Origin of the sequence: Pedobacter sp. ASV1-7 (assembly GCF_040203335.1) — a bacterium.
Lineage (GTDB): Bacteria > Bacteroidota > Bacteroidia > Sphingobacteriales > Sphingobacteriaceae > Pedobacter.
In genome coordinates this window covers 115,344-230,686 of record NZ_JBEHBV010000003.1, presented here as the reverse complement: position 1 = coordinate 230,686, position 115,343 = coordinate 115,344, and the positions used below count along the sequence as shown (strand labels likewise).

Genomic DNA, 115,343 nt, shown 5'->3' with positions numbered 1-115,343 from the left:
TTTTTCTGGTAAGGCAGCTACAGCTTTTTCCAGAATTTCTTTCAATTCCTTATTCATCAGATTGTCTAAAGGAGTTTCTGTATGTTGATCATTATATTCGCTTTCCATCAGCGTTTTTTCGAGTTTCGATTTTCGTTTTTTATGTAATAGGCTCTCATTGATCAGAATTTTTGTCAGCCAGGTGCTAAAACTTGAATGATGCTTAAAGTTTGCCAGATTTCTGTAGGCATTGTGATAAGTAATTTGCATAATATCTTCAACTTCCTGATCATCGTTAATGATAGAAATACTGATTCTGTACAATTGTTGGTTAAATTTGCGCATTAACATCTCATATAAATGCGTTTCACCATTCAGTATGCGTAATACTAGCTCTTCGTCTTTTAAAGCTTGATTCATATTAACAAGAGGTTATCGTTCTACTAATTTACATAATAGAGTACTTATATATTAAAGGGTTACAAAATACTTTCTGATTAGATGAGGAAAAATGTAACCTTTTTTAAATAGGGGCGCTCTAATTTTATAAAAAAGAACAATGGAAAGCCATATTGTAAAAATACTGAGCATTGAAGATGTAACTCATAATGTTAAGCGCTTTATAGTGGAAAAACCTATGGGATATGTCTTTATACCCGGACAGGCTACAGACGTAGCTATTAATAAGCCAGGACTTGAAAACGAATTGAGACCATTCACTTTTACATCTTTAAACGATTGGAACTATCTGGAGTTTACTATTAAAATTTATAAAGGACATGATGGCGTCACAGAGAAGTTGGGATCATTGTCCATAGGCGATGAGCTGATTGTACACGAAGTATTTGGTACAATTCAATATAAAGGGATCGGGATTTTTATTGCAGGTGGAGCAGGGATCACACCCTTTTTATCTATTTTCAGACAGCTTAATCAAACTGGAGATTTGCAGGGAAATACCTTATTGTTTGCTAATCATAATGAAGATGATATCATTTGCAGAACAGAACTAAGTTACTTATTGGGCGAAAATTTAGTGAATGTATTGAAAGAACCACATGATCCGGGAATAAAATCTGAGGTAATAAATGAAGAACTCTTGCTTGGTTTTAGTGGTAGTAACATAAACTACTGGTATATTTGCGGACCCGATGCTTTTACAAATGCAATGGTAGGGCATCTTGAGCATATAGGTATTAAAAAAGAACAGATCGTTATTGAACAATAAAATCAATTAAAAGAGTATGACACAACAAGATCTATCTGCAACAGAAATAGAAGATTTATTAGGTGAGCAGCATATTGGAACTTCTTATGATACGCCATTAAGAAGCGATGCTTTTGATTTGAGTGATGAGGAGAAGATAAGTAGAATAAGCCATCATTTTCGTGAAATCATGCAAACATTGGGACTGGATCTAACTGATGACAGTTTGAATGGAACCCCTGGGCGTGTTGCCAAAATGTTTGTGAAAGAAGTATTCAGTGGATTAAATCCTGAAAATAAACCAGCGATTACGCTCTTCGAGAATAAATATCAATACAACCAAATGCTGGTTGAAAAAAATATCACACTGTATTCGAATTGTGAACATCATTTTGTCCCTATTATTGGTAAAGCGCATGTGGCATATATTTCATCTGGAAAAGTAGTAGGTTTGTCTAAACTGAATCGAATTGTTCAATACTATGCACAAAGGCCACAGGTTCAGGAACGCTTAACGATACAGATTGCTAATGAATTGAAGACTATTCTGGAAACAGATGATGTGGCAGTGTATATAGATGCAGTTCATTTATGTGTGTCCTCAAGAGGCATAAAAGACACCAGCAGCAGTACAATAACTACATCCTTTGATGGAGTATTTCTGGACGCTAAAAGAAAAGAAGAATTCCTGCAGTATATAAGAAATTAAGCCTTAAATCTTTATTTTCTAAATGAAAAACCTTTGTTTGTTTTTAGTTTTTATGCTGTTTGTCACGGTAGTAAAAGCCCAATCTACCTTTGTGCGTTTTATAACTAATAAAGGAAATATCACCGTCATGTTGTATGATGAAACTCCTGCACACAGAGATATGTTTCTGAAATCAATTAAAAAGGGATTATATAAAAATGCAGAATTTAACCGGGTCATTAAAGATTTTGTAAGTCAGGGTGGCGAATTGGATGATACCATTCTGAATCGTGAAAAGATGAATCCCGGGTTAGGGGCAAAACGTTTCCCTGCCGAAATAAGATCTTCAATATTCCATAAGAAAGGTGGTTTGGGTGCAGGTAGAGATGATAATCCAGAGAAAGCTTCTTATTTTACACAGATTTATCTGGTGGCGGGTAAAAAGCAAACAGATGATCAGCTGGATGCAATTGAAAAGAAAAAAAACAGAAAAATACCTGCTGCACAAAGAGCCATTTATAAAACGCTGGGTGGTACGCCACACCTTGATCAGGACTATACCATCTTTGGCGAAATAGTCGAAGGAATGGATGTTGCTGATGCCATCAATAGTGTTGCTACAGATAAAAATAATGTGCCATTAAAGGCCGTAGTTTTTAACCCAGTTGTGCTTTCTAAAATGGAAGTATTGAAACTGAAAAGAAACTAACATCACACACTATACTCAGGGGCTATTTTGTAAAAAAATGAGTATAATAAATTAATAATTATATATTTGCAACCTCAAAACTAACCACCAAATTTTTTATGTTCAAAAATATAATGAATTGAAAAAGGGTAAGTTATGATAAATTAATAAGTAAAAAAATATTTTCAATGGTTAAGATACAATTTATAGAAGCATATTTATTTAAAACTTCCTTAGATTGTATTGCATTTTTAACTTTGAGAGCTTAAATAATGAAACAGAAGCCTTAAACCCGCGGGTTGAAGGCTTTTTAACTTTAAAGACAACCCAAATGCTGAATTTTGTTCTCTTTGGCCCACCGGGTGCAGGCAAAGGCACCCAATCTGAAAAATTGATTGAGAAATATCAATTGATCCACATATCAACTGGTGATCTTTTCAGAGCACACATTAAAAATCAATCACCGCTTGGACAAAGGGTGAGCGCATTAATTGCTGATGGTCAATTGGTACCTGATGAAATTACCATCGCAATGTTGGAAGAGGAAGTGGATAAAAATCCTCAGGCTAAAGGATTTATATTTGATGGTTTTCCACGTACAGTACCACAAGCACAGGCATTGGATGAGTTTTTAGTGAGCAAAGGAAGTGCTATTGATGGTGTAATTGCATTGGATGTTGATCAGGAAGAGCTGACTAAACGTATTGCACAGCGTCAGCTTGAAACTGGGCGTGTTGATGACCAGGCTGATAAACTTCAAAAGCGTATTGAAGAATATTTTAGCAAAACCATTCATGTTTTGCCATATTACGAGTCACAAAATAAATTAAGTAAAGTAAATGGTATCGGGAAAATCGATGATATCTTTGCTGAGCTTTGTGCAGTTGTAGATAAATACTAGTACAAAAACATTAAGGATAGCGGGACAAAGCTTTATGCTGCCCGCTATTGTTATTTATAAAAAAACAGAGAAAGATTATGTCGCAGGGTTCCAATTTTGTAGATTATGTTAAAATATGTTGTCGTTCCGGTAAGGGGGGGGCAGGTTCTGCACATTTACACCGCGACGTAAGAACTGCTACGGGTGGTCCTGATGGTGGTGATGGTGGCCGCGGTGGTCACATCATACTAAGAGGCAACTCGCAATTCTGGACACTTCTCCATTTAAAATACCGTAAACATATTATTGCCCCTGATGGACTTCCTGGATCAAGTGGAACATCAACTGGTAAATCTGGTAAAGACGAAATTCTTGATGTACCACTAGGTACCATAGCTAAGAATGCAGAAACTGGTGAAGTTCTTTTCGAAATTACCGCTGATGGAGAAACAAAAATTCTTACTGCGGGTGGTCGCGGTGGCTTAGGTAATTGGCACTTTAAGTCCCCAACTATGCAAACACCACGCTTTGCACAACCTGGTGAAGCAGGAAAAGAAGAGTGGATGGTTCTTGAACTTAAAATTCTTGCTGACGTAGGTCTTGTCGGTTTTCCAAATGCAGGTAAGTCAACGTTATTGTCAGTTGTTTCTGCAGCTAAACCAGAGATTGCGGATTATCCTTTTACTACGTTAGTGCCAAACCTTGGAATCGTATCTTATCGTGGAGGTAAGTCTTTTGTAATGGCTGATATTCCAGGTATTATTGAAGGTGCATCGAAAGGCAAGGGGCTTGGATATAGATTCTTACGTCATATTGAACGGAATTCTGTATTATTATTTATGGTTCCTGCTGATACACATAGAAGCATCACTGAAGAATACGAAATCTTAAAGTCGGAGCTAAAAGATTATAATTCAGAGTTGATGCAAAAACCACATGTTCTTGCAGTTACAAAATCGGATATGTTGGATGAAGAGCTGAAGGAAGAGATGAAAAAAGAACTTCCTGCAAATGTTCCGTCAATTTTCATATCCTCTGTAGCTCAAAAAGGACTTGTAGAGTTAAAAGATATGCTATGGGAGGCGATAAATAAGGAGTAAGATATTCCCTATTTTTCCAGGTAAGCCTTAAGGTTGGTACCAATAATTTCTTTCCAGCCAGCAGTAAAGCTTTCTTTAGAAAAATTAGCATCGTCTTTAGCTGGAAAGGTATCCAAACCTGTATGAGTTAATTTAACCCTGGTTCCTGTTCCCACTTCAAACAATTCAAATGTAACTGATGAATTACCTGGGTAATTATCATAGCTCCATGTATAAGTTAATTTTTTACCTTCATCGGCTTCTGTGACTTTGCAGATGTGTAAATAGTTTTTATTTTCACTTCCTGCCATGAACTGGAATTTAAAACCTACCTCTGGTTTAAAGTTCTCAATGTTAAAATACCATTCTTTCATTTTTTTAGCGTCAGTCAGAGCTTCCCATACCTTAATAGCAGGAACGCTAAATGTTCTTTCTACGATTACTGGATCTGTTTTCATCTATCTGTATTTTGTTTCAGTTGATGGAACCTTCTGTCAATAGATAATAAACTTAATTTTATAACAAAGTGTTTTTAATATTTTACATTTTGACTAATTGTGGCATTTGCATGTTCCATAATCTTGAGTAGGCTGAATCTGGATTTAATAGAAGTTCATGGTGTGTCCCTTGTTCTGCTACAATACCTTTGTCCAAAACAATGATTTTGTCTGCATTGTTAAGTGTGCTTAGCCGATGTGCAATAACTATAACTGTTTTATGTTTGGCTTTTAAAAGATCAATTGCTCTTTGTACATATTGTTCAGATGCGGAATCCAGGGACGAAGTCGCTTCATCAAGAATCAGAATTTCAGGATTGCGGTACAAGGCCCTGGCAATGGCTATACGTTGTCGTTGCCCACCGGATAACGCTGCACCATTCTCTCCAAGGTAGGTTTGAAATCCTCTAGGTAAAGTTTCAATGAAATCAATGATGCCCAGCTGTTCGGAAATATCAAGAATACGCTGCATATCTGGCTCATGATCACCTATGGCAATGTTCTCAATTACATTTCCGGCAAAAAGATCAATCCTTTGCGGCACAACAGATACAGCTTCACGTAATGAAGATGTGCGGATATACTTTAAATCGTACTTGCCAATACTTACATTTCCTTGTGCTAATGGGTAAATGTTTTGAAGGATTGCCATTAAGGTTGATTTTCCTGAACCACTTTCACCTACAATAGCTGTAAATTTTGCTTTTGGTATTTCTAAATCAAGTCCTTCAAAAACTGGCATTCTTGTTCCATAGCGGAATGTGACATTATTGAAATGGATGTCGCCAATTTGAGCTGAAGTGAGTTCAATCTGGTTTTCAGAATTATCAACTGTTTCTCTTTCTAAATCCAGAATTTCAAAAAGCCTGTCTGCAGCAATAACTGCATCTTGTACCACCTTATTCATACCTATTAATGCAGATACGGGGCCTGTAAAATAGCCGATCAGTGTGTAAAATGACAATAACTCGCCGGGTGTGATATTATTGTCAAGTACAAAGCCTGCGCCAACCCATAATAAGACTATGGTTAGAAGACGCGATATCAGTTCTGCAGAAGTGGATGAAAATAATGCATTGATATTTGAAGAATATCCTGTCTTCAATAATTTAACAAATCTCAGTTCCGTTTTTTCATTGGCATGGCCTTCTAGTCCGAATCGCTTAATAGTGCTGATGGAATTTAAACTTTCAACAAGTTGTGACTCTAGTTCAGCAGAGTCTTCCATTAGTTTTCGTTGTGCTTTCTTGTTGAGTTTATTCGTGATCAGATAAACTACGAGGTATATCGGGATTACAGCAAGCATGAGTAGCGCTAGTTTCCAGTAATAGGTAAACATGACGATAAACGAAAAGAACACAATGAAAATGTTAACGAGAAAATTAATACTTACATCGTTTAAAAATGTTCTGATCTTTACAGCATCACCAATTCTTGAGATAATCTCGCCCACACGCATAGTATCAAAAAACTGTTGGGGTAGTTTTAGTAAATGCTTGTAATAGCCCAGTATCAGCTGGGCGTCTATCATTTGTCCGGTTTTTAGCGTAAATATGCTTTTTGCAGTACCTATAAAAAGTTGTACCATAAGTATCACGACCATAGCAATACCCATTAGGTTGAGTAAATTCCGGTTTCCGTCTACAAGTACAAAGTCGACCAGTTTTTGAACGAAAATAGAGGTAGAAAGACCTAAAATTGTATAAACAATAGCACCAAAAAGTGCCTGCATTAAAATACTTTTATGTGGTTTTATAAGACTCCAGAAACGACCCTGAACAGAGATCTCTTCATTACCGGGCTTAAATTCTTCAGTTGGTAGTAATAACAGAAGGTTCCCTGTCCATTCTTTTTTGAACTCTTCATGGCTCTTGCGGTGCATTTGCCCATCAATGGGATCCATCACCTGTATGTATTTTTTAGTGACTTTATAAATCACTACATAATGTGCCAGAATTTCTCCCACTATAACGTGTGCAATTGCTGGCAGTGGTATTTTGAATAGACTTTCGAATGGGCTTTTTACCCCTTTAGCTTCAAAGCCTAGCTTCTGGGCTGCTTCTACCAGTCCGAGTACTGTGGTACCTTTTTTATCTGTACCCGCAAGTTGCCTGATACGGGCAACAGGGAGGTTTAATTTATAATGTGTTGCTACGGAAGACAGGCATGCTGCTCCGCAATCTGTAATATCCCTTTGTTTTACTTTGCTGCTCATACCTGATTTATGCCCTCCCTATTACATTTGGATTTACCCAGTCATCAACTTTATCATACAGAAGCTGAAAGAAACTACGTTCTGTTACTGTAAAACGAGCGGTAAAGGTCATGCCCTTTTTTAGGAATCCCTTATAGCCATTCTTCAGCATTAAATGATCTGTTTTTAATTCGCATCTTACCTTAAATACAGGTTGGTTGTCTACTAGGATAATATCATCCGAAATATCCAGTACCTGACCAGTCACTAATCCCCATTGGTTATAATTATAGGCATCAATCTGAAAGCGTACTTCCTGTCCTTTTTTAATCAGGCCAATATCAGATGGTTTAACATAGCAAAAGGCAGTTAATGCTGCATCTGGCGATATTTCACCAATTTTTTGGTTGGCAAAAACATAAGCACCTTCTTGTATTCCTGTCAGGTTTTGAATGGAGCCGTCAATAGGTGATTTTACTATATATTGTTTCTTTTGCTCATTCAGCTCAATCTGTTGTCCACTTAATTGTTGCAGTTCTGTGCGTAAAGAGTTGGCTTCTGTTTGCCATTGTGTTTTATACTTGTTGATAATGAGCTTATATGCTGATTCGGATTGTTCATATTCGAATTTATAGCGCTCATATTCGGACTCTGTGACTGCTTTATTTTGAAATAGCTTGTTGTAGCGGTTAAAAGTACTCGATGCCTGGTCTTTATTGATACGCGCATTTTCCAGTTCCTGTACAAATTGTTGCCATGAAGCTGTATACTGTCCGGTTTTCAGGGGTGGATAGCTAAAACCATTTCTATTGATATACACTAATAAAGTGCGAATGTCTTGTAGGAAAGCTGATGTCTGACCTTGTTGAGTCTGAACAATGTTGCCTTGCTGTTTGGCTGAGGAAGCATCAATGGTAATTAAGGTCTCGCCTTGTTTAACCTTTTTATTATCGCTCAACTGAACTTTTATCAGGCGACCGTTAACCGGAACAATGAGTTCAGTTTTTTCGATGGACGACTGTAATAGTCCACCGCTTTTTACACTGATAGAAGTTTTGATAAAGGGTAATGCAGCAATGGTCAGCAAAAGAAACGTAATGGTAACCAGGTAAATGATTTGTGTTGATCTGTTGATTTGAGAACGGTAGACCAGGGAAGTCCCGGAAATGTTTTCTGTAGAATAAGAGGATAGAGACATTTAGCTGGTATATATTGAAATAGCCGTTATCTTTTTCAGGATAACGGCTATTTATTTTGTTCTTATAGACCGCCTAATGAGCCTAAAACAGTATTTAATTGCTTGTTAAGGAAAGAAAACGTATCGTTAAGTACGCTTTTTACAGCACCTGTAACTGGAGTTAAAGCACCAAGTAAACCGCCTAAACCAAGACCGCCTAAAAGATTAAGGTTTAATAAACCACCACCTTCAACTTTTGTCATTTCTGTTGCATTCAATTCTTGAACACCAAGATTGTTTAAATCTAATTTTTTCATACTAAGGATGATTATAATTTTTTTACTTCCCTACTCATCTAAGGCTTTTCAGGTTACGCCTATGTTTGGCCAACATGGTAACGAAAATAATAAAAGCGCTGTTAGATAGTTTCGTTCACTTTGTTCATTTAGCTTACTTCCTGTTATGTGACTTGTTCATTTTTTTAGGCATTTTGAAGATGCATACATAGTATTCATCAGTACCTGTTGACTGCTTATTAATTTTATTGTTTCTTTGTTTATTGCATTGTATATCACCCTATAGGTATTGCCTGTATAAGTATTTTGTCTTTAAATGGAAACTGGAGAACTTTTAGAAAGTATTTTACCCAAAACACGTATTAAATCACGTCTCATTGACCTTGTTGCCTATGCGTCTGATGCAGGCTTCTATTATTTGCGGCCTAAAGCTGTTGTACAACCAATAGCTGAATCAGAAATCATTGCTTTGTTCAGATTTTCTCATGAAAATCGTATTCCGCTAACTTTCAGAACAGGCGGTACCAGTTTATCCGGACAGTCTATTACCGATGGGATTCTGGTTGATTTAAGCCAGTATTGGAACAAGATGCAGATTGAAAATGATGGGCAACAGGTGAGGGTGCAGCCTGGGATTACCGGGAGTATGGTAAATGCTTATTTAAAACGATATAAAAGAAAAATTGGTCCAGATCCATCAAGTATTGATGCGGCAATGATGGGAGGGATTTTGTCTAACAATTCTAGTGGGATGTGTTGTGGTGTTAAGCTTAACTCTTATCATACTACCAAACATATTCGTTTCATTTTGCCTGATGGAAAGATTTTTAGTACCGAGAATCCTGGAGATTACAGTCGTTTTGAGCAAGATTGCAATAATATTTATACGGCGATAAAGAGTATGCAAGGGCAGCTTAAAAATAATGCGGAGCTGTATGATCGGGTACGTAGAAAGTACGAAACTAAAAATACAGTTGGTTATTCATTAAATGCATTTATAGATCATGATCATCCCCTGGATGTGTTAGTCCATCTTTTAATAGGAGCTGAAGGTACACTTGGATTTATTGCAGAAGCAGTAATGGAGACTGTTCCTGATTATCCTTATAAAACAACTGCATTTTTATATTTTCCTGATATGTATGCCGCTTGCCAAGCCATTATACCTTTAACTGTTTCTGGTGCAGAAGCAGTTGAATTGATGGATAGAGCATCTTTAAGGTCTATTGATAGTTTAAAAGGTGTTCCGAACCGTTTAAAAACTTTGCCTGACTCTGCAGCTGCTTTATTGGTAGAATTTCAAGCAAATAGTTTGGATGATCTGCATGCTAAAACCAATTTGTTTATGGCTTCTGCAGGTAATTTGTCTATGTTGGAATCTCCTGTATTTACAGAGGATGCGAAGGAACAAGCCTTTTTCTGGAAGTTGAGGAAAGGTATGTTTCCGGCAGTTGGGGCAGTAAGGGCTAGTGGTACAACGGTTATTTTAGAGGATATCGCTTTCCCGGTAGCAAAACTTGGGGATGCTATTATTGACCTTCAGGCTTTATTTAAAAAATATGAATACCATGAAGCCATCATTTTTGGCCATGCTAAAGATGGTAATATTCACTTTGTAGTTACGCAGGCTTTTCATACGGCAGCTGAAATAGAACGCTATGATTTGTTTTTGCAGGATGTAGTAACACTAGTGGTCGAAACTTATGATGGAACTTTAAAGGCCGAACATGGAACGGGGCGCAATATGGCGCCATTTATTGAAACAGAATGGGGTGGAGAGGCTTATGAAATCATGAAGACCTTAAAGGCGGTTATTGATCCACAAAATCTGTTAAATCCAGGTGTCATCATCAATGATAATAAAAAAGCACATATCGCAAATTTAAAGCCTTTGCCTTCAGTAGAGCAAGAGGTGGATAAATGCATTGAATGTGGTTATTGTGAACATAAATGTCCGAGTCGTAATGTGACATTGACTCCAAGGCAAAGAATTGTGGTAAGGAGGGAGCTTGCAGGGTTAAAAGCACAAGGTAATAAACGCGATTTTGATTTGTTGGTTAATGAATATCAATACGATGGTTTAGATACTTGTGCGGTTGATGGTTTGTGTGCAACTGCTTGCCCGGTTGATATCAATACAGGTGATCTAGTTAAACGTTTACGTAGAGAAAATCATAGCAAAACAGCTAACAGTCTGGCTGTAATGGTAGCAAAGAATTTTGGAGCCACTGCGTTTGTTGTAGGTGCCGCAGTTAAAGTTGGCGATGGTATAAACAGTGTATTTGGTGAATCTACCATGAGGAGTATTACAGGTGGACTAAAAAAAGTCATTCCTGCTATGCCACTCTGGAGTAATCAATTACAGGCCACAAAGGGGCGGATTTACGGAGATAGTGATGGAGCTGTGGTTTATTTTCCTACCTGTATTAATCGGATGATGGGAGGTGCGAAAGATAATAAGAAGAGTATGCCGGAAACGTTTATGAGTGTTTCTGCAAAAGCAGGGATCAAAGTATTGGTGCCTGATGATATCAATAGTTCATGTTGTGGACAGTTGTTCTCTTCTAAAGGTTATCAGGATGCATACGTTTATACTGCAAATGAAACGGTGAGAAAACTCTGGGCCTGGACATCAGGTGGCAAGCTACCTATTGTACTGGACGTAAGTTCTTGTACGCATACTTTACAGCATTGTCGTACTGTACTTTCTGATCAGAATCGGGCATATTTTGATCAGATGAATATTATTGACAGCATTGACTATCTATATGATCATGTCCTTCCTGTATTGAAAGAGGTTCGTAAAAAGGATAGTATTGTGTTGCATCCTGTTTGTACTTTAAAAAAGATGGGATTGGAGACTAAGTTGTTCCAGATTGCCAGTCATTTTGCGCAACAGGTGGATGTTCCTCTAAATGCAGGATGTTGTGGTATGGCTGGAGATAGAGGTTTCCTATTTCCTGAACTGACTGCTGCGGCAACGGCTCCGGAAGCGAATGAAGTGAAAAAAAAGGAATATGAAGGATATTACTCTACTGCTAAAACATGCGAAATGGCTATGTCTGATGCGGTAAGTAAAAATTATGAGTCAATTCTATATTTGGTTGACGAGTGTTTGTGAAATAGCTACATTTGCCCATGTTGAAGAAGCAGATTTCCATATTTATAGCTTTTACTATCCTCATTTTCTCTACCGAATTGCAGGAACTGATAAAGCTGCCTTTACTTTTTCAACATTATTATGAGCATAAGGTTATAAATGAAGAGATTACCTTTTCAGTTTATTTGATTGATCATTATAATTCTATTCCGCATACAGATAATGATGAAGAAAGGGACAATCAATTACCTTTTAAATCGGTAGAGCAAAATTCTGTTTTAACGAATCCCGCGATTCCACCATCTAATAAGTTTATTATAAAAAATCTTGCTATCCTGGATTTAGAACGCCCATCAGTCTATAATGATGAGGATATTCACCATACTTTTACGGGAAGCATTTGGCAACCGCCAAAATCTTTGATTTAATTCTTGTTTACGGAATGGGTTATGTTGAAGAATTCAACATGATGTTGTTCCTAGTTTTATATGGCCTTTTGGACTCTTCAAAGAATAAATCATACTAATTTTATGTTGAATAAAATCATTGGGTTTTCTGTAAAGAATAAACTCATAGTAGCGCTATTTACAATTGCGCTAATTATATACGGGGTTTTTGAATTGAGAAAACTCCCGGTAGATGCGGTGCCTGATATCACAAATAATCAGGTGCAGATCATTACTTCCGCACCTTCTTATGGTGCAACAGATATCGAAAGACTAGTTACTTTTCCAGTTGAACAAGCTAGTAGTAATATTGCAGGGATTAAAGAAATCAGAAGCTACAGTCGCTTCGGATTATCACTCGTTACTTTAGTTTTTAATGATGATGTAGATGTTTATTGGGCGAGACAACAAGTGTCCGAACGTTTACTGACGGTTCAGGCTAGTATTCCAGACGGAATCGGCAAGCCTGAGATGGGACCTATTTCCACCGGTCTGGGTGAAATTTACCAATATGTCGTAAAAGCTGAAAAAGGTTATGAAGATAAATATGACATCACTGAACTGCGTACGATACAAGATTGGATAGTCAGAAGGCAGCTTTTAGGCGTTAAAGGTGTTGCTGAAGTGAGCAGCTTTGGCGGTAAACTTAAACAGTATGAGGTTGCCATTAATCCCGCTAAGTTACAAGCTCAGGGAATTACTATTGCAGATGTTTTTAATGCATTGGAAAGTAATAACCAGAATACAGGTGGCTCATATATCGAAAAACAATCTACTGTGCTCTATATCAGGAGTGAAGGGTTGATCGGTAATAAGGAAGATATCGAAAATGTAGTGATCAAAAATACAGGTAACAATGTTCCTTTGTTGATTCGTGACGTAGCTGAAGTGAAAATTGGTGCAGCTACAAGATATGGAGCCTTAATTTATAATGATGAAGGTGAAGTTTCGGGAGCTATTGTGATGATGTTGAAAGGAGCCAACAGCAATGTGGTTATTGAAAGTATCAAAGATAAGATTGCTGAAATTCAGAAAACTTTACCAAAGGGGGTATCAATTGAACCTTTCCTTGATCGCACTGACATGGTGAGTAATGCAATAAGTACGGTTCAGACTAATCTGATGGAAGGTGCATTGATTGTGGTGTTTGTATTGGTGTTGTTCTTGGGGAATGCCCGTGCTGGTTTGATCGTTGCTTCGGTTATTCCACTTTCTATGCTGTTTGCCGTGATCATGATGAACCTGTTCGGGGTGAGTGGAAACTTAATGAGTCTTGGAGCACTCGATTTCGGCTTGATTGTAGATGGGGCGGTCATTATCGTTGAGGCAGTCATGCATCAGCTCTATCATCATAAAAAGTTTACAGGGCTGCGGACTTTGTCGCAGCAGGATATGGATAAGGAAGTGAAAAGTGCCTCATCTAAAATGATGAATAGTGCGGTGTTTGGGCAGATCATTATCCTTATCGTTTACCTCCCGATTTTTAGTTTGCAGGGAATTGAAGGTAAAATGTTTAAACCTATGGCGCAAACTGTTGCATTTGCCCTTTTAGGAGCTTTTATCTTGTCATTGACTTATATTCCAATGTTAAGCAGCATCTTTTTAAGTAAGAAAATCAGCGATAAAAAGAATTTTTCAGATCGATTGATGGCGAAAGTAGAATCTGGATACAGTAAGCTATTAAAACAAGCTTTAAACATTCCTAAGGTGCTTATCGCTATGGTAATCACTTTATTTGTGATTTCGGTTTTTTTATTGACCAGGCTGGGCGGAGAGTTTATTCCATCAATTGAAGAGGGTGATTATGCCGTAGAAACCAGGGTGCTTTCGGGGAGTAGCTTGAATACTACAATAGAGAATGTACAAAAGGTAGCGGCCATATTAAAAGAAAGATTTCCGGAAGTAAAGAATATTGTAACTAAAATTGGAAGTAGTGAGGTGCCTACAGAACCTTTACCAATGGATATGGGTGATATGATCATCAACCTAAAAAAGAAGAGTGAATGGACCTCGGCAAAGTCATTCGATGAACTTTCTGAAAAAATGGGTAAAGCCGCAAGTGAAGTTCCGGGTATTACAACGAGCTTCCAGTTTCCGGTACAAATGCGTTTTAATGAGCTGATGACGGGCGCAAGACAGGATGTGGTGTGTAAAATCTTTGGAGAAGATTTGGATACATTGGGCATTTATGCAAAACAGCTTGGGAATATAGTAAGAAGTGTAGAAGGTACTACGGAACAGTATGTGGAGCAAATTACCGGAACACCTCAAATTGTTATTAAGTATAACAGACCGGCTATTGCGCAATATGGATTGAATATCTCTGATGTAAATAGAAACATTAATGCTGCATTTGCAGGCCAGAGTACCGGTCTTGTATTTGAGGGCGAGAAGCGTTTTGAACTGGTAGTGAGACTGGAGAATGAAAATAGAAAAGACATTTCTGATGTGCAAAATCTATTGATTCCAACAGCATCGGGAAGTCAGATTCGTTTGAGCCAGGTGGCTACGGTAGAATTGGTAGATAGTCCGAGCCAGATACAGCGTGAGAATACGCAACGCCGAGTTTTAGTCGGCTTTAATGTAAATGGACGCGATGTAGAGAGCATTGTGAAAGAATTGCAGGACAAAGTAAGTGAAAAGATCAAATTGCCTACTGGGTACACCATTAGTTATGGTGGTTCTTTTGAAAATCTGAACGAAGCCAAATCGCGATTGTCGGTCGCTGTTCCAGTATCTCTGATACTCATTTTTATCTTATTGTATTTTGCTTTTGATTCAATAAAATATGGATTACTGATCTATACAGCAATCCCATTATCAGCAATTGGTGGGATTTTATTTCTTGCTATGAGGGGAATGCCTTTTAGTATCAGCGCTGGAGTTGGTTTCATTGCATTATTCGGAATAGCAGTGCTCAATGGTATTGTATTAGTCGCAGAGTTTAACAGAATTAGAGCTTCAGGAGAAACAGATATGAGAAATGTGGTATTGCAGGGAACAACAACAAGGTTAAGGCCTGTTTTGATGACTGCTTTTGTGGCCTCTTTAGGTTTTTTGCCTATGGCCATAAGTAACGGTGCAGGTGCTGCTGTACAGCGGCCATTGGCGACAGTGGTTATTGGTGGATTGATGATTGCTACCTTGCTTACGCTTTTTGTATTACCAATATTATACATTGCTTTTGAAAAAGGTATAAAGCCACGGAAAATTAAGAAAGAGATCGTTACGATAATATTGTTATTGTTTGCTTTCTTGCCATCAACAGCTCAACAGCCAATTCTTTTGACAGAAGCGTTAGATAGTGCAGCAAAGGGAAACATGCTGCTGAACAATCAGAAATTAAGAGCAGAACAAGCCAGACAATTGATAAAAACGGCTAACGATATCCCTCAAGCCAGCATATCTGCTCAGTATGGGAAATTTAATAGCGATCTGCTAGATAATGCCATTGCAGTGAATCAAAGCCTTAGCTTTCCAACAGTGTATAGCCGACAAAAAAAGCAATTGTTGGAGGAGTGGAAAACAACATTGTTGGAGGTGGATTTAAAGCAGTCTGAAATTAAAAGACTGACGACTGCAGTGTTTTATGAAATGCTGGTCATAGCTGAAAAACAAACTTTATTGTCCTCAATGGATAGTGCTTACAGGGAGTTACTCCGAGTAGCTGACCTGCGTTTTAAGGCTGGGGAGACAAATATGTTGGAGAAAGCGAGTACAGAGAATCAATTGACACAGTTGAACAAGCAACGGAAAGAATTGCATAAAGAGGCTGTTTCATTACAGCAACAATTTATGTTATTGATCAATAGCTCGGAATTGCGTTTGCCACAATCGGAAAGTTACAAGATGCAGGTGAGTGCTACAGATCAGGCAGCATTGGAAAATCACCCTCTTTTTAAACTCTATTTACAAAAAGAGAAAGTTGCTGTAGCGGCAACAGGAGTTGAAAAATCAAAATTATTGCCTGAAATTAATTTGGGCTACAATAATATGAGTATTCAGAACGGATTGAATTATGACCTCGGGTCCCGGTTTCATTCTTTTCAGTTGGGGCTTGGGATTCCTATCTTTTATGGAGGACAAAAAGCCAGAATAAAGTCTGCACAAACATTTCAGGATATTACTAAAAATGAGACTGCTTATGCAGGAAAGCAATTAAAAGCAGAACTGGAAGATGTGCTAAGTCAAGTTAAAAAGAATCAGGAGATTGTAAATGACTTTGAAAGCAGTGGCTTAAAAAATGCAAAAGATATTACACAGACTTTGAACAGACAGTTGCAAAAAGGTGAAATCAATTACCTGGAGTGGACTGTGCTGAATCAACAGGCTTTATCCTTGCGTCTGGATTATTTAAATGCTGTGAATGACTTAAACAATAGTATTATTCAATTGAATTACCTTTTATCAAAATAAAAATGAAATCTATTACATTAAAATATATATTCCTTTTGCTTGTTGCTGTTTTTATCTATGGTTGTGTCAGCAGTGCTAAGGAGGAAGCAAAGGTAGCAGCTCCCGTGGATGAAAGTATCGTACAACTTAGTCCTGAGCAAGCGAAGCAAATTGATTTACAGGTGCAGGATGTACAAGCTAAAAATATCAGCAGTACATTGAAACTGAGTGGGCAAATTGATGCCCCCCCTCAAAATATGGTCTCAGTAAGTGTTCCTTTAGGTGGGTATTTGAAATCTACAGATATGCTTCAGGGTACCCAAGTTCGAAAGGGACAGCTTTTGGCTGTGATGGAAGATCCTCAGTATATTCAATTGCAACAGGACTATCTTAGTACAAAGAATAAATTGGCTTATGCAGGCAAAGAATACAGCAGACAACGGGAGCTGAATATCTCTAAAGCTGCAAGTGATAAGGTTTTACAAATGGCAGAGATGGACTTTAGGACTTTGAATATTGAGTATAAAGCACTCGCAGAGAAGTTAAGGCTTATTGGAATTGAGCCGGCTAAGCTAACCGAAAATAACATCAGCCGTGCAATTAGAATTTATTCACCAATTAATGGTTATGTGAGTAAGGTGAATGTGAATATTGGAAAATATGTACTGCCTTCAGATATACTTTTTGAGTTGGTAAATCCGAATAACATCCACCTTAATCTTACTGTGTTTGAAAAAGACCTGAACAAAATCAAAATCGGACAGGAGGTTGTTGTATATAGCAATTCATCTCCGGATAAAAAGTACAGTACTAAGGTGAAATTGGTTAGCAGATCACTGGGTGATGAAAGAAGCGCTATTGTTCAATGTGATTTTAAACAGCAGGACCGGGCACTTGTGCCGGGAATGTATATGAATGCTGAGCTGCACTTAGATAAAGGTATCATAGGTGCTTTACCCGATGATGCATTGGTTAGTTTTGAAAATAAAGATTATGTATTTATCGATAAAGGGAATAATACCTTTAAAATGACGGAGGTGAATAAGGGGAATACAGATCAGGGGTACACTGCGATAGATTCAGCATTGGACGGAAAGAAGATTGTGGTAAAGGGTGCTTATTCTTTGTTGATGAAACTGAAAAATACAATGGAAGAATAAAAATATATTGATGCTGCTAAAAAAGGCAGCATCAACACTTGCTCATTGCATCAATTCGTACACTTCTTTCATAAAAATAGCTTCATCGATTGCTGCTTTGCACAATTCAAATTCTTCCTCAGCAAATGCGAAGCTGATGTCATCATGAGGCGTGTGCAGGATTATTCTTTCTTCCCCACCAGGAAATGGAAGGCATCTGTCTTCAAAGCAAAGGCTGTTGAGGACTTCTTTAAAAGATGAGAATGCCTCCTCTGAAAAACTCAACATCAGATTGTCGTGCCAGATATAAAATGTTTTGCAACCTATGCAGTTGCTTATTATCGTTTGTCCTTTTTGACTTAATATTTTGTTAATACACATCGCAATTAATTTTTTTCATTAGATGATTGCCACAAGATTTGATTCGGCTATAAATATAGTTCCTATTATTTATATTCATTCTAAATAGTTGAATTAAAATAAATTTTGTCTCCGTTAGGTAGTCCTTATCTAGGTCTGACGCATTATGTTACAGCTTTATACTTATCTTTGCGCGAATGCCATATTTTAAAAAACTGCTTGATCTTCTAAAAACTGAACGTGAGGAAGATCTGAAAAGCTATATCAAACAGAAAGAAACACTTTCGGTTGCAGAACGTAGAGCAAATGGTTTAACCTGGTATCCCATTGCAATCCGCGGCTCAGAAATGAGTAGGGGAGATTATTTAACTGTTGAAGTAGAACGGACAACTCATCAGGATTTACCGCATCAGTTAAGATTTGGTATGCCTGCGGTATTATTTTCGAATCATAATCCCAAAAATGATCGGGTTGAAGGGGTAATTGCTTATCAGGGAGGTAGTCGTTTAAAAATTACTTTACGTACAGATGAATTGCCTGATTGGGCTAGAGATGGTAAGTTAGGTATTGATGTCCTTTTTGATGATCATAGTTATGATGAAATGCAGGGAGCGGTTAAACGTGCTGCTAATCTGAATGAGCAGGGGGATGATCATGATTTGATCAAAGTGCTGACAGGTGCGGGTACACCTTATTTTGCAGATGATATTTTTCATTATCCAATTCCGAAATTGAATGAAGTTCAGCAACTTGCAGTAAATCATATTGTCGCTGCACAGCATTTAGCTATTGTTCATGGCCCACCAGGGACAGGCAAAACGACCACACTGGTACAGGCAATTAAGGCATTAATTAAGCAATATGGGAAGCAGATTTTAGTGGTTGCACCAAGTAATACTGCGGTCGACCTTCTAAGTGAAAAACTGGCTGATGAAGGTATGAATGTTTTGCGTATTGGTAATCCGGCAAGGGTCTCTGAAAAACTGTTTTCTTTAACTTTAGATAGCAAGATGGCTGTTCACAACAGTATCAAAGAGGTTAAGGATTTGAAAAAACAGGCTGCGGAGTATAAAAATATGGCTCATAAGTACAAAAGGAATTTTGGAAGAGCAGAGAAGGAGCAGCGAAAAGCACTTTTCGACGAAGCGCATAAGATCATGAAATCTGTTGCAAACACAGAACAGTACATCGTAGAAGATCTGATAGATAAGGCACAGGTAATTACGGCAACTTTGGTAGGTGCGAGTCATTATACGATTAAGGACAGAAAGTTTGATACAGTTGTAATTGATGAGGCCGGACAGGCCCTGGAGCCTGCATGTTGGATTCCAATATTGAAAGCTAAGAAAGTAATATTAGCTGGTGATCATTGTCAATTATCTCCAACTATAAAGTCTAATGAAGCTGCAAAAGCAGGTTTAAGTATTACTTTATTGGAAAAGTGTGTGGCTTTACATCCTGGGGCTGTTGTTTTACTTGAAGAACAATATCGAATGAATGCGCAGATCATGGGGTATTCTTCTGATGTATTTTACAGTAGAAAATTAAAAGCACATGAATCGGTAGCAAATCATTTGCTTTTTCCTGAGGATACTGCACTAAACTTTGTGGATACTGCTGGTTGCGGTTTTGAAGAACAAACTGAAGGAACAAGTACTTATAACACTGAAGAGGCTGCATTCTTGTTGAAGCACTTAGCTCAGTTAGTGTTACAGGTGAATAGTAGTTACAACATCCAAAATTTCCCGACTATAGCATTGATTTCACCTTACAAGCAACAAATACATGTGATCAAAGACCTGCTGCTTAACCATCCAATTTTAATGCCTTATCTTGAAAAAATATCTGTGAATACCATTGATAGTTTTCAGGGACAGGAAAGAGATATTGTTTATATCGGAATGACAAGAAGTAATGCTGATGGTGTGATCGGATTCTTATCTGATATCCGCAGGATGAATGTGGCCATGACCCGTGCAAGAAAAAAGTTGGTGGTGATAGGAGATAGTGCAACTTTATCAAGACTCCCTTTTTATGCTGATTTTATTACTTATGCTGAAAAGATTGATGCGTATAAAAGTGCATGGGAATTTGCCGACTTAGATTGAATTACTGATAGTTAATCTTTATCGGATTGATCCCCACTGCCATGTTTTTCCGAATAATCTCTTGCGTTTTCATCTGCTAAAGTATTCCCTTCTTGTTCGGGTTCCAGATTTTTATCTAAACGATCGTTCCATTTATCTAATGCATCTGGATGGGGGTGTTTCTTTGTCAGGTTAACATTTACTTTTTCGGTTTTTGATTTTGGATGTTTCATTTGAAGGGAAATTAAAAGCTTTGTTATTATTAAACGTTATAGTGATACAATAGGTTTTAAAAAAATTATTACCTTTCCAGACCTGTGTATATAACAGGTTTATTAGTTTTAAAGTACGTTGCTTATGAAAAAGTGTCTAACCTTCATTCTTGTTATTTTTAGTTCAATTGTTTTTGCACAGGAAAAATATTGGCAGCAACATGTAAGGTATAATATTGATGTAACTTTAAATGATCAGGATAAATCTTTAAAAGGTTTTGAGAAGATCGTCTATAAAAATAATTCTCCGTCAAGTCTTAATTTCATCTGGTTTCATATCTGGCCAAATGCCTATAAGAATGAGAATACTGCTTTGTTCCATCAGTTGAAAAATGATACAGCGAGGGCAAAAAAGATGGAAAAGTATACCTATGGTAGTATAGATGGGTTAAATTTTAAAGTAAATGGGAAAGTAGCAAAGACGGAAGCTCATCCTAATCCTCAATATATAGATGTGATTAAGCTGAATCTGGCTACGCCATTGAAATCAGGAGATTCTGTGATCATTACTACTGATTTTAATGTGAAGTTGCCTTCATATTTCTCCAGATCTGGATTTGCTGAAGGTGAATTTATGGTATGCCAATGGTACCCGAAACCTGCAGTTTTTGATAAAAACGGCTGGCATGAGTTCCCATATTTAGATATGGGCGAATACTATAGCGATTATGCATCCTTCAATGTGAATATTACTGTTCCTTCAAGTTATGTGGTTGGTGCTACAGGTGTTTTGCAAAACGCTGATGAACTGGCAATGTATAAGCAAATTGGTTCAAAAAATGTTGCTGATAGAAAAGCGAAGCCTATTCTATATACCCCGAAAATTAAAACTGGTGTAAAGAAACTGAATTATAAGATCGATAATGTACCAGACTTTGCATGGTTTGCTGATAAGGGCTTTGTAATTCAATATGATACTTTAAAACTTGAATCGGGGAGGATTGTAGATGCCTTTACTTATTACCATGATAGTGATAGTACCTTATGGAATTATAGCATTGATTATACGAAAGATGCAGTGAAAAAATATAGTAAGTGGATTGGAGAGTATGAATATCCTATAGTTCAGGTAGTGGAAGGTCCTAAAAATGAATCAAGTGGTGGAATGGAGTATCCAACAATTACACTGATTACAAGTCCCGGTGCAAAGAAAGAATATCTTGACGGTGTAATCACACATGAGATAGGACACAACTGGTTTATGAGTATGCTGGGTAGCAATGAGCGCCAGTACGCCTGGTTAGATGAAGGTTTGAATACCTTTTTTCAGTTCAGGTATGAGGCTGAAAAGTATAGGGCTAACTCTGTTTTTGGCGATATCCCTATTGAAGTTCAGGCATTGCCAGCCAAAGAGTTCTTGTCTTCTATTTACGGGGCATTAAGTGGGATTCCTATGAAATCTGCAATTGATATCCCTTCGGAGAAATTTGCTTCATCTGATGATTATAGTACAGCTTCTTACCTTAAGCCTGCTTTGTGGTTGTATATTCTGGAAAATTCGGTAGGAAGAGAAAAAATGGACAGTGCTTTTCAGTTGTATTTTAAGCAGTGGAAAGGGAAACATCCTCAACCTGAAGATTTCAAAGCTTCATTGGAACAATCGCTGGGGATTAATCTTACTAGATATTTTGAACTGTTGAAGAAAGAAGGTAAGTTCGAGTAAAGGAAAATCTTCCTCTCAATTTTAATCCAATTTTTTCGAATCGAAATCGGGCTTGCATGAAGCTAGTATCAGGCTTCGTGGTTATGTCGAATTTAATAGGGACCTCCTTGCTCTCTCCTTCTGCTTTGTTCGGGAAAAATCAAATAAAATTAATAGTAAACAGGAGCACTGGCAGAGCTCTTTATAACCAGACTATCCAGCTCATTTCAAATCCCATAAAAATCTCATTTTTGGGATGATTTTATGACTTATTATACTACCGCTGATTTAAAGAATATGGGTACTTTTGCATACATATTTATACGAGTAGAATGAAATTAGCAATTAATGGTTTTGGAAGAATCGGGCGTATTTTTTTACGCACTGCTCTTGAACGAAATATCAATGTTGTAGCCATAAATGATTTGGGTAATCCTGAAACATTAGCTCATCTTTTTAAATACGATAGTGTACATCGTGGATTTAAAGGAAACGTTAAACATGAAGATGGAGCTTTAATTATTAATGGAAAGAAAATTCAAGTTTATAACAAGGTTAAACCTGAGGATTTGCCATGGGCAAGCTTAGGAATTGATCTTGTGGTAGAATCAACAGGCAAGTTTACCAATCGAGCAGGAGCTGAACTTCATTTAAAAGCTGGAGCAAAACAAGTGCTGATTTCGGCACCTTCTGCTGACAGAGATATACCAATGATTGTGCTTGGAGTAAATGATGATAAAGTTGATTTAACAGCTCCAATCCTTTCAAATGCTTCCTGTACCACCAATAATGTGGCTCCGATGGTTAAGCTTCTGGACGATAACTGGGGAATAAGGGATGGATATATTACCACTGTACACTCGATGACGGGTGATCAAAGCCTGCACGATTCTCCACATAAAGATTTGAGAAGGGCCAGAGCTGCTTCAGCATCTATCATTCCTACCAGCACTGGGGCTGCAAAAGCGATTACAAATATTTTTCCTCATCTGGAAGGTAAACTTGGAGGTGCAGGAATAAGAGTCCCTGTGTTGAATGGCTCTTTAACAGACTTTACCTGTATTTTAAAATCACAGACTACTATAGAGGAAATCAATGCTGCATTTAAGAGAGCTGCTGATTATGAAATGAAAACAATAATAGAGTATACTGAAGATGCAATTGTATCAGTAGATATTTTAGATAACCCACATTCATGTGTATTTGATGCGCAGCTGACTTCAATAGTCGGTGATCTCGTCAAAGTTGTTGGTTGGTATGATAATGAATCAGGATATTCTACAAGGTTGGTTGATCTTGTGCAAAAAATCGCTAAAAATTATAATTAATGAGTTGAGATCGGCTAATGCTTCTTATATTTGGTGTCACACGCGGAGATGCAGGGAATAGGTCCGCATTTTGATATGATCAAATCATTTCGTAAACAACCGCAAACCAAACCTTAATAATAAAAGATAAAATTAAAAATGAGAACAATCGATCAATGCAATTTCAAAGATAAGAAGGCTCTGGTAAGGGTAGATTTTAACGTCCCTTTGGATAATGAATTTAACATTACTGATGATAAAAGAATGCGTGCAGCATTGCCTACCATCAATAAAATATTGAACGATGGTGGATCTGTGATCCTAATGTCTCACTTGGGGCGTCCAAAAGGTGGGCCTGAAGATAAATATTCGTTAAAACACATATTGGGTGACCTTTCAAGAATGCTTGATCTTGAAGTTAAATTTGCTGACGATTGTGTTGGCGCTGTAGCTACTGAAAAAGCTAAAAATCTGGTTCCAGGACAAGTGTTGCTTTTAGAGAATCTTCGTTTTTACAAAGAGGAAGAAAAAGGTGATCGTGTCTTTGCTGAAAAGTTAGCAAAATTGGGTAACGTATATGTTAATGACGCTTTTGGTACCGCGCATCGTGCACATGCTTCGACAGCTATTGTTGCTGAGTTTTTTCCTACGGAAAAATATTTTGGTTATTTGATGGCTGAAGAGCTGAAAAATGCAGAAAAAGTAAATCATGGTGCTGAAAAGCCTTTTACTGCAATTATGGGTGGAGCTAAAGTGTCTGATAAGATTTTGTTGATTGAAAGCTTGCTAGAAAAAGTAGATAACCTGATTATTGGTGGTGGTATGGCATATACTTTCGCTAAAGCTGCTGGTGGTGAGATTGGTACTTCTTTATTGGAAGAGGATAGGATGGCTTTGTGTCTGGAACTAGTAGAGAAAGCAAAAGCAAAAGGCGTGAATCTTTATTTGCCTTTAGATACTGTTATAGCTGATAAATTTGATAATGAAGCTAAAAAGGGAAATGTAGATTCAGGAAAAATTCCAGCAGATTGGATGGGATTGGATATTGGTCCTAAAACTGTTGAGTTGTTTTCAAAAGTGATCGCTGATTCTAAAACTTTATTGTGGAATGGCCCAATGGGGGTTTTTGAAATGACTAATTTTGAGCAAGGAACACGTGCAGTGGCAGATGCAGTTGTGGCTGCGACACAAAATAACGGTGCGTTTTCACTAATTGGAGGTGGAGATTCGGCTGCGGCAATTGCTAAATTCAATTTAGAAGATAAAGTTAGCTATGTGTCTACTGGTGGTGGAGCATTGTTGGAATATATGGAAGGAAAAGAATTGCCTGGTGTTAAGGCGATTAATGACTAATAATAGGAGTGATTTTTAAAACAGGCGTTTCGTTTTTACGAAACGCCTGTTTTTGTTTACCACCTTATTTTCTGCCTTTTTGATGCTTTAAAGGCGGAAATATACTGGTAAAAATTATGTTGAAAATTTTTTGTGGTAGAATGTGGTAAAAAGTGGTAGAAATATCTATTTTTACACTACATAAAAAGTGTACACATAGAAATGGTTCAACTATTAGGAGAATTTGATTGTAAATTGGATGCGAAAGGTCGCTTGATGGTGCCTTCCGGTCTGAAAAAACAATTGCCTGATGTTGAAGGTGAGGGACTTGTGATTAACCGTGGCTTTGAAAAGCATTTAGTGCTTTATCCCAAAAAAGTATGGGAGAGTATGGTTGAAGAGATGAGTAAGTTGAACCAATATGAACCAAAAACCAGAGAGTTTATTAGATATTTTACTCGTGGCGCGACGCTTTTGTCACTCGATGCTACTGGAAGGGTGAATTTACCGAAGTCTTTATTGGAGTCGGTAGGTATAGAGATTAGTGATGAACTTGTCTTAGCTTGTCAATTTGATAAGGTTGAAGTTTGGTCCAAAAAAGCTTATGAAGCTTTGTTCGATAGTGAGCCGGAGAATTTCGCCTTCCTGGCTCAGGAAGTAATGGGAAATAAAAACAGGGGGGAAGATGGAAAGTAATTATCATGTTCCTGTATTGTTGAAAGAGTGTATTGATGGTTTAAACATCAAGTCGGATGGGGTATATGTGGATGTGACTTTTGGTGGTGGTGGGCATTCTCGGGAAATACTTAAAAATTTAGGTGAAAAAGGTGTGTTGATTGCTTTTGATCAGGATCCAGATGCGCAAAGAAATAAAATTGAGGATCCACGTTTTCATTTTGTTGATCAGAATTTTGCTTTCCTTAAAAATAATCTTCGCTTACTGGGTTTTAAAGCTGTGGATGGTATTCTTGCTGATCTGGGTGTTTCATCCCATCAGTTTAATGAGCCTGAAAGAGGTTTTTCGACGCGCTTTGATGCAGCCCTTGATATGCGAATGGATAAGCAAGGTAGGTTAACTGCAGCTGATGTTTTGAATACTTATACGGAAGATCAATTGCATAAAATTTTTGGTATTTACGGTGAGGTGAAAAATGCAAAATCTTTGGCCAGGGTGATTGTAACTGGGCGTGTAGAACGGCCTGTCTTAACATTGGCTGATTTTAAAGCTGTGGCTGCTGCTCATATTCCTAAGGGTAAGGAGCATAAATATATGGCGCAGGTTTTTCAGGCTTTGCGTATTGAAGTGAATGCAGAGATGCAGGTTCTGGAGGATTTTTTAGTTCAAACTGCTGATGTTTTAAAGCCTGGTGGTCGATTAGTGGTGATATCTTATCATTCATTAGAAGATAGGCCTGTTAAGAATTTTATAGCAAAAGGAAAGTTTAGAGGAGAAGTGGATAAGGATTTTTTTGGTAATGAACAGAAGCCGTTTAAAGCAATAACAAGGAAAGCTATTGTGGCAGATGAACTAGAGTTGGAAAGGAATAGCCGTGCAAGAAGTGCAAAATTAAGAGTGGGGGAAAGGTTATGAGTAATAGGTTTAGGGAGCATCTTGATGAAGAGCCGGAATTAGAGGAAGAGATAGAGATTAAGGTTAAACCTCAGCCTAAACGTAAAGACACTGAAGGTAGTAATGCTTTTTTTAGAAAGTTATTTACTGAAGGTGTGGTTAGTAAAGAGTCAGCAACGGAGATGTTGCCTTTTTTGATATTTATTTCGGTTTTATGTATGCTTTACATAGCCAATAGTCATATGGCTATTAAGAATGTCAGAAGTATTGACAAATTGAATAAAGAAGTAAAAGAGCTGAGTTGGGAATATAAATCGCTGAAGGCTGACCTCATGTTTAAGAGTAAGCTGACAGAAGTAGCGAAGAAAGTAGATACGTTAGGAATTAAGGAATTAACTGAGCCACCAAAAAAAATTGTAATAAACAGTAATGAATATTAGAGATAACATATTATTGCGTGTTTATCTGTCTTTCGGACTGATTGTGCTGCTTGCCGTGGCGGTATTGGTCAGACTATGCGATGTACAGTTTGTGGAGGGACATAAGTGGCGTGCCATGGCCGATAGTCTCTCTACAAAGTATGTCAATATTGATGCTGCGAGAGGGAATATCTATTCTGTAGATGGGAGTTTGTTAGCTACCTCTATTCCAGAGTATGAATTGCGTATGGATATGTATGCGGGTGGAATACAGGATAAAGATATTTTTGACTCGAAGGTGGATTCACTAGCAATGAAGCTGTCGCAGTTTTTTAAGGATAAAACGCCTAAAGAGTATTCTCGTTACTTGCGTAATGCACGCAGAGATAGTATTCGTTATTTATTGATCAAGCGTAAAGTTGGCTATCAAGAGTTAAAAACGATCAGAACTTTCCCTTTATATAATATCGGGAAATATACAGGTGGACTAATTGCTGTTCAGCAAAATAAAAGAATCAGGCCTTTTAAATTTTTAGCTGCCAGGACAATAGGCTATAAAAATGAGAATGTGGATAATGGTGTAGGTTTAGAAGGTGCGTACGGTGATTATATTAATGGTGAACGTGGTAAAAGATTGGTACAGAGGATTTCTGGTGGTGTTTGGATGCCGGTTAATGATGAGGCAGAGGTTGCTCCCAAAGAAGGTGCAGATATCATATCAACCATTGATATAAATATGCAGGATCTTGCACAAAGTGCATTGGAAAAGCAGTTAAAGATTAGTGATGCTGATCATGGTACCGTTATTTTGATGGAAGTGAATACCGGAGAGGTTAGAGCTGTGGCAAATTATACGAGAGTGAGCAAAGGTGTTTATGAAGAGAAATTTAACTATGCGATAGGAGGTAGTCAGGATCCTGGATCCACTTTCAAATTAGCATCGTATATGGCTTTACTGGAAGATAAGAAAGTAGATACAAATACTTTGGTGGCTACCGGTGATGGTACGTATCGGATTCCTGCACATACTATCCGGGATTCTCATGGAGGGATAGGTACAGTTACAGTAATGAAAGCATTTGAGCAATCGGCAAATACAGCGATTGCTAAATTGGTTAATCAGCATTACCAGAATAACCCGTCTCAGTTTACAGATCACTTATATGATATCCATATGAATGAGAGATTGGGATTGCAGATTCCTGGTGAAACTAAACCTGTAATAAAAAATCCAAAGTCAAAAACCTGGAACAAGAATATGACTTTGCCGCAAATGGCTTATGGTTATGAAATGCAGATTACGCCATTGCAGATACTGGCCTTTTATAATGCTGTAGCTAATAATGGTAAATATATCGCACCAATTTTTGTTAAGGAGATCAGGCGTTTAGGTAATCCAATTGAACAGTTTCAAGCCAGAGTAATTAAAGATGAGATCTGTTCTCCTGAAACAGTTAGAAAGTTGCAAGCTATGCTTGAGAATGTGGTAACAAAAGGTACTGGCAAGCTGATGGGGTCGCCTTTGTATAGGGTTGCAGGTAAGACAGGTACTGCCCAGGTCGCAGATGCAAACAGAGGATATAAGGGTAAGCGTAGCTATCAGGCTTCTTTCTGTGGGTATTTTCCTGCGGATAAGCCTAAATATTCAATTATGGTATCAATAAACGGTCCGAAAAATGGTTATTACGGCGCAACAGTAGCTGGGCCGGTATTTAAAGAGATTGCAGACCGTATTTATGCAAGTGATATGGAAATGTATAACAACATTCCTGAGCATTTTGTAGGAAATACCGTTAAGCCTGAAGCTAAAGCTGGTCATAGTAAGGCTGTTAAAAGAGTTTATAATGCATTGGGTATTAAAGCACTATATGCTGCCAAGTCTGACTATTTTAATAGTGTGGATACCAGCAATGGTATTGTGTATGAGGAATATAATGTGGTAAAAGGAGTGATGCCTGACGTGAGTGGAATGGGGTTAAAAGATGCTTTATATCTTTTAGGAAACGCTGGTTTAAAAGCCAAAGTAAAAGGCAGCGGAAGAGTTGTAACTCAATCTATTGCTGCCGGAAGTAGAATAGGAAAAGGATTATCAGTACAAATAGATTTACAATAAGATGCAGCTGCAAGATGTTTTATATGGAATTACTATAACTAACCTGGTTGGAAAAACCAATAGGGAAGTTGGTGTTTTGACGTTCGATTCAAGACAGGTAGCTAGTGATGCGGTATTCTTTGCAATCAAAGGTACGGTGTCTGATGGGCATGCTTATATAAATAATGTCCTCGAAAAGGGTGTTTCTGTAATCGTTTGTGAAAAGATTCCTCAAGAAATCGTAGAGGAGGTGACATACATTCAGGTAGCGGATAGTTCTGTTGCATTGGGTAAAATGGCAGCCAATTTTTATGGGAATCCTTCTTCTAGTTTGCAACTGGTTGGAATTACTGGAACGAATGGCAAAACTACAATTGCGACTTTGCTTTTTAAACTATTTAGGGAGCTTGGTTATAAAGTAGGTTTAATCTCGACAGTTAATAACCATATTAATGATCAGGTTATTCCTGCAACGCATACAACTCCAAATCCCATTGCGTTGAATGCATTATTACAGGATATGGTAAATGCCGGCTGCGATTATTGCTTTATGGAAGTGAGTTCGCATGCAGTAGTGCAACATAGAATTGAGGGATTAAATTTTGCTGGTGGAGTATTCTCGAATATAACACATGATCATCTTGATTTTCATAAAACATTCGACAATTATATTAAAGCTAAGAAAGCATTTTTTGATGGACTGGGATCTTCTTCTTTTGCTTTAACCAATCTTGATGATAAGAATGGCATGGTGATGCTGCAGAATACAAAGGCAGTTAAGAAGACTTATGCTTTAAAACAAATGGCTGATTTTAAGGCTAGAATAATTGAAAATAGTTTTAATGGATTGCATCTGGATGTTGATCATACTGAGGTTTTCTTTAAACTGGTTGGTTCATTTAATGCCTATAATCTGTTGGCGGTTTATTGTACAGCTTTGTTGCTTGATCAGGATCAACTGACGGTGTTGACTGCACTGAGTAACCTGACAGGTGCTGAAGGTAGGTTTGATTATATAGTTTCTAACGGGATTATTGGTATTGTTGATTATGCACATACGCCTGATGCTGTTCAGAATGTGCTGAGCACGATTCAGGATATCAGAAAGGGAACTGAGCAGGTGATTACCATTATTGGTTGTGGTGGGGATCGTGATAAAACAAAACGTCCTATTATGGCCCAGGTTGCTTGTGATTGGAGTGATAAGGTGATTTTGACTTCAGATAATCCCAGGACAGAAAATCCGCAAACGATAGTAGAGGAAATGGAAGTAGGAGTTTCTCCGACTAACAGACGTAAAACGTTGAGCATAATAGATAGAAGGGAAGCGATTAAAACAGCATGTCATTTAGCTAAACCAGGTGATATTATTCTACTTGCAGGTAAAGGGCATGAAAAATACCAGGAAATAAATGGAGTAAGGCATCATTTTGATGATAAGGAAGTATTAATGGAACAATTAAACTTAGTCGGCTAATGTTATATTATTTATTTGAATATCTGAATCAGCATTATGATTTCCCTGGATTGAGATTGTTTCAATACATCACATTCCGTACTTCATTGGCAATTATTATTTCTCTGATTATTACTACGGTTTATGGTAGGAGGATTATCAATTATCTGCATAGAATGCAGGTGGGAGAAACGGTACGTAATCTTGGTCTCGAAGGTCAGATGCAAAAACAAGGTACTCCAACTATGGGGGGGATTATGATCTTGCTTGGAATTCTCGTGCCTACATTATTGTTAGCTAACCTAACGAATATTTATGTAATTCTGATGATTGTAACCACCATTTGGATGGGTGTAATTGGTTTTGTTGATGATTATATTAAAGTTTTTAGAAAAAATAAGGAAGGCTTAGCAGGTAGATTTAAGATAGTTGGGCAAGTTGGGCTGGCGCTGATTATCGGTTGGACGATGTATTTTAACCCAAATATTGTGGTTAGGCAGACAGTTGATGAAGCTAGTGTTTCTAAAGCTGCGACTGCACCAATGGTATTGAGACAGAAGGGAGAGAGTTTTTATTATACACAGGATGTGAAATCGACACTAACTAATGTTCCTTTCTATAAAAATAATGAGTTTGATTATGCCAAGGTTTTGAAATTTTTGGGATCTGGCTATGAAAAATATGCAGTTTTTGTATTCTTAATCTTTGTAGTCATAATTGTTACTGCAGTCTCTAATGGCGCAAACATTACAGATGGTATTGATGGCCTTGCTACGGGAACCTCTGCTATTATTGGGATTACACTGGGATTGTTAGCTTATGTTTCAGGTAATACTGTTATCGCAGATTATCTCAATATTATGTATATCCCCAATTCGGGTGAGTTGATGATATTTGCTGGAGCTTTTGTTGGGGCTTGTGTCGGCTTTTTATGGTACAATTCTTATCCTGCCCAGGTTTTTATGGGAGATACAGGAAGTTTGGCTATAGGGGGTATTATTGCAGCATTTGCAATCATGATCAGAAAGGAGCTTCTTATTCCGGTATTGTGTGGTGTATTTCTGATTGAGAATTTATCTGTGATTATGCAGGTAACTTACTTTAAATATACCAAAAAACGTTATGGTGAGGGTAAAAGAGTTTTTTTAATGGCTCCATTGCATCACCATTATCAGAAAAAGGGATACCATGAAGCTAAAATTGTAACCCGGTTTTGGATTATCAGCATTTTGTTGGCAATCATAACCATTATCACTTTAAAACTAAGATAATGGAAAAGCAGAGGATAGTAATTCTAGGTGGAGGAGAAAGTGGTGTTGGTGCTGCAATATTAGCTCAAAAAGAAGGGTTTGATGTTTTTTTATCTGATTTTGGTGTAATCTCGTCTCAATATAAGAAGAGGTTACAAGAATTAAACATCGTTTTTGAAGAACAGCAGCATACACAGGAAGAGATTCTTAAAGCTGTTGAAGTGATTAAGAGTCCGGGGATTCCTGATACGGCTCCAATTATAAAGACAATTAAAGTAAAGAGGATTCCGGTAATATCTGAAATTGAATTTGCCAAACGCTATACCAATGCGAAAACCATTTGTATTACTGGATCGAATGGTAAAACAACGACAACGATGCTGACGTATCATGTTTTAAAGAGCGCAGGGTTAAATGTTGGTTTAGCGGGTAATATAGGGCATAGTTTTGCTGCGCAGGTTGCAACTGAAAATTTCGATTGGTACGTGTTAGAGATTTCCAGTTTTATGCTGGACGACATGTACAGTTTTAAAGCAGATGTAGCTGTTTTATTAAATATTACACCCGATCATTTGGATCGGTACGATTATAAACTTGGGAATTATGCTGCATCAAAAATGCGTATCACCCAGAACCAGGACAGTGATGATGTTTTTATCTATTGTGCTGATGATGAAGAGACTATAAAAGCATTGAGAAATGCTGAGATCAAATCAAAAATGTATCCATTTTCAATCAGGAAGAAGATTGAAAGCGGAGCATACTTAGAGAGCAACAACATACACATCAATATAAACCTAAACGATCCATTAACCATGTCTATTACAGAATTAGCCCTACAGGGAAAGCACAATATTTATAACTCTATGGCATCGGGCATAGTAGCTAAGGTATTAGATATAAGAAATATGTCGATACGAGAAAGTATGGGCGATTTTAAAAATATTGAGCATAGGTTGGAGCATGTAGCCAAAATTTCCGGTGTGGATTATATCAATGATTCGAAAGCAACAAATGTGAATTCGACCTGGTATGCGCTGGAAAGTGTAGGAGCTGATGTGATCTTAATTATGGGGGGTGTTGATAAAGGCAATGATTATGAAATGCTGAAAGATATGGTTCGGCAAAAAGTTAAAGCAATTGTATGTTTAGGTAAAGACAATAAAAGGATTCATGAGGCCTTTGAGGATGATGTGGAGGTTATTGTAAATACTTTTTCGGCACATGAGGCCGTTCAGGTTGCGTACCATTTAGCTAAAAAAGGTAATACGGTATTGTTGTCTCCCGCTTGTGCAAGTTTTGATTTATTTAAAAATTATGAAGACCGCGGTAATCAGTTTAAGGCTGCTGTAAAAGAATTATAAATTATGGTTGCGATAAATAATCTTCTTGATAAAACAAAAGGTGATCGCTGGATCTGGCTGATCATTATTCTTTTGTCGCTGATCTCTATAATGACCGTTTATAGTGCTACGGGAACTATTGCCTATAATAAGGGGATAGCTGTTGAGAAGTATTTATTGTTTAAACACGTGATTTTCGTTGTTCTTGGTATCGGCATGATCTATATAGCACATTTATTGGATTATAAGTACTATGCAGGTATTTCCAAGATATTAATGATTATAACGATTCCATTGTTGTTTTATACATTGATTTTTGGTTCACATATTAACGACGCTTCGCGCTGGGTAAAGATTCCGGTAATTGGACTTACTTTTCAGACATCCGATTTGGCTAAACTGGCTTTGATTACGTTTTTAGCTCGTATGTTGACCAAGAAACAGGAGAATATTAAGGATGTAAAAAATGCCTTCATTCCGATTATCAGCTCGGTATGTGCTGTGACTTTATTAATTGCAATTGCGAATATGTCGACCGCATTAATGTTATTTGGAGTGAGCATCTTATTGTTGATTATAGGGCGTATCAGTATCAAGCAGATTGCCATTGTTAGTTTAGCTGGTGGTGTTTTGCTGGGGACGGTTATGATGGTCGGACCAAGGGGTGAAACCTACCGTTCAAGGATTAAAACATATTTGAATCCGGAGTCTGTTAATTCAGATAAATCTTATCAGGCCGATCAATCTAAGATTGCTCTGGCAACTGGAGGTTTTTTTGGTAAGGGCCCTGGAAATAGTACACAGAAGTATTTTCTGCCACACCCTTATTCGGATTTTATCTTCGCAATTATTGTTGAAGAATATGGTCTGTTTGGAGCTATAACGATGGTTGTTTTGTATCTGGTTCTGCTTTACCGATGTGTACGGATTGTAACACGAAGTCCAAAGGCCTTTGGAGCATTGCTGGCCGCAGGACTTAGTTTTAGTTTAACTATTCAGGCTTTTGCAAATATGGCTGTTGCAGTAGGATTAGGACCAGTTACTGGGGTGCCATTGCCATTGGTAAGTATGGGAGGAACTTCAATTTTGTTCACTAGTATAGCCTTTGGCATCATTCTGAGTGTAAGTAAAGATGTTGAAGAACACGTAAAGGGTAAAAAGGTTGTAGTTGGAGAGATTCCGGTTATGGATTAAAGATAAAATAATGAGAGCAACAAGGATAATTATTTCAGGAGGCGGTACTGGCGGACACATTTTTCCGGCCATATCCATTGCAAATGCGTTGAGACGCATGGAGCCTGGCTGTGAGATTTTATTTGTTGGTGCTACCGGTCGTATGGAGATGGAGAAAGTTCCAGCGGCAGGATATAAGATAGTCGGTTTAAATATCAGCGGTATACAACGAGGTTCCATTGTCAAGAATTTAAGTCTGCCATTTAAACTACTTGGAAGTGTGCGTAAAGCCTTGCGGTTAATTGCTGATTTTAAACCTGATGTTGTAGTTGGAGTGGGTGGATATGCATCTGGACCTATTCTTTATGCTGCATCATCTAAAAATATACCTTACCTGATACAAGAACAAAATTCCTATGCAGGAATTACCAATAAGTGGCTTGGGAAAAATGCTTCTAAAGTTTGTGTTGCTTTTGATGGTATGGAACAATTTTTTCCAGCAGATCGCATATTGAAAACTGGGAATCCGGTACGTAAGGATGTGGTCGATGTGTTAAATAAACATCATGCAGGAGCTGAATTGTTGAAGCTTGATCCACTTAAGAAAACAATATTGGTAACTGGTGGCAGTTTAGGCGCTGGAACTTTAAACAAGAGTATTGAAAAACATATTCTTGATTTTATTGATGCAGATGTGCAATTGATCTGGCAAACTGGTAAGTTTTATTATAAAGGGATAGTAGAACGTTTGGGCCTTGATTTTAACCCTAATGTAAGGATACTGGAATTTTTAAATAAAATGGATCTGGCTTACGCAGCAGCTGATCTGATTATTTCAAGAGCAGGTGCTGGTACCATTGCTGAATTATGTCTGATTAAAAAGCCGGTAATCCTAGTGCCTTCACCAAATGTAGCTGAAGATCATCAGACTAAAAATGCTTTAGCGTTAGTTCAGAATAATGCTGCATTGATGATTACAGACAGTTCAGCTGAAGATACTTTAGTTAAAGAAGCTTTGAGCCTTTTGAATGATAAAGATAAAAGTAAAATGTACGCTGATAACATAGGTAAGATGGCTTTGCCAGATGCGGATGATTTGATTGCTGGCCAGGTGATGTTACTTGCAAGGAAAGGAGGGCTTGACTGATGGAATTGAATCATATAAAACGTGTTTATTTTGTTGGTATTGGTGGGATTGGCATGAGTGCGATTGCTCGCTACTTTGCTAAGCGTGGATGTCAGGTGTGTGGTTATGATAAAACACAAACTAACCTGACCAAGGCTTTAGAGCAAGAAGGGATTGCAATAGTTTATGTGGATAATGTTGCGTCTATTTCTGAAGGCTTTGTTGAAGATAGTGCGGAAACACTTATTGTTTACACGCCTGCTATTCCTAAGGATGCTGTGATCCTGAATTATTTTAAAGACAGAGGATTTAAGTTAAAGAAACGCTCTGAAGTTTTAGGAATCATCAGTAAGGGACAGTTTTGTATTGCTGTTGCAGGAACACATGGTAAGACAACTACTTCATGTATCATTGCGCACTTGTTAACGCATAGTGGTTATGGTTGTACAGCCTTTTTGGGTGGCATTAGTAGCAATTATAACAGTAATTTTTTGATTGGAGATAATGATGTAGTGGTAGTGGAGGCGGATGAGTATGATCGCTCCTTTTTAACACTTCATCCAGACATATCGGTGATTACTTCTATGGATGCTGATCACCTGGATATATATGGAGATGCAGCTCATCTGACTGAGTCGTTTGAATTGTTTGCAGCACAGCTAAAAGATGACGGAAAGTTATTTGTAAAAGGTGGTTTGCCTTTGCATGGTATTACTTATAGTGCAAATGGAGATTCATTATTGAAAGCTAAAAATATCCGTGTTGTGGACGGAAATTTTGTTTTTGACTTTGAGGATGGTTATGTTAAGATTAAAGATTTAAGCCTGGCTTTGCCTGGTAAGCATAATGTAGAAAATGCTGTAGCTGCCATTGGTGTAGCTTTAAGCCTTGGAATTCATCCTAAATCGATCAAGAAAGCTATAGCCGCATTTAAAGGGGTGAAAAGAAGGTTTGAGTACATAGTAAAATCTCCTGAACATATATATATAGATGATTATGCGCATCATCCAGAAGAACTCCGTGCTTGTTTTGATGCTGTTCGCCAATTGTACCCTGAAAAAAAGCTGACTGTAATTTTTCAGCCGCATTTGTTTACGCGTACACGTGATTTTGCTGATGATTTTGCAAAAGTTTTAAGCACTGTAGACGATTTAATATTGCTGGAGATTTATCCAGCAAGAGAATTGCCATTGGAAGGTATAAATTCACGGTTTCTGTTGGATAAGATCACTTTGAAAACCAAGGAGATATGTGGAAAAGAATCTGTTGTAGAACAGATAGGAAGTAAGAAACCGGAGTTACTTTTAACAGTAGGAGCGGGAGATATTGATACATTGATACAACCACTTAAAGCCATTTTGACTTATGCTTAAAAGGATTAACTGGAGACCTGTTTTTAAATGTTTTGCATGGGTAATTACCCTGGCAGGCCTGGTTGTGCTGATGAGTTTCGTTAGTGAGAAGAAAAAAACTGTGGTTTGTACAAAGGTTAAAATATTAATACCGGGTGCAGATAATTTTATAGAGCGGGAAGAAATTGACGCGATTTTAAAACAGAGTCAGGGTACTCTGGTTGGACAGAATCTAGCAGGGCTTAATTTACAGCATATAGAAAAAAGCATTATCGCAAATCCATATATAGCTTATGCTACAGTATATGCAGATATGAATGGAGTTATACAAATTGAGGTAAAACAAAGACAACCGGTGTTAAGATTAATCAATGCTGCAGGGCAGGATTATTACATAGATAGTGATGGGTTAAAGATGCCAGTGTCACCAAATTTTACAGCTAATGTGCTGGCTGCAAATGGTGATATCATGGAGCATTTTAGTGGAAAGGTAGATACATTGATTACTAAATTAGCTGTGGACCTTTATAAGGTTGCGCTTTATGTAAAGAAAGATACGTTATGGGATGCGCAGATAGAGCAGCTTTATGTGAATAGTGCCAAAGATATTGAGATGGTACCCAGATTGGGAAATCAGCGTATAATTTTAGGTAGTGCGGATTCACTGGAAACAAAGATGAGAAACCTTCGGGTTTTTTATAAAAAAGCAATGCCGAAAGTGGGGTGGAACACTTATAAAACCATCAATATAAAATACACAAACCAGATTGTTTGTGAAAAAAACAAGCTAGATTCCCTGACCGGTGAGGTGATTGGGGGAGCTGCAAAAACTGATACAAAGAATACAATTAATAAACTCAGCAAATCGATATAGTTATGGGCAAAGAAAAATCTACCGTTCAATCTCCAATAGTAGTCGGATTAGACATCGGAACTACTAAGATCTGTGTGATCGTTGGTCGCAGAACACAGCATGGAAAAATAGAAGTATTAGGAATAGGAAAAGCAGAGTCTGCAGGGGTGACCCGTGGAGTGGTTTCTAATATTCAAAAAACAGTTCAGGGAATTTCACAGGCCGTTGAAGTGGCAAGCGGGCAGTCAAATGTTGAAATTCGAGTTGTGAACGTAGGTATTGCCGGGCAGCATATCAAGAGTTTGCAACATAGAGGTATTTTAACCAGACGTGAGTTAAACAGCGAAATCAGTAAAAAAGATATTGATAAGTTGATTGACGATATGTTTAAATTGGTTATGCCTCCAGGTGAGGAAATTATTCATGTTTTGCCGCAGGAGTTTACAATCGATAATGAACCAGGTGTGAAAGATCCTATTGGTATGGCTGGAGTGCGTCTGGAGGCTAACTTCCATATCATTTCAGGTCAGGTTACAGCGGTAAAAAATATCATGAGATGTGTAACCAATGCAGGGTTGCAAACTCAGGAATTGATACTAGAGCCATTGGCTTCTTCCGAATCGGTGTTGAGCGACGAAGAAAAAGAAGCAGGTATTGCGCTTGTTGATATCGGTGGTGGTACTACAGATATTGCTATTTTCCATGAAGGTATCATCCGCCATACTGCGGTAATTCCTTTTGGAGGTAACAGCGTTACAGAAGATATCCGTGAAGGCTGCTCTGTAATGAGAAACCAGGCTGAGCTATTAAAGACCCGTTTTGGCTCGGCTCTGGCAGGAGAAAATAAAGAAAATGAAATCATTTGTGTTCCTGGCTTAAGAGGCAGAGAACCTAAAGAGATTTCTGTTAAAAACCTTGCTTTTGTAATCCAGGCCCGTATGGAAGAAATCATTGAGCATGTGTATTACGAAATTAAATCATCAGGATACGAGAAAAAACTGATCGGTGGAGTTGTTATTACTGGTGGTGGAGCTTTGTTGAAACACTTGTCGCAATTGGTAGAATATGTAACTGGTTTGGATTGCCGCGTAGGTTATCCTAATGAGCACTTGTCTAAATATGAAGACATGGCAAAAACGGTTTACGACGATTTGAAGAGTCCAATGTATGCAACGAGTGTTGGTTTGCTAATTAAAGGTATACAAAAAGCTGAAGAGTTATTGGAGGAGATGAAGCAGCCGGGTGTTTTTGTTGATAAGCCGAAAGAAAGCAAAGAAAAAGCAAAGCGTACAGGAGGTGGATTGTTTGATAAACTCCTTGCAAAGACCAAGGATTTCATCAAAGATGATATGAATGTAAGTGATGAAGATTATATAAAACCGTAATATTTATCCACAATATGTAAGTTTTCCACATTGCTAACATTTGTGGAAAACGTGTGTTGAAAAAGTGTTAATATTACATAGAGAGATGAACAGCCAAAACGAATTTTTAAATAACTGATTCATAAAGATATGCAGTTCGAAATGTTAAAAGATAAGTCATCAATCATCAAGGTAATTGGTGTTGGTGGCGGTGGTGGTAACGCGGTAAACCATATGTACCGTCAAGGAATTACTGGTGTAGACTTTATTATTTGTAATACGGATGCCCAGGCTTTGGAGTTTAGTCCTATTCCCAACAAGGTACAATTAGGTGCCAGTCTTACTGAAGGAATGGGTGCTGGATCAATTCCTGAAGTTGGAAAGAACTCGGCTATTGAGAATATAGACGATATCAAACAAATGCTTGGTAGTACAACAAAAATGTTGTTCATTACTGCAGGTATGGGGGGTGGAACAGGAACAGGTGCCAGTCCTATTATTGCCAAAGCAGCAAAAGAACTTGATATTTTAACTGTTGCCATAGTAACTACGCCGTTTGCCTTTGAAGGTAAAAGACGTAAGATGCAGGCAAATGACGGACTGGATGAACTGAAAAAGTATGTAGATTCTTATTTGGTTATCTCCAACGACAGGCTGCGTGAAATTTTCGGCAACCTTACTTTGGGATCTGCATTCTCACAAGCTGACGATATTTTAACAACGGCTGCAAAAGGTATTGCAGAGATCATTACTGTACCGGGGTACATCAACGTGGATTTTAAAGATGTGCGTACTGTTATGAAAGACAGCGGTGTATCTATCATGGGTAGTTTTGCTTGTGATGGTGAGAACAGAGCTTTAAATGCAGTAGAAGGTGCACTAGCTTCTCCATTGTTAAAAGATAATGAAATTGAAGGTGCCAGGTATATCCTTTTAAATATTAGTTCTGGCTTACGTGAAGTAACCATGGACGAGGTGACCATTATTACAGATTATATCCAGGAAAAAGCAGGTCTTTCTGCTGATCTGATCTGGGGTAACTGTATTGATGAAAACCTGGAAGATAAATTATCGGTAACGATTATTGCTACGGGCTTCCAGACTACAGAGCAGCGTGATGAAGAGAAAAAGAATGTAAAGAAAATCTCTTTGCTTACGCCTGAGGAAGCTCCATTGGTAAGAGCTGTTGAGCCTGTAAATTCATTTATAGAACCTAAAGCACCAGTTTATTCGAATGAGCCGGTAATGAAGGCTAAAGAAGAAACTAAGCAATCAGATCTTTTTGGTGATTTGTTTAACGGAAATAAAAACCGTACAGCCGAAGAACCAGCCAATGCTACAATCAGACATACCTTAGTAGAAGAAGAATCTTTTGATGAAACTCCTCAGGACTCTGGATTTGAATTCGAAATTAAGGTAGCTGAAACGGATTTTGTATTCGAAACACCTGCAGTGGTTTTCAATAATGATACTGTTCCTCAAAGGGAAGAAGTAATAGAACCAGGAGCTGATGATGATAAAAGTGATGAGTCGATTGAAGATCAGTTAAAGAAATCTAAAGAAAGAATCCTTAGATTGAAAGACCTGAGTATGAAATTACGTACCAGCAATGGTTTACAGGAACTTGAAAATGAACCAGCTTATAAACGTAAGCAAATGCAATTACAGCAAGTTCAGCATTCTTCAGAATCACAAGTTTCAAGATTTACCTTAAGTAATGACGAAGACGGATCTACTGAGATCAGACCAAATAACTCTTTTCTGCACGATAATGTTGATTAACTCATCATCGTAACAGATAACAAAAAGCCTTGACAAATTATTGTTAGGGCTTTTTGGCTTTAGAAAGCAAGTATGTAAGCATTGTGTAATAGCTGGCTAATTATTTGATATAAGGCATATTAAACATAACTTTGCAAAAAAAATAATAACATAAAAACATATAACATTGGATATTTTTGAAAAGATAGCGAAACACATGGGGCCGATTGGACAACATCACAAATGGTCACATGGATATTTCTCATTTCCTAAATTAGAAGGCGATATAGCTCCACACATGAATTTTCGTGGTAAAGAGCATTTGGTTTGGAGTTTAAATAATTATTTGGGTTTAGCAAATCACCCTGAAGTAAGAGAAGCAGATAGAAAAGGTGCGGAAGACTTTGGTATGGCTTACCCAATGGGTGCCCGGATGATGTCTGGTAACTCAAAATACCACGAGCAATTAGAGCAGGAACTTGCTGCATTTGTTGGTAAGCCTGATGCATTCCTTTTGAATTATGGTTACCAGGGTATGGTTTCTATTATTGATAGTCTAGTAGATAGAAATGATGTAATCGTTTATGATGCAGAGTCTCACGCTTGTATTATAGATGGTTTACGTTTGCACATGGGTAAGCGTTTTGTTTATAAACACAATGATATTGAAAGTGCACGTAAGCAGCTTGAAAGAGCTACTAAATTAGTAGAGCAGAGTGGTGGTGGTATCTTAGTGATAACAGAAGGTGTTTTTGGAATGTCAGGAGCACAAGGAAAACTAAAAGACCTAGTTGATTTAAAAAAGGATTTTAATTTCCGTTTATTAATTGATGATGCACATGGCTTTGGTACTATGGGGCCAACTGGTGCTGGTACACATGAAGCTCAGGATTGTATTGATGGGGTAGACGTTTATTTTGGAACTTTTGCTAAGTCGATGGCTGGTATTGGTGCATTCGTTGCTTCAACAGAAGAAATGACTAACTTTTTCAGATATAACATGCGTTCACAAACTTTTGCCAAAGCATTGCCAATGCCAATGGTAATAGGTTTGTTAAAACGTCTTGAGTTATTGAAAAATAATAGTGAGTTAAGAGATAAGCTATGGAATATAGCTACTACACTTCAAAAGGGCTTAAGAGAACGTGGATTTGACCTTGGTGTTACTGATACTATGGTTACGCCTGTTTTCCTTAAAGGTGAACTATTAGAGGCTACTGCATTAACTATGGATCTTCGTGAGAACTATGGTATATTCTGTTCGATTGTAGTTTATCCTGTTATCCCTAAGGGGTTAATTGAACTTAGATTGATTCCGACTGCAGTTCATACTCTGGAAGACGTACAGCGTACCCTGGATGCTTTTAGCGAAGTGTCAGATAAATTGAAAAGTGGATACTATAAAGAACATCAGTTCTCTATAGCATAGTTTTATAAGTAAAATAAAAACGCCCTTCATAGCTATATGAGGGGCGTTTTTATTTTTTTCTATTTTGTAAATGCTTAAAAATCAATAAGATGAATTGTTAAATGCAATAAAAATTGTTTATAACCCTCTGAAATGTGGAAAAAAAGAGGGTTTTTGCCTATTTATTTGTTATTGCAACTATTCATTTATTGAAATAAACATCTTACTTTAGTAATAGAGTATTAATCAAAACCTTAAACCAATTAAAGTAGTAAAATTAACGATGAAAAAATTTAACGAAGTAAAGGAACTTGTTGCAGCTTTAGAAGCTGATGCTGACAAATTCTACAACAAAGCTAACAGCGCAGCAGGTACTCGCGTACGTAAAGGTATGCAAGACCTTAAAAATTTAGCGCAGTCTATCAGACTGGAGATTCAAGACACGAAAAATAAGGCCTAACCAGTTTTAATTGTTTTGATAAAAAAAGTGTCCTGAAATATTTCAGGACACTTTTTTTATGTGTTAAATTATGTTTTTATTTAGTGATTCTGTTCGTCTCTGCTATAATTGCTGTTCTTAAAGAATCAGTAACTTTTACAAGTGGTAAGCGTACATGATCATCACAAATACCTAAATGCTTTAATGCGGCTTTTACACCTGCTGGATTTCCTTCAGCAAACATCATTCTAGTGAATTCTATTAAATTTAAATGCAGTGGTAAAGCGGTACTGTAATCGCCTTTAAGACATAGTCTGATCATATCTGATAATTGTTGAGGCAAAGCGTTGCCAATTACAGAAATAACCCCTGCAGCACCTATTGAAATCATTGGCATAGCAACTGGATCATCACCAGAAATCAATAGGAAATCTGCTGGCTTATCGCGCATGATCTGATTAAACTGGTCGAAGTTGCCAGATGCTTCTTTGGTACCGATAATATTTTTAAAATCGCTTGCTAATCTACAGGTGGTCTCCGGACTTACATTACTTGCTGTACGTCCAGGAACATTATAAAGTAATATAGGTAATGAACTACTTTCACTAATGGCTTTATAATGTTGATATATGCCTTCCTGAGTAGGCTTATTATAATAAGGACTGGCAGATAATATGGCGTCATAACCATTTACCTCAAAAGTCCTGATACTGTCTGTAATTTCAGCTGTGTCATTACCACCAATACCTGCAACAAGTGGCAATCTACCGTTATTAACTTCTGCTGTAAATTCCCATATCTTCTTTTTATCTGCTTTATTTAGTGTTGAGGCTTCACCAGTAGTACCTAATGATACCAGGTATTCAACCTTTCCGTCAATTAAATGGTTGATGAGTTTTCTTAACCCATCATAGTCTACCGTTCCATCTGCATTAAAAGGCGTAACCAATGCCACACCTGTTCCGTGAAATTTGTTCATTTTTTATTCTTTACTTCAATAGCTCTAATAAATCATCTTCTGAAATCAGCGGAACGTTTAGTTTCTTCGCTTTTTCCAGTTTTGATGGACCCATATTATCTCCGGCAACAAGATAATTAAGTTTCGCAGAGATGCCGCTTAATATCTTACCACCATTACTTTCAATTATGTTTTTAAGTTCTTCTCTACTATAGTTCTCAAAAACGCCTGAAATTACGAATGTTTTTCCAGTTAACTTCTCACTTTGTAAGGTAATTTCATTTTCTACGGCTGTAAATTGCAAACCGTATGATTTTAAGAGTGTTATCTGGTGTATGTGTTCTGGATTACTGAAATATTCAATGATGCTTTCGGCTATTCGCTGACCTATTTCATCAATTGCTGTTAGTTCCTCCTGGCTGGAAGTCATCAGCTTGTCTATATTTTTCGTTCCAAAAGCCAGTTTTCGTGCGACAGTTTCCCCCACATATCTGATGCCCAGGCCGAACAATACTTTTTCGAAAGGCATTTGTTTAGATAACTCAATTCCCTTTAGCATGTTTTCGATAGATTTTTCTCCGAATCTTTCCAGTGCCTTTAACTCATCAGCTTTTTCATGAAGTGTGTATAAGTCGCTGATGTGTGCAACCAGTTTACGCTGATAAAAAGCTTCAATGGTTTCGTCGCCCAGGCCGTCAATGTTCATTGCCTTTCTGCTAATGAAGTGCTGGATTTTACCTACAATTTGTGGTGGACAAGCCTCATCATTGGGGCAATAAAAGGCAACTTCACCTTCTTTTCTAATTAAAGGAGTATTACATTTCGGGCAGTTAGAAGGGTAAATAACAGGTTTTGCGTCTGCCTTACGTTTTTCCAGATTAACATTGATGATTTTGGGAATGATCTCTCCGCCTTTTTCTATAAATACACTATCGCCTTCATGCAGATCAAGTCTTTCAATTTCATTTGCATTGTGCAGTGTTGCTCTTTTTACTGTTGTCCCAGCCAGTTGAACTGGCTTAAGGTTCGCTACTGGTGTAACAGCTCCAGTACGCCCTACCTGATAGGTTACCTGTTCAAGTATGGTTTCTACTTCCTGAGCTTTGTATTTATAGGAAATTGCCCATCTTGGAGATTTAGCTGTAAAGCCAAGTTCCTGCTGTTGTGCATAACTATTTACCTTGATGACAATGCCGTCAATGTCATATGATAATTTAAACCTTTCATTTTCCCAGTGCTGGATAAACTGCAATACTTCCTCAATGCCACTTGTTAACCTGGTATGTTCACAAACATTAAATCCCCATGTTTTTAAAGTTTGTAGGCTCTCCCAGTGTGTTTTGAAATAGTTTTTGTCTGTGTTTAATGAATATAAAAAGCAATCTAATGGTCTTTTTGCAACCTCTTTTGAATCTTGCATTTTAACTGTTCCTGCAGCAAAGTTTCTAGGGTTAGCATATTGTACTTCGCCAAGTTCTTCACGCTCTTTGTTTAGTCTGTTAAACGCAGCACGGTGCATAAATATTTCACCTCTGATTTCGAATATAGGAGGGACATCATTAGCTTTTAAATGATGAGGAATAGTATGGATTGTTTTTACATTTGTAGTGACGTCATCACCTTTACTCCCGTCTCCACGTGTTACAGCCTTTACCAGTTTTGAGCCGTCGTAAGTCAGGCTGATTGAGAGTCCATCAAACTTCAGTTCGCATACATACTCAAAATCATCTCCAATAGATTTCTTTATACGTTCATCAAAATCTCTTAAATCCTGTTCGTTATATGTGTTGCCTAATGACAACATAGGCCATTTATGCTTTACCGTTGTAAAGGATTTAGTGATTTCTCCTCCAACTTTTTGAGTTGGTGAGTTTGGGTCAGCAAATTCCGGATGTGCTAGTTCTAGTTGCTGCAGTTCCTCTAATTTCTTGTCAAATGTATAGTCCGCAATAGTCGGCATAGCCAACACATAGTAGTTGTAACTGTGCTGGTTAAGCTCCTTAACCAATGCATCCATCTGCTCTTTAACCTCGAATAATGACATAATTGCGAAGATACGAATTAGCGAGAATTGCTAAGGTTTTTTTCTATGTCAATAAAAATAGATAAGAAATCTTTTTGGATATCGTTTTTAAATATTTCCAGTTCTAATGTTAGTTGTTTAAGCTGTGCTTCTGTAAATGGTTTATCCCATAAGCGCATACATATGCGGTTAAGAGCATATGCAATATTTTCCATTTTTTGATAGCTGAAAAGATATCTGCTGGAAATAAAGCTATTTAGAAATTCGAAAAACACAGTACTATCTTTAACAGAAGATATATGTAGAAAATGTTTCAAAGCCTCTTTATTTGCTGAACCGAGCTTTTCATAGAAAGCATTGATATTTACCTGCCCCTGGGAAATTAACAAATGATCAAGAACAAGCTCCAGTCCGATATGAGCAAGAAAGAAAGGTTTTACCGGGCTATTTTCACATGATGGCAGAATTAATTGTTTAAGTTGATTACTATGCAATATAAAATATTCAGAAGAATGAAAAATCTTATCTACAGTTATGTGTTTTTCCCAACCCTTTAAAATAGAAGCTTGTGTTGGATCTGATTGAAAAAGATGGCTGATTTTAAGAGGATATATATTATCTTCCTTTTGCGCATTTTTGATGAAATCAGGCAGTACTACTCCCATTACCATATTTTCATCTGGATTATTTCGTTCAAAATAAAAATGGGACAAGAAGTTCATTGAGCTAAAAATAATGATTATTGTTCAATAAGAGGGTTTTATAGGACTATGAAATTTAAGGATAACTTAGCTTTTCCTATATTTGCGCACAAAATAGATTATAATGACCAATTTCGTTGAAGAATTACGTTGGAGAGGCATGTTGCAGGATATGATGCCCGGAACTGAAGAAAAATTAAATGAAGGTATGGTGTCTGGCTATATAGGTTTTGATCCAACTGCAGATTCACTGCATATCGGACACCTTACACAGATTATGACATTGATTCATTTTCAGCGTGCCGGACATAAACCTTATGCTTTGGTAGGTGGGGCAACAGGAATGGTTGGTGATCCTTCTGGTAAATCTGATGAAAGAAATCTTCAGACAGAGGAAACCATTGAGCTTTACCTTGCAGGAATGAAGCAGCAGCTTTCCAAATTTCTTAACTTTTCTGAGGGAGGAAATGGTGCTGTTATGGTAAACAACGCGGATTGGTTTAAAAATATGAACCTATTTACCTTTATCAGGGACGTTGGTAAGCATATTACGGTTAACTATATGATGGCTAAGGATAGTGTGAAAAGACGTCTTGAAGGTGATTCAGGTCTTTCATTTACTGAATTTTGCTACCAGTTGATTCAGGGATACGATTTCTATTATTTATGGAAAAACATGAATTGCCTTATTCAAATGGGAGGTTCAGATCAGTGGGGTAATATTGTTACAGGAACAGAGTTAATTAGACGTAAAGATGCAGGAACTGCATTTGCGATTACTACTCAGCTGATTAAAAAAGCAGATGGTACTAAGTTCGGTAAAACGGAAAGTGGTGCTGTATGGTTAGATCCTAAAAAGACTTCCCCATATAAATTCTACCAGTTTTGGTTGAATGCTTCTGATGAAGATACCAAAAAGTGGATTAAGATATTTACCTTGAAAACACAGGCAGAAATTGAAGCATTAGAAGCTGAGCATGATACTGCTCCGCATTTGCGTGTTTTACAGAAATCATTGGCAGAGGACATTACAATCAGGACCCATTCCGAGGAAGCACTTGAAACAGCAGTGAAAACATCTGAGTTCTTATTTGGAAATGGTTCACTGGAGTTTTTTAAAACCTTATCGGATGCGCAGGTCTTAGAAATATTTGAAGGTATTCCTCAATTTTCAATTTCAAAAAATGAATTGGCTGAAGGAATTGATGCAGCTACTTTACTTGCTGAAAAATCAAGCGTCTTTGCTTCAAAAGGGGAAGGAAAGAAGCTGATACAGGGAGGTGGTGTATCTGTAAATAAAGAGAAATTGAAAGACCCTTCAGATAAACTGACAGTAAATGACCTATTGAACGATAAGTTTATTATTGTTCAAAAAGGTAAGAAGAATTACTATCTGCTTATTGCTGAAAACTAAATCAAACAAAAATAATTTACTGCGCTTATCATAACTCGTTGGATACAAGTTGTGATAAGCGTTTTTTTTTGCTTAATAATTTTTAAATCAGACAAAAATACATAAATTTGTGTATAATGTCTGATGGGTATGAAAAAGAAAGCAACAGCAACTAACAAAGTATCAGAACCAATAGCTGCATACGGTGTATTAAATCAGCCCTCAATAGTAGGTTTGTTAGATAGTAATTTTACTATATCAACAGATTTTGATTTGTTAAAACTTGCACGTAACGGAGTTTCAAAAAAATCATTGATCAATCTTGCCAAGCATATTTCACTAACTCTCCAGGAACTTGCAAGTATTATGCATATCTCAGAGCGTACCTTGCAACGTTATGAACCAACTGCACTTATTAAAACTGAACACGCAGAAAAAGCCATAGAACTTGCCCGATTATACGAGCGTGGCACAGAAGTATTTGGTACCATGGAAAACTTTAATGATTGGATGAAGACGCCCAATTACACCCTTAACGGAGAAGCTCCTTTAAGTCTTCTTGATACTTCAATTGGCTTTGAGCTAATCCTTCAAACACTTGGTCGCATTGAATACGGGGTTTTTAGCTAGTGTTACTTTATAGAATTTCGCTTTGCAAAAGGGCGACAGATCTGACAGGGACCGGTGCTAAGTTATATGGTGGACGCTGGAATAGTATAGGTGTGCCTGTATTATATCTGGCTAGCAGCAGGGCATTGGCCGCATTGGAAGTATTAGCTCATTTAACTAACGTACAGGATCCGGAGAGTTTTTGTATTAGTGTATTTGAGGTGCCAGAAGATAGTGTAGAGGAATTAGAAGAGCATCTTTTACCTAAGGATTGGAATAGTTATCCATCACCATCTTCTTTGAAAAAGAAAGGGGATACTTTTGTTAAAAACAATCAATCTCTTCTGCTTAAAATCCCATCAGCTATTGTAGAAGATGAATTCAATTACATTTTAAATGTGAATCATCCATTATTGTCAAAGGTTAAAATTGTAGAAACAAAACCATTCCTGTTCGATAAAAGATTGTATTAATTAACGAGTAGGTTGCAACCTCTGATATCGGCATTATCAAAACGGCCTAATACTTCAAAGGAGCCGTCAGGCAATAGCTTTCCAAGATCTTGAGTTGCTATAAATGAACATGAATTAACATTGGCCAGGTCAATGATGTTGATACCTCCGGTCTTGTTATTTGCTGATAAACTTAAAGGATCATTGGTATCACGAAGAAAAATCTTCATCCATGGTGGACAATTGAAGACTCCATTTCCATAAGAGTAAGCTTGTGATAAAAGTTCCGTCATTCCATATTCACTATGTATGGTTTGAACACCAAATCCTTCCTGTAGTAATTGATGAAGCTCTTCACGTACCATTTCTTTCCTTTTGCCTTTCATTCCTCCGGTTTCCATAACAATCAGCTCCGGGAAATCTACTTTATATTTCTCTATAAAATCAAGCAATGCATAAGTAACTCCAATCAATATCGTCTTTTGATTTGCCGATTGCAGTTTTTTTAATTTAAGATATAGTTCATCATGATTGTGCAGAAAATATCCACTATCCGCATGCTTACTCTGATTTAGTAAAGCGTCTACCATATAAATTAAGGAAGAGCCATCTCTTTCCAGGTAAGACGGCAGGAGTGCAAGTAAACAGGTATTTGCTATGTCTCCATAAAATTGTTCAAAAGCCATGTTAAAGCTCTGCTCGTAAATACTAACATCAGAGACTAAATGTTTGCTCTGAATCATTCCAGTAGTACCGGAACTACTGAATATGATTTCAGGAGTGTTGGGAGAACTTAGTACTTCGTGTGTTTTAAAAAAGCTAATGGGTAGATAAGGAATCTGGGTTAGACTTCTAACATCCTTTGTTGATATTCTGAGGTGATATATATATTCCTTATAAACCTGGCAGTTTTCAGCTTGTTTATTGAATATTGCAAGGCTGGCTTGTTCAAACTCGTACGCATTGCTGATAGAGAAAATTTGCTTTGTAAAATCAGTCACAGTGCAAAAATACGTAAGAATTTCTAATTAAGGTTTGGTTTTTGTCACCAGTACGGCTTTTCGAAAATGATATCCACAAAATCCACTAACAGCAGCAGCAAATGCACCTACTAAAGCACTAAGTGCTAGAATTAACCACCATGCTTGTACACCAAACATTTGTGCAACCCGAATAGCCAGTATATTGTTATTCGGCAAGCTCTTAAAAAGTGCCATGCCTGTCCATAGGAGTAAAATTGCAAAGAACGGTGACCATAAAGCTATTTTTCCTGTTTTACCAATCAAACCACAGGTGGCAAAAGAAATGATTATAACGATCCACCATGGAAGTACCATTTGTAATAGATAGGAGAGGATAATGATGACTATAAATACCATGATATTATTTTTTGGATATTTTTAATTTTGAAATTATTTTGGCGGAGCTGTCGTCGGGCGACTTCATAAAGAAGAGGTCGTACAATTTTCCACTAGCCCATTTATCAATCATATTGTCGTAAAATGGACTGCCTGGGTTACCGGATTGTCCGCCTGGAAATACGCCATGTCCTTTAGGATTCTTACCTAGTTCAACAACCATCCTCCAGGAAGGGCCATTACCCTCATTTAAGGCATTGATGGTCATTTTGCCGCCACCAGTCAATAAAACCTTAGAGCCAAAACCTGGTATTTTTGCCAGGTGTTGAATCTGGGTATGTTTTACATTAGCCCATTCCCAGGATTTACCAATAGACCCATATTTCCTTTCGAGGCTATCACAACTGAATTTAAAAGACTGGTTTATCAGTTCTGCCAGCGTTTCCTTTGCTGTGGTATGGATGTTGTCTATCCATTTAGCATTTTGCTCATGTAAGATCAGCTGTACAGTTCTGTCTCTGGAAGGATAACGCATAGGAATATCAGCAACAGTAAATTCATCATCCCATATCTCAAATTGCAGTCTTTTAGTCCATAAATCAAATACACTAGCTGCTATTGATTTGGCGTCATAAAATTTGTTCCAGTCGGTAACAGAGCGTAGTGCTTCTTTCTGAGTCGCATTTAGTTTACTTTTATCAATCAGACCTAGAATGGTTGGAAGGATATTTTGAGCATGAATACTATAACTATCGGTTTGCATGTTAATGATGCTGTCAGCCGTAGCATTTTTCATCACACTTAATCGATCGTTTATACGTTTTCCCCGTTCGTATGGGCTAAACTCCCAGTTAATATAATAAGGATAGCTTGGGTCTGTAGATGATTGGTTTGCCGAGCTTACAAAGCCTCTTTCCGGGTTTTTAACAGTTGGGTTTTGTGAAGCTGGGATCCATCCCTGCCAGTCATTTTGTGGGTCTGAGCCATCCAGGATAAACTTACCCTGATCTTTCCATTTTAAGGGATATTTCCCATTGGCAGTTATTGCAATATCATTTTGTGCAGATGCAAAAATGAAGTTCTGCGCGGGAGCAGTATAGAATGTTAAGGCTTTACGATAATCCTCATAATTTTTAGCCCTGTTTAAGATGTAAAATGTTTTTAACTCATTTGATTTTTCATGAGCAATCCATCTTAATGCGTTTCCAACTGGAATGTTCTTTGCTTTCGAAAAATCTTTAGGTTGCTGAAGATAGACTACAGGGCCATGATGTGTATAAATAACGGTATCTATTATATTCTTGCCACCTCTGACCACAATTTTTTCCAACCTGCTAGTGGTACCCTTCCATTGGTTATTATACCAGTAGTTTTTGTGAGTATTATCTTTAAATTTAACTTGATAAAAATCTAATACATCTGCAGCAACATTGGTTACACCCCATGCAATATCCTGATTAAAGCCAATAACAACACCTGGGGCGCCTGGCAAAGATACACCGTAAGTATTTAAGCCGGGAGAATGGAGTTGAATCTGATACCAGATGGAGGGTAATGACAAATCGAGGTGTGGGTCATTCGCAAGAATTGGTAAACCCGATGCAGTTTTTGAACCAGATAGGGCCCAGTTATTACTGCCAATCCCCTCCTCTTTCTGTTTTGTTTTAATAGGAGAGGTTATAGCCTCATCAAAAGATGCTGGAATTTTTGGAATAGGCAAAGGTGTGAAATTCCATTTGGTGCCTACCGGAATTATAGGGTCTTCTTTAAAGGGATAATCAGGGAAAAGATCTTTAACGACATCTGCTCCAAACTTTTCCTTGATATTCGTCATATAAAATTCATCAGAGCCCATGGCTAGTACGGCCGACATCTGTTTTAATAGTAATGCACATTTTAGAGGTGTCCAGGGTTCAGGTTTAAAATCCAGTATTTTATATTCAATAGGTAATTTTGCTGCAGAAAGTGAGTTGATATAAGCATTTACACCAGCAGTATATGCCATGATCATTTCTTTAGATTCAGGTGAAGCCATGATGCCCTCTAAGGATTGTTCAGCACCATAAACCATACCCATTCTACGTTGGTATTTATCTAATTCCAATGCTTTTTCACCAACTACTTCCGAAATTCTTCCAGCTGCAAATCTGGTTTGAAAATCCATTTGTAGTAAACGATGCATCGCCGTAACATAACCTTGAGCAAAGTATACATCGTGGTCATTTTGTGCAAAAATATGAGGAATCATACGGTCATCAAATGCAATATCTACTGTTTGATGTGTACCCTTTAAGATAATTTTATTGTTTTTTTTAACTGTTAGATGTTCTGCATTTTGCCAGAATCCGGTAAAAGGGTTTAAGAACTTTAAGATTGGAGGGATATTCCCGAATTTGGTATTAAGAGCGAAAACCAATAATATAGGGATGATAACGCAAATGAATGCCTTTATTTTACTTGTCATAATCTGGTATAAAAGTATAAATTATGCTATAAATCTATTATCCTGAAATTTTGCTATGGCAATTTAACATAAAACTTTATTGAAACGCAATGATTTGATTTTTTATCGAATAAATATTTGAGGAATGTTATTTGTTAATCAGAAGAATTTAATTAAGTTTATGTTAAATCAAAACTTAATTAAATTGTATGAAGAAAATGTTTACAAAAGCGACCTATGCACTCTTGTTATGTCTAGCCGGATTTTCTGTTCACGCACAAAGTGTCGTCATTAGTGGCATAGTTACCGACAAGCTTACTAAACAACCAATACCAGGTGTTGGGGTTACAGTAAAAGGCACTACCAGTGGAACGGCAACGGATGCAAATGGCAGGTATTCATTTAGTACAACAAGAAAGGCTCCTTTTACTTGGTAATTTCATTTCTGGGGTATGTGTCGGTAGAACGGGAGATTACAGGTGCTAGTTCAGGTGTAACTACTGAGTTGGAGCCTACAGTTATTTTAGGACAGGAGGTGGTTATTTCCGCATCCAGAACGCCAGAGCGAATTCTTGAATCTCCGGTTTCTGTAGAACGAATGGGACCAGCAGCAATTAAAGAGCTTTCTGCTCCTTCTTTTTATGATGCTTTAGCAAACATGAAAGGAGTAGAAATCAGTACTCAAAGTTTAACTTTTAAATCAGTGAATACCCGTGGATTTAACTCAAACGGGAATACCCGTTTCAATCAGTACGTAGATGGGATGGACAATCAGGCTCCGGGGTTAAATTTCTCTGTAGGTAATATTATTGGTATTTCAGACCTTGATCTAGATAATGTGGAGTTACTACCAGGTGCATCTTCAGCTTTGTATGGAGCAGGGGGGATTAGTGGAACGATGTTGATGACTTCGAAAAATCCATTTAACTACCAGGGAGCAAGTTTTTCTTTTAAAACAGGTGTTAACCATGTGAATGATGCCAATACGAGTAATCAGCAGTTTAATCAGTTAGATGTACGTATGGCCAAAGCATGGAATAATAAGTTTGCGGTAAAAGGTACATTCTCATTCCTTCAGGCACAAGATTGGCAAGCCGATAATTTTAAAAATTTTGATAGAAATTCACGACAGGTTAAATCTGGTGATAGAAATTCAGATCCAAATTATGATGGTGTAAATGTTTATGGAGATGAGGTGAGTCAGAATATGAAAAATGTAGCGCAAGCTGTATTAAATGCAGGAACATCTGGTTTCGTGCAGGCTGCACTGAATTTACCCGTACCTCCAACTGCTGATCAGATTGCAGCTTTTAAATCTGATCCAAATGGTCTGGCAGCGCTAAATGGCTTTTTAAGTACTGATGCGAGGTTTAAGCCCTTTGTGGCAGGATTAGCTAATCCGGGATTACTTCCAGATCAGAATGTTTCAAGGACAGGATATGATGAACGTTATCTTGTAGATTATCAAACACAATCTTTAAAGGCTTCAGGCTCTTTACACTATAAGTTTACAAATACTATCGAAGGTATAGCACAGGCAAACTGGGGAACTGGAACCTCTGTTTATACCGGGTCTGACCGTTATTCATTACGTAATTTCAGTATCGGACAATTTAAGCTGGAATTGAAAGGAGAAGATTTTTTTATTAAAGGATATACTACACAGGAACGCTCAGGAGATTCTTATATCTCTTCAATTTTAGGAAGTTATATCAATGAACAATCTAAGGCGTCAAAAGATTGGTTCCCTCAATATGTAGGTAATTTTATCGGTGCAAAGGCATTGGGTAAAACTGATGCAGAAGCACATGCAGCAGCTAGAGCTGTTGCTAATCAGGGACGCTTTGAGCCTGGTTCTCAACAGTTTGAAGCAGCGAAAGATAAAATTATGAATACTACAATTGCGAGTACTGATTTTGTTAAAGGGCAGTATGGAGCTAAGTTTAATGATAAAACGAACCTTTATCATTATGAAGGAATGTACAATTTCAGTAATGTCTTCAATAATGTAGTAGAGTTTCAGTTAGGTTCTTCCTATCGTATTTTTCAGTTACGTTCTGGTGGTACAATTTTCGACGATCTGAACAATAAAATTGATATTAAAGAATATGGTGCTTTTGCTCAATTGGGTAAAAAAATATTTAATGAGAAAGTAAAACTAACCGTTTCTGGCCGATATGATAAGAGCAGTAATTTTGAAGGTCGTTTCACACCAAGAGTAACTGGTGTGTTTACTGTAGCTCCAAATAATAATATTCGCCTTTCTTATCAAACTGGATATCGCAATCCTACTACTCAAAACCAATATATTGATCTTTCTGTAGGAGGTGGTTCACAGCGTTTAATAGGTGGGCTGCCATCTAGTTTAAATAAATATTCATTATTTACCAATAAACCGTATACAGATGTAAGTTATCGTGCTTTTCTTTCTTCAGTTGCTAGTGGAACACCAAACCCAGGACTGTTAAAAGCATATGATTTTGACCCTAAGGGGGTTCGTCCTGAAAGTGTTCAAGCCTACGAAGTAGGTTATAAAGGGTTATTAGGCCCTAAATTTATGATAGATGCTTATGCATATTATAATATTTATAAGGACTTTATTACAGGTGTTGATGTATATCAGGATAATAAGGATGGCACATTTACTAAATTCGGAGTACCTGTTAACGCAAAAGGAAAGGTAGACTCTTATGGTGCTGCTTTAGGTTTAGATTATTTGCTTGGTAAGTTTAATCTAAGTGGAAATGTGTCTTATAATGAAATTGGAGATCTTCCTGATGATTATATTAATGATTTTAACACACCTAAAATGCGTTACAATTTAGGTTTTGGAAATAAAGAGATCATTAAAAATGTTGGCTTTAATGCTGCTTATCGCTGGCAGGAGAAATTTTACTGGAACAGCTCATTTTCATCTGGTGAAGTTCCTGCATATGGTACTATAGACGCACAGGTTAACCTGAAAGTTCCATCAGTGAATTCTATGATTAAAATTGGTGGTTCAAATCTTCTGAATAAATACTATTTCACTTCATATGGTAACCCTTCGGTAGGTGCTTTGTATTATATGTCATATACATTTAATCCATAAAAAATATTCTTTTTTTTGATTTAAGGCCCTGACATTCACGTCAGGGCCTTTTTGTTACTATAATTTTATCTCATAATAACTCTTTGGTTTTAATAGAAATTTTAACACCTTAGTTGTATAAAGTACACGAAGTAAAGTGACTCGTGTTTTTTCTACTTAATGAGGGGTTTTCATGGAAGAATTAAATAATCAACAAAACGACATAAACGAGAATGTAGTGACAGGAGCTGATACAGAAGAAACCGTACAGCATTTAAATAATCCTGTTTCTGGCCCTAAGCCTATCGTTAAAAAATATCTAAGTGCAGTACAGCAGGTTCATGCCGAGGGGAACAAGTTCTATTTTTCAGATGGTGATGCCCGTGTTGAAATCAGGGTAGTTAGCGATGAGATGATTAGGGTAAGAATGGCGCCGCATGGTGTTTTTCTAGACGACTTTTCATATGCAGTTCCTGTAGTAGACCAGAAAGTGACTACTTTTAAATTGGAAAATCAGGATGCTTATTATACCATTTCAACGAATACTATAACCTGTAAGGTTAGAAAGAGCGATTTTAACATCTCTTTTGTTGAAAACAGCAGTCAGATGGTAATGAGTGAAGACGAGTCTGCTATGCACTGGGAAGAGAATGTTGAATTTGGCGGTTATTATGTGTATGCTACCAAGAAGTGCCTTCCTGATGAGAACTTCTTCGGACTGGGAGATAAGTCGGGGAATATGAACTTAAGAGGCCGTCATTTCCAAAACTGGAATACAGATGCCTACTCTTTTGGTTGGGATCAGGATCCTTTGTATCGTACCATACCTTTTTATACCGGTGTACATCATCAGGCTGCTTACGGTATATTTTTCGACAATACATTCCGTTCCTATTTTGACTTCGGTAAAGAAGATCAAAACAAGACCAGTTTTTGGGCTGATGGCGGTGAGTTGCAATATTATTATATCCACGGTCCCCATTTAATGGATGTGGTTAAAAGGTATCAAACCCTTACAGGTACCCATCCTATGCCCCCAAAATGGGCATTAGGTTATCATCAATGCAGATGGAGTTATTATCCTGAGAAAAAGGTAAAGGAAATAGCTGAAGGCTTCAGATCAAGAAATATTCCTTGCGATGCTATATATCTGGATATTGATTATATGGATGGTTATCGTTGTTTTACCTGGAACAAAAATCATTTCCCTGACCCTAAGCGCATGATTAAGGAACTCGCGAATGATGGTTTTAAAACCGTTGTGATGATTGATCCAGGGATTAAAGTGGATGATAATTATTGGGTGTTTAAAGAAGGTAAGGAAAATAATTTCTTCTGTAGAAGAAGTGACGATTACTTTATGGAGGGACATGTTTGGCCAGGCAGATGTCAGTTTCCTGATTTTACGAATCCAGCTGTAAGAGATTGGTGGGGTAAATTGTATAAAGAGATGGTCGATATAGGCGTTGCAGGCGTATGGAATGATATGAATGAACCGGCAGTATTTGGTTCAGGCACTTTTCCTAATGATGTAAGGCATAATTACGACGGTTATCGTGGTTCACATCGCAAGGCACATAATGTTTATGGAATGCAAATGGTGCGTTCTACATATGATGGTCTTAAAAAGTTAATGAGGAACAAACGTCCATTTACCATAACCCGTGCAGGATATTCAGGTATGCAACGTTATGGTTGTGTTTGGACTGGCGATAATGTGGCAACCTGGGAGCATTTAAAAATAGGGAATATCCAGTGTCAGCGAATGTCTATTTCTGGTGTACCATTTTGTGGAACAGATATAGGTGGCTTTAGTGGAGAACCGGATGGTGAATTGTTTACGAGATGGATTCAATTGGGTACATTTTCTCCATTTATGCGTGCTCATTCTGCTGGAGATACAGCTGAACGTGAACCATGGAGCTTTGGAGAACCATATACAAGCATCAACAGAACCTATATAGAATTACGCTACAGGTTAATGCCTTATCTGTACTCCGTTTTTTGGGAGCATCACCGTTACGGATTCCCTATCCTCAGACCATTGGTTATGCTGGAACAAGAAAATGCTAGTATGAGCTTCCGTCAGGATGAGTTTACATTCGGTGATAAAATTTTGGTTTGTCCTGTATTAGAACAAGGGGCAGTATCAAGAATGGTATATCTGCCTAAAGGTAAATGGTATAACTTCTGGACGCATGAAATATTAAAAGGAGAAAGCGAGCATAACATACAGGCTCCATTAGATCAGATGCCTTTATTTGTAAGGGCAGGTTCCGTAATCCCTGAATACCCAGTAATGCAGTATGTAGGAGAAAAAAATATTGATGAAGTTTTGTTGAATATTTATTACAGTGATTACGAAGTAAACTCTTTCTTATTTGAAGATCATGGAGATACTTTTGCGTATGAGCAAGATATCTATTCAGAAAAGAAGTTTAACGTTAAAGGAACGCAGTATTTAATGAATATCGAGCAAACTGTAGATGGTCTTTACACGCCAAATTATGAGTTGTACGATTTTAAAATTATTGGATTACCATTTAATGTAAATAAGATCACAGTTGATGAAAATGATGTTGTTGATTATCAGATTGATGAAAACAACTGTCTGCGTTTTAAATCAAATAAGAATTTCACTAGCATAAAAATATATAACTGATGACGAAAGTGCTTGCGCATAGCTTATTTACTGAATTTGATATTTCTTTATTTGTATCTGGCAAGCACTTCCGCCTTTACGAAAAGTTTGGTGCACACCTTATTGTTGTTAATGAGGTTGCGGGAGTTTATTTCTCAGTCTGGGCACCGAATGCACAGGAATTACATGTTATTGGTGACTTTAACGAATGGAATAGGACCAGTCATCCACTAAACCTCCGTTTGGATAGTTCAGGTATCTGGGAGGGGTTTATATCAGGCGTATCTAAAGGTGATATGTATAAGTTTCTCATCAAAGGATTTGAGGGAATTGAAGTTGAAAAGGGTGATCCATATGCAAAAAGATGGGAGCATCCTCCTAAAACAGCTTGTATAGTTTGGGATAATAACTATAAATGGAAAGATAAAGCCTGGTTAAATAAAAGACCAAAGTTAAATGCTTTAGATAAACCAATGTCGGTTTATGAAGTTCATCTGGGGTCCTGGCAACGTGATCCTAGTGAGCCAGATAGAGTGTTGACTTATGTGGAATTAGCCAATAGTCTGGTGCCTTATGTGTTGGATATGGGTTTCACGCATGTGGAGTTAATGCCGATTATGGAATATCCCTATTTTCCATCCTGGGGATATCAGATAACAGGTTATTTTGCAGCTAGTTCCAGGCATGGTACCCCACAGGAATTAATGTATCTGATTAATGAACTTCACAAAAATAATATTGCAGTTATATTAGATTGGGTTCCATCTCATTTTCCGGGGGATGCACATGGGCTTTATAATTTTGATGGTACCCATTTATATGAGCATTCTGATATGAGAAAGGGGTTTCATCCTGATTGGAAATCTTATATCTTCAATTATGATAGAAATGAGGTAAGGTCCTTCTTAATTAGTAATGCCTTGTATTGGCTTGATCATTTTCATATTGATGGGTTGAGGGTAGATGCTGTTGCATCTATGCTTTATTTCAATTTCTCCAGAAAGGCTGAAGAGGCTGCTACAAATGAGTTTGGCGGTTCTGAAAACCTTGGTGCTATCCAATTTCTTAAAGACTTGAATATAGCTGTGTATGGGAATTATGAAGGGGTGCATACTATTGCCGAAGAGAGTAGTACTTATCCTGGAGTTACACATCCTGTACATGATGGGGGCTTAGGTTTTGGTATGAAATGGATGATGGGCTGGATGAACGATACGTTAAAGTACTTTAAAAATGATCCTATAAATCGCAGGTATCATCATTACCAGCTCACTTTTAGCATGACATATGCTTTTACGGAGAATTTTATGCTTCCGTTTTCACATGATGAAGTAGTGCATGGTAAGTCATCCATGATTTATAAAATGCCTGGTGATGAATGGCAAAAGTTTGCTAATCTGAGGGTGCTTTATGCGTATATGTTTACACATCCGGGTACTAAATTATTGTTTATGGGTAATGAATTTGCGCAGACTCATGAATGGGATTTTAAAAATTCGCTGGACTGGCATTTATTGGAACATGCCCCACACATAGGGATGCAGAAAACTGTTCGTGCTATAAATAAACTTTATATATCTGAACCAGCTTTGTATGAGCATAGTTTTTCTTATGAAGGGTTTGAATGGATTAGTGCTGATGATGGAAGGCATTCAATTTATGTCTATATCAGAAAAGGAAAGAAAGCAAAAGATACATTGATTGTAATCTTGAATCTAACACCTGTTTACAGAGAGAAATATCGTGTAGGCATCCCTTTTAAAGCTAAATGGAAAGAAATCTTTAATACAGATGCTAAAGAGTTTTTTGGTAGTGGAAAGCTGAATAATAAATTAATTCCAGCTGAAAAGATAGGCTGTCATGAAAGAGAATATTCTATTTTACTTAACATCCCGCCATTGGGCGTTTCAATTTTGAAGCAGGAGAAATAGATTTCTTTTTTATCAGGAACCAGATTCCTAGAAAGGCAGTTAAAGCCAATGCACTAAGCTGCGCGTAATTTATAAAATGGTTACGCGCAGGTTTTAAATCAATATTTTTATCATAGCCCATATAAATCAATGCGTCCCAATAATAAGGGAGACATTCCTGTACAGGGCGTTGTTTATTTTCCAACCATTGTAATTTTGCCAGATGTAAGGCTGTACTGGTTTTCTGACCCTGTAATATATTGGTATAACAATTGGCTGTAATTTCTGATGCGGCTTTATCATTTACATTCCATAGACCAGCAATGGTTCCACCAGTTCCTATGGCAGCAAAACCTCTACTTAAACTTATGATGCCTTCACCATTGTTCATGACACCATCTGCGGTTCTGCAAGCGCTGAGTACAACTAGATCTGGAGCAGCTTTCCTTGCTGATAATTCGAATAAGAAAACCTCAGCATCATTAAATGCTAATGTGGGTTCTTTTTGTGTACCTGATAGATAGGAATGAGTACTGATATGTAAAACCCCAGCTTTATCAAAGGCATTGAAAAAATCCTTTACTTGTGCGTTATTGTCTCTTCTAAAATCACCATCAATAATTTTTTCTATTGCTTCGGCTTCTTTTGCTACTGCAGGGATGTATTGTTTACTTTTATTCTGATGTGTGATAAACAGACCTGCAAAGTTTTGCTGAGGATGACTTCTTTTTTTTGATTGATTAACCCAGGTCTGAATAGAAAAGGCATAAGAAACGGAAAGTTTTTTTATAAGGTACGGCCATTCGGCAATATTAGGCTGGTACTTATTGTCGGTAATTAAGCCATCAAAAGAAAGATAGCCAATTACCTCATCGGGGATAATAATGAGCTTGTCATTCTTTTGAAAATTAAAATCCTTTAGTAAAGTGTTATAGATCTGGTTTGAGGATTTGAAAAAAGTCTCTGGTTGGTTCATCATAGCTGCCGGGCCATGGTGGTAATAAATGTTCACGAAATCAAAAATGTTTTTCTTTACTTGTTCTGCATTATTGATTCTTTTAATATGCTTCACCTGATTGTTGTAGATTTCGGCTACATAGAGATACTCTTTGCCAGAAAAAAATTCTATAAAATGAATGTTAGAGGGCAGCTGTGGCAATAATTTTTTAGCAGAGCTGATGTCTTTATTTATGGCCAATGAGGGATAGCGTTTTACTAAATCCTTTTCAAGAGTCTCCAGTTTAAACTTTAGTTCGGCATTACGTTTTTCAACTTCATTTGGAGTCTCAGTGCCTTGTAAAAGTTCTTTTTCATTGTAAGCAATAGCTTGTTCAAGTTTTGCTTTTTGTTCAAATAAAGGGTCTTTGGTCGATAAAGTAAGTTGTTGCTGATTTCTTCGGATATCATCCAATAAAGTACGAGCACGTGTTTGCTCTATAATATCCACAACAATGGCTGCATATTGATGCTGTTTCGTTTTTTCTAGTAATCGGAAAGCAATGGCAATAGCCCTTTCTGCCATGTCTTTTGTAGCTGATTGGAAACGCTGTTTGGTTTTTGCGTCAGCTAGTTCAAAGCGGATCCTATCTGCAGATAGCAATGATAACTGAATATTCTCTAAAGCTAATTTATCCTGCCCAATTTGGTTATAGGCGATGGATTTCTGATAGAAAACATCGATCAGACGATTATCTCCAAATATTCTTTCCTTATTGAACCTTAGAACGGAATCTGTAAGTCCGAATGTTGTAAGTGCCTGGTTGAAGGACACAATCGCTTGAACAGGATTCTTCTGTGTAAGTTTAATTTTACCAAGTTGTATAAGCGTATAAGCTTTTTCTCTAAGTCTATTCCCTTTATAATATTGATCATTAATAGTTAAAGCACGGTTATAACTATTTTGTGCATCAGCAAACTTTTGTTTTTTTTGTTGAATATCACCTGCAGTAATATAACTACTTAAGAGCCAGTAAGCGGTTTCAAAATTTGGTTTTAGTTTCTGTTGACGGATAATATTTCTTTTAATGACTTGTTCTGCTCGATCAAGTTCCTCTTTGTCGTTATATATGTCAGCAAGAGTATTGTCTAACAGAACCAATGATATAGCATTTACATTGGTCTTTTCTGTTCCTAATCGGATGCACTCCTCAGCTTTTTTGAAATCGCCTAAAGAACGATAGGAAATAGCCATATTGTTATAAACAGAAATCGCTAAGCCATCATTATGTTCTTTCCTGGCATAGTCAAGTGTCTTTTGCTGTATAAATAGCGCTTTCTCATAATCACCCAAACGGGTATAATTGTTTGCCCAGGGTTTTAAAACATAATCAGCAATACCCTCTACATTTAATTTATGGGTGACAACGTAATTATAAGCTTGTTCATAACAATTGATAGAGTTAAGGATATTGCCAGTGTACATTTGGTTGTATCCCTGATTACTTAACAGCATTAGCCATGCTTCTTTTTCAGAAGTAGAGTTGGGTTTTCGCCACATTTCTTTTTCTGTATTCATCAGGAAAGGTAGGCTTTGCCTGGGAGTTGTGTAGCTGTAATCTATTCTTGTGTACAACCAATCCGATAGATTGTCTTGTTTTTTTAAGGAGTCTAGAGTTTTAACAATTGTTTGTGGTACAGCAATAGGCTTTTGTGCAATTGCAAAACCAGAAAAGGAAAAGCAAATCAGCAGGATTTTAGTTAGAATTTCCACGTTAAATAAGTGATTAATCTATTTCCATTACCCTGAAAGGTGTACAGATACCTAAAACCAAGTGCAGGACCTACACGCACCTTGCCAACTTGGATATCGGCAAACATGGTATTTTGAAAATCTTTAAAGCTACTGCTCACTTTGTCAAAAGCATTTTTAATAATGACTTCCTGACCTACACCTACAGCATTTGGCACTTCATAATGAGCTTCTTTTTTAGGTGTCGACTGCTTATCCACATCAATAGAAACCATTGTGCCTACACCTGCTCCAAAGTATTTATTAAAGTTATAACGCATTTGTAATGGAACAATATTAATGGTCATTACTTTCGTCCTTACGGTACTGTCGGCGTATTTTAACCTGGCTTCTTGCCGCTTGCCATTTACCTCAATGGGTACTAGCCTCTCACTACCCATAATTCGGGAAACAGGATATTCTTTTTCAGCAAAAGTACTGGCATAAAGTTCTACCTGCCAGTAGTATCTATGAGGCGCATAAGGTGCTAGGCTTAGTCCAAAGGTAATGTTCTTTTGCCCTGTTAAAGGAGTATTCCCGTTTTTAAAAGGAAAACCATAACCAGCAATTATTCCAGGCGATAGCCCCATTTTATATCTTCCTGTGGCTTTATTGGTATAAATGGGTTCATTTTTATCAAACACAATTGCCGCACCGCTTTTAAAAGGTAGCTTTTTAGGCTTTTCTTTGAAACCTATTTTATATTCGATAAAACCCATGGTAGAGTCGGCATCTTTTACACCTTTTTGTAGGGTGCCGGGTAAGTAGATGTTGTTAAAAACAAAGTGAATACTATCGGCCCTGCTAACCGTATCCAGATAACTCTGGTTGGTGTAGCTAGGTTTGCCAGGAGTGATTTTCGGTTTTGAATCTAATATTTCTATTGAGCCCTTATCAAGTACCTCAGCAATGGCAACACCTACATCTACCTTTTTTGCTGGTCCCTTACCTGTATTCTGGAATCTTACTTTGTAAGTTAATTTTCTATTTTTTCCTGTAAAGCGGAAATTCATTCTGCTGTTTTTTAGCATCATTTTGTTTGGGTCATGAGAAGCAACGATCTGAAGTTCTATGGTGAAAAGTTCAGTTGTAGCCAAAGGGTTGTCGGGCATGAATACACCAGTTAGTTTTACTACAGCATTGGTATCTTTAATCATCTCTGGGGTAGTCTTGAAATTAAGGAATATAAACTTCTCCTCTCCAGACTTTAGGTTTTCAAACTTCCAGCTTTCATTTTTCCTGTATGCAGCCATTTTTTCCTTGATCAAAGCTGTGCCCTCAGGGTCAATTACAAGGTTGTTATATGTCTCTGAGAGAAGGTCATTTCTATCAAGACCATTTAATGCTGCGTAATAAACAGGCGCTTTATTGACTTTTAATGAAGCAAAGCTTCCCTGCTGATTTAGTGTCGTTGTCTTCTCCTGATTATATGTACGACTTTCGGCAAGTTCAAAGTTATCCTTGTTAAATTCTTTATCATTATATAAAATGGATAAGGTGCCATTTAAGCTGGCAATACCATTCTCAGGTTTATTTCGGTAACCTAAAACCAGCATCATATCATCTCCAGGTTTAGGCATACAATTGGTCTTCATTTCAACATTACCACCTGATTTAAAAAATTGAGATCCCGCAGCTGGATTTGTTGCAGCTAATACGGGTCTGCTGCTTCCTGGTTTTAGAGGTTTAGGTCTGGTTGGAGGACGTTTTCCATCATCGTAACTATTGGTAGCATATAGACGTACTTTGTATATCAGGTCATCACGATAAATATGTTGCGGTTCTTTTTCAAATGAAAACTGACCATCACCGAATTCCCAGAAATACGAGTAAAAAGGTTCAGGTGCACCTGCAATCTGTCTGAGTGGCCGTAATGTAGAACTAAACTTTACAACTCCATTTTCTATAGTATGATGAATAATTGCAGGAACAGTATCTTCCGGCATAGTTAATACAAGAGGGGGTTTTGCTACAGACAGTTGGTTAGTTTGAGCATATATTTCGGGCACTATCAACGAGAGTGCTAAAACGGTTCCGAAAAATAGTGAGTGCAATTGTAGCCGTCTTTTCATAATTGAAAATGAATTTAACAATATATTTATAAATCAGAGCGCAATTGCCATTAAAAATAAATAGAAAAAGGCAAAGCCCCATTTATAGGGGCCTTACCATGATAGCGCATTCATAGGGATTTCTAATAATTGTTAAGACTATTTATGGCAGTCTGAATTGCGTCTTCTGTAGTTTCTGCAAGTGTCAATGTTATATTTTGATTAGCAGAAATGGTGATGTCCTGTGCTGCATAATAGAATTTACCATCTTTGATCGAGAAAGAGATCATACGACCTTCAGAACCGATTGGCATCATGTTGTCATAGCTTTTTACTTTATTTGGGCCATCAGGAGTATAAAGTTGTGCTACTACGTTACTTCCTTTTGCACAGAAGTATACATAAGTTTCACCTGTATATGAGAAGAAACTTGCCATTGAACCAGGGTTATTTAAAACTTCAACTCTTACTGTAGTTTTAGGGTTAGTATAGTTGTAAAATACGTCGCAGTTAATCCATCCCAGTGTTCCAAAATTAAAGGTAAAAGCATTCTGAACAGCAACTACTCCATTTGGTCCTGCACCGTCACCTTTTCTTGGATCAGCCCATGCCATTTTGTTGTCTTCATCAGCTACTAAAGGCTTGCCTTCCTGATCAACACCAACCCAAAGTTGAGTACTACCATCTCTTTTCGCCGGAATTGCAATCTGAACAGGTACATTCAGATTTTGATCTACACTTACGCCATTTGATTTTACATCAATAAAGATGAAACCATCAGAAGAAAGTGGGGCACCGGAAGAGTGATTTGTATTTGCACCTGAGAATATAATACCGCTTCTTTTTAATACTTCATAAACTTCTACACGTACAGTTCCGGTAACTGGAACACCTCCTTTAGTTAAGGATCCAGCTGGGAAAGTTATTTTAGTGCCATCTAAAAAGGTAATAGTTTGAGGAAGCGCTGAAGCGTTAATTTCTCGAATTTGTTTTTGAGCGCCATATTTGGCTGTAAATTCTTTAGCTGATTTTGTTGTGTTTTTATCGCCGCCAGGATTTTCTTTTTTACAGGCTACGCCTAAAGCAATCAATACGATAAATAATGCTGATGTTAAGTTTAAAGATTTCATGGTTCTAATTTTAAAAATTTGCTTACTCTTTTCAGGCTTTTCAGCGTTCGCCATTGGATGATTTGAATAGATATCAATGGTCTTCGAAAATTGTTACCCCCATCTTTAATTATTTTTTTCACTCAGCTATCAAAAGATTTATAAATTCGTGATTAGATGATCACTTATAAATTCGTTAATGGCTAAAAACATACATTCTGATCAGCGTTTTATTATTGGCCTGGTAAATAATGATACCATGGTTATTAATGAGATATATAAGCGTTGCGCGGCTAAAGTGAAATCCTGGATTATATTCAATAATGGGAGTGAAGACGATGCCGGAGATATTTTTCAGGAAGCATTGATGGATGTATATAAGCAGGCGAAATACAAAACATTGGAACTTACCTGTCCCTTTGAGCCTTATATCTTATTGATATGTAAACGTAAATGGTTGAATGAATTAAAAAAAAGATCGATTCTACCGGTAACAAATAGCGAGGAGGATTTATTACATATCGGAGAAGATACTTTTGCAAATGCAGATGATCTGGAAAAGCAGGAAGCGCAGTCGAAGTTGTTTTTCAAAGCATTTGAAAAATTAGGTGAACGCTGCAAAGAAATCATTTCATGGAGCATGAAAGGTGAAGCGCAGGAAAAAGTGGCCGAAACCCTAGGTGTTACATATGGTTACCTGAGAAAAAAGAAATCTGAATGCATGGCATCTCTGATAAAAATGGTTCAATCTGATAAAACGGAAGAATAATGATGAACGAGGAGAAATTATTAGCTGTGGCACGTTACCTTGAGGGCGACATGGAGCACCGGGAGAAAACGGAGTTTGAGTTTTCTATTCAAGAAGATCCTGAACTGCAGGGAATGCTTGCTGAATATAAAAATGTTCATCAGACATTAAAAATGAGGATTGCCCCATCTGAGGCAGATGCAAAGGTTGAAGCAACACTAGCCTCATTAAATAAAGAATATTTTAAAGATGAAACATCTTTAGAGACAAAAACGATTACAACTCCTAAAATAATTTCAATGAAGCCTTATTTAAAATGGATAAGTGTTGCTGCTATTTTAGTTATTGGTTTATTGGTTTGGGCACCCTGGTCGGCTGGACTGTATGAAAAATATGCTATCAGTAAAGAAATGTCTGTAGTAGAACGTGGTGAGGATAATAAAAATAGTTTGGAAAAGGCCGCGGATTTTTATAATTCCGGTGATTTTATCTCCGCTTCTGATATTTTGCAAAAAGAATATGCAGATAATCCAGACAATTCCATGGTAGCTTATTATTACGGTGTATCGCTTATTGAAACAGGAAAAACGGTTGAGGCTAGAACAGTTTTAACAAAAATATATGATGGAGCATCGGTGTTTAAATATGATGCTGCTTATTATATGGCTTTAAGTTATATTAAAGAAAAAAATAATCAGGAGGCCATAGCCTGGTTGGAAAAAATTCCTTCTGGAACGAGTAATTTTGATCAAGCACAAGAGCTTATTAAAAAGCTTTAAACATAAAGATTAAATACTGTCTTAGAAACAAAAGGGCCTAATCAAAATTTAATGATTAGGCCCTTTCTATTGATTTGTTTAGCTGTTTTAAAGTAAGCCGCGGTATTTTTGTAAAGCTTTGATACTTGGCTCTTGACCTCTGAAGTTACGGAACATCTTTCCATAATCTTCTGTATTACCTTTAGACAAAATCATATCACGAAAACGCTGCCCATTTACTCTAGTTAAACCTCCATTTTCTTCAAACCAGGCAAAAGCATCATGGTCCAACATTTCACTCCACAGGTAAGCATAATATCCTGCAGCGTAACCACTGCCCCAAATGTGTTTGAAAAAACTTGAACGATAGCGTGGAGGCACATAAGATAAGCTCAATCCAGTTTTCTTTAATGCATCTGTTTCGAAGTTATTGGCATTTTGGACTGGAGCTGTTGCCGAAAGACTATGCCATTGCATATCCAAAGCCGCTGCAGCAAGAACTTCTGTTAATGCGTAACCTTGGTTAAAATCGGCAGCTTTCTTTAATTTATCAACTAATACCTGGGGCATAGGCTCGCCTGTACTGTAATGAACTGCATAATTTTTAAAAACCTCAGAATTTACAGCCCAATGTTCATTAAATTGAGAAGGAAGCTCTACAAAATCTCTAGCTACATTAGTCCCTGATAAGCTTGGGTATTGTTGATTTGCGAAAAATCCATGTAAAGCATGACCGAACTCATGGAACATGGTTGTTACTTCATCAAAGCTAATCAATGCGGGTTGTCCTTCTGCAGGTTTGGTAAAGTTACATACGTTAAAAATAACAGGTTTAGTTCCCAGCAATTTGGATTGGCCTACCATGTTATCCATCCAGGCACCACCAGATTTGTTATCCCGTTTAAAGAAGTCATAGTAAAACAAACCAATTGCAGTTTTATCCTCATTAAATAATTCATAAACTTTAACATCTTTATGGTAAACAGGCAGGTCATTACGTTCTTTAAAGGTTATTCCATAAAGTTTGGTAGCTGCATAAAAGACACCATTTTTAAGTACGTTATTCATTTCGAAGTATGGCTTAATCTCACTTTCGTTCAAATCATACTTTGCTTTACGTACCTGTTCTGCATAGTAGTTCCAGTCGTATGCTTCCAGTTTAAAACCTGCCTTTTGCTGGTCAATTAATATTTGAATTTCTGCAGCTTCTGTTTTCGCCCTTGCGGTTGCAGAAGGTACTAATTTGGCAAAAAATGACTCTACAGCGGCTGGGGTTTTAGCCATCTGATCCTGCAATTTCCAGGTTGCATAATTAGGAAACCCCATTAAGCTGGCTTTCTCTGCTCTAATTTTTGCAATTTGAACAATTGTTTTTCTTGTATCGTTGTCATCATTTTTCTCGGCTCTATTCCAGGATGCATCAAATAATTTTTTTCGAGTATCCCTATCAGATAGGGACTGCAGGAATGGCTGTTGTGTTGTGTTTTGAAGAGATAATAACCATTTTCCCTCGTTATTCGCAGATTTAGCTGCCTGTGCAGCTGCGGTAATTTCAACTTCGGTTAAGCCATCTAATTCTGCTACCATATCAACCACTAGAGCACCAGCCTTAGCTGCTGCAAGTGTTTGATTTGCAAATTTGGCACTTAATGAAGCTTCTTCTTCATTTAGTTTTTTAAGATTTGCTTTAGCATCCTCAGATAGTTTGGCACCAGCTAATACAAATTTTTGATAGTAATATTCTATTAATCTTAGAGATTCTGAATCTAATTTAAGTTTTTCCTTGTTGTTATATATTGCTTCGATGCGCTTGAATAAGTTGGCATTTAGATATATAGCATCTTGGTGAGCGGCTTGCTTTGGTGCTAATTCTTCTTGTATTTTTTGTAAATCGTCATTTGTGTTTGAACTTGTAATCAAACCAAAAACGTTATTTACTCTCTGAAGCATTTGACCACTTTTTTCCATTTCAACAAGTGTATTTTCAAAAGTTGGCTCTTCAGGATTGTTAGCAATTCTGTCAATTTCATTCAGATGAATTTTCATCCCCTCTTCAATGGCAGGTTTAAAGTCTTCATCTTTTATGGCATTGAAATCGGCTGCTTGATAGGGTAGGCTGCTTTCTTTTAAGAAAGGATTTGACTGTGAAATACCAGTCTGGGCTGAATCATTTTTCTTGTTATTATTGTCACAAGATGCAAAAATTGCCAACATGGCTACCAGAGGTAGCTTTAAGGATGGTTTCATAAAAAATAAGTTTTGTTAGTCTAATGTACACATAATTGCGCCCACTAGCCTCCCAAAACTTATTCTGTAATGAATTTGATAGGTTTATTCTTTATTGAAACTCTCTAATATCGACAATTCTGTCGCTGTCATTAAATTTCAAAAAAGTGATTCCTTTTTTATTCTTTTGCCACATGAAATTATTTCTTACCCATTCAGGAAGGTCAGCAGCTGACTGTGGTACTGCCTTAGAAAATGTTTCGTTATGTACATCATCACTCACATAATGTACCTGGTAGAGAGATTTTTCTGTAAGGAATACAAGTGTTGATTTATCAGGCGAATTAAGGATGAATTGGCCTTGTATACGTTCATTTGGGTTTTGTCTTTTTATAAGATAAACTTGTGCATTAACATTGGTAATATAGAAATCGTTGTTAACTACATATCCTGCTCTTCCTACTTTAATTATACCGGTAGTATATTTAGTATCCTGTTTTCCAGTAGAAGGTCTGTATAAACTAATCACTTCCAGTTTTCCATCTTTTATGGATAATAAATAGCACGGTGCAGTTAAACCAGATTTATCGGAAATTTGAACAAGCATGGTTGTTTTTTGAGTGTTAATGAACTGTACTGATGAGAATTTTTCTGTTGCAGAATTAGGATCAGCTTTGTTAATTTGAATTTTAACTAGTGTATCTCTGAATTTCACTTTGAATTCTTCTTTTACTTCGCTTGAACTGGCTTCATCTTTATGTACAAGAACTGTAAAGGCACTATCTGAACCTTCCAGATATCCGTTAAATTTTTCATTGGCAGTTAATACACGGGGGGTGTAAGTTGCAGCATTTTCTTGGTTTTGTTGACAGCTAAAAAAAAGAACAGACAAAACGAGGGCGTACAATGTTTTCTTCATAATTGGAAATGAGATAGTTTAAATTTTGGCAAAAGTAATGTTTACATGGAAATATCCGTTGATTGTTAACGTATAGAGTCATCTTTTATTTGCTGTATAACAATTGTTTTACATTCATTGGGATTAATTCCTAGGCTTTTTTGGTTCTCTCTTAAGGACTTATAGTTCAATTTTTGGTAATATAGTATAGTGAGTAGGTAAAAAGTTAAAAAAGGATAAGCTTTGTATCTTGCATATTTGTGTTTTGCACTTAGTTTTATGCTTTGCATATTCCTATTTTAATGTAAATTAGGAACAACCAAATATAACATGCTGATCAGCCAGGAATATGAAGATGATGAACTGTTGGATTTACTCCGGCAGAATAGCCAAGTAGCGTTAAAACATATTTATAATAAATATTGGAAGCGTTTGTATCTTTCTGCCTATTCTATTTTAAGGGAAGATGCCGCTGCTCAGGATATAGTACAGGATGTATTGCTCCAGCTATGGATACGAAGAAATGAGTCAAGCATTATGGTACTTAAACCATATCTTTTTACAGCGATACGATACAAAGTTTTAACGCATATTAGGGCAGCTTCAAGTCGTAAGATTTTCTTAGAGCCAGGAGAACTTGAGCTATTGGCGGGTAAAGAGGAGATGTATGATAAGCTGAATGAGAGTGATATCAACAACCTATTGGATAAAAGTATATCTGAACTCCCAGAACGTTGTCGCCAGATATTTGTCATGAGTAGAAAAGAGTATCTGGGCAATAAAGAAATAGCAGAAAAATTAAATATTACTGTTAAGGCTGTAGAAGCTCAAATTACATTGGCATTGAAGCAGTTGCGTATTTCTATGGGCGATTTTTTGTTTTGGACATGTATCCTGGCACCTATAATACTTAACTAACTTGTTTAATTTTTAGTGTCTTAAAAAATATTTTAAATTCTTACTAGGGTTAAGGTCTTTTAATCAGACGTATTAGTATATAACCAAATATGACCAACAGAGAATTTAAAGAACTGGCCCGTAAGTGTCATGACAATTCTGCTTCAGAAGAAGAAAGAATTGCTTTTGATCATGCCTATCATTTAATGCTAGGTAGATATACTGAATGGGATAGGGAACAGATGCGCGACGAAGAAACAGTTAAGGCTGAAATCTATCAATCACTGACGCAAAGGGTTATTCTTGATCAGAAAAATAAGACCCCTAAAGTAAAAAAGAGAAGATATTTTTATGTTGCAGCTGCTGTTGTTCTTGTTGTTGGACTTGCTGGCTTGTTTTATTTTTCAAAAAGAGAGGCTAATCAGGTTCAACAACAGTTTGCGGTTAAACAGGAAGTCGTTCCTGGTAAACAAGGAGCTACATTAATTCTCGCGAGTGGCGAAAAAATAGTCCTTTCATCTGCCGATAAAGGGCAATTAGCTCAGGAGGCTGGAGTGATTATTACAAAGACCGCTGATGGACAATTGGTTTATGAGATCAAGAATCAGAGTGATTCAAAGAAAGGACAACAGAATACACTTTCGACTAATAAGGGGGAGACTTACCAGGTGCGTTTGCCAGATGGATCAATGGTTTGGTTAAATGCAGCTTCTACTCTTAGGTATCCGGTGTCTTTTTCTGGGCTCAAAACGAGGTCGGTGGAGTTGGATGGTGAAGCTTACTTTGAAGTTGCTAAAAATGAAACGCTTCCCTTTGTAGTCTATACAGATAGAGAGGTGGTTAAGGTACTGGGGACCCATTTTAATATGAGTTCCTATCAAGATGAAAGTATTTCGAGAACTACTCTTATAGAAGGAAAGGTAAGTGTTTCTCCAAATGGAAAGTCAGATACCGGCCAGTTGAAAGTACTTAAGCCCGGAGAGCAGGGAGAAGTGCTACAAGGCAATATAGATGTAAAGAAGGTAAATACAGAGGAGGTCATCGCCTGGAAGAATGATGAGTTTATGTTCAACAATGAAGACATAAGAAGTGTCATGAATAAGATTTCCCGCTGGTATGACGTAGAGATTGTTTACAAAACCTCAGCAAAAAACGTATTAATCTGGGGATCCATTTCCAGGTTTAAAAGCATAACAGATGTATTAAAATTAATAGAATTGACGGGCTCTGTTCATTTCAAAGTAGAGGGGAGGAGGGTATTTGTTATGGAATGATTTTACACACTCTTAATAAACCGGTTTAATTAACCGGAGAAAGGTTGCGTCTTTCCCCGGTAAATGACTTGGTTTATAGATAATAATTATGTGAACTACTCTTAAACCTAAATCAACCAAAGGTAATGAAAAATTACATTTTCTATGGCTGGGGGAGAATTGCCTCTCCTATGTTAAAATATCTAGTTATAATGAAGTTAATAGTGCTGATTGTTTTTGTTGCCATTGTTCAGGTAAACGCCTCAAGCTATGCCCAGACTATAACTTTATCTCAAAATAACATTTCACTTGTAGACTTGTTCAGGGAAATCAAGAAACAAACAGGATATAATGTTTTATGCAATGGTCAGATCCTAAAAGAAACACCTGGAATAAAGGTGAATTTTAAAAATGCAACCTTAACAGTCGCATTAGATCAGACTTTGTCGCCCAATGGGTTAAATTATACCATTGAAAATAAAACCATTGTAGTAAAAAAAGAGATGTTGTCTCCGAACAAGGAAATCAGGCAAACTGAAATTAAAGGAAAAGTGGTTGATCGTAATAATATTCCCATACCAGGAGTAAGTGTAAGGATTAAAGGTTCCGCTACCGGAACAGTAACCAATATAGATGGAAATTTTACAATCCGTGGTGCAAAGCAAACTGATGTTTTAATATTCAGTTATTTGGGGTATCAGATTACAGAAAGAAAGGTAGGCTTAGAAAAGAATATAAAAGTAGTTATGATTGATCAAGCTTCCTCATTAGATGAAGTGGTAGTGGTTGGTTATGGCACCGTAAATAGGAGTGACCTGACTGGTTCTGTTGGAGAAGTTAAAATGGATGATTTGAAAAAGGCACCTGTAGCTACATTTGAACAGGCGCTTGCAGGAAGAATTGCAGGGGTGCAGGTGAGCTCTAATGATGGACAGCCTGGATCTGGAATGAATATTGTGATTAGAGGTGGGAACTCTTTAACACAAAGTAATGCCCCTTTATATGTCGTAGATGGATTTCCTCTGGAAGAGGCTGCTGGAGCTGTATTGAATCCAAGTGATATTGAATCGATCAGCATTTTAAAGGATGCATCTGCAACGGCAATTTATGGGGCCCGTGGAGCTAATGGAGTAATCATTGTAGAAACAAAAAAAGGTAGCATAGGAAAGCCTAATGTAAGTTATGACGGTTCGTTGGGATTTAACAGTGTTACTAAGAGGATACCATTAATGGATCCCTATGAATTTGTGAAATACCAACTGGAAATCAATCCCTCCATTGCAGAAGCAGCCTATTTAACAGAACCAGGAAGGACGCTTGATGATTATAAAAGTATTAAACCTATTGACTGGCAAGACAAAATGTTCGGAACAGGTATGGTTCAGATTCATAACATTGCACTAACAGGTGGTACAGCAGATACAAAATATGCGGTGTCAGGTTCCATTTTTGATCAGAATGGCGTTATTGTTAATTCTGGTTATAATCGTTACCAGGGGCGAATTGTACTAGATCAGCGGATCAGCAAAAATGTTAGGGGCTCCTTTAATATTAACGTTGGTAATGAAAAGAACTATGGTGTTTCGCCAACATCAACAAGAACCACAAGTACACAGCCTTACGCTACTTATCTGATGTATCAGATTTGGGGTGCCAGGCCGGTTAGTGGAGGGGAAAATATTGAAGATGAATTGCTGGACCCTGATGCTGGTGATGCAAGGGCTAATCCGTACATTTCTGCTATAAATGAAATTAAGACTAAGGTTACAAATACCCTATTGTTAAATGCTAAAATTGACTATTCAATTTCAAAGAAATTTGCATTAACTATCAGAGGTGGAGTGAATAGTGTTGCGGTGAGAAATGAGGAGTTTTATAATGCACAAACTTCTAGAGGGTATCCTTTTCCTGATAATACATTAGGTGTTAATGGAGCCATTTACAATGCTTTAACCAGTGGTTGGGTAAATGAAAACCTCCTTACTTACAATAACCAAATCGATAAAAATAACAAATTGAATATTATTGGTGGTTTTACAATGCAGAGTACCCAAAACAAACGAAGTGGGTATTTATCTAAAAATATTCCGAACCCGGAGTTAGGAGTAAATGGGATAGATGAGGGTGAATTGTCTAGTCTGGTAGCTTCTTCTACTGAAAATACGCTGGTTTCATTTCTGGGAAGAGCAAACTATAACTTAAAATCTCGTTATTTATTTACGGCATCCTTTAGGGCTGACGCCTCTTCAAAATTTGCAGAGAATAATAGATGGAGCTATTTCCCTTCGGCAGCATTTGCATGGAATATGTATCAAGAACCATTTATGAAAGCCCTGTCTTTTGTTTCTAACTCTAAACTTAGGGTTAGTTACGGGATTACTGGAAATAACCGTGTTGGAGATTTCTCCTATTTATCTTCTATCACCTTCCCTTATAATAGTTATTACTCATTTAATAATCAAAATCCTCAGCAAACTGCAATGTTGAGTAATTATGGTAATTCTGATTTAAAGTGGGAGAGTACAAGACAATTGGATTTTGGTTATGATGTTGCTTTCTTGAAAAACAAAATCAATGTTACTATTGATCTTTATAAAAAAACGACAACAGATCTTTTACTTAATGCAAACGTTCCTTACAGCAGTGGATATTCAAAAATTCTAAAGAATATTGGTAAGGTTAGAAATCAAGGATTTGAATTCACTTTAAATACTGTAAATATTAAAAATAAGGTGTTTGAATGGAGTAGTGATTTTAATATTTCATTTAATTCAAACACCATATTAGCGCTTGCTGATCTTCAGGAGACGATGATTTCAACTGTTGGTTATCCCGCACCCTATAGCAATGCACAGCTTTATCTGGCCAGAATTGGTGGCCCTGCAGCTGTTATGTACGGTTATAAATGGTTAGGTAATTACCAGATTGATGATTTTACACTTCAACCAAATGGTAGTTATCTCTTAAAGAAGACAATTGCTACTAATGGGAATTTAAGAAGTACAATTAAGCCTGGAGATATAAAGTATGAGGATATGAATGGCGATGGTATAGTCAATGAGAAAGATCGTATCATTATTGGTCGCGGTCTTCCAAAGCATATCGGTGGTTTTAACAATAACCTAAGTTACCAAGGCCTTTCTCTTAATGTGTTTTTCCAATGGTCTTATGGTAATGATCTTTTCAATGCAAATAGAGATATGTTCGAAGGTAATGCGCTAACCCGATCTAATTTAAATCAGTATGCCACTTATGTGAATCGCTGGACACCCGAGAATCCAAGTAATGAATATTATAGGTTTGGTGGACAGGGGCCAACGGGTCGGTTTTCTTCCCGTGCTATTGAAGATGGTTCATTTTTAAGGCTCAAAACCGTTTCCTTATCATATGCGCTACCTAAGGTTGTACTTTCTAAACTGAAATTAAGATCCTTTAGTTTGTTTGCTACTGCCCAAAATCTATATACCTGGACCAAGTATTCTGGTATGGATCCAGAGGTTTCTGTAGCGAACTCGATATTGACGCCAGGGTTTGATTATTCAGCCTATCCAAGAGAACAGACATTTGTTTTTGGGCTTAAAGCATCTTTATAACAGTTCGATTATTGATGAATAAATAAATATAAAATTTATGAAAAATATGTATTTGCTCTTGATGTTGTTCTGCATTACCGGAATAACTTCATGTAAAAAATTTTTAGATACCAAACCTGCTGATTTTATAAATCCAAAGGATTATTATAATACAGAAGCTCAACTTAATACGGCATTAAATGGAGTGTATGCAACATGGGCAAACGGAGGATTATATCGTAACAATATGTTGGCCAGAATGGGAATAGAAACAGATGAGGGTTTTTGTAGTAATGCCTCTGAGCTCACTGGAGTAGCAGGGTTTAATGCTGCTTCAACTGACCCAAAGGTATTATCATATTGGCAAACTTTGTATGTGGGGATTAATAAGGCTAATCAGCTTTTGGCTAATATTGACAAACCAGTTATGGATGAAGTCAGACGTGATAGAATAAGAGGTGAGGCTCTATTTCTTAGGGCATATTACTATTTCATGTTGGTTAGTAAATTTGATGGTGTTCCTTTAGTATTAAAAACTGCTCCATCTGCTTCAGCTCAGGATCTTCAAATACCAAGAACTCCAGCCAAAGATGTGTATGCACAAATTCTTAAAGATATGGAGGAGGCTTCATTATTAGTTGACGATATCAAGAATCTTAATTTTGGAGGTAAGGTTTCCAAAACGGCAGTTTGGGGTATGATGGCAAGGGTATGTTTACATATGGCCGGATATCCTGTAAACGATGTTTCAAAATTTGCTGAAGCGAAAAAATGGTCAGAAAAAGTAATTGATGATGGGACACATAGTTTAAATCCTTCGTTTGAGCAGGTGTTTATTAACTATGCTCAAGATAAGTATGATATTAAGGAGAGTATCTTAGAAATTGAGTTCTGGGGCAATAATAGCCCTTATGATATTGGTGGTATGGTTGGTCGAAATAACGGGATCAGACAAAATACGGGAGGTGATCCTTCTATTGGGTATTCTCCTGGTTATTTACACCCTACACTCTGGATGTTTAATGTATATGAAGCAAGTGGTACTACTTATTCTAACGATCTTCGTAGAGATTGGTCTATTGCTCCTTTCTCTTATTCTGGAAATAACACTAGTATAAAAGTAAATTGGGCCACCAATCAAATCTACCAGCGTTACTGTGGTAAATTTCGTAGGGAAAGTGAGATCTTGCTTCCTAAGGTAGATATACGTACGCCTCAGAATTTTCCGCTTCTGAGATATTCTGATGTTTTGTTAATGTATGCAGAAGCTGAAAATGAATTGAATGGGCCAACAAACCTTGCTATTAATGCCGTTAACAATGTAAGAAGACGGGGATATGGGAAGTATCTTAATGGTATAGGGCAAGTCTCTGAAAGTATAAAGCTTATAAAAATCATTAATCCAGGTAGTGGATATACTTCGGCTCCTGTAGTAACTATCTCAGGTGGAAGTGGTTTAAATGCAACTGCTACAGCAACTGTTGCTGGTGGTCAGATTACAACAATTACCATCACCAATTCTGGTAGGCAGTTTAAAACTGTTCCAATAATCACGATTACTGGTGGAGGAGGTAATGGCGCTCAGGCTCAGGCAGAATTAACAAAGATTACTGATGCAGATTTAACAGCTGCAAACATCAATGATAAAGATGATTTCCGAGCTGCGATTCAAAATGAACGAGCAAGAGAACTAAATTTTGAATTACTGAGAAAGGGGGATGTGGTACGTTGGGGGAAATTTATGGAACAAATGAATCTTGTTAAGGCTGAGGTTGTTGGTTCTCCTAATTCAGTAGATAGAAATAATGCGCTGATATGTTATAGTAATTTTTCTGAAAGAGATGTTTTATGGCCTATCCCTTCGTATGAAATGAGTGTTAATCCAAATTTGAGCCAAAATAAAGGCTGGTAGTTTAAAAAATAAGCAAAATGAAAATATATCTGTTTTTTCTGACCTTTTTATTGTTTACAGCTAGTGCTTGTAAAAAAGAAATAGAGATTGTTCCGCCAGATTTTGATGTGGAGAATGAGGAATTAACTGTAAAGGTAAATGAGAGTTTAGCCTTTAATTTTAAGGGGACCTCAGACATTATATCTTTTTATTCTGGAGAGAATGGTAGTAGCTATTCATATGTTGACCAAAGCAGAACACTGGAATCTGAAATCAGCTTAAAATTTGATTCACAAATATTGGATGGAAAACAAGAAAACCAATTTTCTGTTTTAGTGTCCAGAGATTTTAATGGGATATATGATTTAGTTAATCTTGATAAAGCTGAATGGATAAATGTTACTGGTCGATTTAGAATGGCAACACATGAAGACAATAGAGCATTGGTGCCATCTGGTGAAATAAAAATCACCGATCTTATCGTTAATAACAAACCTATTTATATCGCATTTAAATATATTACAAAGCCCCAGACTACTTATGGGCAATATAATTTGTGGCGGATTCAAAATCTTATACTGCAATCATCAGATGAAATCAATGGCAAAGTTTCTATGATGGCACAATCTGCAGGAGGGTGGAAGTCTATACAGTCTAGTAATTATGAGCCGAATAGGGGGTATATCTATACTAATAATATTACTTTCACTGGAAATGCGACCAATGGACCTAAAAAGGACGATGAAACAGAAGCTTGGGTAGTCAGTAAATCAATACCTGCAATTACGGTTACTGATCTTGGTCCGGATAGATCCATAGCCATCAAGTCGATTTCAGATCCAGCCTTGAAATCTTATAGCTATACCTATTCAAAAGCAGGTAAATACACTGCTACGTTTGTTGCGCTAAATGCAAATCTTGATCGGACAAAGAAGGTATCTAAGCAGGTTACTGTAACTGTTATTGAGTAGTAAAACACAGAAAGAAATTGAATCATGAAAATAATTAAAAATAGCATGCTAAGTGTGCTTATGGTCATGTTATTGACCATATTTTCCCTGTCTACTTTTGCGCAAAATAAGATTGAGGGGGCAAATGCATTTGATAATGTTCCCGGAACAGTATTAGGTTATAAAGCTGGCTCAAGTAGGATTTATCTGGGATCACCAAGTATATGTGTTCTGCCGAATGGCGATTACATTGCTTCTAATGATTTTTTTGGCCCTAATCCTGACGCAAGAGTGAATGGTAAATCAATTACCCGAATATATAGGTCTGATGATAAAGGTGCTAGCTGGACTATTCTTACAGATATTATTGGACAATTTATGTCTAACCTTTTTGTACATCAGGGAAAGCTTTATATTCTTGGGTTGAGTGGTAATGAGGGTAATGTAATCATTAGAAAGTCTACAGATGGTGGGGTGAGTTGGACCGTTCCAACAAATGAAAATAATGGATTGTTGAAGAGTGGGAAATTTCATACTGCACCTACGCCAGTAACTGCATATAAAGGACGGTTGTGGAGAGCAATGGAAGATACAGAGGGAGCAATACAAAAATGGCCGAAGAAATTCAGGGCATTTATGTTATCTGTATCAGAAAATTCTGATCTATTACAGGCAGATGCCTGGATAAGTTCGAATATGCTCGCTTATGATTCTGGTTATTTAAATGGATATTTTTATGGATGGTTAGAAGGGAATGCTGTTGTAGGACCAAATGGACAGATGCTTAATATCCTTAGGGTACATACCTTTGATAAACTTAGAGAAAGAGTCGCTTTAGTTCATGTAGATGATTCTGGAACTACTTCAACATTTGATCCTACAAATGGGTTCAAGGATTTTCCTGGTGGTGGTAAAAAATTTACCATTCGTTTCGATTCTATTTCAAAAAAATACTGGACTTTATCTAATTATGTCCCAGAAACTTATAAAGGGGTAATCCCTTTAGATCGTGTCCGTAATACATTGGCATTATGTTCTTCTACTGATTTACTGAAATGGAAGGTAGAATCAACAGTTCTCCATCATCCAGATACACTTAAGCATGGCTTTCAATATGTAGATTGGCAATTTGCCGATGAAGACATTATAGCGGTATCTAGAACTGCTTATGATGATGGAGTTGGTGGGGCAAACAGCCATCATAATAACAATTTTTTTACTTTCCACAGAATCAAAAAGTTTAGAAGCATCAACGGAGTAAAATAAATCGAGATCATATAATTAATTCAAAACCTAACAATATTTCAATGAAAATCAACAAGTATTTTACATGGGGTATACTAATAGGCACAATAGCTATTGCTTTATCCTGCAAGAAAGTTTTAGCACCTTCAGATCTGAAATATGAGCAGAGGCTGACCAATGATCTGGAAGAACTTCCCGGTGCAAGTATAGGAAACACTGGATGGGTTAAAGTTATTCAGGGAATAGATACAATCACTTATGTTACTGTTCGTGCTGTGGATGGAAATGTATGGCTACAGCAGAACTTAGGTAGCAATCAGGTCGCTACTGTAGTAAATGATACCAGCGCTTATGGTGGTTTGTACCAATGGGGAAGGTGGACTGATGGTCATGAAGTAAGAAATTCAGCATCTTTGGTAAATGCAATGCCTTTTAACAACCCTTCGCAATTGCCGATTACAAATTCAGGATCTTATTATTATAACGCTTCTCCAAATACCTGGTGGAATTCGGGAACGGTAGCTAGTAAATGGTTAGCAGCCGACCCGAACCAGGTAAACACAGACAATGGTTGCGATCCTTGTAAGGCTTTGGGTGATGGCTGGCGCCTCCCTTACAACACGGAATGGATTAGAGTTATAGATAGAGAAGGGATCACAAATATTCAAACTGCTTTCGCTTCCAATTTAAAATTGCCTGGAGGGGGACATCGCAATGGTGTTAATGGGGGATTGTTTAGAGTTGGTACAAGGGGGTATTATTGGAGTAGTAAAGCTTCAGGTAACAATGGACAGGGAATTGCTACACATTTTTGGGAAACATCTATATTGCCCTCAAATAGTGATATAAGAGGCAATGGTTTTAGTGTAAGATGTATTAAAGGGCAATTGGGTACGCCCGAGCAAAATGTGCCAGGAACAATTATTGCTCATTCTCCATCTTATCAACGGATCTATATCGGTTCGCCTAGTATTGTTAAATTACCTAATGGTCATTTGATTGCCTCCAATGATTTTTTTGGACCAAATGATGCTGCACGCCCGGGAGGTAAAGCTTTCACGAGATTGTATAAGTCTACTAATGGAGGGATATCCTGGATACAGCTTACTGATATAAGCGGTCAAAATAGTTCTACGCTATTTAATCACCAGAATTCATTATTTGTAATGGGTATAGATGGTAGCTTGGGAAATGTTGTTATTAGGAAGTCAACTGATGACGGGCTCACCTGGAGCCAACCGATTAGTAACACTACAGGTATTTTACTTAGAGGGAAACATCATACTGCACCTACTCCGGTAGTTGTAAATAATGGGAGAATCTGGCGCGCAATGGAAGATGAAGGAGGGGCAAATCAACAATGGGGTAAGCGTTTCAGGGCATTTATGATGTCAGCACCTATTAACGCAGACTTGTTGGATTCTTCAAGTTGGGTAAGTACAAACAAAATGCCTTATGATCCTACTTATGTAAATGGTTATTTTTATGGATGGCTTGAAGGTAATGCGGTAATTAGTCCTCAGGGAAAAATGCTAAATGTAATCCGTGTTCATACATTTGACAAATTCAGGGAAAGATCTGCTCATATTCAAGTTAGTGATGATGGACTTACGTCGACTTTTAATTCAGCAACCGGGTTTCATGATATACCGGGTGGTGGAAAAAAATTCAGCATACGTTTTGATAGTCTAAGCAATAAGTACTGGACTTTATCTAATCATGTACCTGATCAGTTTACTGGTAATATTGAGTTAGATAAAATAAGGAATACTCTTGTTCTTTGTTCCAGTACAGATCTGATGACCTGGACAATTAATTCAATTGTTATTCAAAACCCTGATATTTATTTGCATGGCTATCAGTATGTAGACTGGCAATTTGACGGCCAGGACATTATTGCAGTATCCCGGACTTCTCATGATGATAACCAAGGTGGCCCAAATAATTATCACGATGCAAATTATTTAACTTTTCATCGTATTGTTGGTTTTCGGAGTCTTTAAAAACAGAAATGTAATTAGAAAAATAAAGAATTAAGTATGTCATCAAGAAGAGAATTTTTAAAAACAGGGAGCCTCATGGCTGCGGGTTTTATGATTGTACCCAGATATGTTCTGGGTGGAGGTGGTTATGTTGCACCGAGTGATCGCATCAATCTGGGTTACATCGGAAATGGTAAAATGGCGAGATCGTTACTTAAATCTATAAATAGCTGTCCCGAGACTCTCGTACTTGCCAGCAGTGATGTAGATAGTAAAAAACTGGGACGATTTGTAAACCTAGCAATGGAAGCCAATAAACAAAAGATAAAAACAGATGTCAAAGGTTATGGCGATTATAGAGAGCTTTTACAGCGTAAGGATATTGATGCAGTAGTTGTAGCAACTCCTGACCATTGGCATGCTCAGATCACGATTGATGCTGCAAAGGCCGGTAAAGATATTTATTGTGAAAAACCACTTTCATTAACTGTGGGAGAAGGTCGGGCAATGGTTAATGCAGTTAGAAAGTATAAACGGGTTTTACAAACTGGAAGCATGCAGCGCTCAATGGATAATTTCAGACATGCAGCAGAGCTGGTTATCAATGGTTATATTGGACAGATAAAAGAAGTAAATGTTTCTATTGGAGAGCCCGTAAAGGATTGTGATTTACCTTCGATGCCTACTCCTGACTACTTGAATTGGGATATGTGGATTGGCCCCTCTCTTTATAGAGGATACAATCCGGTCCTTTCTCCACCAATAGAAGAAGACGTTTGGGCATGGTGGAGAGGTTATCGCGGATTTGGTGGAGGCTATATAACCGATTGGGGTGCGCATATGTTTGATATTGTTCAATGGGCATTAGGAATGGATGATTCTGGTCCGGTATCATTTACTCCTCCTTCTATTCCAGGTGCTGTATCTGGTCTTTCGTTTAAGTACGCAAATGGAATAAATGTATACCACAAAGACTGGGGAAAGAAAAATGCGATTCAATTTATAGGATCAGAAGGTACAATTGAAGTTGCGAGAGGTTTTCTAAAAGTAAGTCAGCCGAAATTAGAAAATGTACAGTTCAAATCCAGTGATATCCGTCTTTATAAGAGTCAGCAACACCAGCAAGATTGGGTCAATTCAATGAAGAGCAGGAAGGATCCAATTGCCAATGTAGAAGTTGGACATAGAACTGCTAGTGTATGTAACCTTGTCAACATAGCCTATGAACTTCAAAAACCATTATTATGGAATCCTAAAAAGGAAGTATTTCTGAATTCGGCATATGGCAATCAAATGTTGTCGAGACCATATCGGGGTAATTGGGATTATTTGTCATTTTAATTATTTAAAAATTAAAGTTTAAATGAAGTACTTATTTGTATTTTTCTATCTGTCCCTATTGCTGGTATTTAAGGGGCAAAGTCAAAATATGCCGGAAAAGAAATACGGCTGGACACTTTCTGCACAGACCTTTACTTTTAAATCCTTTACTTTTACAGAGGCTCTGGACAAAACAGTGAGTTGTGGACTTAAGACGATTGAAGCTTATGTCGGACAAGAAATAGGAGGAGGGATTGCTGGTAAAATTCATTATAGAATGGATCAGGAATTACAGGGCAAAATAAAACGGCTTTTAAAAGAAAAAAAGATTCAGTTGATTGCCTTGGGTGTGGTTTCAGGAACGACTGAAAAGGAGTGGCAGGAGATCTTTGAATTTGCTTCGGCAATGAAGATTTCTACAATAAATAGTGAGCCTGCAAAGAAGTTTCTGTCATTGGTAGGTAAATTAGCCAGTCAGCATAAAATAAAAGTAGGCATTCATAATCATCCTAAGCCCACAAGGTACTGGCATCCGGATTCGGTTCTGAATGCAATTGATCTTGCAAAGAGTTCCTATGTAGGTGCATGTGCTGATATTGGACACTGGTTACGTTCAGGGCTTGATCCTGTAACTTGCTTAAAGCTGTATAAAGGTAAACTTAAGAGTTTGCATTTTAAAGATCTGATTCCAAAAGATAACAAATTTCATGATGTGCATTGGGGAACTGGATTAGTTAATATTCTAGCAGTGACAGAAGAGTTAAAGCGTCAGAAGTTTCGAGGAAATATTTCTGCGGAATATGAATATAACTGGAAAAATAATGTTCCTGATGTAACCGCTAGCATTCAAAATTTCCGAAAGCTGATCAGCAAATAGACCTTAAGCTATAAGGTTAGATAAAAAGAAAGGGATGCGCATCCACGCATCCCTGTTTCTAACCAAATATAAACCTGTATGAACGGGTTTTACTTTAAGTTTCCGTAGTACTCAACGAATTTAGCTAATGCAGAAGAATAGCCCCATTCGTTATCATACCATGAAACTACTTTTACGAAGTTGTCATTTAATGAAATACCTGCTTTTGCATCAAAGATAGACGCGTGATCATCACCTATAAAATCAGTAGAAACTACATCATCTTCAGTATAACCAAGCACACCTTTAAGTTCACCTTCAGATGCAGCTTTCATAGCAGCTTTGATTTGCTCATAAGTTGCTGGTTTCTCTAAACGTGCAGTTAAATCAACTACAGATACATCTGCCACAGGAACGCGGAAAGACATACCAGTTAATTTACCTTTTAATTCAGGTAATACCATTCCTACTGCTTTAGCAGCTCCTGTAGATGAAGGGATAATGTTAGAGAAACCACCACGGCCACCTCTCCAATCTTTAGCCGAAGGGCTATCAACTGTTTTTTGAGTTGCAGTTACTGCGTGGATTGTGCTCATTAAACCTTCAACAATACCAAAGTTATCATTCAGTACTTTAGCAATAGGTGCTAAACAGTTTGTAGTACATGAAGCATTTGAAACGATAGTTTGATCTGCTGTTAATTTATGATGGTTAACACCCATTACATAAGTAGGGATGTCTGCATCTTTTGCAGGAGCAGAGAATACTACTCTTTTAGCACCAGCAGCGATGTGTTTCTCAGCATCTGCACGAGTTAAGAATAAGCCTGTTGACTCAATTACAGTTTCAACACCAACTTCATTCCATTTTAAGTTTGCAGGATCTCTTTCTGCAGTAATACGGATTGTTTTTCCGTTTATCACTAGATTTCCGTTTTCAACAGCGATAGTGCCATCAAATCTACCATGAGTAGAATCGTATTTTAACATATAAGCCATGTAATCTGGCTCAACAAGATCATTGATTGCAACGATATCTAATCCTCTTTTTAATGCAGCTCTGAAAACTAGTCTGCCGATACGGCCAAAGCCGTTAATTCCAATTTTGCTCATCTTAAATTATTAATTTGAATAGTAGTTTAGTAAATTATATATAGGTTCCTTGGTTATGGTTGTGATTTCTAATCCTCGTTTTTTTGCTATTGCTCGCAATTCATCCTGAAAGCTACCGGCAACAAGACCTACGAAATGTATTTCTTTTCCGGGGTGACGCTTTATGGTTGGTTGTAGGAATATATCAAAGTAACGTTCAAAAGCAGTTTCTATAATCTCCAGGATATATTTATTTGTTCTGTTTTCAAGGAAAAAATCGAAGAATGAACTCAAAAATTGTTGAGCCATAGGTTTTTTATAAATTCTTTCCAGTATTTGAGGCCTGTCTAGATTATATTTCAATTCAAAATCCTTTTGTAAGTCTGCAGGAAGCTTATTTTGAAGGAAACGCTTTAGAATCGTTTTTCCCAGGTAAGTAGCCGATCCTTCTTCTCCAAATACATAGCCCAATCCATAATTATTTTTTTCTGGCTTTTTACCATCAAAATAAGCACAATTAGCTCCACTTCCCAATATGGCTACAATACCACTGTTGTTGTAACATGCAGATATTGAAGCCCCATATAGGTCGTCTTTAACCGTAATTTTGCTATATCTGAAAAATATACTCAGGGTCTCAGCAAGTTCTTTTCTTCTCTCTTCTGATGATGCCCCAGCGGCAAAAACATAAATCTTTTTTATGCTCTCAGCATGGTTAATCAGCGTTGTTTTTTTGTTTAAATATTGAAGAATTGTTTTCTGATCATTAAAGCAGGGATTAATTCCCGGCATTGTACATTCAGCAATAGTTTTCCCATCTCTGGCGATTTTCCAGAAGGCAGTTTTAGACCCACTATATACTATTGCTATCATGTTTATATCGATAAAACTTTAGTCATTTCCAACAAATCACTTTCCAGCTTAAAAGTATGTCTTGAAAGTGCTTCTTCTAAGGTAGTTGTTTTAACATCATTACCTCTCAGACCAACCATTTGCATGGTATTTCCTTTTAACAATTCATTAACGGCTGCAAAACCAAGTCTGCTTCCAAGAATTCTGTCGAAACTACTTGGACTACCTCCACGTTGAAGGTGCCCCAAGATCGTAACTTTAGTGTCGTAATGGTTAAAACGTTCTTTCACTTTCTTTGCTACTTCATAGGCACCACCATCTTTATGACCTTCTGACACGATCACAATGCTAGATGTCTTTTTTGTAGAGGCTCCTGATTCCAGCTGAGCAATCAGTTCATTTAAACTGGTCTCTTTTTCAGGTAATAGAACAGCTTCAGCCCCACTTGAAATGGCACTTCTTAAAGCTATACAACCAGAATCACGGCCCATTACTTCTATGAAGAACAAACGATCATGTGAATCTGCTGTATCTCTGATCTTATCTATTGCTTCAATAACGGTATTTATAGCAGTGTCGTATCCCAATGTGAAGTCAGAACCATAAAGGTCATTATCAATTGTTCCCGGCACACCGATTACTTTTATTCCGAATGTTTCTCCAAGGCGTTTTGCACCTGTAAAGGTTCCATCTCCTCCAATAACAACAAGTCCATCTATGTCACGAGCCTGCAGGTTTTTGTAAGCAAGTTCCATTCCTTCATCTGTTTTGAAATCCAGGCAACGTGCCGTTTTTAGAATGGTACCCCCCAAATGAATGATATTACTAACCGATCTTGCATCCATCGGATTAATGTTATTACTAATTAATCCCTGATAACCCTGCATTACTCCAAACATATTTATACCATTGTATATTCCGGTTCTGACTACAGCTCTGATGCATGCATTCATTCCGGGAGCATCTCCTCCAGATGTTAATACTGCGATATTTTTGATATTTGGTTTCATCATTTATATTTACGAATATAGCGTGTATTTTTTACACTAAGTAATTTATTTTTTATTTTCCCTTGTTGCTTATAATAATGTGTATTTATTTGCTTTATTGATTAAAAAATTAACATTTTATCAGAGTTTTGATTTTATTAATAGTTTAGAGGGGGATGAAATTAATAAAAAAAGCTTGTTTTTGATCCAAATAAATGAGCTTTTTTCAATTAAAATGTATTTAAATCCTTTGATAAATGAGGTGATTGAAGAGTTAATATAGTTTGTTGTTAAATTTGGCTGATGGTATCCCGGATGTATTAATTAGAATCTATAAAATTTGTTTTTTGCAGTTTCAAAAGTTATTTGCATTTTGGTGTCAAATGTATTTTTTTGAGAAATTTACGAGGTGAAAAGCAGATGAATACATGGAAATTATAAAAAATTAATGTTTTGAAAGAAGTCTTACCAAAGTTTAATTCCACTTTCTCGATTGATTGTGTTTTGTTCGGATTTGATGAAGGAGAATTGAAAATTCTTTTAATAGAAAGAAACGAGGAACCTTTTAAGGATTGGTGGGCCTTACCAGGGAATCTGGTTGAAGAGGATGAAAGTTTAGATCAATCAGCCACCAGGATCCTACACGAACTTACCGGTCTTAGCGATATTTATATGGAACAATACTACACATTTGGCGATGTAAATCGTCACCCACAGGGCCGTGTGGTAAGTATTGCTTATTTTGCTCTTTTAAGATTGGGTGGAGATAAAGTTGTAAAGCCCATTAGTACTTATGCAAAACAGGCATATTGGCGGAATGTTAAAGATTTGCCTAAGCTTGCGTTTGATCATCAGCAGATTTTTGAAAAGGGATTAGAAAAGATCAAAAGGCGAATTAAACATCAACCTATCGCATTTGAGTTATTACCTGAGAAATTTACTTTAACTCAACTTCAAAATGTTTATGAAGTGATTTCTGGTAAGAAATTGGATAAAAGAAATTTTAGGAAAAAGATGTTGAGTTTTGGAGTACTTAAGGATTTGAATGAAAAACAGTATGGTGTTTCGTTTAGAGCAGCAACACTTTATAAATTTGATAAACGAAAATACTCGAAGTTGTTTGGTAAAGAAATTTCTTTCTAAATGATAATTACAAGAACTGGATTTTTCCATAAAACAAATCGGGCTGTATTGATACAGCCCGATTTGTTTTTAATATAACTGAGATTACTTTTTTGCGATATGCAAGTGGTAATCAACAAGGTCATCTATTGGTGAGCGTATAATTTTTCCAATTCCCATTTCATATCTGTCAGCAACAACACTCAATACATCTCTAAAGCTATATCCTACAGAACCTACACAGTTTAATTTGTAATCTTTATAGTTTGGATAATGAACTACCAGGTTGTCAAAAAATGCGGTAAATGCATGATCAATAGTGTTGAAAGTGTAGTCTTCATAATTGTCTTTAAAGTCATATAAAAACTTACTAAACCCAGCACAAAAACGGTTAGGAAGTGGTTTATTATAGATATGATCAAAAATGTCTTCGTTGGTCAGCGCATAATTGTCATAAAAACTTTCTCTAAGTCCTTTCGGCATATAGCCTTTCATGTAGTCACTTAGAACTTTTTTTCCAATATAGCATCCACTTCCCTCATCACCTAGAAAATATCCTAATGAATCTATGTTAAGTGTAATATCAGTACCATCATACAAACATGAGTTTGTTCCAGTTCCTAAAATCGCTGCAAAACCAGGTTCGTCTCCAAGTAAAGCTCTGCAAGAAGCTAAAAGGTCGTGACCGATATTGATTTTTGCATTTGGAAACACCTGCTGCATTGCATCAGATACAATTTTCCTGTTAGTTTCTGTAGAGCATCCTGCACCGTAATAATTTACTTCGGTAAGTTTATCTGTTTCCAAATGTTCAGGAAGAGATTCTTTTAATGACTTTACAATGTAATCAGTTTTGGAAAAGTAAGGATTATAGCCTTCTGTATTGAAAAGAATTTTTCTACCTGCCTCATTAATTAAACACCAATTGGTTTTGGTTGAACCACCGTCTGCAATAACTATCATCTTAATTCGTTTTTTTCGGGGTAAAAGTAAATAATCCTGTTGTTTTCGTATCCGTTTTACTCATAAATTTATTTTTTTTGGTTTTGGTTGTTAAATTGTAATCCGTGTTTAAATGGTAAGCAAGCAGGTTTTTTTTCCCTTTTTTTTGTATTTTTATGTTAGGATATTGTTAAATAAACACTAAGCTAAATTACACTAGTTATTTTAAAATCCAAATTTAAAATTTAAGGCAAGGAAATAAGCTGAAAATTGCATTCATATTAATTAAGTTTTATCATAATATTAACCATAATATGGGCAAGCTTAAGTAATATTGTATTTATAAATATAAGGCTAAAGCTGAGCGCAGAAATATTGTTAATATTTTTGATAAAACATAGTTAGGATTATAAAAAACATGAAGAAAATTCTTATTGCCAATAGGGGAGAGATCGCTTTACGTATTATGCGTTCGGCCAGAGAAATGGGAATAAAAACAGTAGCCGTATATTCAGAAGCAGACAGAGCTTCTTTGCATGTGCTTTACGCAGATGAAGCTGTATGCATTGGTCCGGCACCCTCTAATCAATCCTATCTTATTGGAGAGAAGATCATAGAAGCTTGTAAGCTTACAGGGGCCGACGCTATTCATCCTGGTTATGGATTCTTATCTGAAAATGCGGCTTTTGCAAGACTTGTCGAGGCTTCCGGAATTATTTTAATTGGCCCTACTCCGGAAGCAATGGAGATTATGGGTAATAAGTTGTCGGCGAAAGCGGCAGCATTAAAATATAAAATCCCTATGGTTCCAGGTACTGAGGAAGCTATCACTGATATTGAAGATGCTAAGTTAAGAGCTGTTGAGGTTGGATTTCCGATCTTGATTAAGGCTGCTGCTGGGGGTGGTGGTAAAGGTATGAGGGTAGTAGAAAAGGCTGAGGATTTTGAAGAGCAAATGCAGTTGGCAGTTAGTGAAGCTTTATCTGCTTTCGGGGATGGTTCGGTATTTATTGAACGTTATGTAACTTCTCCAAGACATATTGAAATACAGGTTTTGGGCGATACACATGGAAACATTGTCCATCTCTTTGAAAGGGAATGTTCTGTTCAGAGAAGGCATCAGAAAGTAATTGAGGAGGCTCCTTCTAGTGTTCTGACTCCAGAAATACGTGAGAGAATGGGCAGATGTGCAGTAGATGTAGCAAAATCTGTAAATTATGTTGGTGCAGGTACCGTTGAATTTATTCTGGATGAGAATCTTGAATTTTTCTTTTTGGAAATGAATACACGTTTGCAGGTTGAACATCCCGTAACAGAGATGATAACTGGGCTTGATTTGGTAAAAGAACAGATTAAAATTGCCAGAGGCGAAAAACTACATTATAAGCAAGAAGATCTGACGATGAATGGGCACGCCATAGAGTTAAGGGTTTATGCGGAAGATCCTGAAAATAATTTCCTCCCTGATATAGGGACATTAAAAACTTATAAAACGCCTAAAGGAAATGGAGTAAGAGTTGATGATGGTTTTGAGCAGGGGATGGAGATTCCAATTTATTATGACCCGATGATTGCTAAATTGATTACCTATGGTATGGATAGGGAGGAAGCATTAAAGCGAATGATTAGGGCAATAGATGAATATGAGATAACAGGGATACAGACTACGTTAAGCTTTGGTAAATTTGTAATGCAGCATGAAGCATTCCGGTCAGGTAATTTTGATACGCATTTTGTAAGTAAATACTTTGATGCGGATAGCTTGAAAATTGACAATGCTGATGAGGCTTTGATAGCTGGAATATTTGGTGCACTTTCTTTTAAAAAGCAAGTGACATCGAGGAAGTCGGTATTAAATGAACAAATCGAAAGTAATTGGAGGAAAAATAGAGTAAATAAATAAGAAGAGAGAATGTTTACAGGGATAATTGAAACGCTTGGTGAAGTTGAAAATATAATAACAGAGGGAACGAACTTACATTTTACGATTAAGTCTGATATAAGTAATCAGCTTAAAATAGATCAGAGTGTTGCGCATAATGGGGTTTGTTTAACAGTAGTGTCGTTAACAGAGAATAGTCATACGGTAACGGCAATAAAAGAAACCTTGGAAAAAAGTAGCATGAAGCATTTAAAGATTGGAAGTAAGGTCAATCTTGAAAGGTGCATGTTAATGAATGGTCGTCTTGATGGACATATTGTGCAAGGACATGTAGATCAAACTGCTATTTGCATTAAAAGGGATGAACTAAATGGTAGTTGGGAATATCGTTTTAGGTACGATTCAGCTACAGGAAACGTCACAGTAGAAAAAGGGTCTGTATGTATTAACGGTATCAGCCTTACTGTTGTTGGTTCTGAAAGGGATGAGTTCTCTGTTTTTATTATTCCATATACATTTGAGCATACTAATTTACATGAAGTAAATGTTGGGGACGCTGTAAATATTGAATTTGACATTATAGGTAAATACGTAGCTAGGTTGACAAATCTTTAATTATCTTCTTTTTAACTCTTCAATTTTGTTTTTAATAAATCCTGCCAATCGGGGTTTTTCGGCTGTATTAATGGTTTTAAGGTATTGACCATAGTAATCAATGGCATTCTTTTTATCATTAAGTTTGGTTTCGTAGACAAGCGCAATATTGTAAAGAAGGCTTCCATTATTTTCAAACTGTAAACCTTTTTTATAGGCAGTATTGGCTTCGATGTTTTTGTTTACACCTTCAAAAGAATCTCCTAATAATCCATAATAACTTGCAATTTTTTGTGATATGCCCTGATTAATTGCTTTTTGCAAGTAGGGTATTGCGTTTTTATAATCTTTTACTCCTCTGTAGCTCATCCCAATGTTATAGGACAACGTTTCGTTGTCTAATGCTTGTTGGCTATCCAGCTTTAAGAAATATTTTAAAGCATTTTTGTAGTCAAGTAAGAGGAAGTACGATTTGGCCAGATTGTTCAATACAAATGAAGAACTATCACCATATTTTAATAATGCTTCACCGGTGTCGACAGATGTTTTGTAGTTTTTTGTAGCAATGCCTATTGGCATTTTCATCTTTAATAACCTTAGATTTGTACTGTCGGCCGCCAAGGCAGTATCTAATACTCTCAAAGCATCATTGAGGTTTTCCATTTTAAAATATGTTTCACACAAATCAAATGCGACATCAGGGTCAATAGGGTTTAGTTTGTTTGCTTTATATAGGATTGACATCCTTTTGTCTATTGTTTTTTTGTCTTCGCCTTTGTATAATTCTGCTAATCCTTTATAGGCATTGAAGCTGGCAGTATCATTCCTAATGATTTCCTGATAATACTCTTTTGCTTTTTCATCATTTCCTCTCCTCACATTAATACTTGCCAAACTAAATAGAATAGGCAAACTTTTAGGTTGCTGTTCATATAGTTTTAAATAATTTTTTTCAGCTTCAGGAAGCTTCCCTGCCATGACATATGCGTATGCCAATTGCTTTATTTCTTTTGGATTTTGGGTATCTTCGTTATAGATGCTTTGCAAGTAGTTCGCAGCTTCTACATATCGTTGTGATTGGTAATATTCAAGTAGCTTATCATTGTCTATAGTTCGTTTAGACTGGGCAATACTATATTGATATGTACAAAATATAGCCAAAATTAGCAGTAGTCTTTTCATGGTATTTATTTTGAAACTAAATTATTAGTTGTTGATTTGGAATGCAAATATATTGAGTATTTACTTTAGCTACTATTTTTTTGAATTTGATATTGTTAAACTTATTGAAAACATAAAGGTAGGTCAATTGGTTAATTCAGTATAATTTAATAGAACGTTAATATTAATAAGAGTAATATGGATACTTTAAAGAAGTTTGAGTTAATGGAAAAGATTGTGAGAGAGCTCGAAGATTTGCAGCACTCACAACAGGCTATCATACAGAAGTTAGGGAAAATTGAGGTTGATAACATTGAATTGGAGATACAAGGTTAAATAAAGATCTTCCCGATATGCATCAGCGTGTTTCTGATAACTTAGATACAATAGTTGGAATCCTTGAATATTTTGCAGAAAAAACCCAAAATTTTGGTAATAAAAATAACGTGGATGCCCTGAAAGAGCAAGAGGCTATTAAGGGAATTAACGGGCAGTAAAGGTTTTTACAAGCTTTTTTATATCTGGTCTGAAATATTATACAATCATTTCAGACCAGATTTTTTAGCCTTCAGCTATGCATCTTTGCTCATTTGTAGGTAAATATAGTTTGAAAGTGGTACCTCTGCCTGATTCACTATAGACTTCCATTGTTCCATTGTTACGTTCCATAAAATCTCTGCAGATCACCAATCCTAAGCCTGTCCCTTTTTCATCTTTGGTTCCTTTGGTTGATACGCCTGTGCCAGAATTGACCATCTCTAGTGCTTCGGCCGACATTCCTTGTCCATTATCTTCAATACAAATCATCATTTGATGATTAGATTTAAATGCAGCACTAATAATTATTTCGCAGCCTTCATTGCAGAATTTGATAGAGTTATTTAATATATTTCTTACAATTATTTGTATCATCAATATATCTCCATAAACAATCTGTCCAGGAAATACATCCTGGAGAATTTTAATATGTTTTATTGTAGCTGATGGCAGATGATAGTTTACCTCATTAGTAATCAGGCTCCTTAGTTCAAAATGCACTTTATTTATTCCGTATCCTTTAAGTTGACTCCTGGACCAATGTAAAATATTCTCGAGTAAATCCGTAGTATATAGAATGTCCCGGCTAAGTTTAGGAGATAAAGTCTTGAATTCATCGGGCGTAATCATTCCAGTATTGATCATTTTCAACACTTCGGAGAGATTTACAAGGGGGGCTCTAAGATCGTGTGCAATAATTGAAAAGATCTTGTCTTTTAATTGATTCAGTTTCTTAAGTTCTTCAGTTTGTAATTTAGATTTTAAGGCATCTTCTTTTGTTGCTGTTAAATCCTGAAGCTTAATAATAGTCGCTTCATTGTTAAGCTGATGTTGGTTAAGGTATTGGATATCTGCTTCAAGATCAAATGATGCATTATGAACCAGAATTCTCATTTCTATTTTTCCAGAGTTATGGTTTTTTAGAAAATCCAGAAAATCATTTTGTTGTGGAAAAAGAGATTCAATATGTGTGCCTATTATTTTGCTTTGTAGGACATCAGGTAGATACTGCTTAAAGGCAGGATTATAATCTATAACCCTGTTTTTTCCATCAAGAACAAGATAACCATCCTGAATCAGATCCAGAACTTTCTCTCTGGCAATGGGAAGTATGTCGAATAATTTAAAGCGATAAATAGCTACGGCTATTAGTGTAGTAGCAATAATGAAAGCAAAGGGGGTTAAATCCAGATTAGCAATAGGACGAAAGCCAAGTAAGTAGGCTAAGTTAACTACCCAAGGTATGAGTGCGGCAAAGAAAATAGTGTAGTTTTGTCGTTTGTATATTGATTCAGTTTTTACTGTTTTAAGAATCAGAGAACTGCCTAAGCCAAGTAATACATAGAAATAAACCATGTAGAATCTATACCAAATACCTGGCTCTATTTTTAATAATGGAAAAGGGGTCGTTTGGTCAACACTTAAACTTCTGTAGTGTAAGTGATGGTAACTATTTGTCCATACCAATATTACAGTAATGAATGGCACAAGAAGCAACCCATATAAGTTTAGTCTCTTTTTATACCAGCTTTCTTTTCCCGAAAGATTAAGGCAAAATAAAAGCCAGCTTACAGGGAGTGTTGTGATACCGAGGTATTCGATTTTTATAAAAAATACATCATGCTTATGGTCGTGCTGGCCAACTCAAATCCATAGGCTATTGACCAAATGGAGTTTGATACCATCATAAAACCAAAAAGACATATTGCCTCACCCTTTTTTTGAAATAGTTTATAAGAAAAGAATAGAGTGATAATGCCGCAAATTATTAAGGTAATGGCGTACGAATTAAAGATAAAATTCATTCAAATAATCATGATAATAAACTGCGAAAAAGTATGTGTGCATTAAAGAGAAATGTAAATATAAAAATACGTAATTTACTTTTCAATTGAAAATATTGTTATTTTTACCTTTAGTAAATAATCAATTAAACATACCTATATGAGAAAAATAATCTTATCTGCATTCCTTGTCGCTCTCAGTTTCAGCGCTTTTAGTCAGGTATTGCCAAGCTTCCAATTTGGACTTAAAGGAGGTCTGAACCTTTCTAAATTGAGTACTGAAAATACTTTCAGCAGTGATAACAGAGCTGGTTATTATGCGGGTTTATGGACTCGAATTGGTGCAGCTGGTATTCATTTACAGCCAGAATTATATTTAAGTGGCAAGAATACTACACTTAAAGCTAATACGGGAGAAGAAAACAAAGTAACCTTTACAAGTTTGGATGTGCCGGTATTGGTCGGGACTAAAATTGGGGCTGCCGGTGTAGGCATACGTTTAAATACTGGGCCTGTTGTATCTTTTGTTTTAGATAAAGAACAATCTTTTGGTGACGCTGCTGGTGATGTCTTTAAAGGAAACTTTAAAGATCAGAATTTTGCCTGGCAGTTTGGAGCAGGTTTAGATGTTGGTAAACTTGGCTTTGATTTAAGATATGAGACCGGCCTTTCTAAAATTGGAAAAGATGGTTATAATGATACAAAGCTGAGCTTATTTACTTTTGGTTTAGCACTGAAGCTGTTTTAAAAAATAGAAAGTTTTCAACATTTTGTTAATAAGGGTAAGTACTAGATATTTACCCTTTCTTTTTGGCGTTATAATTGAGTTTAAATTTGTCCCTAACTTAATATATACGGCTATGAATATTAAAGAGTTGCTTTTAAAAGGAAAGAGCTTTGCGGAGCTCCTTAGACAGTTCTCGATTGACGCTGCTGATGTCAGAATTCAGGACGAAGACATTATACTATCTGACCAATATTTGAAACATCAAGAGGTTGTGAAAGAGAGTATTTGTATTGAGGGTAAGAACAAGGACGGAATTATCAATTTCTTTGGGACTTTACATTACAATTTGCTGAATAAGTTGGCTGTATTTGAAATGCAGGGATTTGAGCAAGTTGCTGTCAGGTAGCTTTAGTATTTTTAACCACTTCTTTTATTTCATAATTAAATGTGCCCTTTATTGGGCGTATAGGAGTTGCTTTGTCATCACTTAGGATCTTTACATAACATGCTCCAAAGTAAAATATGAAAGAAGAATAAAATACAAACAGCATGATCAGGACTATAGACCCTGAAGTGCCATAGATATCACCTATACCGCTTAATGGAAGTAGTATTCGCAAAATATATTTGCCGATAGCAAATAGTATTGCCGTAAGAATTCCTCCTCTAAGCGCGGTGACCCATGTTGGTCTACCGTTAGTTAAAAAGCGAAAAAGTACAGTAAACCATGTCATTACAATAGCTATAAATAGCAATTGGTTTAGTGCTGTCAGGAAAAATTTCCCAAATGTAGGAGCTGCTGTGTTTAAATAGGTGCCTATAAAGTCCTGTATAATATCTGCAAGAAAGCCTACCAGTAACAAAATACCAGCAAGTAATATAATAATCATAGATCTTGCTCTTAATTTCATGGTGAACATAAAGCCTACTTGATCTTTTTTGCCAATAGACCAGATTTGATCCATTGAGTTTTTAATAACATTAAATAATGTTGTTGCTACAAACAAGAAGAATACAAAACTGATTAAGGTAGCATACCATTGATGATCAACACCTCTGATATTTCTTAGCACTTGTCTGATCAGTCCCGTACTGTCGTCATCCAGTATATAGCCCAGTCTGTCAAATAAACGGGAGGCTAATAGTTTTTTATCAATAAAAAAACCAAACATCCGTATTAATATCAAAAGAATGGGAGGGAGTGCGAAGTTAGCAAAGAAAGCAGTTGCTCCTGCCAGACGTAGAGGATCGTTTTTCTGAAATAACTTGAAAGCAGCACTAAACCTGGTTAAAAAAAGCTTTGTTCTGTCGATTAAGTTGTATTCCATACTCCGCGAGTGCCTAAAGCCCGAAAATAAGTATTTTTATTTAAAATGGGGCTGGGCAAATTTACCAAAAAACCTACTCATAAATAATGAGCAGGCCTTTCTGTTGGTAAGTTTATGCAATTGATTTATAAATTACCTCTTAATTCTTGTTCACGTTCTAAAGATTCAAATAGTGCTTTAAAGTTCCCTGCACCAAATGATTGTGCCCCTTTTCGTTGAATAATTTCAAAGAATAAAGTTGGACGGTCTTCTACAGGTTTTGTGAAAATCTGCAACAAATAACCTTCTTCATCGCAGTCAACCAGTATACCTAATTCCTTAAGTTGGGCAATTTCTTCATCAATTTCGCCCACGCGTTCAGGCATCATATTGTAATAGGCTTCAGGGGGTGCACTTAAAAACTCAACCCCTCGAGCTTTTAATTCCTTTACAGTAGTCAAAATATCTTTTGTTGCTACTGCAATGTGTTGCACCCCTTCGCCTTCGTAAAATTCCAAATACTCTTCAATCTGCGATTTCTTTTTTCCCTCTGCAGGCTCATTAATAGGGAATTTAGAAAAACCATTCCCATTACTCATAACTTTGCTCATCAGTGCAGAATACTCTGTATTGATTTGTTTGTCATCAAATGAAAGGATGTTTACAAAGCCCATTACTTCTTCATACCATTTCACTGTTTCATTCATTCTGTTCCAGCCTACATTACCAACACAATGATCTATATATAATAAACCAGCATCAGTAGGATTATAGTCGCTTTTCCATTCTCTATATCCTGGTAAAAAGGCCCCATTATAGTTTTTACGTTCAATAAACATGTGAACGGTTTCGCCGTAAGTATATATCCCTGACATACGTACCTCGCCATGTTCATCTGTAAGGGTAACCGGCTCCAAATATGGTTTACCACCACGTTTTGTTGTTTCTTCAAATGCACTATAAGCATCATCAACCCAAAGTGCCAGGATTTTTACGCCATCACCGTGTAATTTTACGTGATCAGAAATGGGGCTTTTAGATTTAAGTGCTGTGGTTAATACCAATCTGATTTTTCCCTGCTTTAAAACATAAGAAGCACGGTCTCGCACACCTGTTTCGGGTCCGGCATAAGCGAGCGATTGGAAGCCAAACGCAGTTTTATAATAATGCGCGGCCTGTTTAGCATTACCTACATAAAATTCGATGTAGTCTGTTCCATTTATCGGAAGAAAATCCTGCGCTTTAGCAATCTTTTCTGCAAATGTTTGTGTTGACATTTTTAGTTTTTTTTATAATAATAAGTTAGTTAGTCTATTTCTTTATGGCTACCCGCCCTCTATTCTACTTTGCGATGCCCTCTATACTATATCCTCCCTGCTATTCCCGCTTTGCTTATGCTCCCTACTGTTCCCACCTCGCTTTATCCTCCCTGCTGTTCCTGCCTTGCTTATCCTCCCTGCTGTTCCCGCCTTGCTTATCCTCCCTGCTGTTCCCGCCTTGCTTATCCTCCCTGCTATTCCACCTTACTTATCCTCCCTGCTTTCAAAAAAATACAGTTGCTATGAGCTGACATGTAAAGATTTTGCCCTTCAGCAAAATGTTTGAGTCAGCGAATAGCACTGGATTTTTTATTCTATATTTTCTTGCCAGCTCCTATGATACCCTTCATCCTCAATACTCACTGCGTCTTCTGTTAACATCAGTGGTCTGAAAGGATCAATCATAACAGCTAATTCTTCAGTGCTTTCCTTTCCAATAGACTTTTCGACTGTACCAGGATGAGGACCATGAGGAATCCCACCGGGATGCAAAGTGATTTGTCCCTTTACAACACTTTTTCTGCTCATAAAGTCACCGTCAACATAATAAAGTACCTCATCGCTATCGACATTACTATGATTATAGGGAGCAGGGATAGAAAGTGGGTGATAATCATATTTACGAGGAACAAAAGAACAGATCACGAAATTATGTCCTTCAAAAGTCTGGTGTACCGGTGGAGGCTGATGTAATCTGCCCGTTATAGGTTCAAAATCATGAATAGAAAAGGCCCAAGGATAATGGAAACCATCCCAACCTACAAAGTCAAATGGATGCGTGCCATAAGTGTAAGGATACATTATCCCCTGTTTTTTGATCAGCACTTTAAAATCACCGTATTCATCGATCGTTTCCAGATCTTGCGGACGTCTGATATCTCTTTCACAAAAAGGCGAATGCTCTTCCAGTTGGCCAAAAGCATTTCTGTAGCGTTTTGGTGTGCGTATCGGGCTAAAGCTTTCTATAATAAATAGTCTGTTATTCTCATCATTAAACTCGATCTGGTAAATAGTGCCACGTGGAATTACCAGGTAGTCACCATATTTAAACGAAATTTTTCCAAAACCTGTTTTTAATGTACCTGTCCCTTCATGAATAAATATAACCTCATCAGCCTGACTATTTTTATAAAAGTAATCGGTCATTGATTTTTTAGGTGCGGCCAGGGAAATATGAAGATCGCTGTTTACCAAAACAGGTTTTCTGCTTTTTAGATAGTCGTCTTCAGGCTTTATATTAAAGCCGATCAGACTGGTATGTCTGAGGTGTTTCTCTCTGGCAATTTTAGGTTCAACAGAATAGGGTTCGCCAAGTGCTTTAACCATAGTTGGCGGGTGACAATGGTATACGAGAGAATATAAGCTTGAGAAACCCTCGGTAGAAACGAGTTCTTCTGCGTAAAGTTTTCCATCAGGTTTACGAAAAACCGTATGGCGTTTTTTTGGGATGGATCCTAATGTATGATAAATAGGCATAGCAATATGTCAGTTAATTGGTTAGAATAATAAGTAAACGTTAAAACCATGAAAAGCGTTTTAACTGAAGGCATTAAAGATGGAAATGCTATTTGGAATATTGTGCGAAAATGATTTTAGAAAGCATTCTATATCTGAATGCCGCCAGCGCTTGCGAGGCAATTTGACTTTGATATATGAAACGGCTTTTTATCATTTTTCTTTACGTCTGCTAATTTAAGTATTAAATCAAAGAATAACCAAAATTATAAGCTACATATTGAAGGGGTTAATGTTTTGAATTATAAATGTTACGTTAAGAGAGTACTGTGTCGATTAATGAAAAAGGATATATTATTCGTTGTAATTAATTTATATATTTAAAACCGTTAAAAAACCATACAAACAAACCAAAATAAATAAACGATGATCTGGATACAATTGGCAATTTTAATTTTGCTTATACTCGTTGGTGCACGCATGAAAGGTGTAGGACTAGGAGTGATGGGGGCTGTAGGACTACTCATTTTTGCGCTCGGCTTTGGTCTTAAACCAACAACTCCTCCAATTGATGTTATGCTGATTATCTTGTCTGTTGTGACCGCTGCTGCGGCCTTACAGGCTTCTGGAGGGATGGATTATATGGTGGGAATTGCTGAACGCATTTTGCGTAGAAATCCAAATCATATCACCTGGCTCGGTCCATTCGTTACCTATACATTTACATTAGTAGCAGGAACAGCACATATTATCTATTCTTTGCTGCCCATTATAGCCGAGGTGGCAACTAAAAAAAGAGTGAGACCTGAACGTCCGCTCAGTATATCTGTAATTGCGGCTCACATGGCCATAACGGCCAGCCCCATCTCGGCTGCCACTGTTGCGTTAACAACCTTAATTGCGCCTAAGGGCTATGAGCTAACTCATATACTTATTGTTGCTATCCCTGCCACCATAATAGGTGTGTTAGCAGGCGCCCTTGTAGCTAACAGGCAAGGAAAGGACCTCATGAAAGACCCGGAGTTTCTAGAAAGAATAAAAGATCCGGAATTTGTAAAGTTGTTGGATGGTGATACTTCGCAAGGAGAGAACAAAAGGGTTTATACTGCAGAATCAAAAAGAGCTGTGTTTGTGTTTTTATTCGCTGTACTAAGTGTAGTGATCTTTGCTGCAATTCCTTCAGTTCGACCATCATTTCCTGTTGATGGGAAAATGCAACCAATGAGAATGGTTGAAATGATCGAATTATTGATGTTAGCTGCTGCCGCTGCAATTGTTTTTGTATCTAAAATTCCTGCAACAAAAGTTTCTCAGAGTACCATTTTCAGATCGGGGTCTGAAGCAGTAGTATGTATATTTGGGGTTGCCTGGATGAGCGATACTTATTTGCAAGCCCATATGCCTTTCTTTGAAACTCATTTAAGTGCATTTGTAACCGATCATCCCTGGACTTTTGCTATTGCCTTGTTCGTAATGTCTATTTTACTATTTAGTCAAGCTGCAACTGTAAGGGCATTAATGCCTTTAGGTATTGCATTGGGAATTCCGGCTCCAGCACTTATTGCAATGTTTCCTGCAGTTAATGGAGACTTTGTCATTCCTAGTTATCCTACATTGGTTGCTGCAATGGGTTTTGATAGGACTGGTACGACAAAAATTGGTCGTTTTTTAGTAAATCATTCATTTACTCCACCTGGTTTAACTACAGTAACCGTAACTATTGCAGTAGGCTTTTTATTAGCTGCCATTTTGCTTTAACTTCTGCCTTAGTTATGGTGCTTTTGTTTAATTTTATATAGCTTTGGGCAACTACTTAAAAAATAAAAAAGAACTGATATATGAAGCTGGTATCCTATAAAACAGAAGACATAGAGCACCTGGGTGTTTATGTAAATGGGCATATTTATAACTTGAATTCTTGTGATAAATTATTGCCTGATGAAATGAATGCTTTTTTGCAGGGGGGTGTTGAATTGATGGAGCGTGCTAAAAAAATTGATGCACAAATTAAATCTGGCGAATTGGAACCAAAACAGGAAGCCTTTTTTGAATTGCTTGCACCAGTTCCTCATCCTACCTCATGTAGAGATGGTTATGCTTTTCGTCAGCATGTAGCTTCGGCCCGTAGAAATAGGAAAGTGGAAATGATTGCAGAGTTTGATCAGTATCCAATTTTTTATTTTACCAATCACAATGCGATTCAAGGACCAGGAGAAATAGAATGTATGCCCGACCATTTTCAAAAACTTGATTTTGAATTGGAAGTGGCAGTGGTAATTGGCAAAAAGGGACGTAATATAACGGCTGCTGAAGCAGATGATTACATTGCCGGTTATATGGTGATGAATGATATGAGTGCCAGAACACTACAAATGGAAGAGATGTTATTGAACCTGGGACCAGCTAAAGGGAAAGATTTCTCGACAGTAATTGGTCCGTGGTTGGTTACTCCTGATGAGCTTGAACAATATAAAACAAATGCGAAAGCTGGACATACGGGCAATGCATATGATTTAAAAATGACCTGTAAAGTAAATGGTGTAGAAGTATCAGCTGGTAATATGGCGGATATGGATTGGACATTTGCTGAAATCATTGAGCGCTGTGCGTATGGTGTTGATATCTTACCTGGTGATGTGATTGGCTCTGGTACAGTAGGCACAGGCTGTTTTCTGGAATTGAATGGTACAGGTCTATTGAATGATCCTAATTTTACACCTCAGTGGTTACAAGATGGTGATGTGATAGAAATGGAAGTAACTGGCCTTGGCCATTTAAGTAATACCATTAAAAAAGTAGATACAGACTTTTCAATTCTGGCGCTAAAAAAATAATTGATGTTAACAATAAATACAGCTGAAGCAACCCCGGCGCAATTGCAAAACTATATGCAGTATGCAATTGCGCCGAGGCCAATCTGTTTTGCCACGACGATCGATTTGGAGGGGAATATTAATCTTAGTCCATTTAGTTTCTTCAATATGTTTAGTACAAATCCACCGCTGTGCATTTTCTCGCCTGCAAGGAGAGTACGAGACAATACTACAAAACATACTTTAGAGAATATACTCGAGGTTAAGGAGTGTGTCATCAATATTGTGAATTATCCGATGGTTCAGCAAATGAGCCTGGCGAGTACGGAATATCCTAAAGGTATTAATGAATTCGAAAAATCGGGCTTTACAATGATGCCCTCGTTACTTGTAAAACCACCAAGAGTAGCTGAGGCACCTGTGCAGATGGAATGTGTAATAAGGGAAGTGATTCATCTTGGGGAAAATCCTGGAGCTGGAAATCTTATACTTGCGGAAGTAAAGCTGATCCATATTAAAGAAGAGATACTTGATGAAGATGGTAAGATTGATCAGGCGAAGATAGATCTTGTAGCAAGACTTGGTGGCGATTGGTATTGCCGTGTTACACCGGAAAGCTTGTTTAAAGTAGCGAAACCATTAACAACATTAGGTATTGGTGTTGATGCCCTACCTACAGCCGTAAGGAATTCTAAGGTGCTTACAGGTAATGACCTAGGGATGTTGGGCAATATAGAGCACCTGCCTGATGCGGGTGAAATTGATGCAATTCTGAACAATCCTGAAGTAAAGGAAATATTTGATGCGACTATAGGAGATATGACTAACCGTGAACGTGAGTTGCATGAACTGGCTAGAGAATGGTTGAGTAAAGGGAATGTAAGTGATGCTTTAAAAGTGGTTTTGCTATAAAATGCTTACCACTTTTAAAAAGCGTTTCTTATAAAAACCTTCATCTAGGCTTGAAATGGTAACTCCTTTCGCATTTCCAGAGGAGGAATGAATAAATTTAACCTCATCACCGTTTATAGAGTAAATAATTCCTACATGACCAGGTGTTCTTGATCTGCTGTTGGTACCTGTAAACAATATTACATCGCCAATTTTTGCATCTTCAAGCTTTTTTGCTTCTCCACTTGTGGCAAATTCTCTGGATGATCTTGGAACTTTAAAACCAAAATTACTGAAGACATAATTTACGAAACCTGAGCAATCAAAACCCCTGCTAGGACTACTGGATGCTGCTCTGTATCTAATGCCTAGCATTGATTTTGCAAATTCCAGTAAGCGGTTAGGAGATTCAATAGGCTTGGGTTTATTAACTACTTTACTTTGCTCAGAGAGTTTACTGACTAATTGCTGGTATTGGAGTGGCACGGTTGTTTGCGATTTAGCTGCAAACACACTCAATAAAAGAAAATATAATACAATTGGGAGACTCTTCATATTAACATGCCTAAGATATTAATTTAATACTTTAGGTTTAAGAAATGTTGATAACTTATTGATTAAGGAGTTGTTACTGCTACGGGAAGTATTTTTCCATTAAAAAATTTGTGACCTGTACGTGCAAAGTCAGCTACATACTTACCCATTTCAAAAGCAAGTACTGGAGATTGGTAACCCGGAAAGGCTTGCTCCAGCATCTCTGTCTGAGCTGAGCCAAGAGCCAGGCAGTTAACTTTTACACCGGTTTCAAGAAGCTCAAAAGCAAGGCATTCGGTTAAGGTATGCAATGCTGCTTTACTAGCAGAGTAAGCAGAAAGTCCAGGGAATTTTACGCTGCCTTGAAAGCCGCCCATGCTGCCTATGTTTACAATGTGACTACCACTCCCCATCAATGGAAGTAAATGCTGAATCATATTAAAATGTCCAAGTACATTGCTTTCAAACATACAGGCTAGGTCTTCCGCAGTAGTTTCAGAAAATGGTTTGTTGATCAATGCGCCAGCATTGTTGATGAGGATATCTATGTTGCCTAGTTTTTCTTTAAGAAATGGCATCAAAGCAGCATAATCGTCATTAACAATATCAAATTCTACAGGCAGTAATGTGCAGTCTGGATTAATACCTTTAGCAATTTCGAGTAATTTTCTGAGCTTGTCGGCTGATCTGGCAATACAAACAACCTTATTTTCTTTATTTAGTGTGAATTCTAATGCAGTTTCAAAGCCAATTCCACTACTTGCGCCAGTTAATACAATATTCATTAATTTTTATGTCTAATTATTATTATTCTTAGTTAATCAGTTGTGTAACCGGATTTTTTATAACATGTAATCCATCATGAATCAATTTACTTTGTTCAGGTTCATTGGAAGCTTTAAGCTCAAGATAGATACGGATTTCTTTTTCCAGATCAGGGTATTGTTGCTTATGATATAAAATCTCCAGAATTTCCATTGCTGAAAGCCAATCGTGGCCGTGGTTTGATTTTAATCTTTCAAATAAACCTGGTAACTTTTCATAGCCAGTTGCATTCTCTCTGATCAGGCGAACCGTCTTGTATATATCATGAAGTTCATTAGTCGCATCATCATAAATAGCTTTATGCGTTTGTTTATCACTAATATGAGTAATTTCTTCATAAGCCTCTTTGTCGGCCGCTCCATTAAATACCGAGACTATTGTTTCTCCAATTGCCATGTCGTACATTCCCCATTCAGGCTGAAAGAGGATATTCCCATTCGATTCCTTTACAGTACAATCTTCAAAGGAGATTAATACTGTCTTTCCTTTATGTTGCAAAATGCTTTTTACAAGTCCATTTACATGTATGCCACTTTCAAAAGTGAGGCCGATATGTTTGTTTTCTGTGATCCCAAGTTCCTCCAATTGCGAAAGGTTTAAGTCTTCCAGAGTATTCTGCTGTCCTTTTAACTTGCCTACAGGCGATGAGAATCCGTCTTTATGGTAAAATTTGCTATGGTTCTCTAACTGTTTATTGTCTACTGCCAATGCAGAAGGCCCAGTTGTTTTTATAAAACTCAGTTGATCATTCTCATCAAGCCCCATATCGGTAAAAACTCCTGTTACCTGTAATCCAGAGCTATACTCTGCTGTAGCTGGGTTTTTACATGCTATTGCTTTTACAACACTTTCCACTCCACCTTTTCTAAAGGCCATGGTATTTGCAAAAGACTCCAGTACATCAATCAGGTTCTGAAATGTTTCAGTTACAAATAATTGAGGTTGAGGTTTGGTGATGTCATAACTATAGTTAATGGTATCTATGTTATACCGTATTTTTTTGACATCGTCACGCATACAAGTTGAACTTTCCCCAATAGAAGAAAGAAGTCCAGCACCGTATATTTTTGGATTTTCTAATGTACCTATCAATCCATATTCAACGGTCCACCAATGCAGACGACTTAATAAAGCCATTTCTGATGGTTCGCCCATGTTTTCTGAGATATGCTGCAAGTGCTTTTCTGCTCTGGTAATATCCCCTTCAGCTGTGTCTACTGCTTCCTTTAAAATAGAAAGATTGCGAATTGCTTCATAAAGTTCAAAATCCTTAGCAGAAAACATCGCCTTAGCACCTATTGAACCAAAATAGCTTAGATAATTATTATAATCAGCATCTGCAATGATAGGAGCATGGCCAGCTGATTCATGAATAATATCTGGTGCCGGTGTATATTCAATATGGTTGATCTGTCGGATATCAGCAGCGATAACCAATACTCTATAAGCCTGATACTCCATAAAGGCCGCAGGTGGAATAAATCCATCTACAGTAACTGCACCCCAACCTATTTTACCTAGGTTGTCGTTCATGGTTTGCAGATCAGGAATATGCTCAATGCTTAGGCCTGCCCTTTGTAAACCTTTGATATAAGGATAAAATGCTACATGTTTTAAATAACTATAATTCTGACGCATTACATAGCGCCAAACAGCCTGGTCTATGGGCGTGTATTTTTCATAGTGCTGCTCAACAATAAATTGCCTTAGGTGCTTTGGAAGGTTAGCTACCTGTGGATTGTTGAAGTCATTAAAATCACTCATTTTTATGATAGTTAGTTAGACGAAGTTAACGCTATCAGGGATGTTAACCAAATAAAAAGCAACGCAATGACCTTAATATGAAATTTATTTAAGGATGTTTTTTAACCCGAAATGTAAAGTGCTTTTGCAGGAAATAACTACACAGAGATAGGGTTAAGGTGATAAAGGCCTGTGAGATGGATGGATAGAAATGTAAGCCCTCTACCATATATTTAAGCATCGCAAAATTGAGTCCAAAGTTAATAGTCAAAACTGCTGCATACCTGAACATTTGTATTCTCCCTTTTAAATTAGATTTGGTGAAGACAAGATATTTGTTCAAGGTAAAGCCAATTATAAAACTGATGAATGTACTGATGATGAGTGCTGCAGAGTGTGCTGTAATTAACTTAGGCAGAAACGGGAAATCGACTTGTATACTCTTTTGTTCTAAGATCCAGTTATAAGCAATGTAATAACTCAGGATACCAGATACAGCAGTAGTACCTCCAGAAACAAGGTACCTGAATGTATGCAAAGGTAGCCAACGGGAGAAGGGTGGATAAAAGAAGTCGATAATGCTTAACAGAAATTTACGCATGTATTATTTCGCTGTTAATTTATTCTCAATCATTCTATTGTTGTATTGCTGTATAAATGCTCTGAGGTATTTATTCATTTTTTCTGTAACCGCTGGTTCCTGATCTACTATGTTATTCTTAGTAAGTCTGTCTTTTTTTAAATTATATAAGGCATTGTTTATTTTACCATCACCAATCAATAGGTAATCTCCCTGGTAAAAACTGAAGAAATTATCATTGTTATTAATGGCAAAGTTATCTGGATTTTTATTAAAAGCATCAAAACCCAGTGCGAAATATGGTTTGTCGTAATTCAGGTAATTGAGCACAGTAGGCATAATATCTATTTGTTGAACTATTTTATCTGTTTTTCCTTTTAGATCACCACCTGGGTAATAAAATACAATTGGGATAGAATAATATCCTGGAGTCGTTTGATATTCTGGGAAATAGGATAAAGTAGCATGGTCTGCACATAATACAAATAAGGTATTGTTATACCATGGCATTTTCGACGCTTTATTAAAGAAATTACGTAGTGCCATATCTGTATACCCGAATATTTCCTGCACAGGAAGTGGGCCTTTTGGAAATTTACCTACATATTCTTCTGGAAGACGGAAGGGGTGATGAGAAGATAAAGAGAAGAATGCAGAGAAGAAAGGTTGCTTCAGGGTATTCATCTCATCGGCCATATACTGCATAAAAGGATCGTCCCAGATACCCCAGGTTCCATCAGTATCACCGGTTTTACCGTATTCATTTTGCCCGAAATAATGTTTAATCCCGGCAAGATGCGTATAGGAAGAGAATCCCATTGAGCCATTTGGAGCACCATGAAAAAAGGCGGTTTCATAACCTTTATCACCCAATAGTTTTGCAATACTTGTGGTTTCGTTACTTGAATAAATAGACAAGATATAAGGTTCTCTATTGGATGGGATACCTGTAATTACAGATGGGAGTGCATCAATTGATTTACGCCCGTTTGCATAAGTATTTGTAAAAGTAAAACTTTGTCCAATTAACGAATCAAGAAATGGAGTGTAGCCTTTATAATTTCCATTCATCAAGTCTTTGTTTAAGCTCCCTACATGCTCTTTTCCTAAACTTTCTATGATAAGGAATACAACGTTAAGCTTTTTAAAAGCTGCGGTATCTGCAGGCTGATGAATAGGATTGTAAATAGAATTAAGGGTTTTCTCGTCGTAATAATTTACTGGTTTTAATTTTGTTGCTTTAAGGGTTCTGAATATGCAAAATGGTGTGTTAAGTACCAGACTCATCTGGTCTGGGGTATCTACATATTCACCAGCATTACTTAGTGTAATTGGTCTCGTACCGAAACCCCATCCACCACGTACCCCAGTAACACATGTCAAGGCAATACCTAGCATTAAAATTGTTTGTAAAGCGTAATCTGTCCATTTAAAATGGCTTTCCCTTTTAACAGTAATCATGTTGTAAAGGCGGATGAAAAACCAGATAGTAACAGCGTAAAGAATAAACATATACCAGTAATCACCTAAAAAATCAATGAATAGCTTAAATTTATTCTGTTCATGACTAAACTGACTAAAGACTGTAGCTGTTGTCCGTTTAAGTGTGTATCTGTAGTAAGCAAAATCGGCGAAATTTGCCATAATGCCTATGCTGTTTGTGATAATAAATAGCCATTTACAAAAGCGCTGATAGCCATCATTATATTTAAAAGGAGCTGGAATTACGTGTAGAAGTATAAAAATGGCATTAATATAAATCAATGCTGAAGCATCAAACTTTAATCCTCCCCATAACATGTATAGGTATTTTGAGAAGGTTATATTTTGAAACAGGTCTTGGTTAAAGGCGTAAAATGCTAGTCTACATAAGGTGTATAGTTCCATTGCTATCAGGAAACGGTAGGCTAGCGCAAAGTACAGATTTACTGCAATAGGATTCTTTCTTTTCAAATCGACTTTTAGTTGAGGGCACCAATTTAAGGATTTTGCGGCTAATGTGGCAATGCTACAAAATCTATTACTGCGCAATAACGATAAGTTTTATGGGGCTGAATGCTTATGCCGACTGTATTTAACTGATAAGAAGTGTTAAGAATCATTTTTCTATGACCCAGATCAGGAACACCTTTGTCTATTAATAGCATACATACATTTCCCAATCCAGAAGAAAATCCAAACGAAAGGTTTTCTCCGCTAGATTTTTTAGGATACATTTTAGCAATCCTTTGGATGGCAGTACGGCCATCTTTTGAATTGTGTGCAGCGTAATTATTCTTATTCATGTCCTTAGCATGTTGCTTGGCAACCCAACTTAGTGCCTCATCCGGCCAGAATACTGGTAAAAGTTTGATGTTTTTAAGATCTCTTTCCAAACTTCGGTAATAGCTGTCATTTCTGCTTATTTTAAGGCGCTCATAATTACTGTACTGTTTCATTTTTTCATTATGATCATCAATGAAGTCTTGTAAAAATGTATTGAAAAATCGTTCTCCATCCATACGAACCAAATTCATATAAATAACAATATCTTTTTCTTCGCCTGTTAAATAAGATGCGTTTCCTGCAGTATTTGCCATTTTTAATTCCTCTTTGGTCCATATTCCCGAATTTTGGGCCTTGGAATCAGATGTGTTGAAGAATACGAAAAGGCAAATAAAAATTAAAATTGATTTCATGTTTTACACTTACTAAGCCAGACCAATATAAGCGATTCGGCTTGTCGTTTATCTAAACGTTAAAAACATTTGGTAATTGCTTTTATTGATGAAGATCATGAAAAATAACAATCCGAAACATTTTTATTTGCCATTTATTTATTCTAATTTGTTAGGTAGAAGACAATTGCATAAAAACATCCCTACTTATGAAATCTAATTCTCTCATAATCGCTCTGATTCTATTATTCTTTTCGCAGTTTACAAGTGCTCAGGGTATTAATGTGGCTGTGTCTGAAAAGGCTAAAATAAATTTTTCAGGTATGATTCAGACCCAGTTTAATTACTCTCTGGACAATGATATAGACATCACGGGTAAGCATCATACCGGTCCGGAACATTTTTCCAGAAATTCTTTTTCTGTAAAGCGTGCACGGGTACAGGTAAACGCAGTGATAAATGACCGTATTAATGCTGTAATGCTGGTGAACTTTGGTGATTTTACTGGAAATCCTCAAAACAAAGTATTAGAAAATGCTTATATCAAATATAGTGTAAATGATTATGTGAATTTTCAGTTTGGACAATTTAGGCCTCAGTTTGGACAGGAGGATAATTACCCTGTTGACTTTGTCAGGTCGATAGATTATTCTAATCAGTATTATCTTTTTGGATCTAACAGTTGGCAAAGCTTTCAGATTGGTGTAAGCTATTTTGGTGAGATTAAAGGTATTAGTATACCTATTAAATACGCCATTGGGGTGTTTAATGGTAATAATCGTAACCAAATTGGAGACAATGACGATGGGAAGATTGTGCCTGCCAGATTAGTTTTTGGGCTTGGAAAAAACACAGAATTTGGTGTGAGTGGAGGTGCCGGGAAAAATATGGGACAGAAAATATGGGCTTATGGAGCGGATATCGACTATAAGAAAAAGTTAAATGAAAAATGGGATGTTGAATTTGTTTCAGAGTATAAACAAGGAATTAATAGCGTTGCATATTTTGCTCAGGAAGACCCTTTAATTCCAATTAACAGGTATGCAATGCGTGGGGTATATCTACAACCCAATATTGGCTATAGTTTTAAAAACGTACGGCTTAAAAAAATGGAATTTGCTTTCCGATACGAATATCTTGATGCTGATTTTAAGCAGGAGGGGAATGCGCGACAAAGTTGTATTCCTATGGTTAGCGCTTCATTTGCAGAAGCTTATGCAATCAGGGTGCAGGTTGGTTATTTAATCGACAGGTATCAACGAAATATTCCGAATACAACTCAATATAATACAGATCGAATTATTTGTCAGGTACAAGCAAGGTTCTGATTTGAATCTTAATGGTAAAACTGTTTATTAAACGCTTAAAAACATGAAGGAAATTAATTACAAAATGATTTTTGTTACGCTTGCCTTTGGTTTATTGATTTGGTTTATTCCAGTTCCAGAAGGTGTTAAGCCCGAAGCCTGGCATTTGCTGGCTATTTTTTTAGCAACAATATTGGGGATTATACTTAAGGCAGCATCAATGGGAACGATGTCTATGATTGCTATTGCTCTTGTCGCATTAACTGGTGTTCTGGCTCCGGGTGATCCTGGTAAATCGATTTCATTAGCACTTAGTAGCTTCGGGGATAAAGTAATCTGGTTGATAGGAATCTCCTTTTTCATTGCCAGGGGTTTTATAAAAACAGGCTTGGGTAGTCGTATAGCTTATCTTTTTATTCGTGTTTTTGGCCGAAGTTCATTAGGCTTAGGTTATGGTCTTGGTCTTGCAGATTTGGTTCTTGCTCCAGCAATCCCAAGCAATACTGCTAGAGGTGGTGGTATCATTTACCCCATCATGAAATCTATGGCTTTAAATTTTGGCTCGATTCCTGAAAAGCCTGAGACACATCGCAAGCTAGGTGCTTACCTGAGTCTAAATTGTTATAATGTAAATCTGATCACCTCATCCATGTTCCTGACTGGTACAGCAAGTAATCCTATGTGTCAGAAGTTTGCTGCTGATTTAGGGATTAACATAACCTGGATGTCCTGGATGTGGGCAGCACTTATACCTGGAATTATTTCATTAATCGCTGTACCTTATATTTTGTATAAGATTTATCCACCCGAACTTAAGCGAACTCAAGGAGCTACTAAAATGGCTTCAGAGAAGTTAAAAGAGATGGGGTCTGTTACCCGTAACGAATGGCTAATGCTTATTGCTTTTTTTGTGTTGTTATTTTTATGGATTACAGGTGATATTTTTAAAATTGATGCAACTACAACCGCATTTATCGGATTGGTGTTTTTATTATTGTCGCAAGTACTTAACTGGGACGATGTTAAAAGTGAAAAGGGAGCCTGGGATACTATTGTTTGGTTTTCGGCGCTGGTCATGATGGGAAGCCAATTGAATCATTTAGGCTTAATTCCCTGGTTTAGTGAATTGGTAAAGACTGAAATTGGTGGGATGAGCTGGACTATGGCTTTCCCAATCATCATCCTGGTTTATTTTTATAGTCATTATATGTTTGCCAGTGCTACTGCACATGTTGCTTCTATGTATGCTGCTTTATTAGGAGTAGGGATATCTGTGGGTATACCACCTTTATTACTTGCGTTGTCTTTGGGTTTTTGTGGTGGTATTTATGGTACATTAACGCATTATGGTCATGGGCCGGCGCCAGTATTTTTTGGAAGTACATATGTTGAGGTTAAAGAATGGTGGTCGCGCGGATTTATATTAAGTTTAGTGTTTCTGGTAATATGGATGGGCATCGGTGGTGCCTGGTGGAAAGTAATTGGAATTTATTAAGATTATGGATAGAAAAATACAATTATCAACTATAACCCGAAAAGCGTTAATGGCGCTGACAGGACTTTTTCTCTGTTTTTTTCTGGTGATCCATTTATTGGGAAATTTACAACTCTTGCTTCCGGCAGAACAAGCAAAGGAAAGTTTTAATAGTTATTCGCGCCTGCTATCAGGTAATATTTTTATAAAGATCATTTCCTATGTATTATATACTTCAATCATAGTTCATTGCGTAGATGCCCTGATTATTACCTTGAAAAATAAAAAGATAGCGGGTAAGTATGCTGTAGATAACCGTGCTAAAGTGAGCAAATGGTATTCCAGGAATATGGGTGTCTTGGGAACTATCATTCTGATATTCCTTGTTTTTCATTTCAAGGATTTTTGGTATCAATATAAGTTCGGCACATTACCAATGGATGAATATGGAAACAAAGATCTTTACACCATTGTTATTGCAGCCTATCAGGATTGGTGGTATGTATTGTTTTATGTGCTTTCTATGTTTGCATTAGGGTATCATCTGCTGCATGGGTTTTTTAGTGCTGCACGTTCACTTGGGGTTTATCATCCAAAATATGTTTCCTGGATCAGGATATTTGGTACAGGTTATAGCTATGTTATTGCTATTGGTTTTGCCATTATACCCATTTTTATTTACTTAAACAGATAGGATTATGGAACTGAATGCTAAAATACCTCCCGGACCTTTGAAGGATAAGTGGAATTTTTACAAGGATCATGCGAAATTGGTGAATCCTGCCAATAGAAAAAAGATCAATGTAATTGTCGTAGGTACTGGTCTTGCAGGTAGTTCAATTGCTGCTTCTTTGGCTGAGATGGGTTATAAAGTAAAGTCTTTTTGCTTTCAGGATTCAGCTAGAAGAGCTCATTCTGTTGCTGCCCAGGGAGGAGTAAATGCAGCTAAAAATTATAAAAATGATGGCGATAGTGTATATAGAATGTTCTATGATACTATAAAAGGAGGTGATTTTCGATCAAGAGAAGCGAACGTATATCGACTTGCAGAATGCTCTGCTCAATTAATTGACCAGGCTGTTGCCCAGGGAGTACCTTTTGGAAGAGAGTATGGCGGTTATTTGAATAACCGCTCTTTTGGTGGGGTACAGGTAAGCCGTACATTTTATGCAAGGGGACAAACCGGACAACAATTGCTTCTAGGGGCTTATCAGGCATTAATGAGGCAGGTGGCTGCGGGTAGTGTGCAACTATTTACTCGTCATGAAATGATGGATGTCGTTGTTGTGGATGAGAAGGCAAAAGGGGTGATTGTGCGGAATTTAGATACTGGGGAACTTGAACGACATAGCGCTCACGCTGTCATTTTAGCAACAGGAGGATTTGGGAAGATTTATTATTTGTCTACACTTGCTATGGGTTGCAATGCTTCAGCTATTTGGCGTGCACATAAAAAAGGAGCATTGATGGCTTGTCCAAGTTGGACGCAGATTCATCCTACTTCGTTGCCTCAATCAGGTGCTTATCAATCGAAGTTAACTTTGATGTCTGAATCATTACGTAATGATGGTCGTATTTGGGTACCATTGAAAAAGGATGATGTTAGAGATCCTAATGAAATACCCGAATCGGAAAGAGACTATTACCTGGAAAGGAGATATCCAGCATTTGGTAACCTGGCCCCTCGTGATATTTCGTCTCGTGCAGCAAAAGAAAGAATTGATGCTGGATATGGCATAGGAGCGCAAAAGAATGCTGTTTACTTGGATTTCTCTAAAGCAATTAAAGAACAGGGACAGGAGAAAATTGCACTGAAATATGGTAACCTGTTCGATATGTATCGTAAAATCACAAGCATTGATGCTTATGCTGAGCCAATGATGATCTCGCCGGCTGCCCATTTTTCAATGGGTGGACTTTGGGTCGATTATGAACTGATGACTACTGTTCCGGGGTTATTCGCATTGGGAGAGGCTAATTTTGCAGATCATGGCGCAAACCGGCTAGGTGCAAACTCTTTATTGCAGGCCTGTGTTGACGGATATTTTGTAGCTCCTTATACCATTTCTAATTATCTCTCCGGAGAGATCCGTTCTGAAATTATTCCTTTAGATCATCAGGCATTTGTTGATGCTGAAATAAATGTGCGTGCACATATTGGGAAACTGCTTGCTGTGAATGGTACAAGAACAGTGGATGATTATCATAAAACGTTAGGTAAGTTACTGTATGATTATTGTGGTTTATCAAGGAGCAAGGAAGGTCTGACGTACGCCATTAATGAGATTAGAAATCTGCGAAATGATTTTTATGAAAACGTTAAAGTTCCTGGTGGTGATGATGA

At 37.1% G+C, this 115,343-nt stretch carries 91 protein-coding genes and 2 pseudogenes (2 of these 93 cut by a window edge); 59 read left to right on the top strand and 34 right to left on the bottom strand.

The window, feature by feature from the left end:
• Positions 1 to 399, bottom strand: partial view of a sigma-70 family RNA polymerase sigma factor gene (locus ABDJ41_RS08910; RefSeq protein ID WP_349785593.1) — the 5' portion only. 255 nt of this gene lie to the left of the window's left edge; only the first 399 of its 654 coding nucleotides appear in the window; it begins with the start codon at positions 397 to 399; its stop codon lies beyond the left edge, outside the window.
• A 139-nt stretch (positions 400 to 538) separates the two neighbouring features.
• Between ABDJ41_RS08910 and ABDJ41_RS08905 the strand changes: the two genes are divergently transcribed.
• From ABDJ41_RS08905 to obgE, 5 genes are all read left to right on the top strand, one after another.
• Positions 539 to 1,207 (top strand): FAD-binding oxidoreductase, encoded by a 669-nt coding sequence (locus ABDJ41_RS08905; RefSeq protein ID WP_349785592.1) that lies wholly within the window; start codon positions 539 to 541, stop codon positions 1,205 to 1,207.
• 16 nt (positions 1,208 to 1,223) lie between these two features.
• Complete coding sequence (gene folE, locus ABDJ41_RS08900; protein WP_349785590.1) at positions 1,224 to 1,895, top strand: GTP cyclohydrolase I FolE; 672 nt, start codon at positions 1,224 to 1,226, stop codon at positions 1,893 to 1,895.
• 22 nt (positions 1,896 to 1,917) lie between these two features.
• Positions 1,918 to 2,583, top strand: a complete 666-nt coding sequence (locus ABDJ41_RS08895) for a peptidylprolyl isomerase (protein WP_349785589.1) — start codon at positions 1,918 to 1,920, stop codon at positions 2,581 to 2,583.
• 310 nt (positions 2,584 to 2,893) lie between these two features.
• Positions 2,894 to 3,463, top strand: coding sequence for an adenylate kinase (locus ABDJ41_RS08890; protein ID WP_349785588.1), 570 nt, complete (start codon positions 2,894 to 2,896; stop codon positions 3,461 to 3,463).
• 77 nt (positions 3,464 to 3,540) lie between these two features.
• A complete protein-coding gene (gene obgE, locus ABDJ41_RS08885) occupies positions 3,541 to 4,542 on the top strand; it encodes a GTPase ObgE (protein ID WP_349785587.1) in 1,002 nt (333 codons plus the stop codon).
• Positions 4,543 to 4,550: 8 nt separating this feature from the next.
• Here obgE and ABDJ41_RS08880 read toward each other — a convergent pair whose 3' ends face one another.
• The 4 genes from ABDJ41_RS08880 to ABDJ41_RS08865 form a co-directional block, all read right to left on the bottom strand.
• Positions 4,551 to 4,979: an SRPBCC family protein gene (locus tag ABDJ41_RS08880; protein WP_349785586.1), complete on the bottom strand. Its 429-nt coding sequence runs from the start codon at positions 4,977 to 4,979 to the stop codon at positions 4,551 to 4,553.
• Between the two features lie 82 nt (positions 4,980 to 5,061).
• Positions 5,062 to 7,233, bottom strand: coding sequence for a peptidase domain-containing ABC transporter (locus ABDJ41_RS08875; protein ID WP_349785584.1), 2,172 nt, complete (start codon positions 7,231 to 7,233; stop codon positions 5,062 to 5,064).
• A gap of 7 nt (positions 7,234 to 7,240) precedes the next feature.
• Complete coding sequence (locus tag ABDJ41_RS08870) at positions 7,241 to 8,410, bottom strand: HlyD family secretion protein (RefSeq protein ID WP_349785583.1); 1,170 nt, start codon at positions 8,408 to 8,410, stop codon at positions 7,241 to 7,243.
• 62 nt (positions 8,411 to 8,472) lie between these two features.
• On the bottom strand, positions 8,473 to 8,706 hold the full coding sequence (locus ABDJ41_RS08865; RefSeq protein WP_349785582.1) for a hypothetical protein: 234 nt from the start codon (positions 8,704 to 8,706) through the stop codon (positions 8,473 to 8,475).
• 295 nt (positions 8,707 to 9,001) lie between these two features.
• Between ABDJ41_RS08865 and ABDJ41_RS08860 the strand changes: the two genes are divergently transcribed.
• The 4 genes from ABDJ41_RS08860 (at position 9,002) to ABDJ41_RS08845 (ending at position 17,786) form a co-directional block, all read left to right on the top strand.
• Positions 9,002 to 11,806, top strand: a complete 2,805-nt coding sequence (locus ABDJ41_RS08860) for an FAD-binding and (Fe-S)-binding domain-containing protein (RefSeq protein ID WP_349785581.1) — start codon at positions 9,002 to 9,004, stop codon at positions 11,804 to 11,806.
• 17 nt (positions 11,807 to 11,823) lie between these two features.
• Positions 11,824 to 12,213: a hypothetical protein gene (locus ABDJ41_RS08855; protein ID WP_349785580.1), complete on the top strand. Its 390-nt coding sequence runs from the start codon at positions 11,824 to 11,826 to the stop codon at positions 12,211 to 12,213.
• Between the two features lie 102 nt (positions 12,214 to 12,315).
• Positions 12,316 to 16,647 carry a CusA/CzcA family heavy metal efflux RND transporter gene (locus tag ABDJ41_RS08850; RefSeq protein ID WP_349785579.1) on the top strand — a complete coding sequence of 1,444 codons (4,332 nt, stop codon included), beginning with the start codon at positions 12,316 to 12,318 and terminating at the stop codon, positions 16,645 to 16,647.
• A 2-nt stretch (positions 16,648 to 16,649) separates the two neighbouring features.
• On the top strand, positions 16,650 to 17,786 hold the full coding sequence (locus ABDJ41_RS08845; RefSeq protein WP_349785577.1) for an efflux RND transporter periplasmic adaptor subunit: 1,137 nt from the start codon (positions 16,650 to 16,652) through the stop codon (positions 17,784 to 17,786).
• A 42-nt stretch (positions 17,787 to 17,828) separates the two neighbouring features.
• Here ABDJ41_RS08845 and ABDJ41_RS08840 read toward each other — a convergent pair whose 3' ends face one another.
• On the bottom strand, positions 17,829 to 18,146 hold the full coding sequence (locus tag ABDJ41_RS08840; RefSeq protein ID WP_349785576.1) for a DUF6686 family protein: 318 nt from the start codon (positions 18,144 to 18,146) through the stop codon (positions 17,829 to 17,831).
• A 176-nt stretch (positions 18,147 to 18,322) separates the two neighbouring features.
• Here ABDJ41_RS08840 and ABDJ41_RS08835 point away from each other — a divergent pair, with 176 nt between their 5' ends.
• Complete coding sequence (locus ABDJ41_RS08835) at positions 18,323 to 20,233, top strand: AAA domain-containing protein (protein ID WP_349785575.1); 1,911 nt, start codon at positions 18,323 to 18,325, stop codon at positions 20,231 to 20,233.
• Between the two features lie 11 nt (positions 20,234 to 20,244).
• On the opposite strand, the gene ABDJ41_RS08830 is transcribed toward ABDJ41_RS08835, so the two are convergent.
• Positions 20,245 to 20,445 (bottom strand): hypothetical protein, encoded by a 201-nt coding sequence (locus tag ABDJ41_RS08830; protein ID WP_349785574.1) that lies wholly within the window; start codon positions 20,443 to 20,445, stop codon positions 20,245 to 20,247.
• Positions 20,446 to 20,569: 124 nt separating this feature from the next.
• Between ABDJ41_RS08830 and ABDJ41_RS08825 the strand changes: the two genes are divergently transcribed.
• From ABDJ41_RS08825 to ABDJ41_RS08740, 18 genes are all read left to right on the top strand, one after another.
• Positions 20,570 to 22,147 (top strand): M1 family metallopeptidase, encoded by a 1,578-nt coding sequence (locus tag ABDJ41_RS08825; RefSeq protein ID WP_349785573.1) that lies wholly within the window; start codon positions 20,570 to 20,572, stop codon positions 22,145 to 22,147.
• 311 nt (positions 22,148 to 22,458) lie between these two features.
• Positions 22,459 to 23,454, top strand: coding sequence for a type I glyceraldehyde-3-phosphate dehydrogenase (gap, locus tag ABDJ41_RS08820; RefSeq protein WP_349785572.1), 996 nt, complete (start codon positions 22,459 to 22,461; stop codon positions 23,452 to 23,454).
• Positions 23,455 to 23,592: 138 nt separating this feature from the next.
• Entirely contained in the window at positions 23,593 to 24,786 is a 1,194-nt protein-coding gene (locus ABDJ41_RS08815) for a phosphoglycerate kinase (protein WP_349785571.1), read from the top strand.
• 201 nt (positions 24,787 to 24,987) lie between these two features.
• On the top strand, positions 24,988 to 25,461 hold the full coding sequence (mraZ, locus tag ABDJ41_RS08810) for a division/cell wall cluster transcriptional repressor MraZ (protein WP_349785570.1): 474 nt from the start codon (positions 24,988 to 24,990) through the stop codon (positions 25,459 to 25,461).
• Positions 25,451 to 26,356: a 16S rRNA (cytosine(1402)-N(4))-methyltransferase RsmH gene (gene rsmH / locus ABDJ41_RS08805; RefSeq protein ID WP_349785569.1), complete on the top strand. Its 906-nt coding sequence runs from the start codon at positions 25,451 to 25,453 to the stop codon at positions 26,354 to 26,356. Before mraZ ends, rsmH begins: the two co-directional genes overlap by 11 nt.
• Positions 26,353 to 26,775, top strand: coding sequence for an FtsL-like putative cell division protein (locus tag ABDJ41_RS08800; RefSeq protein WP_349785567.1), 423 nt, complete (start codon positions 26,353 to 26,355; stop codon positions 26,773 to 26,775). The genes rsmH and ABDJ41_RS08800 overlap by 4 nt, the downstream gene beginning before the upstream one ends.
• Entirely contained in the window at positions 26,765 to 28,867 is a 2,103-nt protein-coding gene (locus tag ABDJ41_RS08795) for a PASTA domain-containing penicillin-binding protein (RefSeq protein WP_349785566.1), read from the top strand. The genes ABDJ41_RS08800 and ABDJ41_RS08795 overlap by 11 nt, the downstream gene beginning before the upstream one ends.
• 1 nt (position 28,868) lies before the next feature.
• Complete coding sequence (locus tag ABDJ41_RS08790; RefSeq protein WP_349785565.1) at positions 28,869 to 30,323, top strand: UDP-N-acetylmuramoyl-L-alanyl-D-glutamate--2,6-diaminopimelate ligase; 1,455 nt, start codon at positions 28,869 to 28,871, stop codon at positions 30,321 to 30,323.
• On the top strand, positions 30,323 to 31,573 hold the full coding sequence (gene mraY / locus ABDJ41_RS08785; RefSeq protein ID WP_349785564.1) for a phospho-N-acetylmuramoyl-pentapeptide-transferase: 1,251 nt from the start codon (positions 30,323 to 30,325) through the stop codon (positions 31,571 to 31,573). The genes ABDJ41_RS08790 and mraY overlap by 1 nt, the downstream gene beginning before the upstream one ends.
• On the top strand, positions 31,573 to 32,916 hold the full coding sequence (gene murD, locus ABDJ41_RS08780) for a UDP-N-acetylmuramoyl-L-alanine--D-glutamate ligase (protein ID WP_349785562.1): 1,344 nt from the start codon (positions 31,573 to 31,575) through the stop codon (positions 32,914 to 32,916). The genes mraY and murD overlap by 1 nt, the downstream gene beginning before the upstream one ends.
• A gap of 3 nt (positions 32,917 to 32,919) precedes the next feature.
• Entirely contained in the window at positions 32,920 to 34,089 is a 1,170-nt protein-coding gene (locus tag ABDJ41_RS08775) for an FtsW/RodA/SpoVE family cell cycle protein (protein WP_349785560.1), read from the top strand.
• A 10-nt stretch (positions 34,090 to 34,099) separates the two neighbouring features.
• Positions 34,100 to 35,215 (top strand): undecaprenyldiphospho-muramoylpentapeptide beta-N-acetylglucosaminyltransferase, encoded by a 1,116-nt coding sequence (gene murG / locus ABDJ41_RS08770; RefSeq protein ID WP_349785559.1) that lies wholly within the window; start codon positions 34,100 to 34,102, stop codon positions 35,213 to 35,215.
• Positions 35,215 to 36,567, top strand: coding sequence for a UDP-N-acetylmuramate--L-alanine ligase (murC, locus tag ABDJ41_RS08765; RefSeq protein WP_349785558.1), 1,353 nt, complete (start codon positions 35,215 to 35,217; stop codon positions 36,565 to 36,567). The genes murG and murC overlap by 1 nt, the downstream gene beginning before the upstream one ends.
• Positions 36,560 to 37,420: a cell division protein FtsQ/DivIB gene (locus ABDJ41_RS08760; protein WP_349785557.1), complete on the top strand. Its 861-nt coding sequence runs from the start codon at positions 36,560 to 36,562 to the stop codon at positions 37,418 to 37,420. Before murC ends, ABDJ41_RS08760 begins: the two co-directional genes overlap by 8 nt.
• A gap of 2 nt (positions 37,421 to 37,422) precedes the next feature.
• The gene (gene ftsA / locus ABDJ41_RS08755) at positions 37,423 to 38,784 is read left to right on the top strand and encodes a cell division protein FtsA (protein WP_349785556.1); all 1,362 of its coding nucleotides are present in this window, start codon (positions 37,423 to 37,425) and stop codon (positions 38,782 to 38,784) included.
• A gap of 129 nt (positions 38,785 to 38,913) precedes the next feature.
• Entirely contained in the window at positions 38,914 to 40,545 is a 1,632-nt protein-coding gene (gene ftsZ, locus ABDJ41_RS08750) for a cell division protein FtsZ (RefSeq protein WP_349785555.1), read from the top strand.
• A gap of 166 nt (positions 40,546 to 40,711) precedes the next feature.
• A complete protein-coding gene (locus tag ABDJ41_RS08745) occupies positions 40,712 to 41,953 on the top strand; it encodes an aminotransferase class I/II-fold pyridoxal phosphate-dependent enzyme (protein ID WP_349785554.1) in 1,242 nt (413 codons plus the stop codon).
• A 262-nt stretch (positions 41,954 to 42,215) separates the two neighbouring features.
• Entirely contained in the window at positions 42,216 to 42,392 is a 177-nt protein-coding gene (locus tag ABDJ41_RS08740) for a BF3379 family histone-like protein (protein WP_349785553.1), read from the top strand.
• Positions 42,393 to 42,468: 76 nt separating this feature from the next.
• On the opposite strand, the gene dapA is transcribed toward ABDJ41_RS08740, so the two are convergent.
• The 3 genes from dapA to ABDJ41_RS08725 are packed head-to-tail and all read right to left on the bottom strand — an operon-like array spanning position 42,469 to position 46,074.
• Entirely contained in the window at positions 42,469 to 43,350 is an 882-nt protein-coding gene (dapA, locus tag ABDJ41_RS08735) for a 4-hydroxy-tetrahydrodipicolinate synthase (protein ID WP_349785552.1), read from the bottom strand.
• A gap of 10 nt (positions 43,351 to 43,360) precedes the next feature.
• Positions 43,361 to 45,373, bottom strand: a complete 2,013-nt coding sequence (ligA, locus tag ABDJ41_RS08730; RefSeq protein WP_349785551.1) for an NAD-dependent DNA ligase LigA — start codon at positions 45,371 to 45,373, stop codon at positions 43,361 to 43,363.
• Between the two features lie 17 nt (positions 45,374 to 45,390).
• Positions 45,391 to 46,074, bottom strand: a complete 684-nt coding sequence (locus tag ABDJ41_RS08725) for an ACP phosphodiesterase (protein WP_349785550.1) — start codon at positions 46,072 to 46,074, stop codon at positions 45,391 to 45,393.
• A 103-nt stretch (positions 46,075 to 46,177) separates the two neighbouring features.
• On the opposite strand from ABDJ41_RS08725, the gene tyrS reads away from it, so the two are divergent.
• From tyrS to ABDJ41_RS08710, 3 genes are all read left to right on the top strand, one after another.
• On the top strand, positions 46,178 to 47,467 hold the full coding sequence (gene tyrS / locus ABDJ41_RS08720; protein WP_349785548.1) for a tyrosine--tRNA ligase: 1,290 nt from the start codon (positions 46,178 to 46,180) through the stop codon (positions 47,465 to 47,467).
• A 129-nt stretch (positions 47,468 to 47,596) separates the two neighbouring features.
• A complete protein-coding gene (locus ABDJ41_RS08715; protein WP_349785547.1) occupies positions 47,597 to 48,076 on the top strand; it encodes an Xre family toxin-antitoxin system antitoxin in 480 nt (159 codons plus the stop codon).
• Positions 48,076 to 48,528 (top strand): RES family NAD+ phosphorylase, encoded by a 453-nt coding sequence (locus ABDJ41_RS08710; protein WP_349785546.1) that lies wholly within the window; start codon positions 48,076 to 48,078, stop codon positions 48,526 to 48,528. Before ABDJ41_RS08715 ends, ABDJ41_RS08710 begins: the two co-directional genes overlap by 1 nt.
• Here ABDJ41_RS08710 and ABDJ41_RS08705 read toward each other — a convergent pair.
• The 3 genes from ABDJ41_RS08705 to ABDJ41_RS08695 are packed head-to-tail and all read right to left on the bottom strand — an operon-like array spanning position 48,525 to position 52,329.
• Positions 48,525 to 49,508, bottom strand: a complete 984-nt coding sequence (locus ABDJ41_RS08705) for a LuxE/PaaK family acyltransferase (RefSeq protein WP_349785545.1) — start codon at positions 49,506 to 49,508, stop codon at positions 48,525 to 48,527. The genes ABDJ41_RS08710 and ABDJ41_RS08705 overlap by 4 nt on opposite strands.
• A 27-nt stretch (positions 49,509 to 49,535) precedes the next feature.
• The gene (locus tag ABDJ41_RS08700; protein ID WP_349785544.1) at positions 49,536 to 49,886 is read right to left on the bottom strand and encodes a hypothetical protein; all 351 of its coding nucleotides are present in this window, start codon (positions 49,884 to 49,886) and stop codon (positions 49,536 to 49,538) included.
• A 4-nt stretch (positions 49,887 to 49,890) separates the two neighbouring features.
• Positions 49,891 to 52,329, bottom strand: a complete 2,439-nt coding sequence (locus tag ABDJ41_RS08695) for a penicillin acylase family protein (RefSeq protein WP_349785543.1) — start codon at positions 52,327 to 52,329, stop codon at positions 49,891 to 49,893.
• Positions 52,330 to 52,517: 188 nt separating this feature from the next.
• Here ABDJ41_RS08695 and ABDJ41_RS08690 point away from each other — a divergent pair, with 188 nt between their 5' ends.
• The 4 genes from ABDJ41_RS08690 to glgB all read left to right on the top strand — a co-directional run bounded on the left by ABDJ41_RS08690 (position 52,518) and on the right by glgB (position 59,950).
• On the top strand, positions 52,518 to 52,745 hold the full coding sequence (locus ABDJ41_RS08690) for a carboxypeptidase-like regulatory domain-containing protein (RefSeq protein ID WP_349785542.1): 228 nt from the start codon (positions 52,518 to 52,520) through the stop codon (positions 52,743 to 52,745).
• Between the two features lie 17 nt (positions 52,746 to 52,762).
• Entirely contained in the window at positions 52,763 to 55,399 is a 2,637-nt protein-coding gene (locus tag ABDJ41_RS08685; RefSeq protein ID WP_349785541.1) for a TonB-dependent receptor, read from the top strand.
• Between the two features lie 172 nt (positions 55,400 to 55,571).
• Positions 55,572 to 58,040 (top strand): glycoside hydrolase family 31 protein, encoded by a 2,469-nt coding sequence (locus ABDJ41_RS08680; protein WP_349785540.1) that lies wholly within the window; start codon positions 55,572 to 55,574, stop codon positions 58,038 to 58,040.
• Positions 58,040 to 59,950: a 1,4-alpha-glucan branching protein GlgB gene (gene glgB, locus ABDJ41_RS08675; protein WP_349785539.1), complete on the top strand. Its 1,911-nt coding sequence runs from the start codon at positions 58,040 to 58,042 to the stop codon at positions 59,948 to 59,950. Before ABDJ41_RS08680 ends, glgB begins: the two co-directional genes overlap by 1 nt.
• Here glgB and ABDJ41_RS08670 read toward each other — a convergent pair.
• From ABDJ41_RS08670 to ABDJ41_RS08660, 3 genes are all read right to left on the bottom strand, one after another.
• Entirely contained in the window at positions 59,904 to 62,639 is a 2,736-nt protein-coding gene (locus ABDJ41_RS08670) for a CHAT domain-containing protein (protein WP_349785538.1), read from the bottom strand. The two genes, glgB and ABDJ41_RS08670, sit on opposite strands and share 47 nt — an antisense overlap.
• Entirely contained in the window at positions 62,627 to 64,729 is a 2,103-nt protein-coding gene (locus ABDJ41_RS08665; protein ID WP_349785537.1) for a DUF7849 domain-containing protein, read from the bottom strand. Before ABDJ41_RS08665 ends, ABDJ41_RS08670 begins: the two co-directional genes overlap by 13 nt.
• Before the next feature lie 122 nt (positions 64,730 to 64,851).
• A complete protein-coding gene (locus ABDJ41_RS08660) occupies positions 64,852 to 65,838 on the bottom strand; it encodes a hypothetical protein (protein ID WP_349785536.1) in 987 nt (328 codons plus the stop codon).
• 178 nt (positions 65,839 to 66,016) lie between these two features.
• On the opposite strand from ABDJ41_RS08660, the gene ABDJ41_RS08655 reads away from it, so the two are divergent.
• Positions 66,017 to 66,586 carry an RNA polymerase sigma factor gene (locus ABDJ41_RS08655; RefSeq protein WP_349785535.1) on the top strand — a complete coding sequence of 190 codons (570 nt, stop codon included), beginning with the start codon at positions 66,017 to 66,019 and terminating at the stop codon, positions 66,584 to 66,586.
• Complete coding sequence (locus ABDJ41_RS08650; RefSeq protein WP_349785534.1) at positions 66,586 to 67,344, top strand: tetratricopeptide repeat protein; 759 nt, start codon at positions 66,586 to 66,588, stop codon at positions 67,342 to 67,344. Before ABDJ41_RS08655 ends, ABDJ41_RS08650 begins: the two co-directional genes overlap by 1 nt.
• Positions 67,345 to 67,431: 87 nt before the next feature.
• On the opposite strand, the gene dcp is transcribed toward ABDJ41_RS08650, so the two are convergent.
• Positions 67,432 to 69,570, bottom strand: coding sequence for a peptidyl-dipeptidase Dcp (gene dcp / locus ABDJ41_RS08645; RefSeq protein ID WP_349785532.1), 2,139 nt, complete (start codon positions 69,568 to 69,570; stop codon positions 67,432 to 67,434).
• A gap of 91 nt (positions 69,571 to 69,661) precedes the next feature.
• Positions 69,662 to 70,468 carry a hypothetical protein gene (locus ABDJ41_RS08640; protein WP_349785531.1) on the bottom strand — a complete coding sequence of 269 codons (807 nt, stop codon included), beginning with the start codon at positions 70,466 to 70,468 and terminating at the stop codon, positions 69,662 to 69,664.
• A 309-nt stretch (positions 70,469 to 70,777) separates the two neighbouring features.
• On the opposite strand from ABDJ41_RS08640, the gene ABDJ41_RS08635 reads away from it, so the two are divergent.
• From ABDJ41_RS08635 to ABDJ41_RS08595, 9 genes are all read left to right on the top strand, one after another.
• Positions 70,778 to 71,365 (top strand): RNA polymerase sigma-70 factor, encoded by a 588-nt coding sequence (locus tag ABDJ41_RS08635; protein WP_349785530.1) that lies wholly within the window; start codon positions 70,778 to 70,780, stop codon positions 71,363 to 71,365.
• An 89-nt stretch (positions 71,366 to 71,454) separates the two neighbouring features.
• The gene (locus ABDJ41_RS08630; protein ID WP_349785529.1) at positions 71,455 to 72,618 is read left to right on the top strand and encodes a FecR family protein; all 1,164 of its coding nucleotides are present in this window, start codon (positions 71,455 to 71,457) and stop codon (positions 72,616 to 72,618) included.
• Between the two features lie 125 nt (positions 72,619 to 72,743).
• Complete coding sequence (locus ABDJ41_RS08625) at positions 72,744 to 76,190, top strand: TonB-dependent receptor (protein WP_349785528.1); 3,447 nt, start codon at positions 72,744 to 72,746, stop codon at positions 76,188 to 76,190.
• Positions 76,191 to 76,227: 37 nt separating this feature from the next.
• Positions 76,228 to 78,081 (top strand): RagB/SusD family nutrient uptake outer membrane protein, encoded by a 1,854-nt coding sequence (locus ABDJ41_RS08620; protein WP_349785527.1) that lies wholly within the window; start codon positions 76,228 to 76,230, stop codon positions 78,079 to 78,081.
• 17 nt (positions 78,082 to 78,098) lie between these two features.
• The gene (locus ABDJ41_RS08615) at positions 78,099 to 79,031 is read left to right on the top strand and encodes a DUF5017 domain-containing protein (protein ID WP_349785526.1); all 933 of its coding nucleotides are present in this window, start codon (positions 78,099 to 78,101) and stop codon (positions 79,029 to 79,031) included.
• 24 nt (positions 79,032 to 79,055) lie between these two features.
• Positions 79,056 to 80,276 (top strand): exo-alpha-sialidase, encoded by a 1,221-nt coding sequence (locus ABDJ41_RS08610; protein WP_349785525.1) that lies wholly within the window; start codon positions 79,056 to 79,058, stop codon positions 80,274 to 80,276.
• Between the two features lie 41 nt (positions 80,277 to 80,317).
• Positions 80,318 to 82,258, top strand: a complete 1,941-nt coding sequence (locus ABDJ41_RS08605) for a hypothetical protein (RefSeq protein ID WP_349785524.1) — start codon at positions 80,318 to 80,320, stop codon at positions 82,256 to 82,258.
• A gap of 36 nt (positions 82,259 to 82,294) precedes the next feature.
• Positions 82,295 to 83,578, top strand: a complete 1,284-nt coding sequence (locus tag ABDJ41_RS08600; RefSeq protein WP_349785523.1) for a Gfo/Idh/MocA family protein — start codon at positions 82,295 to 82,297, stop codon at positions 83,576 to 83,578.
• A 22-nt stretch (positions 83,579 to 83,600) separates the two neighbouring features.
• A complete protein-coding gene (locus ABDJ41_RS08595) occupies positions 83,601 to 84,434 on the top strand; it encodes a sugar phosphate isomerase/epimerase family protein (RefSeq protein WP_349785522.1) in 834 nt (277 codons plus the stop codon).
• A gap of 89 nt (positions 84,435 to 84,523) precedes the next feature.
• Here the strand turns inward: ABDJ41_RS08595 and gap (ABDJ41_RS08590) are convergent, their stop codons facing one another.
• Genes gap (ABDJ41_RS08590) through pfkA form a run of 3 tightly spaced genes read right to left on the bottom strand, consistent with a single transcriptional unit; the run spans position 84,524 to position 87,366 of the window.
• On the bottom strand, positions 84,524 to 85,525 hold the full coding sequence (gene gap, locus ABDJ41_RS08590; RefSeq protein WP_349785521.1) for a type I glyceraldehyde-3-phosphate dehydrogenase: 1,002 nt from the start codon (positions 85,523 to 85,525) through the stop codon (positions 84,524 to 84,526).
• 9 nt (positions 85,526 to 85,534) lie between these two features.
• Positions 85,535 to 86,377 (bottom strand): hypothetical protein, encoded by an 843-nt coding sequence (locus tag ABDJ41_RS08585; RefSeq protein WP_349785520.1) that lies wholly within the window; start codon positions 86,375 to 86,377, stop codon positions 85,535 to 85,537.
• 2 nt (positions 86,378 to 86,379) lie between these two features.
• The gene (pfkA, locus tag ABDJ41_RS08580; protein WP_349785935.1) at positions 86,380 to 87,366 is read right to left on the bottom strand and encodes a 6-phosphofructokinase; all 987 of its coding nucleotides are present in this window, start codon (positions 87,364 to 87,366) and stop codon (positions 86,380 to 86,382) included.
• Between the two features lie 432 nt (positions 87,367 to 87,798).
• Between pfkA and ABDJ41_RS08575 the strand changes: the two genes are divergently transcribed.
• The gene (locus tag ABDJ41_RS08575; RefSeq protein ID WP_349785519.1) at positions 87,799 to 88,488 is read left to right on the top strand and encodes an NUDIX hydrolase; all 690 of its coding nucleotides are present in this window, start codon (positions 87,799 to 87,801) and stop codon (positions 88,486 to 88,488) included.
• Between the two features lie 84 nt (positions 88,489 to 88,572).
• On the opposite strand, the gene ABDJ41_RS08570 is transcribed toward ABDJ41_RS08575, so the two are convergent.
• Positions 88,573 to 89,430 carry an N-acetylglucosamine kinase gene (locus tag ABDJ41_RS08570; RefSeq protein WP_349785518.1) on the bottom strand — a complete coding sequence of 286 codons (858 nt, stop codon included), beginning with the start codon at positions 89,428 to 89,430 and terminating at the stop codon, positions 88,573 to 88,575.
• Positions 89,431 to 89,827: 397 nt separating this feature from the next.
• Between ABDJ41_RS08570 and accC the strand changes: the two genes are divergently transcribed.
• Positions 89,828 to 91,312: an acetyl-CoA carboxylase biotin carboxylase subunit gene (gene accC / locus ABDJ41_RS08565; protein WP_349785517.1), complete on the top strand. Its 1,485-nt coding sequence runs from the start codon at positions 89,828 to 89,830 to the stop codon at positions 91,310 to 91,312.
• A gap of 9 nt (positions 91,313 to 91,321) precedes the next feature.
• Positions 91,322 to 91,906 (top strand): riboflavin synthase, encoded by a 585-nt coding sequence (locus ABDJ41_RS08560; RefSeq protein ID WP_349785516.1) that lies wholly within the window; start codon positions 91,322 to 91,324, stop codon positions 91,904 to 91,906.
• On the opposite strand, the gene ABDJ41_RS08555 is transcribed toward ABDJ41_RS08560, so the two are convergent.
• Positions 91,907 to 93,067 carry a tetratricopeptide repeat protein gene (locus ABDJ41_RS08555; protein ID WP_349785514.1) on the bottom strand — a complete coding sequence of 387 codons (1,161 nt, stop codon included), beginning with the start codon at positions 93,065 to 93,067 and terminating at the stop codon, positions 91,907 to 91,909. It lies immediately after the preceding gene.
• A gap of 177 nt (positions 93,068 to 93,244) precedes the next feature.
• Here ABDJ41_RS08555 and ABDJ41_RS08550 point away from each other — a divergent pair.
• Positions 93,245 to 93,543, top strand: a pseudogene (locus tag ABDJ41_RS08550) (hypothetical protein).
• Between the two features lie 64 nt (positions 93,544 to 93,607).
• Here the strand turns inward: ABDJ41_RS08550 and ABDJ41_RS22980 are convergent.
• Together ABDJ41_RS22980 and ABDJ41_RS22975 are read right to left on the bottom strand one after the other, a co-directional pair.
• Complete coding sequence (locus ABDJ41_RS22980) at positions 93,608 to 94,477, bottom strand: sensor histidine kinase (protein ID WP_502930332.1); 870 nt, start codon at positions 94,475 to 94,477, stop codon at positions 93,608 to 93,610.
• A 102-nt stretch (positions 94,478 to 94,579) separates the two neighbouring features.
• Positions 94,580 to 95,388 (bottom strand): annotated as a pseudogene (locus ABDJ41_RS22975) (histidine kinase N-terminal 7TM domain-containing protein); the annotation flags it as partial.
• Positions 95,389 to 95,527: 139 nt separating this feature from the next.
• Here ABDJ41_RS22975 and ABDJ41_RS08540 point away from each other — a divergent pair.
• Together ABDJ41_RS08540 and ABDJ41_RS08535 are read left to right on the top strand one after the other, a co-directional pair.
• Entirely contained in the window at positions 95,528 to 96,115 is a 588-nt protein-coding gene (locus tag ABDJ41_RS08540) for a porin family protein (protein WP_349785513.1), read from the top strand.
• 112 nt (positions 96,116 to 96,227) lie between these two features.
• Positions 96,228 to 96,500 (top strand): hypothetical protein, encoded by a 273-nt coding sequence (locus ABDJ41_RS08535; protein ID WP_349785512.1) that lies wholly within the window; start codon positions 96,228 to 96,230, stop codon positions 96,498 to 96,500.
• Here the strand turns inward: ABDJ41_RS08535 and ABDJ41_RS08530 are convergent.
• The 3 genes from ABDJ41_RS08530 to ABDJ41_RS08520 form a co-directional block, all read right to left on the bottom strand.
• The gene (locus ABDJ41_RS08530; protein WP_349785510.1) at positions 96,493 to 97,422 is read right to left on the bottom strand and encodes a YihY/virulence factor BrkB family protein; all 930 of its coding nucleotides are present in this window, start codon (positions 97,420 to 97,422) and stop codon (positions 96,493 to 96,495) included. The genes ABDJ41_RS08535 and ABDJ41_RS08530 overlap by 8 nt on opposite strands.
• A 125-nt stretch (positions 97,423 to 97,547) precedes the next feature.
• Positions 97,548 to 98,678 (bottom strand): 4-hydroxyphenylpyruvate dioxygenase, encoded by a 1,131-nt coding sequence (gene hppD, locus ABDJ41_RS08525; RefSeq protein WP_349785509.1) that lies wholly within the window; start codon positions 98,676 to 98,678, stop codon positions 97,548 to 97,550.
• A gap of 351 nt (positions 98,679 to 99,029) precedes the next feature.
• Complete coding sequence (locus ABDJ41_RS08520) at positions 99,030 to 100,196, bottom strand: homogentisate 1,2-dioxygenase (protein ID WP_349785508.1); 1,167 nt, start codon at positions 100,194 to 100,196, stop codon at positions 99,030 to 99,032.
• Positions 100,197 to 100,601: 405 nt separating this feature from the next.
• On the opposite strand from ABDJ41_RS08520, the gene ABDJ41_RS08515 reads away from it, so the two are divergent.
• From ABDJ41_RS08515 to ABDJ41_RS08505, 3 genes are all read left to right on the top strand, one after another.
• Positions 100,602 to 101,933, top strand: coding sequence for an anaerobic C4-dicarboxylate transporter family protein (locus tag ABDJ41_RS08515; RefSeq protein ID WP_349785507.1), 1,332 nt, complete (start codon positions 100,602 to 100,604; stop codon positions 101,931 to 101,933).
• 80 nt (positions 101,934 to 102,013) lie between these two features.
• Positions 102,014 to 103,009, top strand: a complete 996-nt coding sequence (locus ABDJ41_RS08510) for a fumarylacetoacetate hydrolase family protein (RefSeq protein WP_349785506.1) — start codon at positions 102,014 to 102,016, stop codon at positions 103,007 to 103,009.
• A 3-nt stretch (positions 103,010 to 103,012) separates the two neighbouring features.
• Positions 103,013 to 103,900 (top strand): flavin reductase family protein, encoded by an 888-nt coding sequence (locus ABDJ41_RS08505; RefSeq protein ID WP_349785505.1) that lies wholly within the window; start codon positions 103,013 to 103,015, stop codon positions 103,898 to 103,900.
• On the opposite strand, the gene ABDJ41_RS08500 is transcribed toward ABDJ41_RS08505, so the two are convergent.
• From ABDJ41_RS08500 to ABDJ41_RS08475, 6 genes are all read right to left on the bottom strand, one after another.
• A complete protein-coding gene (locus tag ABDJ41_RS08500) occupies positions 103,895 to 104,434 on the bottom strand; it encodes a C40 family peptidase (protein WP_349785504.1) in 540 nt (179 codons plus the stop codon). The two genes, ABDJ41_RS08505 and ABDJ41_RS08500, sit on opposite strands and share 6 nt — an antisense overlap.
• 62 nt (positions 104,435 to 104,496) lie before the next feature.
• Positions 104,497 to 105,198 carry an SDR family NAD(P)-dependent oxidoreductase gene (locus tag ABDJ41_RS08495; RefSeq protein WP_349785503.1) on the bottom strand — a complete coding sequence of 234 codons (702 nt, stop codon included), beginning with the start codon at positions 105,196 to 105,198 and terminating at the stop codon, positions 104,497 to 104,499.
• Positions 105,199 to 105,226: 28 nt separating this feature from the next.
• Entirely contained in the window at positions 105,227 to 107,002 is a 1,776-nt protein-coding gene (locus ABDJ41_RS08490) for an aromatic amino acid hydroxylase (protein WP_349785502.1), read from the bottom strand.
• Positions 107,003 to 107,090: 88 nt separating this feature from the next.
• Positions 107,091 to 107,582, bottom strand: a complete 492-nt coding sequence (locus tag ABDJ41_RS08485; protein ID WP_349785501.1) for a GtrA family protein — start codon at positions 107,580 to 107,582, stop codon at positions 107,091 to 107,093.
• A 3-nt stretch (positions 107,583 to 107,585) separates the two neighbouring features.
• Positions 107,586 to 109,514: an LTA synthase family protein gene (locus tag ABDJ41_RS08480; RefSeq protein ID WP_349785500.1), complete on the bottom strand. Its 1,929-nt coding sequence runs from the start codon at positions 109,512 to 109,514 to the stop codon at positions 107,586 to 107,588.
• Positions 109,515 to 109,555: 41 nt separating this feature from the next.
• The gene (locus tag ABDJ41_RS08475; RefSeq protein WP_349785499.1) at positions 109,556 to 110,239 is read right to left on the bottom strand and encodes a CAP domain-containing protein; all 684 of its coding nucleotides are present in this window, start codon (positions 110,237 to 110,239) and stop codon (positions 109,556 to 109,558) included.
• A 188-nt stretch (positions 110,240 to 110,427) separates the two neighbouring features.
• On the opposite strand from ABDJ41_RS08475, the gene ABDJ41_RS08470 reads away from it, so the two are divergent.
• The 4 genes in view from ABDJ41_RS08470 to ABDJ41_RS08455 are tightly spaced (at most 43 nt apart) and all read left to right on the top strand, a layout consistent with a single transcriptional unit that may run on beyond the window.
• Complete coding sequence (locus ABDJ41_RS08470) at positions 110,428 to 111,546, top strand: porin (protein WP_349785497.1); 1,119 nt, start codon at positions 110,428 to 110,430, stop codon at positions 111,544 to 111,546.
• 43 nt (positions 111,547 to 111,589) lie between these two features.
• Positions 111,590 to 113,020, top strand: coding sequence for an anion permease (locus ABDJ41_RS08465; RefSeq protein ID WP_349785496.1), 1,431 nt, complete (start codon positions 111,590 to 111,592; stop codon positions 113,018 to 113,020).
• A 4-nt stretch (positions 113,021 to 113,024) separates the two neighbouring features.
• Positions 113,025 to 113,693, top strand: coding sequence for a succinate dehydrogenase cytochrome b subunit (locus ABDJ41_RS08460; RefSeq protein WP_349785495.1), 669 nt, complete (start codon positions 113,025 to 113,027; stop codon positions 113,691 to 113,693).
• A gap of 4 nt (positions 113,694 to 113,697) precedes the next feature.
• Positions 113,698 to 115,343, top strand: the 5' portion of a protein-coding gene (locus ABDJ41_RS08455; protein WP_349785494.1) for a fumarate reductase/succinate dehydrogenase flavoprotein subunit. It continues 271 nt past the right edge of the window; 1,646 of the gene's 1,917 nt are visible here — the first part of the coding sequence; it begins with the start codon at positions 113,698 to 113,700; its stop codon lies beyond the right edge, outside the window.

Coding starts and splice junctions, on each gene's coding strand:
- ABDJ41_RS08560 (WP_349785516.1), top strand. CDS start 91,322: ATGTTTACAGGGATAATTGAAACGCTTGGTGAAGTTGAAAATATAATA.
- ABDJ41_RS08715 (WP_349785547.1), top strand. CDS start 47,597: ATGAAAAAGAAAGCAACAGCAACTAACAAAGTATCAGAACCAATAGCT.
- ftsZ (WP_349785555.1), top strand. CDS start 38,914: ATGCAGTTCGAAATGTTAAAAGATAAGTCATCAATCATCAAGGTAATT.
- ABDJ41_RS08585 (WP_349785520.1), bottom strand. CDS start 86,377: ATGATAGCAATAGTATATAGTGGGTCTAAAACTGCCTTCTGGAAAATC.
- dcp (WP_349785532.1), bottom strand. CDS start 69,570: ATGAAACCATCCTTAAAGCTACCTCTGGTAGCCATGTTGGCAATTTTT.
- ABDJ41_RS08775 (WP_349785560.1), top strand. CDS start 32,920: ATGGTTGCGATAAATAATCTTCTTGATAAAACAAAAGGTGATCGCTGG.
- ABDJ41_RS08460 (WP_349785495.1), top strand. CDS start 113,025: ATGGATAGAAAAATACAATTATCAACTATAACCCGAAAAGCGTTAATG.
- ligA (WP_349785551.1), bottom strand. CDS start 45,373: ATGTCATTATTCGAGGTTAAAGAGCAGATGGATGCATTGGTTAAGGAG.
- ABDJ41_RS08500 (WP_349785504.1), bottom strand. CDS start 104,434: ATGAAGAGTCTCCCAATTGTATTATATTTTCTTTTATTGAGTGTGTTT.
- tyrS (WP_349785548.1), top strand. CDS start 46,178: ATGACCAATTTCGTTGAAGAATTACGTTGGAGAGGCATGTTGCAGGAT.
- ABDJ41_RS08890 (WP_349785588.1), top strand. CDS start 2,894: ATGCTGAATTTTGTTCTCTTTGGCCCACCGGGTGCAGGCAAAGGCACC.
- obgE (WP_349785587.1), top strand. CDS start 3,541: ATGTCGCAGGGTTCCAATTTTGTAGATTATGTTAAAATATGTTGTCGT.
- ABDJ41_RS08865 (WP_349785582.1), bottom strand. CDS start 8,706: ATGAAAAAATTAGATTTAAACAATCTTGGTGTTCAAGAATTGAATGCA.
- ABDJ41_RS08510 (WP_349785506.1), top strand. CDS start 102,014: ATGAAGCTGGTATCCTATAAAACAGAAGACATAGAGCACCTGGGTGTT.
- ABDJ41_RS08725 (WP_349785550.1), bottom strand. CDS start 46,074: ATGAACTTCTTGTCCCATTTTTATTTTGAACGAAATAATCCAGATGAA.
- ABDJ41_RS08625 (WP_349785528.1), top strand. CDS start 72,744: ATGAAAAATTACATTTTCTATGGCTGGGGGAGAATTGCCTCTCCTATG.
- ABDJ41_RS08835 (WP_349785575.1), top strand. CDS start 18,323: ATGCCATATTTTAAAAAACTGCTTGATCTTCTAAAAACTGAACGTGAG.
- pfkA (WP_349785935.1), bottom strand. CDS start 87,366: ATGAAACCAAATATCAAAAATATCGCAGTATTAACATCTGGAGGAGAT.
- folE (WP_349785590.1), top strand. CDS start 1,224: ATGACACAACAAGATCTATCTGCAACAGAAATAGAAGATTTATTAGGT.
- ABDJ41_RS08640 (WP_349785531.1), bottom strand. CDS start 70,468: ATGAAGAAAACATTGTACGCCCTCGTTTTGTCTGTTCTTTTTTTTAGC.
- ABDJ41_RS08490 (WP_349785502.1), bottom strand. CDS start 107,002: ATGAGTGATTTTAATGACTTCAACAATCCACAGGTAGCTAACCTTCCA.
- accC (WP_349785517.1), top strand. CDS start 89,828: ATGAAGAAAATTCTTATTGCCAATAGGGGAGAGATCGCTTTACGTATT.
- ABDJ41_RS08700 (WP_349785544.1), bottom strand. CDS start 49,886: ATGGTATTTATAGTCATCATTATCCTCTCCTATCTATTACAAATGGTA.
- dapA (WP_349785552.1), bottom strand. CDS start 43,350: ATGAACAAATTTCACGGAACAGGTGTGGCATTGGTTACGCCTTTTAAT.
- mraZ (WP_349785570.1), top strand. CDS start 24,988: ATGGTTCAACTATTAGGAGAATTTGATTGTAAATTGGATGCGAAAGGT.
- ABDJ41_RS08630 (WP_349785529.1), top strand. CDS start 71,455: ATGACCAACAGAGAATTTAAAGAACTGGCCCGTAAGTGTCATGACAAT.
- ABDJ41_RS08800 (WP_349785567.1), top strand. CDS start 26,353: ATGAGTAATAGGTTTAGGGAGCATCTTGATGAAGAGCCGGAATTAGAG.
- ABDJ41_RS22980 (WP_502930332.1), bottom strand. CDS start 94,477: ATGAGAATTCTGGTTCATAATGCATCATTTGATCTTGAAGCAGATATC.
- ABDJ41_RS08535 (WP_349785512.1), top strand. CDS start 96,228: ATGAATATTAAAGAGTTGCTTTTAAAAGGAAAGAGCTTTGCGGAGCTC.
- ABDJ41_RS08760 (WP_349785557.1), top strand. CDS start 36,560: ATGCTTAAAAGGATTAACTGGAGACCTGTTTTTAAATGTTTTGCATGG.
- ABDJ41_RS08540 (WP_349785513.1), top strand. CDS start 95,528: ATGAGAAAAATAATCTTATCTGCATTCCTTGTCGCTCTCAGTTTCAGC.
- ABDJ41_RS08570 (WP_349785518.1), bottom strand. CDS start 89,430: ATGATAGTTATTGCAGACGGTGGTTCAACCAAAACCAATTGGTGTTTA.
- ABDJ41_RS08520 (WP_349785508.1), bottom strand. CDS start 100,196: ATGCCTATTTATCATACATTAGGATCCATCCCAAAAAAACGCCATACG.
- ABDJ41_RS08610 (WP_349785525.1), top strand. CDS start 79,056: ATGAAAATAATTAAAAATAGCATGCTAAGTGTGCTTATGGTCATGTTA.
- ABDJ41_RS08595 (WP_349785522.1), top strand. CDS start 83,601: ATGAAGTACTTATTTGTATTTTTCTATCTGTCCCTATTGCTGGTATTT.
- ABDJ41_RS08860 (WP_349785581.1), top strand. CDS start 9,002: ATGGAAACTGGAGAACTTTTAGAAAGTATTTTACCCAAAACACGTATT.
- ABDJ41_RS08690 (WP_349785542.1), top strand. CDS start 52,518: ATGAAGAAAATGTTTACAAAAGCGACCTATGCACTCTTGTTATGTCTA.
- ABDJ41_RS08530 (WP_349785510.1), bottom strand. CDS start 97,422: ATGGAATACAACTTAATCGACAGAACAAAGCTTTTTTTAACCAGGTTT.
- ABDJ41_RS08850 (WP_349785579.1), top strand. CDS start 12,316: ATGTTGAATAAAATCATTGGGTTTTCTGTAAAGAATAAACTCATAGTA.
- gap (WP_349785572.1), top strand. CDS start 22,459: ATGAAATTAGCAATTAATGGTTTTGGAAGAATCGGGCGTATTTTTTTA.
- ABDJ41_RS08650 (WP_349785534.1), top strand. CDS start 66,586: ATGATGAACGAGGAGAAATTATTAGCTGTGGCACGTTACCTTGAGGGC.
- hppD (WP_349785509.1), bottom strand. CDS start 98,678: ATGTCAACACAAACATTTGCAGAAAAGATTGCTAAAGCGCAGGATTTT.
- ABDJ41_RS08790 (WP_349785565.1), top strand. CDS start 28,869: ATGCAGCTGCAAGATGTTTTATATGGAATTACTATAACTAACCTGGTT.
- ABDJ41_RS08680 (WP_349785540.1), top strand. CDS start 55,572: ATGGAAGAATTAAATAATCAACAAAACGACATAAACGAGAATGTAGTG.
- ABDJ41_RS08655 (WP_349785535.1), top strand. CDS start 66,017: ATGGCTAAAAACATACATTCTGATCAGCGTTTTATTATTGGCCTGGTA.
- ABDJ41_RS08465 (WP_349785496.1), top strand. CDS start 111,590: ATGAAGGAAATTAATTACAAAATGATTTTTGTTACGCTTGCCTTTGGT.
- murG (WP_349785559.1), top strand. CDS start 34,100: ATGAGAGCAACAAGGATAATTATTTCAGGAGGCGGTACTGGCGGACAC.
- mraY (WP_349785564.1), top strand. CDS start 30,323: ATGTTATATTATTTATTTGAATATCTGAATCAGCATTATGATTTCCCT.
- ABDJ41_RS08905 (WP_349785592.1), top strand. CDS start 539: ATGGAAAGCCATATTGTAAAAATACTGAGCATTGAAGATGTAACTCAT.
- ABDJ41_RS08515 (WP_349785507.1), top strand. CDS start 100,602: ATGATCTGGATACAATTGGCAATTTTAATTTTGCTTATACTCGTTGGT.
- ABDJ41_RS08495 (WP_349785503.1), bottom strand. CDS start 105,198: ATGAATATTGTATTAACTGGCGCAAGTAGTGGAATTGGCTTTGAAACT.
- ABDJ41_RS08660 (WP_349785536.1), bottom strand. CDS start 65,838: ATGAAATCTTTAAACTTAACATCAGCATTATTTATCGTATTGATTGCT.
- murC (WP_349785558.1), top strand. CDS start 35,215: ATGGAATTGAATCATATAAAACGTGTTTATTTTGTTGGTATTGGTGGG.
- ABDJ41_RS08875 (WP_349785584.1), bottom strand. CDS start 7,233: ATGAGCAGCAAAGTAAAACAAAGGGATATTACAGATTGCGGAGCAGCA.
- glgB (WP_349785539.1), top strand. CDS start 58,040: ATGACGAAAGTGCTTGCGCATAGCTTATTTACTGAATTTGATATTTCT.
- ABDJ41_RS08795 (WP_349785566.1), top strand. CDS start 26,765: ATGAATATTAGAGATAACATATTATTGCGTGTTTATCTGTCTTTCGGA.
- ABDJ41_RS08615 (WP_349785526.1), top strand. CDS start 78,099: ATGAAAATATATCTGTTTTTTCTGACCTTTTTATTGTTTACAGCTAGT.
- ABDJ41_RS08845 (WP_349785577.1), top strand. CDS start 16,650: ATGAAATCTATTACATTAAAATATATATTCCTTTTGCTTGTTGCTGTT.
- ABDJ41_RS08870 (WP_349785583.1), bottom strand. CDS start 8,410: ATGTCTCTATCCTCTTATTCTACAGAAAACATTTCCGGGACTTCCCTG.
- ABDJ41_RS08475 (WP_349785499.1), bottom strand. CDS start 110,239: ATGAAATCAATTTTAATTTTTATTTGCCTTTTCGTATTCTTCAACACA.
- rsmH (WP_349785569.1), top strand. CDS start 25,451: ATGGAAAGTAATTATCATGTTCCTGTATTGTTGAAAGAGTGTATTGAT.
- ABDJ41_RS08620 (WP_349785527.1), top strand. CDS start 76,228: ATGAAAAATATGTATTTGCTCTTGATGTTGTTCTGCATTACCGGAATA.
- ABDJ41_RS08740 (WP_349785553.1), top strand. CDS start 42,216: ATGAAAAAATTTAACGAAGTAAAGGAACTTGTTGCAGCTTTAGAAGCT.
- ABDJ41_RS08840 (WP_349785576.1), bottom strand. CDS start 18,146: ATGTGTATTAACAAAATATTAAGTCAAAAAGGACAAACGATAATAAGC.
- murD (WP_349785562.1), top strand. CDS start 31,573: ATGGAAAAGCAGAGGATAGTAATTCTAGGTGGAGGAGAAAGTGGTGTT.
- ABDJ41_RS08635 (WP_349785530.1), top strand. CDS start 70,778: ATGCTGATCAGCCAGGAATATGAAGATGATGAACTGTTGGATTTACTC.
- ABDJ41_RS08470 (WP_349785497.1), top strand. CDS start 110,428: ATGAAATCTAATTCTCTCATAATCGCTCTGATTCTATTATTCTTTTCG.
- ABDJ41_RS08555 (WP_349785514.1), bottom strand. CDS start 93,067: ATGAAAAGACTACTGCTAATTTTGGCTATATTTTGTACATATCAATAT.
- gap (WP_349785521.1), bottom strand. CDS start 85,525: ATGAGCAAAATTGGAATTAACGGCTTTGGCCGTATCGGCAGACTAGTT.
- ABDJ41_RS08485 (WP_349785501.1), bottom strand. CDS start 107,582: ATGCGTAAATTTCTGTTAAGCATTATCGACTTCTTTTATCCACCCTTC.
- ABDJ41_RS08880 (WP_349785586.1), bottom strand. CDS start 4,979: ATGAAAACAGATCCAGTAATCGTAGAAAGAACATTTAGCGTTCCTGCT.
- ABDJ41_RS08855 (WP_349785580.1), top strand. CDS start 11,824: ATGTTGAAGAAGCAGATTTCCATATTTATAGCTTTTACTATCCTCATT.
- ABDJ41_RS08695 (WP_349785543.1), bottom strand. CDS start 52,329: ATGACAAGTAAAATAAAGGCATTCATTTGCGTTATCATCCCTATATTA.
- ABDJ41_RS08505 (WP_349785505.1), top strand. CDS start 103,013: ATGTTAACAATAAATACAGCTGAAGCAACCCCGGCGCAATTGCAAAAC.
- ABDJ41_RS08815 (WP_349785571.1), top strand. CDS start 23,593: ATGAGAACAATCGATCAATGCAATTTCAAAGATAAGAAGGCTCTGGTA.
- ABDJ41_RS08600 (WP_349785523.1), top strand. CDS start 82,295: ATGTCATCAAGAAGAGAATTTTTAAAAACAGGGAGCCTCATGGCTGCG.
- ABDJ41_RS08825 (WP_349785573.1), top strand. CDS start 20,570: ATGAAAAAGTGTCTAACCTTCATTCTTGTTATTTTTAGTTCAATTGTT.
- ABDJ41_RS08895 (WP_349785589.1), top strand. CDS start 1,918: ATGAAAAACCTTTGTTTGTTTTTAGTTTTTATGCTGTTTGTCACGGTA.
- ABDJ41_RS08665 (WP_349785537.1), bottom strand. CDS start 64,729: ATGAAAAGACGGCTACAATTGCACTCACTATTTTTCGGAACCGTTTTA.
- ftsA (WP_349785556.1), top strand. CDS start 37,423: ATGGGCAAAGAAAAATCTACCGTTCAATCTCCAATAGTAGTCGGATTA.
- ABDJ41_RS08605 (WP_349785524.1), top strand. CDS start 80,318: ATGAAAATCAACAAGTATTTTACATGGGGTATACTAATAGGCACAATA.
- ABDJ41_RS08830 (WP_349785574.1), bottom strand. CDS start 20,445: ATGAAACATCCAAAATCAAAAACCGAAAAAGTAAATGTTAACCTGACA.